The sequence below is a fragment of the Methylotuvimicrobium buryatense 5G genome (assembly GCF_000341735.1).
Taxonomy (GTDB): domain Bacteria; phylum Pseudomonadota; class Gammaproteobacteria; order Methylococcales; family Methylomonadaceae; genus Methylotuvimicrobium; species Methylotuvimicrobium buryatense.
The window spans coordinates 2807548-2922890 of record NZ_KB455575.1; the positions used below are offsets into that span (position 1 = coordinate 2807548).

98 protein-coding genes, 2 tRNA genes and 1 rRNA gene (1 of these 101 running past the window's edge) are annotated in these 115343 nt (G+C 48.1%); 37 read left to right on the forward strand and 64 right to left on the reverse strand.

Annotated features, from left to right (window positions below):
- Nucleotides 1-16: 16 nt before the first annotated feature.
- From METBU_RS0112590 to tyrS, 4 genes are all read right to left on the reverse strand, one after another.
- Nucleotides 17-92: transfer RNA gene (locus METBU_RS0112590), tRNA-Ala, on the reverse strand.
- Between the two features lie 71 nt (nucleotides 93-163).
- Nucleotides 164-240 (reverse strand) — tRNA-Ile (locus METBU_RS0112595).
- A gap of 67 nt (nucleotides 241-307) precedes the next feature.
- Nucleotides 308-1842: ribosomal RNA gene (locus METBU_RS0112600) — 16S ribosomal RNA — on the reverse strand.
- A gap of 378 nt (nucleotides 1843-2220) precedes the next feature.
- A complete protein-coding gene (gene tyrS / locus METBU_RS0112605) occupies nucleotides 2221-3414 on the reverse strand; it encodes a tyrosine--tRNA ligase (protein ID WP_017840966.1) in 1194 nt (397 codons plus the stop codon).
- Between the two features lie 149 nt (nucleotides 3415-3563).
- Between tyrS and METBU_RS0112610 the strand changes: the two genes are divergently transcribed.
- Entirely contained in the window at nucleotides 3564-4871 is a 1308-nt protein-coding gene (locus METBU_RS0112610) for an OapA family protein (protein ID WP_017840967.1), read from the forward strand.
- 18 nt (nucleotides 4872-4889) lie between these two features.
- Nucleotides 4890-6020 (forward strand): anhydro-N-acetylmuramic acid kinase, encoded by a 1131-nt coding sequence (locus METBU_RS0112615; protein ID WP_017840968.1) that lies wholly within the window; start codon nucleotides 4890-4892, stop codon nucleotides 6018-6020.
- Here the strand turns inward: METBU_RS0112615 and erpA are convergent.
- Entirely contained in the window at nucleotides 6006-6338 is a 333-nt protein-coding gene (gene erpA / locus METBU_RS0112620) for an iron-sulfur cluster insertion protein ErpA (RefSeq protein ID WP_017840969.1), read from the reverse strand. The two genes, METBU_RS0112615 and erpA, sit on opposite strands and share 15 nt — an antisense overlap.
- Nucleotides 6339-6404: 66 nt before the next feature.
- Nucleotides 6405-7436, reverse strand: a complete 1032-nt coding sequence (argC, locus tag METBU_RS0112625; protein WP_017840970.1) for an N-acetyl-gamma-glutamyl-phosphate reductase — start codon at nucleotides 7434-7436, stop codon at nucleotides 6405-6407.
- 344 nt (nucleotides 7437-7780) lie between these two features.
- Between argC and METBU_RS28120 the strand changes: the two genes are divergently transcribed.
- Complete coding sequence (locus METBU_RS28120) at nucleotides 7781-7933, forward strand: hypothetical protein (protein WP_017840971.1); 153 nt, start codon at nucleotides 7781-7783, stop codon at nucleotides 7931-7933.
- A gap of 139 nt (nucleotides 7934-8072) precedes the next feature.
- On the opposite strand, the gene METBU_RS0112635 is transcribed toward METBU_RS28120, so the two are convergent.
- Nucleotides 8073-10691, reverse strand: coding sequence for a TonB-dependent receptor domain-containing protein (locus METBU_RS0112635; protein ID WP_017840972.1), 2619 nt, complete (start codon nucleotides 10689-10691; stop codon nucleotides 8073-8075).
- Nucleotides 10692-11075: 384 nt separating this feature from the next.
- On the opposite strand from METBU_RS0112635, the gene METBU_RS28125 reads away from it, so the two are divergent.
- The gene (locus METBU_RS28125; RefSeq protein ID WP_175421641.1) at nucleotides 11076-11213 is read left to right on the forward strand and encodes a hypothetical protein; all 138 of its coding nucleotides are present in this window, start codon (nucleotides 11076-11078) and stop codon (nucleotides 11211-11213) included.
- Here the strand turns inward: METBU_RS28125 and METBU_RS0112640 are convergent.
- Nucleotides 11195-12433, reverse strand: coding sequence for an LLM class flavin-dependent oxidoreductase (locus METBU_RS0112640; protein ID WP_017840973.1), 1239 nt, complete (start codon nucleotides 12431-12433; stop codon nucleotides 11195-11197). The two genes, METBU_RS28125 and METBU_RS0112640, sit on opposite strands and share 19 nt — an antisense overlap.
- Nucleotides 12434-12490: 57 nt before the next feature.
- On the opposite strand from METBU_RS0112640, the gene METBU_RS0112645 reads away from it, so the two are divergent.
- The gene (locus METBU_RS0112645) at nucleotides 12491-12772 is read left to right on the forward strand and encodes a hypothetical protein (RefSeq protein ID WP_017840974.1); all 282 of its coding nucleotides are present in this window, start codon (nucleotides 12491-12493) and stop codon (nucleotides 12770-12772) included.
- A gap of 166 nt (nucleotides 12773-12938) precedes the next feature.
- Here the strand turns inward: METBU_RS0112645 and METBU_RS24050 are convergent, their stop codons facing one another.
- The 4 genes from METBU_RS24050 to METBU_RS0112665 are packed head-to-tail and all read right to left on the reverse strand — an operon-like array spanning nucleotide 12939 to nucleotide 16780.
- On the reverse strand, nucleotides 12939-13877 hold the full coding sequence (locus METBU_RS24050; protein WP_017840975.1) for a divergent polysaccharide deacetylase family protein: 939 nt from the start codon (nucleotides 13875-13877) through the stop codon (nucleotides 12939-12941).
- 15 nt (nucleotides 13878-13892) lie between these two features.
- The gene (locus METBU_RS0112655) at nucleotides 13893-15209 is read right to left on the reverse strand and encodes a S41 family peptidase (protein ID WP_017840976.1); all 1317 of its coding nucleotides are present in this window, start codon (nucleotides 15207-15209) and stop codon (nucleotides 13893-13895) included.
- A gap of 46 nt (nucleotides 15210-15255) precedes the next feature.
- Nucleotides 15256-16449 (reverse strand): murein hydrolase activator EnvC family protein, encoded by a 1194-nt coding sequence (locus tag METBU_RS0112660; protein WP_017840977.1) that lies wholly within the window; start codon nucleotides 16447-16449, stop codon nucleotides 15256-15258.
- Complete coding sequence (locus METBU_RS0112665) at nucleotides 16442-16780, reverse strand: hypothetical protein (protein ID WP_208976561.1); 339 nt, start codon at nucleotides 16778-16780, stop codon at nucleotides 16442-16444. Before METBU_RS0112665 ends, METBU_RS0112660 begins: the two co-directional genes overlap by 8 nt.
- 863 nt (nucleotides 16781-17643) lie before the next feature.
- Between METBU_RS0112665 and METBU_RS0112670 the strand changes: the two genes are divergently transcribed.
- The 4 genes from METBU_RS0112670 (at nucleotide 17644) to METBU_RS0112685 (ending at nucleotide 19993) form a co-directional block, all read left to right on the forward strand.
- A complete protein-coding gene (locus METBU_RS0112670; RefSeq protein ID WP_014146945.1) occupies nucleotides 17644-17958 on the forward strand; it encodes an ArsR/SmtB family transcription factor in 315 nt (104 codons plus the stop codon).
- Nucleotides 17959-18013: 55 nt separating this feature from the next.
- Nucleotides 18014-18454, forward strand: coding sequence for a rhodanese-like domain-containing protein (locus METBU_RS0112675; RefSeq protein ID WP_017840979.1), 441 nt, complete (start codon nucleotides 18014-18016; stop codon nucleotides 18452-18454).
- A 63-nt stretch (nucleotides 18455-18517) separates the two neighbouring features.
- A complete protein-coding gene (gene secB, locus METBU_RS0112680; RefSeq protein ID WP_017840980.1) occupies nucleotides 18518-18988 on the forward strand; it encodes a protein-export chaperone SecB in 471 nt (156 codons plus the stop codon).
- Nucleotides 18989-18994: 6 nt separating this feature from the next.
- Entirely contained in the window at nucleotides 18995-19993 is a 999-nt protein-coding gene (locus tag METBU_RS0112685) for an NAD(P)H-dependent glycerol-3-phosphate dehydrogenase (protein WP_017840981.1), read from the forward strand.
- A gap of 308 nt (nucleotides 19994-20301) precedes the next feature.
- On the opposite strand, the gene trmL is transcribed toward METBU_RS0112685, so the two are convergent.
- The 5 genes from trmL to gmd form a co-directional block, all read right to left on the reverse strand.
- Nucleotides 20302-20772: a tRNA (uridine(34)/cytosine(34)/5-carboxymethylaminomethyluridine(34)-2'-O)-methyltransferase TrmL gene (trmL, locus tag METBU_RS0112690; RefSeq protein WP_017840982.1), complete on the reverse strand. Its 471-nt coding sequence runs from the start codon at nucleotides 20770-20772 to the stop codon at nucleotides 20302-20304.
- Between the two features lie 396 nt (nucleotides 20773-21168).
- Entirely contained in the window at nucleotides 21169-23673 is a 2505-nt protein-coding gene (locus tag METBU_RS0112695; RefSeq protein WP_026130204.1) for a glycogen/starch/alpha-glucan phosphorylase, read from the reverse strand.
- A gap of 337 nt (nucleotides 23674-24010) precedes the next feature.
- Entirely contained in the window at nucleotides 24011-26731 is a 2721-nt protein-coding gene (gene secA, locus METBU_RS0112700) for a preprotein translocase subunit SecA (protein ID WP_017840984.1), read from the reverse strand.
- Between the two features lie 311 nt (nucleotides 26732-27042).
- Nucleotides 27043-28020, reverse strand: a complete 978-nt coding sequence (fcl, locus tag METBU_RS0112705; protein WP_017840985.1) for a GDP-L-fucose synthase — start codon at nucleotides 28018-28020, stop codon at nucleotides 27043-27045.
- Between the two features lie 2 nt (nucleotides 28021-28022).
- Nucleotides 28023-29144, reverse strand: coding sequence for a GDP-mannose 4,6-dehydratase (gmd, locus tag METBU_RS0112710; protein ID WP_017840986.1), 1122 nt, complete (start codon nucleotides 29142-29144; stop codon nucleotides 28023-28025).
- A gap of 920 nt (nucleotides 29145-30064) precedes the next feature.
- Here gmd and METBU_RS0112715 point away from each other — a divergent pair.
- From METBU_RS0112715 to METBU_RS0112770, 11 genes are all read left to right on the forward strand, one after another.
- Entirely contained in the window at nucleotides 30065-32278 is a 2214-nt protein-coding gene (locus tag METBU_RS0112715; RefSeq protein ID WP_017840987.1) for a bifunctional SulP family inorganic anion transporter/carbonic anhydrase, read from the forward strand.
- Nucleotides 32279-32542: 264 nt separating this feature from the next.
- A complete protein-coding gene (gene rsxA / locus METBU_RS0112720; protein WP_026130206.1) occupies nucleotides 32543-33124 on the forward strand; it encodes an electron transport complex subunit RsxA in 582 nt (193 codons plus the stop codon).
- Between the two features lie 185 nt (nucleotides 33125-33309).
- Complete coding sequence (gene rsxB, locus METBU_RS0112725; protein ID WP_017840989.1) at nucleotides 33310-33843, forward strand: electron transport complex subunit RsxB; 534 nt, start codon at nucleotides 33310-33312, stop codon at nucleotides 33841-33843.
- Entirely contained in the window at nucleotides 33836-35320 is a 1485-nt protein-coding gene (gene rsxC, locus METBU_RS24055; RefSeq protein WP_017840990.1) for an electron transport complex subunit RsxC, read from the forward strand. Before rsxB ends, rsxC begins: the two co-directional genes overlap by 8 nt.
- Nucleotides 35321-36352 (forward strand): electron transport complex subunit RsxD, encoded by a 1032-nt coding sequence (gene rsxD, locus METBU_RS0112735; RefSeq protein ID WP_017840991.1) that lies wholly within the window; start codon nucleotides 35321-35323, stop codon nucleotides 36350-36352.
- A complete protein-coding gene (rsxG, locus tag METBU_RS0112740; RefSeq protein WP_017840992.1) occupies nucleotides 36349-36993 on the forward strand; it encodes an electron transport complex subunit RsxG in 645 nt (214 codons plus the stop codon). Before rsxD ends, rsxG begins: the two co-directional genes overlap by 4 nt.
- On the forward strand, nucleotides 36993-37682 hold the full coding sequence (locus tag METBU_RS0112745; RefSeq protein ID WP_017840993.1) for an electron transport complex subunit E: 690 nt from the start codon (nucleotides 36993-36995) through the stop codon (nucleotides 37680-37682). Before rsxG ends, METBU_RS0112745 begins: the two co-directional genes overlap by 1 nt.
- Nucleotides 37679-38311, forward strand: a complete 633-nt coding sequence (gene nth / locus METBU_RS0112750; RefSeq protein WP_017840994.1) for an endonuclease III — start codon at nucleotides 37679-37681, stop codon at nucleotides 38309-38311. Before METBU_RS0112745 ends, nth begins: the two co-directional genes overlap by 4 nt.
- Nucleotides 38312-38867: 556 nt before the next feature.
- Nucleotides 38868-39200 carry a hypothetical protein gene (locus METBU_RS24060; RefSeq protein ID WP_040575325.1) on the forward strand — a complete coding sequence of 111 codons (333 nt, stop codon included), beginning with the start codon at nucleotides 38868-38870 and terminating at the stop codon, nucleotides 39198-39200.
- Nucleotides 39201-39314: 114 nt separating this feature from the next.
- A complete protein-coding gene (locus tag METBU_RS0112765; RefSeq protein WP_017840997.1) occupies nucleotides 39315-40166 on the forward strand; it encodes an HvfB family MNIO-type RiPP peptide maturase in 852 nt (283 codons plus the stop codon).
- Nucleotides 40147-40914, forward strand: coding sequence for an HvfC family RiPP maturation protein (locus METBU_RS0112770; protein WP_017840998.1), 768 nt, complete (start codon nucleotides 40147-40149; stop codon nucleotides 40912-40914). The genes METBU_RS0112765 and METBU_RS0112770 overlap by 20 nt, the downstream gene beginning before the upstream one ends.
- Nucleotides 40915-41224: 310 nt before the next feature.
- On the opposite strand, the gene METBU_RS0112780 is transcribed toward METBU_RS0112770, so the two are convergent.
- The gene (locus tag METBU_RS0112780) at nucleotides 41225-42046 is read right to left on the reverse strand and encodes a thermonuclease family protein (RefSeq protein WP_017841000.1); all 822 of its coding nucleotides are present in this window, start codon (nucleotides 42044-42046) and stop codon (nucleotides 41225-41227) included.
- Nucleotides 42047-42133: 87 nt separating this feature from the next.
- On the opposite strand from METBU_RS0112780, the gene dtd reads away from it, so the two are divergent.
- Both dtd and trhP read left to right on the forward strand, forming a co-directional pair.
- Nucleotides 42134-42580, forward strand: a complete 447-nt coding sequence (dtd, locus tag METBU_RS0112785; protein WP_017841001.1) for a D-aminoacyl-tRNA deacylase — start codon at nucleotides 42134-42136, stop codon at nucleotides 42578-42580.
- Nucleotides 42581-43287: 707 nt separating this feature from the next.
- Nucleotides 43288-44628 (forward strand): prephenate-dependent tRNA uridine(34) hydroxylase TrhP, encoded by a 1341-nt coding sequence (gene trhP, locus METBU_RS0112795; protein ID WP_017841003.1) that lies wholly within the window; start codon nucleotides 43288-43290, stop codon nucleotides 44626-44628.
- A 201-nt stretch (nucleotides 44629-44829) separates the two neighbouring features.
- On the opposite strand, the gene METBU_RS0112800 is transcribed toward trhP, so the two are convergent.
- Nucleotides 44830-46854, reverse strand: coding sequence for a cache domain-containing protein (locus METBU_RS0112800; RefSeq protein WP_017841004.1), 2025 nt, complete (start codon nucleotides 46852-46854; stop codon nucleotides 44830-44832).
- A gap of 457 nt (nucleotides 46855-47311) precedes the next feature.
- Here METBU_RS0112800 and rraA point away from each other — a divergent pair, with 457 nt between their 5' ends.
- Both rraA and ispH read left to right on the forward strand, forming a co-directional pair.
- Nucleotides 47312-47797 (forward strand): ribonuclease E activity regulator RraA, encoded by a 486-nt coding sequence (rraA, locus tag METBU_RS0112805; protein WP_017841005.1) that lies wholly within the window; start codon nucleotides 47312-47314, stop codon nucleotides 47795-47797.
- Nucleotides 47798-47833: 36 nt separating this feature from the next.
- Entirely contained in the window at nucleotides 47834-48778 is a 945-nt protein-coding gene (gene ispH, locus METBU_RS0112810; protein WP_026130207.1) for a 4-hydroxy-3-methylbut-2-enyl diphosphate reductase, read from the forward strand.
- A 260-nt stretch (nucleotides 48779-49038) separates the two neighbouring features.
- On the opposite strand, the gene METBU_RS0112815 is transcribed toward ispH, so the two are convergent.
- The gene (locus tag METBU_RS0112815) at nucleotides 49039-50775 is read right to left on the reverse strand and encodes a potassium channel family protein (RefSeq protein WP_017841007.1); all 1737 of its coding nucleotides are present in this window, start codon (nucleotides 50773-50775) and stop codon (nucleotides 49039-49041) included.
- Nucleotides 50776-51009: 234 nt separating this feature from the next.
- Complete coding sequence (locus tag METBU_RS0112820) at nucleotides 51010-51393, reverse strand: DUF6394 family protein (protein WP_014146911.1); 384 nt, start codon at nucleotides 51391-51393, stop codon at nucleotides 51010-51012.
- 152 nt (nucleotides 51394-51545) lie between these two features.
- Here METBU_RS0112820 and METBU_RS0112825 point away from each other — a divergent pair, with 152 nt between their 5' ends.
- Complete coding sequence (locus METBU_RS0112825) at nucleotides 51546-51905, forward strand: rhodanese-like domain-containing protein (protein WP_014146910.1); 360 nt, start codon at nucleotides 51546-51548, stop codon at nucleotides 51903-51905.
- Nucleotides 51906-52298 (forward strand): RNA-binding S4 domain-containing protein, encoded by a 393-nt coding sequence (locus METBU_RS0112830; RefSeq protein WP_017841008.1) that lies wholly within the window; start codon nucleotides 51906-51908, stop codon nucleotides 52296-52298. It abuts the gene before it with no gap.
- Nucleotides 52299-52316: 18 nt separating this feature from the next.
- Here the strand turns inward: METBU_RS0112830 and METBU_RS0112835 are convergent, their stop codons facing one another.
- From METBU_RS0112835 to METBU_RS0112845, 3 genes are read right to left on the reverse strand one after another with little or no spacing between them, the layout of a single operon-like run.
- The gene (locus tag METBU_RS0112835; RefSeq protein ID WP_017841009.1) at nucleotides 52317-52649 is read right to left on the reverse strand and encodes a TusE/DsrC/DsvC family sulfur relay protein; all 333 of its coding nucleotides are present in this window, start codon (nucleotides 52647-52649) and stop codon (nucleotides 52317-52319) included.
- Nucleotides 52640-52930 carry a DsrH/TusB family sulfur relay protein gene (locus METBU_RS24070; protein ID WP_017841010.1) on the reverse strand — a complete coding sequence of 97 codons (291 nt, stop codon included), beginning with the start codon at nucleotides 52928-52930 and terminating at the stop codon, nucleotides 52640-52642. The genes METBU_RS0112835 and METBU_RS24070 overlap by 10 nt, the downstream gene beginning before the upstream one ends.
- Nucleotides 52931-52935: 5 nt before the next feature.
- Nucleotides 52936-53256, reverse strand: coding sequence for a DMT family transporter (locus METBU_RS0112845; protein WP_026130209.1), 321 nt, complete (start codon nucleotides 53254-53256; stop codon nucleotides 52936-52938).
- A gap of 244 nt (nucleotides 53257-53500) precedes the next feature.
- On the opposite strand from METBU_RS0112845, the gene METBU_RS0112850 reads away from it, so the two are divergent.
- The gene (locus METBU_RS0112850; RefSeq protein ID WP_040575327.1) at nucleotides 53501-54214 is read left to right on the forward strand and encodes a flagellar brake protein; all 714 of its coding nucleotides are present in this window, start codon (nucleotides 53501-53503) and stop codon (nucleotides 54212-54214) included.
- Between the two features lie 6 nt (nucleotides 54215-54220).
- A complete protein-coding gene (gene xseA / locus METBU_RS0112855; RefSeq protein WP_017841013.1) occupies nucleotides 54221-55570 on the forward strand; it encodes an exodeoxyribonuclease VII large subunit in 1350 nt (449 codons plus the stop codon).
- 208 nt (nucleotides 55571-55778) lie between these two features.
- Here xseA and thpR read toward each other — a convergent pair whose 3' ends face one another.
- The 5 genes from thpR to METBU_RS0112885 all read right to left on the reverse strand — a co-directional run bounded on the left by thpR (nucleotide 55779) and on the right by METBU_RS0112885 (nucleotide 61172).
- Complete coding sequence (gene thpR, locus METBU_RS0112860; protein ID WP_017841014.1) at nucleotides 55779-56294, reverse strand: RNA 2',3'-cyclic phosphodiesterase; 516 nt, start codon at nucleotides 56292-56294, stop codon at nucleotides 55779-55781.
- Between the two features lie 11 nt (nucleotides 56295-56305).
- Nucleotides 56306-56926: a hypothetical protein gene (locus METBU_RS0112865; RefSeq protein WP_017841015.1), complete on the reverse strand. Its 621-nt coding sequence runs from the start codon at nucleotides 56924-56926 to the stop codon at nucleotides 56306-56308.
- A gap of 804 nt (nucleotides 56927-57730) precedes the next feature.
- On the reverse strand, nucleotides 57731-59266 hold the full coding sequence (locus tag METBU_RS0112875; protein ID WP_017841017.1) for a GGDEF domain-containing protein: 1536 nt from the start codon (nucleotides 59264-59266) through the stop codon (nucleotides 57731-57733).
- A gap of 43 nt (nucleotides 59267-59309) precedes the next feature.
- Complete coding sequence (locus METBU_RS0112880) at nucleotides 59310-59930, reverse strand: thiol:disulfide interchange protein DsbA/DsbL (RefSeq protein WP_017841018.1); 621 nt, start codon at nucleotides 59928-59930, stop codon at nucleotides 59310-59312.
- Nucleotides 59931-60491: 561 nt separating this feature from the next.
- Nucleotides 60492-61172, reverse strand: a complete 681-nt coding sequence (locus METBU_RS0112885; protein ID WP_017841019.1) for a c-type cytochrome — start codon at nucleotides 61170-61172, stop codon at nucleotides 60492-60494.
- 417 nt (nucleotides 61173-61589) lie between these two features.
- Between METBU_RS0112885 and yihA the strand changes: the two genes are divergently transcribed.
- Entirely contained in the window at nucleotides 61590-62195 is a 606-nt protein-coding gene (yihA, locus tag METBU_RS0112895; RefSeq protein ID WP_017841021.1) for a ribosome biogenesis GTP-binding protein YihA/YsxC, read from the forward strand.
- Between the two features lie 512 nt (nucleotides 62196-62707).
- On the opposite strand, the gene METBU_RS0112900 is transcribed toward yihA, so the two are convergent.
- The 4 genes from METBU_RS0112900 to METBU_RS0112915 all read right to left on the reverse strand — a co-directional run bounded on the left by METBU_RS0112900 (nucleotide 62708) and on the right by METBU_RS0112915 (nucleotide 70215).
- Complete coding sequence (locus METBU_RS0112900; protein ID WP_017841022.1) at nucleotides 62708-63589, reverse strand: MBL fold metallo-hydrolase; 882 nt, start codon at nucleotides 63587-63589, stop codon at nucleotides 62708-62710.
- A gap of 139 nt (nucleotides 63590-63728) precedes the next feature.
- On the reverse strand, nucleotides 63729-64577 hold the full coding sequence (locus tag METBU_RS0112905; protein ID WP_017841023.1) for an HDOD domain-containing protein: 849 nt from the start codon (nucleotides 64575-64577) through the stop codon (nucleotides 63729-63731).
- 605 nt (nucleotides 64578-65182) lie between these two features.
- Nucleotides 65183-67906, reverse strand: coding sequence for a DNA polymerase I (gene polA / locus METBU_RS0112910; protein WP_026130210.1), 2724 nt, complete (start codon nucleotides 67904-67906; stop codon nucleotides 65183-65185).
- A 188-nt stretch (nucleotides 67907-68094) separates the two neighbouring features.
- On the reverse strand, nucleotides 68095-70215 hold the full coding sequence (locus tag METBU_RS0112915; protein WP_017841025.1) for a RelA/SpoT family protein: 2121 nt from the start codon (nucleotides 70213-70215) through the stop codon (nucleotides 68095-68097).
- 124 nt (nucleotides 70216-70339) lie between these two features.
- On the opposite strand from METBU_RS0112915, the gene METBU_RS0112920 reads away from it, so the two are divergent.
- Together METBU_RS0112920 and METBU_RS0112925 are read left to right on the forward strand one after the other, a co-directional pair.
- Nucleotides 70340-71662 (forward strand): UDP-glucose dehydrogenase family protein, encoded by a 1323-nt coding sequence (locus METBU_RS0112920; protein WP_017841026.1) that lies wholly within the window; start codon nucleotides 70340-70342, stop codon nucleotides 71660-71662.
- Nucleotides 71663-71925: 263 nt separating this feature from the next.
- Nucleotides 71926-72189: a ComEA family DNA-binding protein gene (locus tag METBU_RS0112925; RefSeq protein WP_017841027.1), complete on the forward strand. Its 264-nt coding sequence runs from the start codon at nucleotides 71926-71928 to the stop codon at nucleotides 72187-72189.
- Between the two features lie 253 nt (nucleotides 72190-72442).
- Here the strand turns inward: METBU_RS0112925 and METBU_RS0112930 are convergent, their stop codons facing one another.
- From METBU_RS0112930 to METBU_RS0112960, 7 genes are all read right to left on the reverse strand, one after another.
- Entirely contained in the window at nucleotides 72443-72946 is a 504-nt protein-coding gene (locus METBU_RS0112930) for a hypothetical protein (RefSeq protein ID WP_017841028.1), read from the reverse strand.
- A 207-nt stretch (nucleotides 72947-73153) separates the two neighbouring features.
- Entirely contained in the window at nucleotides 73154-74056 is a 903-nt protein-coding gene (locus tag METBU_RS0112935) for a DMT family transporter (protein WP_017841029.1), read from the reverse strand.
- 162 nt (nucleotides 74057-74218) lie between these two features.
- Nucleotides 74219-75175 carry a YbgA family protein gene (locus METBU_RS0112940; RefSeq protein WP_017841030.1) on the reverse strand — a complete coding sequence of 319 codons (957 nt, stop codon included), beginning with the start codon at nucleotides 75173-75175 and terminating at the stop codon, nucleotides 74219-74221.
- Between the two features lie 26 nt (nucleotides 75176-75201).
- Nucleotides 75202-75621, reverse strand: a complete 420-nt coding sequence (locus METBU_RS24075; RefSeq protein ID WP_040575665.1) for a DUF1499 domain-containing protein — start codon at nucleotides 75619-75621, stop codon at nucleotides 75202-75204.
- Between the two features lie 16 nt (nucleotides 75622-75637).
- Nucleotides 75638-76102: an SRPBCC family protein gene (locus METBU_RS0112950; RefSeq protein WP_026130211.1), complete on the reverse strand. Its 465-nt coding sequence runs from the start codon at nucleotides 76100-76102 to the stop codon at nucleotides 75638-75640.
- Nucleotides 76099-76620 (reverse strand): lipocalin family protein, encoded by a 522-nt coding sequence (locus METBU_RS0112955; protein ID WP_014146886.1) that lies wholly within the window; start codon nucleotides 76618-76620, stop codon nucleotides 76099-76101. The genes METBU_RS0112950 and METBU_RS0112955 overlap by 4 nt, the downstream gene beginning before the upstream one ends.
- 313 nt (nucleotides 76621-76933) lie before the next feature.
- Nucleotides 76934-78295 (reverse strand): cryptochrome/photolyase family protein, encoded by a 1362-nt coding sequence (locus METBU_RS0112960; RefSeq protein ID WP_017841033.1) that lies wholly within the window; start codon nucleotides 78293-78295, stop codon nucleotides 76934-76936.
- A gap of 457 nt (nucleotides 78296-78752) precedes the next feature.
- Between METBU_RS0112960 and METBU_RS0112965 the strand changes: the two genes are divergently transcribed.
- The gene (locus METBU_RS0112965) at nucleotides 78753-79928 is read left to right on the forward strand and encodes an NAD(P)/FAD-dependent oxidoreductase (protein ID WP_017841034.1); all 1176 of its coding nucleotides are present in this window, start codon (nucleotides 78753-78755) and stop codon (nucleotides 79926-79928) included.
- A gap of 142 nt (nucleotides 79929-80070) precedes the next feature.
- Nucleotides 80071-80691: a protein-methionine-sulfoxide reductase heme-binding subunit MsrQ gene (locus METBU_RS0112970; RefSeq protein WP_017841035.1), complete on the forward strand. Its 621-nt coding sequence runs from the start codon at nucleotides 80071-80073 to the stop codon at nucleotides 80689-80691.
- Here METBU_RS0112970 and METBU_RS0112975 read toward each other — a convergent pair.
- Both METBU_RS0112975 and METBU_RS0112980 read right to left on the reverse strand, forming a co-directional pair.
- On the reverse strand, nucleotides 80681-82282 hold the full coding sequence (locus METBU_RS0112975) for an NAD(P)/FAD-dependent oxidoreductase (protein ID WP_017841036.1): 1602 nt from the start codon (nucleotides 82280-82282) through the stop codon (nucleotides 80681-80683). The two genes, METBU_RS0112970 and METBU_RS0112975, sit on opposite strands and share 11 nt — an antisense overlap.
- Before the next feature lie 46 nt (nucleotides 82283-82328).
- Entirely contained in the window at nucleotides 82329-83399 is a 1071-nt protein-coding gene (locus METBU_RS0112980) for a phosphotransferase enzyme family protein (protein WP_017841037.1), read from the reverse strand.
- A gap of 618 nt (nucleotides 83400-84017) precedes the next feature.
- Between METBU_RS0112980 and METBU_RS24080 the strand changes: the two genes are divergently transcribed.
- Nucleotides 84018-84410: an RNA recognition motif domain-containing protein gene (locus METBU_RS24080; RefSeq protein WP_017841038.1), complete on the forward strand. Its 393-nt coding sequence runs from the start codon at nucleotides 84018-84020 to the stop codon at nucleotides 84408-84410.
- A 50-nt stretch (nucleotides 84411-84460) separates the two neighbouring features.
- Here METBU_RS24080 and gmk read toward each other — a convergent pair whose 3' ends face one another.
- Nucleotides 84461-85081, reverse strand: coding sequence for a guanylate kinase (gene gmk / locus METBU_RS0112990; protein WP_017841039.1), 621 nt, complete (start codon nucleotides 85079-85081; stop codon nucleotides 84461-84463).
- Nucleotides 85082-85573: 492 nt separating this feature from the next.
- Between gmk and METBU_RS0112995 the strand changes: the two genes are divergently transcribed.
- Entirely contained in the window at nucleotides 85574-86938 is a 1365-nt protein-coding gene (locus tag METBU_RS0112995) for a DEAD/DEAH box helicase (RefSeq protein WP_017841040.1), read from the forward strand.
- Nucleotides 86939-87377: 439 nt separating this feature from the next.
- Entirely contained in the window at nucleotides 87378-87854 is a 477-nt protein-coding gene (locus METBU_RS0113005; protein ID WP_017841042.1) for a hypothetical protein, read from the forward strand.
- Between the two features lie 453 nt (nucleotides 87855-88307).
- Here the strand turns inward: METBU_RS0113005 and smrA are convergent, their stop codons facing one another.
- Nucleotides 88308-88886, reverse strand: a complete 579-nt coding sequence (smrA, locus tag METBU_RS0113015; RefSeq protein WP_017841043.1) for a DNA endonuclease SmrA — start codon at nucleotides 88884-88886, stop codon at nucleotides 88308-88310.
- A 97-nt stretch (nucleotides 88887-88983) separates the two neighbouring features.
- Complete coding sequence (locus tag METBU_RS0113020) at nucleotides 88984-93225, reverse strand: DEAD/DEAH box helicase (protein WP_017841044.1); 4242 nt, start codon at nucleotides 93223-93225, stop codon at nucleotides 88984-88986.
- A 789-nt stretch (nucleotides 93226-94014) separates the two neighbouring features.
- Between METBU_RS0113020 and METBU_RS0113025 the strand changes: the two genes are divergently transcribed.
- Nucleotides 94015-94728: a hypothetical protein gene (locus METBU_RS0113025; protein ID WP_017841045.1), complete on the forward strand. Its 714-nt coding sequence runs from the start codon at nucleotides 94015-94017 to the stop codon at nucleotides 94726-94728.
- A gap of 187 nt (nucleotides 94729-94915) precedes the next feature.
- Here METBU_RS0113025 and METBU_RS0113030 read toward each other — a convergent pair whose 3' ends face one another.
- The 19 genes from METBU_RS0113030 to METBU_RS0113125 form a co-directional block, all read right to left on the reverse strand.
- A complete protein-coding gene (locus METBU_RS0113030; protein ID WP_014146873.1) occupies nucleotides 94916-95485 on the reverse strand; it encodes a DUF2452 domain-containing protein in 570 nt (189 codons plus the stop codon).
- A 15-nt stretch (nucleotides 95486-95500) separates the two neighbouring features.
- Nucleotides 95501-96838: a nicotinate phosphoribosyltransferase gene (locus tag METBU_RS0113035; protein ID WP_017841046.1), complete on the reverse strand. Its 1338-nt coding sequence runs from the start codon at nucleotides 96836-96838 to the stop codon at nucleotides 95501-95503.
- Entirely contained in the window at nucleotides 96835-97434 is a 600-nt protein-coding gene (locus tag METBU_RS0113040; RefSeq protein ID WP_017841047.1) for an isochorismatase family protein, read from the reverse strand. Before METBU_RS0113040 ends, METBU_RS0113035 begins: the two co-directional genes overlap by 4 nt.
- A gap of 3 nt (nucleotides 97435-97437) precedes the next feature.
- On the reverse strand, nucleotides 97438-98124 hold the full coding sequence (locus METBU_RS0113045) for a protein-L-isoaspartate(D-aspartate) O-methyltransferase (RefSeq protein WP_017841048.1): 687 nt from the start codon (nucleotides 98122-98124) through the stop codon (nucleotides 97438-97440).
- A gap of 386 nt (nucleotides 98125-98510) precedes the next feature.
- Nucleotides 98511-99044, reverse strand: coding sequence for a copper resistance protein NlpE (locus METBU_RS0113050; RefSeq protein WP_017841049.1), 534 nt, complete (start codon nucleotides 99042-99044; stop codon nucleotides 98511-98513).
- A gap of 518 nt (nucleotides 99045-99562) precedes the next feature.
- Complete coding sequence (locus METBU_RS0113060; RefSeq protein WP_017841051.1) at nucleotides 99563-103021, reverse strand: YhaN family protein; 3459 nt, start codon at nucleotides 103019-103021, stop codon at nucleotides 99563-99565.
- A gap of 7 nt (nucleotides 103022-103028) precedes the next feature.
- Nucleotides 103029-104285, reverse strand: a complete 1257-nt coding sequence (locus METBU_RS0113065) for a metallophosphoesterase family protein (protein WP_017841052.1) — start codon at nucleotides 104283-104285, stop codon at nucleotides 103029-103031.
- A gap of 719 nt (nucleotides 104286-105004) precedes the next feature.
- A complete protein-coding gene (glmS, locus tag METBU_RS0113070; RefSeq protein WP_017841053.1) occupies nucleotides 105005-106834 on the reverse strand; it encodes a glutamine--fructose-6-phosphate transaminase (isomerizing) in 1830 nt (609 codons plus the stop codon).
- Nucleotide 106835: 1 nt separating this feature from the next.
- Nucleotides 106836-108206, reverse strand: a complete 1371-nt coding sequence (glmU, locus tag METBU_RS0113075; RefSeq protein WP_017841054.1) for a bifunctional UDP-N-acetylglucosamine diphosphorylase/glucosamine-1-phosphate N-acetyltransferase GlmU — start codon at nucleotides 108204-108206, stop codon at nucleotides 106836-106838.
- A 78-nt stretch (nucleotides 108207-108284) separates the two neighbouring features.
- Complete coding sequence (locus METBU_RS0113080) at nucleotides 108285-108707, reverse strand: F0F1 ATP synthase subunit epsilon (RefSeq protein WP_026130213.1); 423 nt, start codon at nucleotides 108705-108707, stop codon at nucleotides 108285-108287.
- Between the two features lie 21 nt (nucleotides 108708-108728).
- Nucleotides 108729-110111 (reverse strand): F0F1 ATP synthase subunit beta, encoded by a 1383-nt coding sequence (gene atpD, locus METBU_RS0113085; RefSeq protein WP_017841056.1) that lies wholly within the window; start codon nucleotides 110109-110111, stop codon nucleotides 108729-108731.
- Nucleotides 110112-110156: 45 nt separating this feature from the next.
- Nucleotides 110157-111023 (reverse strand): F0F1 ATP synthase subunit gamma, encoded by an 867-nt coding sequence (gene atpG / locus METBU_RS0113090; protein ID WP_017841057.1) that lies wholly within the window; start codon nucleotides 111021-111023, stop codon nucleotides 110157-110159.
- 12 nt (nucleotides 111024-111035) lie between these two features.
- Nucleotides 111036-112577: a F0F1 ATP synthase subunit alpha gene (gene atpA, locus METBU_RS0113095; RefSeq protein ID WP_017841058.1), complete on the reverse strand. Its 1542-nt coding sequence runs from the start codon at nucleotides 112575-112577 to the stop codon at nucleotides 111036-111038.
- 16 nt (nucleotides 112578-112593) lie between these two features.
- Nucleotides 112594-113127, reverse strand: coding sequence for a F0F1 ATP synthase subunit delta (locus METBU_RS0113100; RefSeq protein WP_017841059.1), 534 nt, complete (start codon nucleotides 113125-113127; stop codon nucleotides 112594-112596).
- Nucleotides 113128-113132: 5 nt separating this feature from the next.
- Complete coding sequence (locus tag METBU_RS0113105) at nucleotides 113133-113606, reverse strand: F0F1 ATP synthase subunit B (RefSeq protein ID WP_017841060.1); 474 nt, start codon at nucleotides 113604-113606, stop codon at nucleotides 113133-113135.
- A 42-nt stretch (nucleotides 113607-113648) separates the two neighbouring features.
- On the reverse strand, nucleotides 113649-113939 hold the full coding sequence (atpE, locus tag METBU_RS0113110) for a F0F1 ATP synthase subunit C (protein WP_014146839.1): 291 nt from the start codon (nucleotides 113937-113939) through the stop codon (nucleotides 113649-113651).
- A gap of 42 nt (nucleotides 113940-113981) precedes the next feature.
- Complete coding sequence (atpB, locus tag METBU_RS0113115) at nucleotides 113982-114758, reverse strand: F0F1 ATP synthase subunit A (RefSeq protein WP_014146838.1); 777 nt, start codon at nucleotides 114756-114758, stop codon at nucleotides 113982-113984.
- Between the two features lie 24 nt (nucleotides 114759-114782).
- Nucleotides 114783-115142, reverse strand: a complete 360-nt coding sequence (locus tag METBU_RS0113120; protein WP_017841061.1) for an ATP synthase subunit I — start codon at nucleotides 115140-115142, stop codon at nucleotides 114783-114785.
- A 163-nt stretch (nucleotides 115143-115305) separates the two neighbouring features.
- On the reverse strand, nucleotides 115306-115343 hold the 3' end of the coding sequence (locus METBU_RS0113125; RefSeq protein ID WP_017841062.1) for a ParB/RepB/Spo0J family partition protein. 835 nt of this gene lie beyond the right edge of the window; only the last 38 of its 873 coding nucleotides appear in the window; its start codon lies off the right edge, out of view; the stop codon is at nucleotides 115306-115308.

Below are 115343 nucleotides of genomic sequence, written 5' to 3' on the forward strand. Positions count from 1 at the left end.
TAAAACTGTATAGCATTGGTGGAGCCAGGGAGGATCGAACTCCCGACCTCCTGCGTGCAAGGCAGGCGCTCTCCCAGCTGAGCTATGGCCCCTTGGGGGGTCGTGCAAACCAGGCAGTGCTAGCTTGACGGGTGGTCCTTCCGCTTCCAGGCTTGCGCCGCGTTGGTGGGCCTGGGAGGATTTGAACCTCCGACCTCACCCTTATCAGGGGTGCGCTCTAACCAACTGAGCTACAGGCCCAGGCTCGTGACGTCTTCGATCAAAATAATTTGTTGTGGGTACTTATGACGAACGCTTGCTGTCTTTGTAAGGAGGTGATCCAGCCCCAGGTTCCCCTAGGGCTACCTTGTTACGACTTCACCCCAGTCATGAATCACAAAGTGGTAAGCGCCCTCCCGAAGGTTAAACTACCTACTTCTTTTGCAACCCACTCCCATGGTGTGACGGGCGGTGTGTACAAGGCCCGGGAACGTATTCACCGCGACATTCTGATTCGCGATTACTAGCGATTCCGACTTCATGCAGTCGAGTTGCAGACTGCAATCCGGACTAGGACCGGCTTTCTGGGATTTGCTTACTCTCGCAAGTTCGCTGCCCTCTGTACCGGCCATTGTAGCACGTGTGTAGCCCTACCCATAAGGGCCATGATGACTTGACGTCGTCCCCACCTTCCTCCGGTTTATCACCGGCAGTCTCCCTAGAGTTCCCAGCTTGACCTGTTGGCAACTAAGGATAAGGGTTGCGCTCGTTACGGGACTTAACCCAACATCTCACGACACGAGCTGACGACAGCCATGCAGCACCTGTCTCAGAGTTCCCGAAGGCACTCCACTATCTCTAACAGATTCTCTGGATGTCAAGGGTAGGTAAGGTTCTTCGCGTTGCATCGAATTAAACCACATGCTCCACCGCTTGTGCGGGCCCCCGTCAATTCATTTGAGTTTTAACCTTGCGGCCGTACTCCCCAGGCGGTCAACTTAATGCGTTAGCTGCACCACTAAGTCTCAATAAAGACCCAACGGCTAGTTGACATCGTTTACGGCGTGGACTACCAGGGTATCTAATCCTGTTTGCTACCCACGCTTTCGTACCTCAGCGTCAGTTTTAGGCCAGAGAGCCGCCTTCGCCACTGGTGTTCCTTCCGATCTCTACGCATTTCACCGCTACACCGGAAATTCCACTCTCCTCTCCTAAACTCTAGCTGCCCAGTATCAAATGCCGTTCCCAGGTTAAGCCCGGGGCTTTCACATCTGACTTAAACAGCCGCCTACGCACGCTTTACGCCCAGTAATTCCGATTAACGCTCGCACCCTCCGTATTACCGCGGCTGCTGGCACGGAGTTAGCCGGTGCTTCTTCTATAGGTAATGTCAAGGCATCGGGTATTCGCCAACGCTTTTTCCTCCCTATTGAAAGTGCTTTACAACCCTCAGGCCTTCTTCACACACGCGGTATTGCTGGATCAGGCTTGCGCCCATTGTCCAATATTCCCCACTGCTGCCTCCCGTAGGAGTCTGGGCCGTGTCTCAGTCCCAGTGTGGCTGATCGTCCTCTCAGACCAGCTATGGATCGTCGCCTTGGTAGGCCTTTACCCTACCAACTAGCTAATCCAACGCAGGCTCATCTGATAGCGCGAGGTCCGAAGATCCCCCGCTTTCCCCCTCAGGGCGTATGCGGTATTAGCGTGAGTTTCCCCACGTTGTCCCCCACTACCAGGCAGATTCCTACGCGTTACTCACCCGTCCGCCACTCGTCGGCTCCCGAAGGACCGTTACCGTTCGACTTGCATGTGTTAAGCATACCGCCAGCGTTCAATCTGAGCCATGATCAAACTCTTCAGTTTAATATGGTTTGTGACTAAATAAGATCAGTCACCAATCTTGGCTCGACTAAGAATTAAACGTAATCTACTTGAATTAACGTGTTGTTCTTGCGTCGAATAGCTTTAACCGCTAAGCTACCCGCCACAAGCACCCACACAAATTATTTTGATCTGCTTGTTAAAGAGCTGGAAGACTTTCTCTCCCGTTGAGCCCGCCTATTATACAGAGGCAAAACTCAATGTCAAACTTTATTTTCAATCTCTTTCCCCGTCGTTCCGCTGTTTCGCGGCGGGAAAGACGAGCATTATACAGCAACACACCAACCCGTCAAGAGTTTATTTTGCTTTTTTCCAAATAAAGACAGCTCACCCGCCAGCAATAAACTCTAACCATTTTATTTAACTAACTATTTTGACTCTAGCAAACTTCCTTTTACCCACCTGATAAACATGCTCAGACCCTTTTGCGACATACAATTTATTGTCAGAGACCTTTTCACCGTCTATCTTAACTGCGCCTTGCTTAATCATACGCAGAGATTCCGACGTACTCCCGGTCAATCCGGCATCCTTTAATAAATTCGCAATCGGATATCCTTCATCCATCGAAGCAAGCGTCAATTCCTCCATTTCTTCCGGCATCTGCCCCTTTTGAAATCTAGCTTCGAAATTTTCCAAGGCTTTTTGTGCAGCCGATAAACCATGGAATCTTTCAATTATTTCCTGGGCCAAGCTGACCTTACAGTCTCTCGGATTAGCACCTTCCTGACATTGCGCCCGCCAACGATTGATTTCATCAACCGACCTGAAGCTCAATAATTCGAAATAGCGCCACATCAATTCGTCGGAAATTGACATGATTTTTCCGAACATATCATCCGGGGCATCCGCGACACCTATATAGTTATTGAGTGATTTGGACATTTTCTGGACACCATCCAAACCTTCCAAGATCGGCATAGTCATGACGACTTGAGGTTTTTGCCCATATATCTCCTGCAATTGCCTTCCTACCAGCAGATTGAATTTTTGATCGGTACCTCCCAACTCGACATCGGCCTTCATCGCAACCGAATCATATCCCTGTATTAATGGATATAAAAATTCATGTATCGCGATCGGCTGCCCGCCTTTATAGCGCTTACTGAAATCATCTCTTTCGAGCATTCTTGCCACGGTATGCTTTGCGGCCAATTGAATTAATTCAGCCGGAGTCATCGCATTCATCCAACTCGAATTGAATAAGACCAAAGTCTTGGAAGGATCAAGTATCTTGAAAACCTGTTCCTCATAAGTCTTGGCATTTTCAATGACCTCATCACGCGTCAGAGGTTTGCGCGTTACGTTCTTTCCGGTCGGATCCCCGATCATGCCTGTAAAATCGCCAATCAAGAACAAGACTTCATGCCCGTAGTCTTGAAATTGCCTTAATTTATTGATCAGTACGGTATGCCCAAGATGCAAATCAGGAGCGGTTGGATCAAAACCAGCCTTGATTCTGAGCGGACGCCCTTCCTCCAGTTTTTTCATCAATTCAGATTCAACCAGAATTTCCTCGGTTCCTCTGGAAAGATACTTCAATTGATCTTGCAATTTAGCCTCCTTTTAAGAAAACATTAATCTAACTGTAATACTGTTGCATTGACGTGGCAAAATATTCTCAGTATATCAGCTATAATTACAGATAAAACTACTTCTCACCCCCAACTTTACTGAACACTTCCACTATCGCATAAAGACTCGTGAAAAATAGAATTTATAAATCCTTGTTTTTAGGAATCAGCTCCGCTGTCGTTGCAAGTGCTAGCTATGCACTTATCACCCCTGAAAGCAAAGTCAGATCGGCCGACATAAACGCCTTTACCAATAATGTTTTTTTAATCGGAACAAATAATCCGTTTAACGATAACCTCGCGTTTAAATTCGACGATCTCGGCGAATCATCCGATTTCAGGTCAATCGAACATATTATTGAAAGAGGCGAAAATCTTTCCACGATCTTTTCCAAACTCCACCTAAATAAATCCGATCTACATCAGATTATTCATGCCAACGAAGCAGGCCGTGAGTTTGCAATGATTTCCTCCGGCAAGACACTTCAAGTCAAAACGACACAGAGCGGTGAACTGACCGAAATTTCATACCAAAAAAGCCCAATTGAAACCGTCAAAGCTGTACGCGAAAACGACACATTCAATGTCGAGATTTCGAGCAAAACCACCGAAACAACAATCGCCAGAACCGTCGGCACCATTCGTAACTCTTTGTTTTACGATGGAAAGCGCGCAGGGTTGAGCGACAAATTGATACTACAACTCGCCAACATCTTTGCTTTCGATATCGACTTTGCATTAGATATCAAAGAAAACGATACCTTTTCTGTCGTCTATGAAAAACATATTGCGGAAGGCGAAGAAGTCGGTTCCGGCAATATTCTTGCTGCCGAATTCAATAATCATGGCAAGGTTTATCGTGCCGTCCGTTTTCAGGAGAATTCCGGCTCCGCACAATATTATCGACCCAATGGCGAAGGTTTACGTAAAGCCTTTGTACGAACGCCGGTCGACTTTATCCGTATCAGCTCACCTTTCAATTTAAAGCGCAAGCATCCTATCTTAAATAGAATCCGCGCTCACAAAGGTGTTGATTATGCGGCCAAGACCGGAACTCCGGTAAAAGTGACCGGCGATGGAAAAATACAATTCTTAGGAAGGCAAAACGGTTACGGACGCGTGATCATCGTCCAACATGATGACAACCGCTACAGCACACTTTATGCTCATCTCTCGGCATTCAATAACCGCTTCAAGCAAGGAGGCACTGTAAAGCAAGGCGATATTATCGGCTATGTCGGTCAATCCGGCTTGGCTAGCGGCCCTCATCTGCACTACGAATTCAGAGTAAACGGTGAACATCGCGATCCGTTATCGGTAGCCTTGCCAAACTCGATGCCGATCAGCCCTTCTTTGCTGGAAAAATTCAAAGCCGATACGAAGCCTCTCATAGCACAACTGGACCAAGCAAGAAACAGCTTACTTGCACAGAAGTAACGGGGCATCACAATTTCAATGACCGAGCTCTATATTGGCTTAATGTCTGGGACCAGCATCGACGGCATCGATGCTGGTCTTGTCGATTTTAGTAGCGGCCACCCTGAGTTCATCGCCTTCGAATACCACCCTTTTCCTGACCGGATCAGAACCGAGCTGACTGAAATTACTTCTTGCGATCATCCTGTTCTGCTAAAAAATATCGGCAAGCTTGACTCGCAACTGGGTAGTTTATTCGCACAAAGCGCACAGCGTTTAATCGCTAAAGCTGGCTTTTCTGCTTCAGATATCGCTGCAATCGGCAGTCACGGTCACACCCTTTTCCATGCACCAGAGCCGAACACCCCTTTTTGCCTACAAATCGGCGATCCCAACATCATCGCACAAGTCACAGGGATTACTACCGTAGCCGATTTTCGCCGTCGTGATATAGCCGCCGGAGGACAAGGCGCGCCTCTCGTTCCGGCTTTCCATCAAGCTTTATTCGGCTGCCCAAGTGAAAACCGTGTGATCGCCAATATCGGCGGCATTGCCAATATAACGATTTTGCCAAAAGACTCGTCGAAACCTGTCATAGGTTTCGATACCGGGCCCGGCAATACATTAATGGATACATGGATAAAAAAACATCAAGAAAGTCATTTCGACCATAACGGAAACTGGGCCAGAACAGGTCAAGTCAATAAGCGCCTGCTCTCGCAGCTAAAAGCCGACTATTATTTTAAGAGCACAGCACCCAAAAGCACGGGGAAAGAATATTTTTCACTGGCTTGGCTAACTAAACACCTCCGCGAGTTCTCGGAACAAAAACCGGAAGATGTCCAGGCATGCTTATGCCAATTAACAGCAGAAACCATTTGCGACGGGATCCGCGATTATGCCCCTTGTACAGACAAAGTATTAGTTTGCGGGGGCGGCGCGCGCAATAGCTATTTATTGGAAAAACTGCAGGACAATTTGAATTGTCCCGTATTATCGACCGAAGAGTACCATTTACATCCCGATCATGTGGAAGCAATTGCTTTTGCTTGGTTAGCCAGACAGACCATGAATAGCCTGCCCGGCAACCTTATGTCGGTTACCGGTGCAAAACAGCCGGTAATTCTGGGAGGAATCTATCCCGGGCGCGCCGCATTATGCGGAAAATGACGATCCGCAACCGCAAGTCGTAGTCGCGTTAGGGTTGCGTATCACAAACTGAGCGCCGGAAATATCTTCCTTGTAATCGATTTCGGCACCCGTTAAGTATTGAATGCTCATCGAATCGATCAAAACCGTCACGCCGCCGTTTTCGACTTGCGTATCATCTTCATTTACTTCCTCATCAAACGTAAAGCCGTACTGAAAGCCCGAGCAGCCTCCACCCGACACATAAACTCTCAACTTGAGATTGTCGTTGCCTTCCTCGGCAATTAAATCGCCGACTTTCGCAGCGGCGCTATCGGTAAAAATAATTGGTTCAGCCATAAAGTTTCTACTATCGAAATTAAAAAGTTATCAAAGTATGACAATCCCTAGTGTTTTAGTCAAGATTTAAGGATAAAGCGCAGGAATCCTCAGCCCCTCAGCTTCATCAAAACCGAACATTAAATTCATATTTTGCAACGCTTGCCCGGAAGCCCCTTTTACCAGATTATCAATCACGGATAACACCACCAACATCCGCTCCCCTTGGGGCTGATGAACGGCAATTTGACAAACATTGCCGCCCCTAACATTGCGGGTATCCGGGTGCGATCCATAAGGCAACACATCGACAAACGGCTCGTTGATATAGCGTTGTTCATAAAGTGCTTGAACGGCTTCTCCGTCTTCTAGCAATGGCGCATACAAGGTGGCATGAATACCTCGTATCATCGGTATTAGATGAGGAACAAAAGTCAAACCTACAGACCTTTTAGCGATCCTCTCCAAACCCTGGATTACTTCGGGTAAATGACGATGACCGTTTGCCGCATAAGCTTTAAAACTCTCGCCGGCTTCACTCATCAAGGTCGTCAATTGCGCTTTTCGCCCGGCACCGCTAACACCGGACTTAACATCGGCAACCAACCGATCGACCTCGACCAAGCCTTGCTCAATCAACGGCAAAAAACCTAATTGCACAGCAGTCGGATAACAACCCGGGCACGCAATCAAATTAGCATTTTTGATCGCTTCGCGGTTGACCTCCGGCAAACCGTAAACGGCTTGTTCGATCAGATCAGGGCAGGCATGCTCCATGCCGTACCATTTTTCCCATTGTTTTGGATCTTTCAAACGAAAATCAGCCGACAAATCGATGACTTTGACACCCCGCGCCATCAATTGTTCAGCCATCAACATGGCAGTACCGTTCGGCGTCGCAAAAAATACCGCATCGCAATCAGATAATCTCTCGACTTCCGGGGCGCTAAAAACCGTATCGATAAAACCGCGCAAACTCGGATACACTTCATCGACTCTTTTGCCCGCATCATTTCTCGATGTCACGACAGAGACCTCGACTTTCTTATGTAAAGCCAAGAGCCGCAGCAACTCCACACCCGTATAACCGGTGCCTCCAACAATACCTACCCGTACCATCAACTTACCTCACCCGATTGATCTGAAAATTAAATCATTGTGCCAATTTCATCATATATACACTTCGCGCTTCAAATTTAGGCATTTCCGCATGGAAGTACCAGGCCGTTAGGATTTCGTCCTGGAGCTATGAGCTTTGTCGAAGGTTCGTTAACTCGCTTGACAGGACGCCGTGAATACATTCCTGTGCTTGACCGAGGCTCCCTGCCGGCGACACCTGTCGATCAAGTTACCAAACACCCCATAAAATAGGGAAGTTATCTTCGACCAAATCCTTAGGCAGATTCACTCGGTTCTAAAAATTGACCAGACAGTGTATATCCAACAACGAAATCGGCTTGTTAATGGCTGACATTTTACAGGATATCTGTTTCGGTTCAGTCGAAATTATTTTTCATGAAGAATGGGCATATACCTTTCGTACTTTAAATTTCGGCGATACTGAAGGAGGGACAGGCATGAATGCTGGCATAGAGGAGCTTACAGGAATGTATTAACGGCGTCCTTTGCGGGTTACCCCGGTGCCGAATTTTGATCTGCGATAGGTATAATTCGCGCAGTTGAACGAGAAGGATCGAAATCAATGCGTTTTTCAAGCAGCCGATTTTCTCATTTTTTTGCGCTTTCGAATCCGAGTCAAAAATTCGCGGTTACGCTCATTCTGAAACTGACTGGTTCGACGGGATGAAAATGGATGTCTTCTACAGGGGTTGTCTCACCTCGCATTTGCGATTCGTAGTAGTAGTCGATTGCGCTGTCTTTGCGGTCGAGGATATTGAACACTTCGGCCTGCACGGTCCAGGTCTTATCGAAACGGTAACCGAGCATCGCCGATAACAAAACCGTCGAATCCGAACGGGCGCTGTTGTCTTCAATCAACGGTCTCGGTCCGAAATAACGCAACCTTGGGCCGCCGAAGAAACCGCCGTAAATATCGTGAACCGTGGCACCGGTTGCGATCACGCTTTCAATCGCACCGGGAATACGATCGCCGGCCGGATCGTTACCGCGAAAACGCGCTTTCGAAAAACTGAAATCGGCATCGAAGGTCAGCCAATCGGTCGGCGAATAATAATTCGCCCATTCGACGCCAAAACGGCGGCTCGGACGGCTAGTTTCGGTCGTTCCCGCATCGCCGACAAACAACAATTCGGAATCGATATCGAGCCACCAAACCGACAGCGTACTTTGCAATCCTTTAAACCAGGTCGTGCGCAGCCCCCCTTCGGCTCCGTAAGTACGAACCAACGGCACGGCGCGTTTGATCGGGTTACCGCCTCCATCGACGGTATCGCCGCTCACAGGATCGACACGCTGATTGATACCGCGCGCATCGTTACTGTGAAAACCGAGACCGCCGTTCAGGTAAAGCTCGGTATCCGCCCAAGGCCCGAATACGATACCGGCTTTCGGACTAACGATGCCGTCGGTACGCGTACCGTTGTTTTCGGACCGGTTACTGTCGGATACGTCGAATTGAAAGCCGTCGAAACGAACGCCCAATTGCGTTCTCAGCCAGGATGTCCAGCGGGTCTTGTTTTCGAAATACGGACTGACATTGGTCACGCGCACATCGTCGCTGCGAACGATATCCCACTGCTGCCGCGCCTCGGTCAACAGCAAACCGTTACGGATCGAGTCGTTTCTCACCTGCAGACCGATTGTGCTATCGGAGTCGAAAGCGCCGATTTTATGAAAAAACGTGTGGCTTGCGTTCAGACCGGATGTCCAGCGCTTATCGGGCTGAGCGAATTGGTCGCCGCGGTCTGGATCTTCGAGAAAATAGGTAAAGTTCGAGTACAGATCGAGTTCATGATAAATTCCGTAAACCGTCAGTTTGGATGCCGACGCCTCGTCTTGACGATGCCATTCGCCGGTGATGCTGTATCGCCGACTGCTGCCGCCGTCGGTTGGATCGAGCGTGCCGAAACGCCCGATCGTTCTGGAGTCGACCGCGCGCCGGGGGATTTGGTCGGTCGCGTTCCAGTCGGCTTTATAGGCCATAGCGGTAACGCTCCAGCCTGAGCTTTCATACTCTTGACTGTAGCGAAGCAAGCCGTTGAATTTCAAATAATCGTTGCTGACCGTCCACGGCCCCCCGTTATGAACGATTTCGCCGCCATAAAGCAAATTGCCGTCACCGAGCCTGTGCGAACCGGCCGACAGCCCCCGATAATAATCGAAACTACCGCCGGTAAATCGAGCGATATGTCCGGGCAAGGTATTGGCATAGCGTATATCGGCGGCACCGGCACTGGAAAAGTCACCGTTTTCGGCGTAGTAATTGCCTTTTTGATAATGGATCGTGGCTATCAATTCGGGAATCAGAAAGTTGGTATCGGTCCAACCCTGACCGTGTGCGTGCGAAACTAAATTCACCGGCACGCCGTCGATCTTGGTTAAAAAATCGGTGCCGTGATCGAGATTGAAGCCTCTTAAAAAAAACTGATTCGATTTTCCTTCGCCGCTATGCTGCGATGCGATCAGGCCGGGCACCGTTTCGAGTATCTCGCCGGGCCGAATGATAGGCCGGTACTGCAGCTGCTCTTGCCCGACATTACCCTGCGATGCGCTGTCTGCGATACCGACCAAAGAATCGCCGCGTTCGGTCACAACCATCTTGGGAAGTAACTCCAACTGCATCGTTTCGGATTCGATATCCGAACCGCTATCTTCATCATCCGCAACCGCCTGTGCATGAACCGATGTCCCGAACACAGTTGCGAACGCCAAAACAGCCAAGCGCACCATTATGATGCCGGTACCGTGCAATAATAGTGTCGCGGTAACGAATCCCAAGGCAAACGACAACAAACCGGCCGAGGCCGGCATTTCTTGTCCGTGAGCGTAGCCGTGAAAAAATGCGAAAAACATCACGACCGAAATACTCGCAAGCGCCGGTACGCAAATTCTGCGCAAAACCAACAACCCGAACACCGCGACCGACAAAAGAATCATCGGCTCGACGCCCCAAACCGGCAGCCCTGCAACGCCGATTAGACCGCCAAGACACATCACACCGACAAATGCCAACGGCAATTGCCATACAGAGTTACCTTTAAGCTGCGAGGCCCAAATGCCGACAGCCAGCATCGTCAACAAATGATCCCAACCTTCAAGTGGATGACTGAAACCGCTAAGCCAACCGCTGCTGTCGATATCCTGGAGATGTGCTTTGGCACAAAGCGGAAACAACATCAACGGCAGACAAAACGACCACACGGTCCAAGCGGATTTCTTGAAAAGAAAATTCATTCTATACCTTTGTTATTAACAACCGTTTTCGAAAGTTATATCTTTGCTAGTCAAATTTCGGCACAGGGCGATCGGAGCCCCTCGACTGTTATACCCATCGTAGATCAAATTCGGCACCGGGAGCCCGTCAAAGGACGCCGTGAATACATCCATGTCGGCTCTATGCCAGCATCCATGCTGGCAAAGCCTTTACCGATCACCCCGGCGCCTCTTTAAGCATCGCCGAAATTTGAAGTGCGAAAGGTATATATACGGCACATCAACAACAGCAATTCCCAGTTTGAGCATTTTCGCCGATCTTAGGGTGTGGGGTATGCCTGTCGAGGAACGCCGTAAACCCATCCATGGGGGCTTGGCGGCAGCTAAGCGCCCAGGATGGTGTGAATGCAGATTTTGCAGGAGCAAAAATCTGCCCCTGCTGCCGACATCCTCGCCAAGCACACCCCACACCCTTTTTGGTCCCCAAATTGGGAATTGCTGCCATCAACAAAGCCGACGATTTTTCAGTATGAAAAGGAGTAAGATAACGAAAATTGAATCATTTGTTTTGCTAACTCATTGACCGGCCGTGACAACCCCAAATGATCGCGTAGTGTCGCTCCCTCGTATTCGGCACGGAATAAGTTTCGAAATTTCAATTCTGGAACGACTAGATCTACAAAATCGTCAAATCCTCCGGGGAAATATGGCGGTATGATAGCAAATCCGTCAGCGGCTTCGCCTATAAACCAATCCTCTAGCTGATCGGCAACTTGCGTTGCTGTGCCGATTACGACTCGATGATCGCAATCATTAAGCCTTCGAAATAGCACCGACTCGACTTCCATCAACTCTCTAATCGGTTCTATAGAGGCATTCCGGAAACCGTTATGATTGAACCATTCCGGTAATACTTGTTGCAGTCTAGATTCTGTAGTCCTTTCCCTGTCGAGTTCGGAATTAAACGACTCTAATCTTTTCTCCGATTGTCGTGACTCCTTGAGTAAATGATATTTTTCATGAGCAGCCTCGGTTGTCTCGGCAACAACAGGTACCACACACGACACAACTTTTAGCTGCGAAGGACACTTACCGAAATCAAGCGCTTTTTCTTTTAACTTGGAATAAAACAGCCTTGCCTGTTGTTCATTATTCTGTCGAACCAAAACCACTTCAGCACTCCGCGCCGCCAATTCAATATCCCTGTCGGATAAGATATTTTGAACCAGTACCGGTTGATCATAAGCGGTTCGTTCCATGCCTGCCGCATCCAACTTGTTGCTTTTATCGACAACCCCAAGTAAATCATTACTTCCATCTTCAACTTCCCACATTGCCCACAAAGAAGTTACTAAGTCGATATAATCGCGAGTTCGCTCCGTAAGAATATTTCGATCATTATTATTTTCCGTCCCGGGATTCCAACCGGCCCGCCCTCGACTGATATGAGCGAGGGAGGAAAAAGAACCTGCCAAGCCATAAGGATCAGAGTAGTCGCAACATGCCGGCGCCACCAAACCGATCCGATTGGTAACATGTGCCAACGAAATCAATAACTTTACCGATTCATCATCCTGAGAATGACAGAACAATGACTCATCGGAACGCATAAAGACTGCATCAAATTTAGCTTGCTCGGCCTTTACCGCAACACGCTGGCAATCTGAAAGATCCCAACCGCAGACACCCCGCCCCTGTCGTCGCCTATTCGACAAATGACTATTGCCCGTTGGTAAAAAAACGCCCAGTTTCATTTGCCGCATGAATGCCCAAGCCTCATCGTTATCAATCTCCTAACCCATTAATTAGACTGTAAACCGATGCTCCGCGAATCAACTACACCGGTTATTATCAATAGAGACAGCAAAGATAATGCCAGTATTTTTTTACCAGTTGATGACACCCTATGGAAGTTAGCAGTAACCGAGCATTTTGGCTTTATGGTATCTAAAATCGTCGCTTTAGCTCCATTTTACATGCCCCAATTTTGTGCCAAATACCTTATTTTGATTACCAACGACCATTTTCACATATCGCATTTCGGCGTTGAACTTATAAGGAGAGATGAGGGGTTGCCCAGGACGAACGAATTAAAACAATAATTATATCAATACGATATATGATTGCTTAGTGCATTCAGTCAATTTGATAAAGCTTATAGCACATCCCGGATGCCCGTTAGGCCGCGCCGAGTACTGGCAATTTTGCCGACAAGCCTCGACAAAGTCCCTAGCGTCAGGAAATCATTTATTGCAAAACCCATAATCATTAGAATAAATCAAACTCTCGGACCCGCAATTTTTCACTTACGGTTTGAACGCTTGGCTTTAAAGGTATTGATCTAATCCGTATCGACTTCTGTTGTCTTGTTTTCAAGGGTTCAATCGTTTTTTGCTCGGCTATTTGAACAGGCAATTTGCGCTGTTTAACCGGAAATGTCCGAGGAATGGGGTATTGCGGCAATAACACCGAAACTGGCACTAGTTCGACTCCGATTCGCTCCAAGTCCGACAATTTTTCCCGTAAAATCTTTAATGTGTTCACTCTCGGATGCCCAATTGCCACGGCATAACCGCGCCGTTTAGCGATCGAAATAAGCAACTCGAACTGCTCGCGGATCTTTGCTTCAGAATTCACATGATCCAAAAAAACATCCCGACTCAAAGCAGGGACTCGATGAGCATCCGCCACTTTTTTGGCTACCGACTGATCGGTCGTCACGCTGTCGACAAAATACAAAGCATCGGGCTTGCTCGCTAAGACCTCCATAAGCCAGCCCATTGTTACCGAATCACGCGTCAGGGCGCTGCCCATGTGATTATTGACCCCCGAAATACCCGGAACAGCCGCCAATTGCGCCGAAAACCGAAACACAACTTCATTGCGATCCAACGATACGGTTAGCCCGCCGGCCCCCACAGGTTTTTCGCTTAGTGCCTGCATTGGCGCATGTAACATAATTTCCTTACCGTGACGTGATGCCATTAATGCCAAACGCTTGGAATGCAAAGCAAACGGCAAAAACGAATATGTGATATTACCGGGCAATTCGATTGCGGCAGCACCGATTTCGAGACTATTGCCCATGTCGTCGATAATGATGGCGATGCGCGAACGTTCATTTAACTCTGCTGCGGCCGGATGCCAGACAATAAAAAACCCCGACATTCCAAAGATTAATAAACCGATGAAATGCCGGGGTCTCATGCGCCGATCGAAACGTTAATTCCGCAAAATTGCGATCCCTTTCAGCAGCATCAAAGCTTCATGAAGCGGATAATCGGTAATTTCCAATTTGCTTTTCTCTTGATCTTGCTCTGTATCCTTTGTCTCCGGTTTCTTTTTAGACCGGTTACCATTAGTTAAATGGCGCGACAAATCGGCTTCTTTAACCGGCTTAAAGTCAGGTCCCTCGACGGACTCCAGTTTAAAGCGGTCTAATTGTATATCCGGTTCGATGCCTTCGGCCTGAATAGAGCGTCCTGAAGGAGTAAAATAACGCGCGGTAGTCAACTTGACTGCCGCTCCGCCGCTGGTTGGCAGAACAGTTTGTACCGAACCTTTACCGAACGATTTCTCGCCCATAATTACCGCTCGCCGGTGATCCTGTAAAGCACCGGCTACGATTTCAGATGCCGAAGCGGATCCCGCATTGATCAATACCACAATAGGCGCGCCATCGAGCACATCGTCCGGAGAGGCATTAAAGCGCATCTCGGAATTTTCAATACGTCCTTCGGTGTATACGATAAGGCCTTTATCAAGAAAAGCATCGCTGACGTCAACGGCTGCATTCAGGACTCCACCGGGGTTATTGCGCAAATCTAACACCAACCCTTTCAATTTACCGGCGTTTTCCTTTTCCAACTCAGCAATGGCCTTGCGTAAACCTTCTCCGGTCTTAGATTGAAAGCTACTAATTCTAAGATAGCCGTAATCTTTTTCGAGAAGTCGGCTTCTTACACTTTTAACCTTGATAATGTCCCGAGTGATCTCAATTTTCAAAGGCGCTTCCTCGCCTTCGCGCATAATGGTCAATACTATTCTGCTACCCGGATCACCTCGCATCAATTTTACGGCATCACCCAGAGACATCCCTTTAACCGGTTGATCGTCTAAGCGGACAACCAAATCTCCGGCCCGCACTCCGGCTCGTTGAGCCGGCGTATCATCAATCGGCGATACGACTTTGACAAAACCGTTTTCCATCGTGACTTCAATGCCCAAACCGCCGAATTGTCCCGTTGTACCTTCTTGAAGCTCCTTGTACTGATCGCCGGTAAGGTAATCCGAATGCGGATCGAGCCCGATCAACATGCCGCGAATTGCATGTTCGAGCAACTGTTTGTCAGTTACCGGCTCGACATAATCGCGCTTGATGCGCCCAAAGATTTCGGTAAAGGTCCGAAGGTCCTCGAAAGGCAGCACCTCGGTCTCCGGCGATCGACTACCTCGCTCAGCAAGGACATTACCGCCAACGCTGATAAAAATGCCCAGGAACATTCCCAGAATCAAAACCCATAAACTTTTTTTCTGCATAGCCCTAAAAACTCCAAACTTCTGATTTCCGATTTAAATAAAACATTTATCCTGTGCGATCCTGATCTATTTTACGGCACCACCGAACCGGATCGACGGGCTTGCCATTCTTGCGTATACCAAAATACAGACCTGCCTTGCTTCTACCACCGCTTTTACCGACCGAGGCAATTACATCGCCTGGTGCGACTCGGTCGCCGACCGATTTATAAAGGCTTTGATTGAACGCATAGAGCGTCATATAACCATTACCGTGATCAATGATCGTCAACAAACCATAACCTCTTAACCAATCGGCGAATACTATCTTGCCAGCGGAAACCGCTCTTATTTCCGTACCTTCGCCCGCACCGATCAAAACTCCGTCCCAGCGACTTCCCAACCTAGGGCTACCGAATTTTTTCACTAATTGACCTTTAACAGGCCAAGGCAAGTCTCCTTGCGAGGATGCGAAAGGCTTAACAGGCCAATCGACCAGCTCTTGCTGCTTTATGACCGGTTTTCCCGGTTCCGGTTCAAACGGCTGTTTAATCGCCGCTTGTTGTAAGCCATTAACCAAATTTTGTAATCGAGCCTCACCTTCCCGCAATTGACTCAAACGAAGCTTACTGGAGGAATAATCTTTTTCCAGACGAGTTAGCAACTCTTTTCTTTGCAACCGGCTTCTGTCCAAAGCCTCTTGCTCGGTTTTTTTTAGCTGCAAGGTCTGCTCGAGTAATTGACTTTCCTTCAGATTTTCTCGTTCCAGCTCGTTGATATCCATGACTGCTTGCCCGATTCTTGCCAATTTCTCCAGCCGGGCTTTATTTAGATATTCATAATAAACCATAATACGACTGGATAAAGCCGGATCTTCCTGGTTAAGCATCAACTTCAACTTTTCTTTACGGCCCATCGCGTACGCGGCCTTAACTTGATGCCTTAGCCCTTCATTTTGCTCAGCAATTTCAAGTTGCAATAAACGCGTTTTTTCGCGCAAATCTTTAATTTTTCGTTGCTTGCTATCGATTTGGCCTTGCAATTGTTTCAGGGTTGCGACGGTCTTGCCATAATATTTTTCAATTTCCGCCAACTGAGTCAACAACGCGCCTTGCTCTTTTTCAATACGCTTTATATTTCGATTGACTGCATCGATTTCGGCTTGAATTTTAACCAAGTCCCGATTTTTTTCTTCCGCTACAATCTGATCAGATAAACCGCTCAGCGCCAAGCAAATAAAGCCGACGAAAATTTTATTCATAAAGCCCTTCAAGCCTCTGCAAAAATGAGGATCTTTCCGTCATGTCAAACGACTGCAGCATGCCAGTACTCGTTAACTTTGACAAAACCAAACCGGATGAGTAATCACCCTCTGGCAACAGCTGTAAAGCTTTATTCATTCTAAACAAATCCTGCGATGCAGAGCAGATGCAAACGGCACCCACAACTTCGGCTCTTATATTACCCAACGAACCAGCACTAAAGCCTACTACACTTCCCAAACATTTCAATAACGCCATCGGATATTCTTCTTTACGCAACCAATCCCTTAAGAAGACATTGATCTGTGCAATAACAATTTTCGCTCCCAACCTTTTGGCCGTAACCAACAGAAAACAAAAGAATCGATCGATTTACGCCTCAATAACATCTTTCTTTCAGCTCATTGGATAAATTGAAGTAGAATGAGTCACATTCGGTCACAAAAGACCAAGGAACGTGTATTTTATAACTCTCGCAATCGATAGATATTTTTGATCTTTTTCAAACAGATACATAGCTTAGCCTTAGCTTAACGTCTGTTTGCGCCCATTGAATACGAACTAAAATCATGGCGTCGGTTGCGTAACTTGTTCCATGCCCGTTTCTTATGGCGTGTTTGTCTTAATCGGTCAAAATGATTGAAAAGCTCAGCTCATTTTGTTAGATTTACCGGCTATTTTAATTTCACGGTTAATAGCTAGATCCGGTTTATCACTATATTATAGTAATACACGTTAGCGATTGTTGTGTATAAATATACTTCGTGCGGTCACATTTGCTGGTAGGCTGACGCGCTCTTTTGTCCGATAGCGGCCTTGCTTGCATGAATGTAGGCAAGAGGAGTGGCAGCTCTGTAAAAACAGTCATATTGCCTAGCTTAGGAACGAGCATGAAATAACTTAGACAACTGTTGGAGGGGGTTTGGTGGCTCGATGGACAGGTGTCGGCGGCAGGGATAGCCGCCGTCAAGCCTACATGGACGTATTCACAGCGTCCTGTCAAGCGAGTCACCAAACCGCCACAAAGCTTACTACTTGTATAAGTTACTTTGTGCATATTCCTTAACGCCTGTTTTATCACCTTGCTTTCGATCAAAAAAGCATTGCTGCAAAACCCAACACGATAACCGGCCGAAATATGATTCACGATACCCTGAGACCCCACTGCCTGATTTTTTAAGAATCGATACTCCATGGATCATGACGAAGATCATCTAATCAACAACGACGCGGAAATTGACCGGGCAGCCCGCTGTCTGAAAGCCATGTCCCACCCCCTTCGTTTGAAAATACTCTGCGTCCTCGGCAGCGAATCCATTAACGTTCAGGACATAGTCGAGCAAGTCGGAACCAGCCAAAGCAACATCTCTCAACATTTGTCGATTCTAAGAGAAAAAGGCATTTTAGGCTCAAAAAAAGAAGCCAACCGGGTTTTTTATTACATCGACGACGAACGCATGCTGAAACTCATTAAAATGATGCGTGACGTGTTTTGTACCACTTGCTAACTCAACCGTTTTTCCTTCACCTTAATTTCTAATCTTATTACCTTACCAATCACCAATGGATCGTTTAATAGAGTTCATCTTAAATCATTATTTATTGTCGCTGGCACTAGCGGTCGTCACCTTCCTGCTGATTCAAGATTTATTTGAGAGCATGTTCAATAAATTCAAAGCACTCTCCCCTTTATTGGCAGTCGTAAAAATGAATGCCAGCGACGCGATCATCATCGACGTTCGCGAGCCGCATGAATTTATTAAGGGCGCTATCGAAAATGCCGTCAACGTGCCGCTCGGTAAACTGGAAAGCCAACTTGGCGAACTCGCTCACCACACAGACCACCCGGTCATCGTTGTTTGTCAAACGGGAACGCGCTCCGTCCCTGCGTGCAAAACCTTAACTAAAGCCGGCTTTTCCGACGTTTACAACATCATCGGCGGCATGCAATCTTGGGAGGAAAACAAACTCCCTATTAAAATCGCCAGCAAAAACAAAAACTGATTTTCCCAGCTTTTTACAACATGAAGTTAGAATTTTTTTATTCCAAAAACAGGACTTAAACCCATGGCCGAAGAAAACAAGCCCGCAGAAAAGCATTTCTCGATTCAAAAGATTTATACCAAGGACATCTCGTTCGAAACACCGAATTCGCCGAAGATTTTTACCGAAAAATGGGAACCGAAAGTCGATTTCAATCTCGGCACTAACGTGCAAACCTTGGAAAACGATATGTATGAAGTTTCCTTATCCGTAACTGTAACGGTAAAATGCGGCGAATCAACCGCCTATTTGGTTGAAGTCTGCCAAGCCGGTATTTATGCCTTGAAGGGATTTAGCGAAGAAGAAATGGGCCCGATGGTCGGCAGCTTCTGCCCTAATATATTGTTCCCTTATGCACGCGAAGCTGTTTCGGATCTAGTAGCCAAAGGCGGTTTTCCTCAGTTGCTACTGGCCCCTGTCAATTTCGATGCACTCTATGCTCAGCACCTACAACAAATTAAACAACAAGCTCCCGGCTCAAATAAAGTCAACTAAGGACTCATGACCTCAACTATCAGCGTACTTGGTGCCGGCTCATGGGGCACCGCTTTGGCGATACAAGCAGCCCGAAACGGCTACCATACGCTGCTGTGGGGGCACGACCCAGCTCATATTAAAACACTTCAACAAAACAGAACCAATCAGCGTTACTTGCCCGGTTTTGTTTTTCCCAACACGCTTGAAACCTGCTCGGAACTTGCCGAAGCCGCGGCATTCAGCGACTTAATCCTTATTGCCGTTCCTAGTCATGCATTTAAAAACACGCTGATCAAACTACGTCGATTTACCGGCCATCAGGTACAAATCGCCTGGGCTACCAAAGGCTTCGCGCCAAACGACGGGTATTTGTTACATTATTCGGTCGAAAACATCTTTGCCAAAGAAACTCCGGCCGCCGTTTTATCGGGCCCGACTTTCGCACGAGAGGTCGCTGCCGATTTACCGACCGCAATTACGATCGCATCAAATCATACAGGCTTTGCCGATCAATTAACCCGAATTTTCCACAGCGCACGGTTCCGCACTTACACCAGCACCGACATGATCGGCGTGCAAACCGGCGGCGCGGTTAAAAACGTATTGGCAATCGCCTCGGGAATTGCCGATGGTCTGAATTTCGGCGCCAACACGCGTGCCGCGCTCATTACAAGGGGACTCCATGAAATAATCAGGCTCGGCTTAGAACTCGGCGGCCGACAAGAAACGTTCATGGGCCTTGCCGGACTCGGCGACCTGATTTTAACTTGTACCGACAACCAATCAAGAAACCGGCGTTTCGGACTCGCGCTCGGTCAAAACAAAGACCGTGCCGCGGCCAGGGAAGAAATCGACCAAGAAATCGAAGGCGTATCGGCTGCAAAAGAAACCTATTTACTCGCACAAACACACGGCATCGACATGCCGATTACCGAACAAACCTATAAGGTGCTCTATGAAAGCTTATCGCCGTTGGCTGCCGTGCAAAACCTATTAGACCGCGAATTAAAAGCCGAAAGCTAGCCAACCTTTTACAAATGCACTGCCGGCGGTCTATGATTTTGGAATGGTGAATGGTGAATGGTGAATGGTGAATGGTGAATGGTGAAAAGATTGTCAACTCCCTAATCCAAGTTTACAAGAGTAAATTGCACACTTTCCGCTTATTGGGTCTAAAACTTGAATCCGTCCGGAGAATCCCGAAACCCGCTCATCCATCAGCGCCTACAAGCAACGCGACTGCTTTTGATTGCGCTTTTTGAATGGGCTCTTTCAAAGTAATCATCGCTATCATTTTTATTGTGCCGGCACGGAGCGCATGCCAGACCCGCTTATTTGATTAACGCTCCGACAAACGACTGTTGCCGCCAGGCTTCATACAATACAATCGAAACGGTATTGGATAAATTTAAACTGCGACTATCGGGCTGCATCGGTAAATACAGTAATTTATCCCGTTCCATCGATGCCAAAACCGAGGCGGGAAGACCGCGCGATTCCGGTCCGAACAAAAACGCATCATTCGGCTCAAAGCCCACCTCACTATAGACTTTGCACCCCTTGGTTGATAACGCAAACAATCTTGGCGGTTTGCGTTGATCTACAAAATCGGCCAACGAACCGTAAACACAGACGTTTGCCCATTCATGATAATCCAAACCGGCCCGGCGCAGTTTTTTGTCATCCATATCAAAGCCCAACGGCTCAATTAAATGCAAACTCGCACCGGTATTGGCGCACAACCTAATGATATTACCGGAATTCGCCGGTATTTCAGGCTCATAGAGCACGATATCAAACATTAACGACACTTCCTTGCAACAAAAACGACAGTCAAGCCAACTTATCTTTAGCCAGCACCAAAGGATTTAGTCGCAAATAACTTCCCTATTTTATGGAGGGCTCGGTAACTCGATCGACAGGTGTCGGCGGCAGGGAGCAGCCATCAAGCCTACATGGAAGTATTCACCCAGCACCTAAACTCCATAGACCATTGGCCATGATTAACTATCTTGGGTAATTTAGGTGCTGGGTTCACGGCGCCCTGTCGATCGAGTACCGAACCATCGACAAATCGCATAGCTCGAGGACGTTATTTATCACAAAATCCTAACTTAGTCGCTGGGTTTACGGTGTAACTCGACAATCGAATCCCACATCTAAAAAAAGTTCAATGGTTCTTAGGCCGAAAACCGAGGTCATAACTCATCAATCCGAACAGGAGTCAGTTTCCAAATATCCCGGTTATAATCGCCTATAGTTCTATCGGTCGAAAACTTTCCGCTCGAAGCACAATTGAGAATACTCATTTTGGTCCATCGCTCGGTATCGACGAAGGCCTTTTCGGCACGATTTTGCGCATCGACATAACTGCGAAAATCGGCAACGGTCATCCAAGGATCGTAAGGACTTTTAATCGAATTAACAAGATCGTCGAATATACCGGGCTCCATCAGATTGAAATGCCCGCACTCAATCAGATTCACGACCCTTTTTAGGTCATTATCCTGCTCAATAATTGCGTTAGGGTCGTAATGCCCTTTCATTGCCTCGACTTGATCCTCGGTTAAGCCGAATAAAAAGAAATTGTCCTCACCGACTTCTTCGAGAATTTCAATATTCGCACCATCCAAGGTACCGATAGTTATCGCTCCGTTCATCATAAACTTCATATTGCCGGTTCCGGAAGCTTCCTTGCCGGCCGTCGAAATTTGTTCGGACAAATCGGCTCCGGTACAAATAATCTCCATCGCGGAAACCCTATAGTTAGGCAAAAAAACCAATTTCAATTTATTGCCGACATCAGGGTCGAAATTAATGACGTTGGAAACATTATTGATAAATTTAATAATGTTTTTAGCCATCACATAACCGGGTGCCGCTTTGCCCCCTATCAAAACGCAGCGATTGACCCAATCTTGCGCATCACCACGCTTGATCCTGTCGTACAAATGGATTACATGCAAAACATTTAGCAACTGTCGCTTGTACTCATGGATCCGCTTAACCTGCACATCGAACAAGGCATCGGCGGACAACTCGAGTCCGAGCTCGCTCTTTTTATAGTCAATTAAGCGTTGCTTGTTTTGGCGTTGAATAGCCAGCCACTTTTCACGAAACGCGGCATCTTCGGCATAAGGCTTTAGTTTTTGTAACTCCGACAAATCGGTTATCCAAGCGTCACCAATAGTTGCTGTGATTAGTTCCGCTAGCGCAGGATTACAACCGGCCAACCAGCGGCGTGGAGTCACACCATTAGTCTTATTATTAAACTTTGATGGCCATAATTCATAAAAATCCTTGAATAGCCCTTCTTGTAACAACTTCGAGTGCAATTCGGCGACACCGTTAATCGAATAGCTGCCGACGATGGCTAAATAAGCCATGCGCACTTGCTTCTCCGCGCCTTCCTCGATGATCGACATGCGTCGCATTCTGTCGAGATCACCCGGCCAATGCGTCGAAACTTCAGCCATGAACCTTGCATTGATGTCGTAAATAATTTCCAACAATCTCGGCAAAAGCGATTCAAATAATCCGACCGACCAACGCTCCAACGCTTCCGGCAACAAGGTATGATTGGTATAGGCCATCGTTTGGGTGGTAATGCCCCAAGCTTCGTCCCATGTCAAACCATGAACATCCATTAATAAACGCATCAATTCGGCCACCGCGATGCTCGGATGCGTATCATTCAATTGGAAACAGTTTTTCTCGGCGAAATCGCTAAAGTTGTTGCCATGGCGTCCGACCCAGTTCGCAATAACGTCTTGCAAACTCGCTGACGCCAATAGATATTGCTGCTTAAGCCGCAATGCTTTGCCGTTCTCGTTCGCATCGTTCGGATAGAGCACCATCGTGATGTTTTCGGCGGTATTTTTCGCCGCTACCGCCTCGGCATAACCGCCCGCATTGAATTCTTGCAGATTGAACTCTTCAGTCGCGGTCGATTTCCACAATCTAAGCGTATTAACGGTACCGTTGTTATAGCCGGGAATAGGTGTATCGTAAGGAACCGCGAGGATATCGTTGGTATCGACCCAGCAAGTCCTTTTGTTGCCGTTTTCGTCGATATGCGTTTCGGTTCGCCCACCGAATTTGATCCGATGCGTGTATTCCGGCCTCTCGATCTCCCAGACATTGCCATTACGCAACCAATGATCTGGCCTTTCTATTTGCTCGCCGTTTTGTATACCTTGGCTAAACATACCGTATTCGTAGCGCAACCCGTAACCGATGACCGGAAGTTGCAAGGTGGCGCAACTATCGATAAAACAGGCCGCCAAACGGCCTAAACCGCCGTTACCCAAACCCGCATCCGGCTCGCTATCGGCTAATTCCTCGATTTCCAATCCGAGATCGTACATCGCACGAGTTGCTTCGTCAGTTACGCCTAGATTGAGCATCGCATTGCTCAAGGTTCGCCCCATCAAAAATTCCATCGATAGGTAGTAAGCTTTTCTGCAATCGGCATCCCGGTAGGCATTGTAGGTATTTTTCCAACGCTCGATGAGCCGGTCGCTAATCACTAAAGACAAGGCTTCATAAGCGTAATACGGAGATCGACAGTTTTCGTCCCGCCCTAAACGATAAGCGTAATAACGCTTGAAATCGGTAATCAAATGATCCTTATCCAACGACAAACTTGGAAGTTTAGTTATCGTTGCGGCCGGCTTACTTTTTTTGAAAATAGTGCTAGGCATTTTTGATGGCTCTTCGGATTGTTCGTACATATCAATCATATCGGTTTATTTTCATTACACAAGTGCTTTAAGTCGATTAAATTAAACCTTAATCCGCTTGAAAAATCGTGCATTCAGTAATTGGATTCAATATTCAGACAAGCGAGTATCAAATACCATGGACGGAAAGCTGAAGACATCTAGGCAGCACCCATTCATAACCCACCCTTATGCATTGACTCGCCGGTTACCAAGCAGAAAAGCCCTGCACGAGTCAAAGCAAATTTGGCCAGCATTAAAACGCTAACGGTTATATTTATTCGCATTACTTGAAAAAGTCTCGCTCGTAGTTAAAAATTTAACTAATCCGACCATGGCATTGCTTATATTTTTTCCCTGACCCGCATGGACAAGGGTCGTTACGCCCTACCTTGCGCTCATTTCTAACAAACGGCTGTTCGACCGATTTTTCCGGCTCCATCGGAACTGACAAGTCCTCGACCGGTGCTGCTATCGGTTCCGCCTCGGCGTGCTCGTAATGCATTTCCTTGGGAGCTTGTCTCATTTCATCTATCGCCTGAACATCCTCTTCCTGAGTCACCTGGACCTTGGCTAGGATACCAATCACTTCGTACTTGATGTGATCCAGCAAACTAGTGAACATCTCAAAGGATTCACGTTTGTATTCTTGCTTCGGATCTTTTTGCGCATAGCCTCTAAAATGAATGCCTTGACGTAAGTGATCCATCGCCGCCAAATGCTCTTTCCAACTATTATCCAAGACTTGCAACATTACGGACTTTTCGAAATGCCGTAATATTTTGGGCTCAATCTTGAGTTCTTTTTCCTTATAGCTTTCCTCGACCAACTCCACAATGCGCTCACGCAACGAGGCTTCGTTAAGTCTTTTGTCATCCTTAAGCATTTGCCTGACCGGTATTCCGGCATTAAACTCTTGCAATAAATGATCTTCCAGACCTTTGGTATCCCACTGCTCTTCCATTGTTTTCGGCGGAATATATTGCGTAATGACATTATTGACCACATCCTTGCGAATTTCGCTCATGATATCGGAAATGTCTTCCGCAGCCATTAGCTCGTTGCGCTGTGCATAGATCACTTTGCGTTGATCGTTAGCGACATCATCGTAAGCCAAAATTTGTTTACGTATATCGAAATTCCGGCTTTCGACTTTTCGTTGAGCGTTTTCAATCGAACGAGTGACCCAAGGATGCTCGATCGCCTCGCCCTCGCCCATACCCAGTTTTTGCATCAAGCCTGCAACGCGGTCGGAGGCAAAAATACGCATTAACGGATCTTCGAGCGATAAGTAGAATCTTGTAGAACCGGGATCGCCTTGTCGCCCCGAGCGTCCCCGTAGCTGATTGTCGATACGCCGCGATTCGTGACGCTCGGAACCGATTACATGCAAGCCGCCGCTGGCAATGACTTGTTGATGACGATCGAGCCATGCTCCGCGAACTTTTTCCCGATCTTCTTCTGAGGCTTCCTCGCCTAGCGCCGCCAGTTCAGCATCAAGATTACCGCCCAACACGATATCGGTACCTCGCCCGGCCATATTGGTTGCAATCGTTACCGCGCCCGGCATACCGGCCTGTTCGATAATATGCGCTTCGCGTTCATGCTGTTTGGCATTCAATACTTCGTGCTTAATATTTTCCTTGGTAAGTAATGCGGAAATGATCTCGGAGTTTTCGATCGATGTCGTTCCGACCAGAACCGGCTGACCACGCTCGACGCAACTTTTGATGTCTTGAGCAATGGCCTGGTATTTTTCACGAGCCGTCAAATAGACCAAATCGCCCATATCTTTACGAATCATCGGCCGATGGGTCGGAATGACGACTACTTCAAGACCGTAAATCTTGTTTAATTCGAACGCTTCGGTATCGGCCGTACCGGTCATCCCGGACAGTTTTTCGTAGAGGCGGAAATAATTTTGGAATGTAATCGAGGCCAGCGTTTGATTTTCATTTTGTATCGTCACGCGCTCTTTGGCTTCGATGGCCTGATGCAAACCTTCCGACCAGCGCCGTCCCTGCATAATGCGCCCGGTAAATTCATCGACGATCATGACTTCATTGTTCGCGACAATATAATCGACGTCTTTTTGAAACAAATGATGCGCACGCAACGACGCATTGAGGTAATGCATCAGCCGAATATTAGACGCATCGTAAAGGCTACCCCCATCGACCATCAAGCCATGTTCGGTCATCAATTGCTCAACATGCTCATGACCTTCCTCGGTCAAATAAATCTGCCGGGTTTTCTCGTCGACAAAGAAATCGCCAGGGCTATCTTCTTTTTCCTGTTTGGTTAAAAAAGGCACGATCTCGTTGGCTTTGATATAAATATCAGTACTTTCCTCGGTCGGTCCGGAAATAATCAATGGCGTGCGCGCCTCGTCGATTAAAATCGAATCCACCTCATCGACGATCGCAAATGCTAAATCTCTCTGTACTTTTTGCGCCAAGCTGAAAGCCATGTTATCGCGCAAATAGTCGAAGCCGAACTCATTGTTGGTACCGTAGGTGATATCGGCGGCGTAAGCGACTCGCCTCTCCGCGCTATCCATGCGACTAACGATAACGCCGGTCGTCAGGCCTAAAAACTCGTATACGCGCCCCATCCATTGCGCGTCGCGAGCCGCCAGATAATCGTTAACCGTGACGACATGCACTCCGCGTCCCGGCAAAGCATTAAGGTAAGCCGCCAAGGTCGCCATCAAGGTTTTTCCCTCGCCGGTCTTCATTTCGGCAATCTTGCCGTCATTAAGAACCATACCGCCGATTAATTGCACGTCGTAATGACGCATGCCGAATACCCGAGCGGAGGCTTCCCTTACCGTTGCAAAGGCCTCCGGGATCAAATTATCCAACTTTTCGCCCTGATCGAGGCGATCACGAAACTCTTGCGTCTTGGCCTTTAACTCGCCATCGGATAATTTTTCATAATCGGAAGCAAGCGCGTTAATTTTTTTGACCAGCTTCCTTTTCTTTTTGACCAGTCGGTCATTGCGACTACCTACAATAAATTTAACCAGCTTACCAACCATGCTTTTTTCCGGTGAGAATTAAGTAATAACTATTTAAAAGTTTCGGATTATATACCTTCTACCCCATTAGTTACAGTTAAAAGCACTTATAACTATCGCTCATCGAATTGGGGTATTGCCGCAATGGGATACCGGATCGCTTAACTCTATATATACCTTTCGCACTTCAAATTTCGGCAGTGCTAGAGTAGGCGACTGGGTGTCCGACAAAGGCTTTGCCAGCATGGAGCTGGCATAGAGCCTATTCACGGCGTCCTTTGGCGGGACACCCAGGCGCCGAATTTTGATCTACGACGGGTATAGAGATTTCATCAGTGCTTTCTTGCCTGACCGGCATGACTTACGAACCATCGATAAGCATCCGTCAGGCCTTCTTCCAAGCCTATGCTATATTCCCAGCCTAACGCTTTAAGCCGCGACACATCCATCAGCTTGCGCGGCGTGCCGTCCGGTTTGGTCGCATCGAAGCTCAACTTACCTTTGAATCCGGTCACCTTCGCGAGCGTTTCGGCCAGTTCCCGAATCGTACAATCCACCCCGGTACCGACATTGATATGCGACAGCATCGGCTGCGTATTCGCTTGGTAAATGCCGGCATCCAACTCCATCACATGCACACTGGCGGCGGCCATGTCGTCGACATGCAAAAATTCTCGCTTCGGCGTCCCGCTGCCCCAAATCACAACTTCGTCATCGCCGGCTTGAACCGCCTGATGAAACCGACGGATCAAGGCCGGAATCACATGGCTGTTTTCGGGATGAAAGTTATCGTTCGGCCCGTAGAGATTGGTCGGCATCACGCTACGATAATCGCGCCCGTATTGGCGGTTATAGCTCTCGCATAATTTGATCCCGGCAATTTTGGCGATCGCATACGGTTCATTTGTCGGCTCGAGAACGCCCGTCAACAAAGCCTGCTCTTGCATTGGCTGTTCGGCAAACTTAGGGTAAATACAAGACGAGCCCAAAAACAACAATCGCTGAACGCCGTTAAGATGGGCCGCATGGATGATATTCGCCTCGATCATCAGGTTTTGGTAGATAAATTCGGCCGGCAAGGTATTATTGGCATGAATACCTCCGACTTTGGCAGCAGCCAAATAAACCTGATCGACCCGGTGCGCCGAAAAATAGGCCTGTACCGCCGCCTGATCCAATAGGTCAAGCTCGTCGCGCGCCGCCGTCAAAATAGACCGGTAACCTAAACTTTGTAAGCGGCGAACGATCGCGGAACCGACCATGCCTCGATGGCCGGCCACGAAAACAGTCTGATTAAGATCGCGGCTCATTATTAACTCTCCACCGAAACCGGTAAATCAAGCCCGTGCGACTTCAACAAGGCATGGCGTTTGGCGGCTTTAAGGTCTTCGCGCACCATTTCGGCGCACATCTCGCGCACCGTAATTTCGGGCACCCAGCCGAGCTTTTCCTTGGCCTTGGTGGGGTCGCCCAATAGGGTTTCGACCTCTGCCGGGCGGAAATAACGCGGATCGACTCGAACAATGACATCGCCAGCCGACAACGCCGGCGCCGAATTGCCGTCAATCGCTTCGACCACGCCGATCTCTTCAACGCCGCTGCCTTCAAAACGGAGAGCTATTCCTAGTTCGCCCGCAGACCACTCGATAAACTCGCGAACGCTGAATTGAACGCCGGTGGCGATGACGAAGTCGTCGGGTTCATCCTGCTGCAGCATCATCCATTGCATGCGTACGTAGTCCTTGGCGTGCCCCCAATCACGAAGCGCATTCATGTTGCCCATGAAAAGGCAATTTTCAACACCTTGCGCAATATTGGCCAAGCCTCGGGTAATCTTCCGGGTTACGAAGGTTTCGCCCCTGCGCGGCGATTCGTGATTGAACAAAATACCGTTGCAGGCATACATGCCGTAGGCTTCGCGGTAATTCACGGTAATCCAATAGGCATAAAGTTTGGCCGCTGCATAAGGCGAACGGGGATAAAACGGCGTAGTCTCCTTCTGCGGAGTTTCTTGAACCAAGCCGTATAATTCCGATGTAGATGCCTGATAAAAGCGAGTTTTTTGCTCCAAGCCCAACAAACGAATCGCTTCCAATAAACGAAGCGTCCCCATCGCATCGACATCGGCCGTGTATTCCGGCGATTCGAAACTCACCGCGACATGAGACTGCGCGCCTAGGTTATACACTTCATCCGGCTGTACTTCTTGCAAAATGCGAGTCAAATTGGAAGAATCGGTCAAATCGCCGTAATGCAGTACGAACTTTTGATTTTCGACATGCGGGTCTTGGTAAATATGATCGACCCGTTGCGTATTGAACGATGAAGCACGGCGTTTGATACCGTGAACTTCATATCCCTTCTCGAGTAAAAACTCGGCCAAATAAGAACCGTCCTGCCCGGTGATGCCGGTAATTAATGCTTTTTTTGTCATAAAATGCTCGTTTTAGTCAGTCATTCGTAAATCATATTTACGTTGTCAAATAATTTTTGTAATACCAAGACATAACCTCTGCTGGTCAAATTTCGGCACAGGCTTATCGACGCACCGAAGTATTCTACAGATTGCTCAAGAGCGTATATCCTAAAAAGTGCAGTTGAGCGCATCAAACTACCGTTCGCCCTGAGCAAAGTAAGCGCCCTTCGATAGCATGGCGTTACTATAAAACAGCCGCTGTTTGACGTATTTTTTGTATATTTACATCTTGGCAAGTTATTGATTTTTAATATATAAAAGCTGTTTCTTGAGAGCCTGTCGAAGGGTGAGGGGTAGTTTGAAGCCTCTCCAAGCCGGTGAAAGTGTTGTAGCCCCCTTCATGCGTCGACTTGGCTCAGCACGAACGGTCTACAACACATACCAACCGCTCTTTTTAGGTATATAGGTATGCTACCGGCATCCTCGTCAAGCGCGCTCTATACTAGGGCGTCGAAATTTACCGATTTTCAAGTCAGATAAAATGGTTGGCGCTTAATAGCCTAAGATCACCAACAATTTCAAATATATTTTGAGCTTAAAAAGCGGGAACACAGCAATTAGCTAAAAATGGCTTTTTTCGACAGCCTGCTCCATACCCTTTTTTACCCTGAAAATGGGAATTGCTGTAGTTAGCCGGTTGTGTGCGTTATATTCTTCTAGGCGGAGTATACTCATCGTAGATCAAAATTCGGCACCGGGGGCCCGTCAAAGGACGCCGTGAATACATCCATGTAGGCTCTATGCCAGCATCCATGCTGGCAAAGCCTTTGCCGAGCACCCCGGCGCCTCCTTAGGCACTGCCGAAATTTGAAGTGCGAAAGGTATATAATAGTTCAGTGCCTCAATTTAAAAAACCTAGCGTTAACCGGATAAAAACCATGGTAGAAGATCATCCGTTGATGAGCGAACGCAAGCACCGTTTCGGCTTTAATGCCAGCCTTAGGTACGATTTTCCCGCCGGCGTCGTGGTGTTTTTGGTCGCCGTGCCGTTATCGCTTGGCATTGCACTGGCCTCCGGCGCACCGCTGTTTTCAGGACTGATTGCCGGAATCATCGGCGGATTGGTCGTTTCCGGTTTAAGCGGATCATCTCTTGGCGTTAGCGGACCCGCTGCCGGCATTGCCATTATCGCTCATGCCGCGATACAAAGCCTTGGCTTTGAAGCCTTCCTGTTGAGCGTCGTTATAGCAGGCTTTATTCAGGTGACCATGGGACGAATCGGTGCCGGCATCGTCGGCTATTATTTTCCATCCGCGGTCATATCAGGCATGCTTACGGGAATCGGCATTATCATTTTTCTGAAACAGATACCGCATGCATTCGGCTACGACGTAGATTACGAAGGCGATATCTCCTTTACCCAAAGCGACCAATTCACAACGACATCCGAATTGGTCCATATGGTCGATTTTATTTCGCCCGGAGCGGTCATTATATCTTTGGCCTCACTGACTATTCTACTGCTTTGGGAGTCGCCATTTATTAAACGATACCGTTTTACGCAATGGATTCACGGCGCATTGGCGGCCGTAATAACCGGCGTAGCATCTAATCAATTACTCCTCGGATGGTTTCCCGAGTTGGCTTTGAGCGGCAATCATTTGGTTTCATTGCCTAAGGTCGATCGAGCCGTCGAACTGATCGCTTACCTAACGCTACCGGATTTTTCGCAAATCACCAACCTATCCGTTTACAAGACCGGATTCACCTTAGCCATGGTTGCCAGTCTTGAAACTCTATTGTGTGTCAAAGCCGTCGACAAGCTAGACCCGTATAAAAGAGTGACACCTAATAACAGGGAACTAAAAGCACAAGGCATCGGCAACATTTGCTCCGGTTTGTTAGGCGGCATCCCAATCGCCCAAGTCATCGTGCGCAGCTCAGCCAATATCTTATCGGGCGGCAGAACCAAGGCCTCGGCTTTTATTCATGGCGCATTGTTACTAACAGCTGTAATATCGATTCCCGGCCTTTTGAATACCATTCCGCTGGCTAGTCTTGCTGCGGTTTTGTTAGTCATCGGTTACCAGATGGCAGACTTGCGTCGCTTCATAACGATGTACCGAACGGGGATATATCACTTCATCCCCTTCGCCGCGACTGTGCTTGGGCTTATTTTTACCGACATGCTAACCGGCATTGCGATCGGCATGAGCATCGCGCTGTTTTTTATTTTGCTGGAAAATTTGAAAGTCGGCTTTTATCTTCATCAGGAACAAAAAGCCAATAAACACTTCATTACTTTATCTGAAAATGTCTCTTTTCTTAATAAAGCTAATATCCTGCAGCTACTAGACCAACTTCCCGAAAATTCGGAGGTCGTGATCGATGCAACCGGCTCCAAATACATCGACTTCGACGTCTATGAAATCATCCAGAATTTTAAAACCGAAGCCGAACGTAAGAATATTCATTTAGTTATCGAAAACCTAAGGGGTTATGGCGTTCTCGAGCCGTTACAAAGAGTTCATCCGCTCGACAAAGAATCGCAACAGTCGCTAACGCCTGAAAACGTTTTAGAAATCTTAAAAGCAGGCAACCAACGCTTTGTTTATAACTTAAAAGCTAACCGAAACTTATTGGAGCAAGTCAATGAAACCGTCGAAGGCCAGTTTCCGTTTGCGATCATTCTTAGCTGCATCGATTCTCGCACCTCAGCCGAATTAATTTTCGACCAAGGTTTAGGAGACATATTCAGCGTTCGCGTTGCCGGCAATATTGTTAATGACGACATTCTAGGCAGCATGGAATTTGCCTGTAAATTGGCTGGGTCCAAGCTGATTGTCGTGCTCGGCCATAGCCACTGCGGTGCAATCAAAGGCGCCTGCGCCGACGCCAAACTCGATCATCTTACCGGCTTGCTCGATAAGATTCGCCCGGCTGTCGATTCGGTTAAAAACGGTCGGCTAGCTCGAATTAGCAAACCTGACGACTCTCTAGTTGAACAAGTTGCCGAACGCAACGTCGAAATTATGGTCGAGCAAATCAGACAGCAAAGCCCTCTTCTAAATGCGATGGCAAGTAGCGGCGAAATCGGGATAATCGGCGCGATGTACAATATTGAAAACGGTAAAGTCAGTTTTTTTGAATAGCCTACTTCTACATTGTCGCAGCCGAACAACAAATCAAAAGCAACGACCCTAGCTTATTAAATCAACCGCAACAAATCCGCCGAGTTTTTGTTTTTTGTTGAATATCGCTATAATGCATGGTCTTGCTCGTTATATATCAACAAGCGCTGGTTTGCAGAATAATTCTTTAGTGTTATAGTTGGTTATTATCGCTTGACATGCGTTGTCTTGAAAAAGCAACATCCCCAATAACCTTTTCCGGCATATCCGGATTTAGTTCAGCCGATGAAAGAATATCTAATAATTCTGATAAGTACGATACTGGTCAATAATTTTGTACTGGTGAGATTTTTAGGATTATGCCCTTTTATGGGCGTCTCCCGAAAACTGGAAACGGCCTTGGGAATGGGTTTCGCGACGACTTTTGTTCTGACCTTATCCGCCGTTTGCAGCTATCTGGCGAACCGTTATCTGTTGATCCCATTAGAACTGGAATATTTACGCACAATCACATTCATCGTCGTGATTGCCTTTGTCGTGCAATTTACCGAAATGGTCGTTCACAAAACCAGCCCGCTCCTTTACCAGGTACTGGGAATATTTTTGCCGCTAATCACCACTAATTGCGCAGTTCTAGGCGTCGCCCTGCTGAATGTACAAACCCGACACGGTTTCCTGGAATCGGCTTTATACGGTTTCGGCGCTGCGGTCGGTTTTTCAATGGTATTGACCCTTTTCTCGACGCTACGAGAAAAAATCGACGTTGCCGACGTCCCCCAGCCTTTCAAGGGCAACTCGATAGCGCTAGTAACGGCCGGGTTAATGTCCATGGCATTCATGGGATTCAGCGGCTTAGTTAAAGGCTAAAGTTTCAGCCAATCAATTTCAAGTAATCGCTCTCGCGAATCCGTTCAAATTTTACATTTACCCTCGACACACTCAGGGCGAATGAAAAATGCAACAAACCTCATGACATCAATGCAAAGCGATGGAACGATGAGCGAGAATTGTTACTCAAATACCAATTATTCTAATTCGACCAGATAAATCCGATGATACTAATCATTTGCATCACATTTGCCGTATTTGGCGTAATACTCGGATTTTCGGCCATCTATTTTAGGGTCGAAGGCGATCCGATTGTCGATAAAATCGAAGCGATTCTTCCGCAAACGCAATGCGGGCAATGCAGTTTTCCCGGTTGCCGTCCTTATGCCGAAGCGATCGCTGCCGGCGACGCCGATATCAACCAATGCCCGCCGGGGGGACAAGACGGCGTCGAAGCGTTGGCCGACTTACTGGGCGTCGAAGCGAAACCGCTCAACGCCGAATTCGGCGAAGAAAAACCCAAGAGCGTCGCGGTCATCATCGAGGACTTGTGCATCGGCTGCACCAAATGCATTCAAGCTTGCCCGGTCGATGCGATACTTGGCTCCGCGAAGATGATGCATACCGTGATAGCCGGTGAATGCACCGGCTGCGAGCTTTGCGTCGACCCTTGCCCGGTCGATTGCATCGTTATGGAACCGATACCCGAAGACCTTAACAACTGGCAATGGCCGGAACCGGAAAAGAAATATGCTTAAAACCTGGCGCTTTCACGGCGGCTTGCGCTTGCCCGCACACAAAAATCTATCGGCACACCGACCGATTGTCAACGCCGCGCTACCGAAACAACTAATTTATCCTTTGCAACAACGCTCAGGCGTGCAACTCAAGCCGACCGTCACCCCCGGCGAAAGCGTGTTGCGCGGCCAAATCATCGCCGATTCCGATCATTTCCTGGCAACCCCGCTTCATGCTGCAAGCTCGGGTACCGTTAAAACAATTGAAGATCGCATCATTCCTCATCCCTCCGGGTTATCGGACTCGTGCATCATCATCGACACCGACGGGCGCGATGAAGCATTGGCATCCGAACCTGTTGCCGATTATCGCCTGGAACCGGCATCGGCACTACGTACTAAAATTCGCCAAGCCGGCATTGTCGGTCTAGGCGGCGCGGCTTTCCCTACCTCGATCAAATTGAACCCGGGGCCGCAACGCCATATCGACACGCTTATTTTGAACGGCGCGGAGTGCGAACCCTATATCACCTGCGATAATGTCCTGATGCAAGCCGAACCGGATACTATCGTTCAAGGCGCGCTAATTTTGATGCATGCATTGCAAGTCGGCAACGGCATCATCGCTGTCGAAGATCACATGACCGAAGCATACGAGGCATTATCGGCCGCCATCGAACAATCGAGGGATCGCCGACTGACCGTAGTGAAAATCCCCGCCCTGTACCCGACCGGCGGCGAAAAACAATTAATCCGCGTCGTCACCGGCAAAGAAACACCGTCAGGCGGCATTCCTGCCGATGTGGGCGTGATTTGTCAAAACGTCGGCACGGCTGCGTCCGTGTATAACGCCATTTGCCGTGGCTTACCGTTAACCGAGCGTGTCGTGACCGTCACCGGCCAGGGCGTTAAGCAACAACAAAACCTGCGTGCGCGCATCGGCACGCCGATTAGCGATTTGATCAACCAATGCGGCGGCTATCAAGACTCTGTGGAGCGTTTGATCATGGGCGGCCCCATGATGGGTTTCGCGTTACCCGAGGACGACATACCAATCGTCAAGGCCACCAACTGCATTCTAGCCGCTGCCGAATCGGAAGTCGCCACAAGTAAAGAGACCCGGCCTTGTATTCGCTGCGGCGATTGCGCGAAAGCCTGCCCGGTAGACTTGCTGCCGCAACAGCTTTACTGGCATAGCCGTGCCGGCAATTTGGAGAAATGCAAAGAATTTAGCCTATTCGATTGTATCGAATGCGGCTGTTGCGAGGTTGTTTGTCCGAGCCAGATCCCATTGGTGCAATATTACCGAGCCGCGAAAAGTAAGACCGTCGCCAAGGCCAAAGAGGCTGAAAAAGCGGCAATCGCAAAACGCCGGCACGACTTCCTTCTTGAACGCAAGGCTCGTGAACAGGCCGAAAGAGCCGAACGTTCTCGCCGCAAAAAAGAATCCCTGGCTAAATTAAAAGCCGCTGAAACCGCCACCGAAGGAGCGGAATAAATGAAATTCTCAACCGTCATGTCGCCGCACCTTCAACCTGTCAACAGTGTTGACCGGGTCATGCTGCAAGTCTTGTTAGCCTTGATTCCCGGAATTGCCGCGATGACTTGGTTTTTCGGCATCGGCGTCTTAATCAACATTACCCTAGCAGTTGTCGTTGCGCTGCTTGCCGAAGCATCGATTCTGGGCTTACGCGGCCGGCCGATCGGCTCGACGCTCAAAGACTTGAGCGCCGTCGTAACCGCCGTGCTACTGGCAATTTCGCTGCCGGTCATTGCGCCATGGTGGATTACCGTCGTAGGTATCTTGTTCGCGATAGTAATCGCTAAACATTTATACGGCGGCTTAGGTTACAACCCGTTCAATCCGGCGATGGCAGGCTATGTCTTACTATTGGTTTCGTTTCCAATGCAGATGACCGCTTGGCTCGCGCCTATCGAACTCGGCTCGGTCGCATTGAACGAAGTCGACTGGCTTAAATTGATTTTTCTCGAGCAACTACCGGCAAACATCGAATTCGATGTGATCACGATGGCCACACCGCTGGATAGCGTCAGAACTCAATTGGGGCTAGGCAGATCGGTACCGGAAATAAAAACCGATTCCGTTTTCGGACTTTTAGCAGGAAAAGGCTGGGAATGGGTGGCCGGGGGCTATTTGCTTGGCGGACTCTGGCTCCTATGGCGTAAAATCATCGGCTGGCAAATTCCGGTCGGATTGCTGCTTGGACTCGGGCTCTTCGCGAGTATTTGTTATGCAATCGACAGCAATCAATTTGCATTGCCAAGCTTTCACTTAGTGGCCGGCGCGACAATGCTGGGCGCTTTTTTTATCGCAACCGACCCGGTAACCGCAGCCACATCGGTTAATGGCCGAATTATTTACGGACTACTAATCGGCTCGCTGGTTTATATTATTCGCGTTTGGGGCGGCTACCCGGATGCAATGGCTTTCGCGGTTTTATTGGGTAACTTAACGGCGCCGGCAATCGATTATTTCACGCGCCCTCGCGTCTTCGGTCAAAAAGCATGAACGCCATTATTAAAAATACGTTATCGGCTGCCACGATATTGGGCATTTTTTCGTTATTGGGCTTGGGTTTAACCTCACTTACTTTTCATAAAACCGAAGCAAAGATACAGGAAAATGAGCGGCAAGCCTTACTGGCTAACTTGAAAGCCGTGATCCCCGAGTCGCTTTACGACAACGACATCGTCAATGATACGCTCGAAGTGACCGACCTCAACCAGGACTCCACAAAACCGGCAGTCATTTATCGCGCCCGAAAAAAAGACAATCCGGTCGCAGCGGTCATGACAGTGGTGACGCCTTTCGGTTACAGCGGCAATATCACCCTTTTGGTAGCGATCAAAACCGACGGCACCCTCACCGGCGTTCGGGCTATTGCTCATCGCGAAACGCCGGGGCTAGGCGATAAAATTGAAATCGAGCGTAGCGACTGGATCTTAGCGTTCGACGGAAAATCGCTCGCCATGCCCAAAACACAGGAATGGGCCGTTAAACGTGATGACGGCTATTTCGACCAATTTACCGGCGCAACAATCACGCCACGCGCTGTTGTAGGGGCTGTTAAAAACGCATTGCTTTATTTCAAGCATAACCAGTCCCTGATTTTTTCAACGACAGAATCGACTCCCGAAGGAGGAAATTAATGCTCTCCGAATACAGCAAAATCGTCAAAGACGGCTTATGGCTTAATAACCAAGCCTTCGTCGCATTACTCGGACTGTGTCCGCTACTTGCCGTAAGCAACACGGTCATTAACGGCCTCGGGCTTGGCCTTGCCACGACGATGACATTGGTATTGTCTAACACGATCATCTCGCTAATCCGTAATTTCGTCCCCGACGAAGTCCGTTTACCGGTATTCGTACTGGTCATCGCCAGCGTGGTCACGATGATCGAACTCGCGATGAACGCATGGTTCTTCGGTCTCTATAAAATCCTCGGCATTTTCATTCCGTTGATCGTCACCAACTGCTCTATCATCGGCCGGGCCGAGGCGTATGCTTCAAAGCAACGCGCCGACAAGGCCTTTTTAGACGGCCTGTTTATGGGACTTGGCTTCACCTTTGCACTAGTTACGCTTGGCAGCCTGCGTGAAATCATCGGTTCGGGAACTTTATTCGCGAAGGCCGAATTGATGTTCGGCGAAGCTGCTAAAACCTGGCAAATCGATGTGATAACCGATTATTCCGGCATGCTGTTGGCGATATTACCGCCCGGCGCATTTATCGGCCTCGGCTTGTTGATCGCATTAAAAAATATTATCGACACCAAGGTCAAACAGCGTAAACCGGCCCAAATTCAAATTCCGATTCAAGTCGCCCAGGAACAGTGAACCAAACCAAACGTCAGGCAATTTTCGACAGACTGGCGGCGACGATACCGGAACCGACTACCGAGCTAACATACTCGTCGCCTTTCGAACTGCTTATCGCTGTCGTATTGTCGGCCCAAGCCACCGACAAGAGCGTCAACAAAGCCACGGCGCAGTTATTCCCCATCGCCAATACGCCCGAATCGATTTTAAACCTTGGCGAAGCCGGATTAAAAGAACATATCAAGACTATCGGGCTGTTCAACAGCAAGGCTGCGAACATCATGCAACTGTGCCGGCAAGTGCTCGAAAAACACAATGGCCAGGTTCCGCAAACCCGCGACGAGCTCGAAGCGTTACCCGGCGTCGGCCGTAAAACAGCAAACGTCATTTTGAATACCGCATTCGGCCACCCGACAATTGCAGTCGACACCCATATCTTCCGAGTCGCGAATAGAACACGTATCGCCCCAGGAAAAAACGTGCTCGAAGTCGAACGAAAACTGGACAAATACGTCCCGAAAGCCCACAAAAAAGATGCACATCATCTGCTGATCCTTCACGGCCGATATACTTGCACGGCAAGAAAACCGAAATGCCCGGATTGCATCATCGCCGACCTCTGCGAATTCAAGAAGAAGAGTGTTTAATAAAATTATTGGGTTCAATTAAGTCACAAAAGTGACACACTGCTAACTGCTAACTGCTAACTGCTAACTATTGACCCTGCAAAAAGCCGTTGTATCCTTATCAAAAATAGCTAAGCATCCATCGCACTCTTAGAATAAACTTTTACGTTGTTTGCATCCCTCGCCAAAACATTGTAAAAAGAGGAACTGATCTAGTTGCTGCGCTGTCGCAGCAATGTTGCAATACTTGCTTATACCCGTCGTAGATCAAAATTCGGCGCCTGGGTGTCCGCCAAAGGACGCCGTGAACCCAGCATCTAAATTATCCAAGATAATTAACCATGGCCAATGGGCTATGGAATTTAGGTGCTGGGTAAATACGTCCATGTAGGCTCTATGCCACAGCTCCATGCTGGCAAAGCCTTTGCCGAACACCCAGGCCCCCTCCTCTGGCGCTGCCGAAATTTGAAGTGCGAAAGGTATAACGCAATTCATAAACGATTCAGATTTTTTTGCTAGCCTTACAAGGTATTAATCAATCTGATTTTTCCACAACCAAAACACACTGGGATTTATTATGAAAAAAATGAACAAATCACCATTCGCTGCAGCAATGGGCACCGCTATGGTTTCTACTCTCGCTTTATCTACTGCACACGCCGAGGCTAATCCATTCGGCATGACCGAACTCTCTTCCGGTTACATGCAAGTCGCCGAGGCCGAAATGACCTGCGGCGAAGGCAAATGCGGCGGCATGACCAGTACGCCGAAAATGGAAGAAGGCAAATGCGCCGGCAAAAAAGACGAAAAACCTGCAGCTGCCGACAAGTCAAGCAAGGAAATGACTTGCGGAGAAGGCAAATGCGGCGGCATGACAAAACCGGAAGGCGATGCCGATAAAACCAAATAAAATGAAGCAAAACGGCTTTCATTAAAATTTTGCTTTACTTCAAACAAAGCAATTGCGTCCTAATAGAGGGTGATCCAATCACCCTCTATCCAGCAAAAAACAACAGGTGTTCCGATGAACACGACTCAACATCTAGTCAGTGGCGTAGGTCTTGGTTTACGCCGAACTTTTCTGAATAGCATCGTCGACACGCCCCCCGCATCAGTCGATTTTTACGAAATCGCTCCCGAAAATTGGATAACGATCGGCGGCAAATTCGGCCGGCAACTGCGCAATATGACCGAGCGTTTCGACTTCGTTTGTCACGGACTTTCCTTATCGATCGGCAGCACCGACCCGTTGGATGAAACCTTTATCAAGGCCGTCAAATCCTTCATGACCGAACACGGCATCAAACTGTATAGCGAACACCTTAGCTATTGCAGCAAAGACGGCCACCTGTACGATCTAATGCCGATTCCTTTTACCGAAGAAGCGATTACTCATACCGCAGCGCGCATTCGCCGCGTTCAGGACATTCTCGAACAAAAAATCGCGATCGAGAATGTTTCCTATTATGCTGCGCCGGGCCGGGAAATGGATGAAATCGATTTTTTCAACGCCGTGGTCAACGAAGCCGATTGCGACATCTTGCTCGATATCAACAATATCTATGTCAACAGCGTCAATCATGGCTACGATGCCGAAACGTTTTTAAAGGCGATACCTGCGCAGCGAATCGCCTATGCACATATTGCCGGCCATTATGTCGAAGCCGAAGACTTTTTAGTCGACACGCACGGCGCCCCGGTCATCGACCCGGTCTGGAAACTGCTTGGCAAGGCTTACGAACTCTACGGCATATTCCCAACCTTGCTGGAGCGGGACTTCAACATTCCGCCACTGCCGGAGTTAATCAAAGAAACCGAAACGATCGCCGCCATTCAACACGCCTGGAAAAATCAACATGAGCGTAGGACAGCATAAAGCCAAAATCGACTTCAAAGCCAAACAGCAAGAATTTGCCGCTTTCATTCGAAACCCCGACCGAAACCCGGCTCCGGGCGATGTGGCCCCGGAACGCATGTCGATGTACCGCGAGTTGTTTTTTAATAATGTCGAAAGCTTTTTATCGAGCAACTTTCCGGTATTGAAATCGCTGCTCTCAGAGGAAAGTTGGCTTGCGCTCGCGCGGGACTATTATTCGGAACACCGCAGCAGCACGCCCTATTTTTCTGAAATCCCCGAAGAATTTTTGGATTATTTGCAAAACGAACGCCAGTGTTCGGACGATTTGCCCTTCATGCTCGAACTCGCACATTACGAATGGGTGGAAATGGCGCTGGCAATCGCAAAGGAAGAAGCGCCCGCAATCATTGCGCCGGCGATAGATTTAAGGCCCGCGCCGTTATATCTATCGCCACTGGCTTGGCTTTTAGCCTATCGTTTTCCGGTTCATCAAATCTCAACGGACTTCATTCCTTATGAAGCGCCCGAGCAACCCAGTTTTTTGATCGTTTATCGAACTCCGAACGATAACGTGAAGTTTATGCAAATAACGCCATCGACCTATCGGCTTTTGGAGATCCTGCAAAATACCCCGGGAATCTCTGCCGAATCTTGCATAACACAGCTCGCGGGAGAACTCCAGGCAGGCGATATACAGTTGTTTATCGACCAAGGCTTGAAAACCTTACGCGAATTAGCGGACAAATCGATTATTTATAGCGCTTAAAATTCAAAGTAAGTCGGGCACGCATCGCGTTACCTTTGTTACATGGAAAAAGTATACCACCATGAAGATCATGAAGAATAGGAAGTTATTTATCGCGAAATACTAACGCGAAACTACTCCCTTTATACTCAAAAAATGGTTAACTTTATGAAGGTATGGGGTGTGGCTAGCGAGGATGTCGGCAGCAGGGAACGCTGCCGTCAAGCCCCCATGGACGGGTTCACGGCGGTCCTCGATAGACACATCCCATACCTTTTTATTCTTAGACGGTTTTTCAATCAAAAGGGAGTAGCCTGAGTTTTACTGCTACTCAGAGCATCTTGACCGAACTAGGATGACGGATCAGCATCGAAAAATGTTTCTTGGATCGATTGAGCCAACCGCGAATTTCAACTTCTTTGCCGACATAGCTGTTGGGGTTTGGAAACAAGTCTAAATTAGCGCGTTCGATGCGAAAATCGACGCGCTCGCCAAGCGTCAAATACACATATTTACGCGTCGTTCTGATTTTTTTGACGCGCCCGGAAATTCGCTGCCAGCCTCTATGATTACCCGTTCGAAGACTCGGTGCCGGCTTGATTCGGTATTCAGGCAGCCTCCAAATACCGCGCGAGTTTTTTTCGGCTTCATCCTGGGCACGAATCAATTCCCCGCTATAAAGCAAATTCGGCGGAAAAATACTGAGCGAAGCCAAACCCAATCTAACCAGCTCGAAATTGAGATGCAGACCGTCCTCGGTAAACAAATGCGCGAGCGTCCGCCCGTATTTATCCTTTGGTTCGCTATCGAGAACCAAACGGACTCGCTTGCCTTTCAATGCGTGAGTTAACCAACGTTTAGCTTCTTCGCCTCCGGCCTCCGCGTTTTTATTGCGCCCTTCGACTTCCGGCGTGTTGATGCCGAGTAAGCGGATTTTTCTGCCGTCTACCAGCTTTACCGTATCGCCGTCATAAACATACTGAATGCGGTGATAAGAATAACCTGGCTTTATCGTAAGACGCTCGGCGCCTTCTCGTCGTTTGTCCGAAAAATAAAATTTGCCGTTTTCATCTTGCCAGCGATAAATTTCCTCGGCGTAGACGGCCGAGATAGCCAGCATTAGAACGAGCGATTTAAGTAAGGCGTAAAGCATGGATTTGATAAGATTTAACGATTAGCCGTTATCGAGCCGGAACGCTATAATTCCGTGCCCAAAAACGCTATTGTACAGAAACATCCTATGATATCCGTTATTCAACGCGTAACCCGCGCAAAAGTGACTGTCCGGCAACAAGACATCGGCGTAATCGAACGAGGCATACTGGCTCTCGTCGCGGTCGAAAAAAACGACACCGAAAAAGAAGCTGAACGCTTATTGGAGCGAATCCTTAACTACCGTATTTTCGCCGACGCCGAGGACAAGATGAATCTAAGTCTGCGTAACATCAATGGTGGCTTGTTATTGGTCCCGCAATTCACGCTGGCGGCAGACACCGACAGCGGCAATCGTCCCAGTTTCAGCCGAGGCGCTTCCCCCGAACACGGCTTGGCGCTCTTTAATTATTTGCAAAAAAAAGCCGTTGACCTGCATACACAGGTTCAATTCGGTCAATTCGGTGCCGACATGCAAGTCTCGTTGGTTAATGACGGGCCGGTAACCTTTAGCTTAAGAGTCTCCCCGCGCTGAATATTTGCGCACCTAGGCGCAATGTCTAACCGCCGTCTTCATCTTGCCGCTCAGCACGATCTGTCGCGGCTACTCACTTACCGCGGGACAGCTTAAGGTTAATCCGTTCATGGTGAGCCTGTCGAACCATGGGCGGATTAACCATCCACCCTTCGACAAGGCTCTCCTGAGCGCAGCCGAAAGACTCAGGGCGAACAGTTAATCCTTAGTGTTTTTGTCCCGCCTTAAGTGGGAAGCCTCTTTCGCGTGTTTGGGCAACCTTGGAATATTGGCGGTTCGCAACAAAATCAAAGCACTACCGATAATCAGAACTGCCGCCAAAAATACAAAAAACCAAGCCATCATTAAATTTCTCGCCGCTTCAATGGAATCGAAAAAGCCCCGCTTCCGGGATTTAACGAGTAAGTTATACCCTTTGCTAGTCAAATTTCGGCATCGGGGTGCCCGTCAAAGGACGCCGTGAATACGTCCATGTAGGCTCTTCTATGACAGCATCCATGCTGCCAAAGCCTTTGCCGAACACCCCGACGCCTCCATACGCTAATGCCGAAGTTTGAAGTGCGATAGGTATACAACGATTTGCGGACGGATAGAACTTAAGTGATAAAATATCGTCAATTATGAATCATGACTCGACGGCGCCGTTTTTCAAATTCGCTCCGTACCGAATCCTTTCCAATCGCTGATTATACGACTCCAACCTAATAATGAAATCCGTTGAATTACTTTCTCCTGCCGGAACCCTTAAAAACATGCGTTACGCTTTCGCTTACGGCGCGGACGCAGTTTATGCCGGCCAACCGCGATACAGCCTGCGCGTGCGCAATAACGACTTTCTTGCCGACAACTTAGCCAAAGGCATCGACGAAGCGCACCGGCTCGGAAAAAAGTTTTTTCTGGCGACCAATGTCATTCCGCATAATAGCAAAATCAAGACTTTTCTGGCCGATATCGCTCCGATCATCGCGATGAAACCGGACGCATTGATTATGGCCGACCCAGGCTTGATTATGATGGTTCGGGAAAACTGGCCGGAAATGCCGGTACATTTATCCGTGCAGGCGAATACCGTCAATTACGCAACAGTCAAATTTTGGCAAACCATCGGAGTAAAACGCATTATCCTGTCACGGGAATTGTCGCTCGATGAAATTGCCGAAATCCGTCAGGAATGCCCGGACATGGAACTGGAAGTCTTCGTGCATGGCGCGCTGTGCATTGCCTATTCGGGCCGCTGCTTGCTGTCCGGATATTTTAACCACCGCGACCCAAATCAGGGTACTTGCACCAATTCCTGCCGCTGGAAATACGACACACTGCCCGCACATGAAAATGCCGAAGGCGATTATGTCTTGGACGGCGGCGCCTTGTCGATGTCCGAAATCAGTAATGCCAGTTGCGGCGGCGCCGAGCGCCACCCCTTGGCCGATAAGGTTTATTTTTTAGAGGAGGAAGGGCGTAAAGGCGAACTGCTGCCGGTCATGGAAGATGAAAACGGCACCTACATCATGAATTCGAAAGACCTGCGCGCGATCGAACATATTCAACGCTTGGTCGAAATCGGCGTCGACAGCCTTAAGATAGAAGGTCGAACCAAATCTCATTATTATGTAGCCCGGACCGCACAAACCTATCGCCAAGCAATCGACGACGCACTGGCCGAACGTCCGTTTAATCCGCAATTGCTCGGCGTCTTGGAAAACCTAGCCAACCGGGGTTATACAGACGGCTTTTATCAACGCCACCACACGCATGAGCAGCAAAACTACATTACCGGTTATTCGAAAAGCCATCAGCAACAATTTTGCGGTGAAATCAGACACTTCGATTCTGCGACCGGCATGGCCGAAATTGATGTCAAAAACAAGTTTTCGGTTGGCGATAAAATTGAATTGATTTTACCCGAAGGCAATCGCGACATTATCGTCGAACATATGGAAGACCTGCACGGCCATCCTATGCAAGAAGCTCTGGGCGGCGGCTACGAGGTAAAAATACCGCTGCCGGAAATAAGCCCGCAACACGGACTGTTGGCGCGTTATTTTTAGCGGCGAATATATTATCCAAGACAATTAACCATAGCAGATAGGCTATGGAATTTAGGTGCTGGGTAAATACGTCCATGCAGACTCTATGCCAGCTCCATGCCGATCTCTCACCTAGCGTCAGGTGAGGGATCGGCCTCCCAGGCGCCTCCTCGGGAACTGCCTAAATTTGAAGTGCGAAAGGTATAACGCAAACATAACCTTCTAAAATGGAATAAACACGAATGCGAATACATCGTTGCTATAGCCGTCGACGGTTTTGTATTCGCGGTAACCTTTCGACACAGCCATCCCTAAAACATATTGTACGCCATTGTATTGAATAACTTCGGAACCTCTTTGTCCGGTCCGCATGGCAAAAAAACGGTCGTCGATCGCCAGCGAATCTCCGGCGCCGAGCGATGGGTGATTAGCCGAAGCAATAATCATTTGATTTCGGTCGGTAAAAAACGCAAAACTTCCTTCGAGCAATTTTCCCGCTTCGTCGCGCGGTAAAACTTCATCGAGCATGCTCGAAAACTGCGGTTCACTGTCAAAAACGATGCCGATCCCGCCGAGCACTTGATCCTGCCTTGCCAAATGCGTGATCGAGGCATTATAGATATAGGTATAGCGGTTGCCGTAAAATGGCGTCCTGATGAAAGGCGAAACGCTGTAGCTCTGTGAGTCGCTATTCCTCAACGCAGCCGGCGCTCCGCTTCGCTCGTCGACTTGCATCCCCAATAACGAGCACTCGTAAGAGTTCGACACCGCCAAGACACGACCGTTTTTATCGTAAAGATAAAGATTGGTATAGACCGTGTATAAAGCGTTGATGTATTGCAATATGTCCGTCATCCGCTGCTCATCCTTTGACGAGATTTCCGGTTGAGCCAAACAGTGCCTAAAAGTCGATGTCAACGCCCACCACCGGCAATCGTTAGCCCGTTCGTATAAATTACGATCCATGATATCGACCGCCAACGACGCCAAAAACCCTGCATTGTTCAAATGCGAAGACATGACCGTGACTTCCTGAAGGCTATTGACCGAATCGGCGAAAATATTCGCAATATCGGAACCGATTTGTTTGATGGCCTCCAAAACCGGCATGAATTCGGCCGCATTTTTCCGAGCCGATGCGATCTGACCGTTAAGTACCAACAAACCGAGGTCGGCATTGATATCGGAGGAGGCCTTGCGAATATCTTTCAACTCTTGAGGGAAGGTAATGGCTTGATCGATAATATCGGCATAAGCGCCTCCTCTATCGACTGCTTCATTACGTTTAAAAGCCGTTTCCAACGGCGTCATCATTTGCCCGGTCCACCCTAATCCGAAAAAACCCTGATACCCTTTGGTTTGTCGAGTATTAACGATATATTCGCGTAGCTTATACGATGCGATACTTACCGGATTCGCATTAGCAAAAGCCGCTTGTAGCGGCAGTAGTTGCTCATCGCTACTGGCGATTACCTTTCCGTCGACACCCAATATCATTAGCGTGCCTTCGTCACCCGCCGCCAGAAGATCGCCGAAAATTCCCACCATTTCATCGTCGAACCGAAAACATAAGCATAAAACGCCTATTGCTTTCGATCCTTGTTGGTTGCTTTCGGCTATTTTGCAGGAATAAATCAGCGAATGCCGTTTATTCGGCTGTAATTCCGAATATCGAAACGTTTCGATATATTCCGCACTCGATTTTAGAGTTTCGGCAATGAGAGGATCCGTCGAACGACTGATCGGGTTTTCGTTATCCAAATGCGCTTTGACCCGTCCTTCGGTATCGAAAACAATGATCTCGTCATACACGCTGTATTTCTTCACATATTCACGCAGTCGGTTCTCGATGAAATCAATTCCCTCCCGATCTGCATTTTCGGAAATAAGGAAAGAGCGGATATCGTCGTCTGTGGCCAAGAAACCCACATCAGCGGTTCGTTCGAATAAATTACGAATCAGTAAATCGATTGCGACTTGTGCCTTCGATGAATTATCGAGCACCAATTTTTTCAAGTTCTCGACAACTAAATTGTAAGTCAACTTCTGCTGCAACTCGCCGAACTTACTTTTCGTCAAATTCATATCTTCAAGAATGGTCGACGCCACATTATGGCTATTGATCTTTCCGATCAACGCAATTTTCCCCCACCAATCGTTTAGCGAGGCAAGACGAGCCTCGTAACTCTTTACAGCCGGCATGGCAGCCAGTAACTTAGTTTTATTCGCTTCAATTATCGTGTTCATAAATCGCTTAATTTATCCGTCATCTATATCTCCAGATCTAAATTTAGACACAAATCATGCCAAAGTAATATTTTATAGTAAAAATAAAATCCTTCCTCTTTCTATTCTTAAACAATGCACCACTATGGCGCAATGAAGCACCAATTCGACTCGTCGAATACATCCAGCAATTCCCAATTTGGAGATCAAAAAGGGTGTGGGGTATGCTTGGCGAGGATGTCGGCAGCAGGGCAGATTTTTGCTCCATGCAAAATCTGTATTCACGCCATCCTTGGCGTTCGAGCTTCCGCCAAGCCCCCATGGATGGGTTTACGGCGTTCCTCGACAGGCATACCCCACACCCTAAAATCGGCGAAACTGCTCAAACTGGGAATTGCTGGAATACATCCATACCAAACTATTTCTACCGCATTTCTGTTATGATATGCCCCCAACAGCCTTAACCAAGGTAATGCCAATGACGTTTACCACTGCCGATCTCTGTGATCAATATTCCGACATTGACGGCTTTCAAATCGCCGACCCCATTTTCAGAATATTCGGAGCAACGCCGGCTTTTTGCGGGCAAATTACGACAATTAAAGCCTTTGAGGACAATGGATTAGTCAATTCAACCTTATCGACAAAAGTATCGAGACGCGTCTTAGTCATCGACGGCGGAGGTTCACACCGCTGCGCCTTGATCGATCGGGGGCTTGCACAACTGGCCTGCGACAACGGCTGGCAAGGCGTCGTGATCTACGGTTGTATCCGCAATGCAGCCGCAATCGATACGATTCCGATCGGGATTCGCGCACTCCATGCGCATCCACTCAAAAGCACGACGAAAGGTCACGGAGAATACGATAGTATTGTGACTTTCGCAGGCGTACAATTTAGAAAAGATTATTTTTTATATGCCGATAGCGATGGAATTATCGTCTCGGAGGCAGAGTTGAGTTAAAATAACCTCACCTTAACCTACTAAATTAGTCAAGATATGCAAATAATACTCGCTAACCCTCGTGGATTCTGTGCCGGAGTGGATAGAGCCATTGAAATCGTGGATCAGGCACTTGAAGCTTTCGGCGCTCCGATCTATGTCCGCCATGAAGTCGTCCATAACCGCACCGTCGTCGATGGCCTTAAAGAAAAAGGCGCGATTTTCATCGAAGACCTGAGCGACGTCCCTGTCGGCTCCTATTTGATTTTCAGCGCACATGGCGTTTCGAAAAAAGTCCAAGAAGAAGCCGAGGAACGTAATTTAACCGTTTTCGACGCAACCTGCCCACTAGTCACCAAAGTCCATTTGCAAGTTGCCAAGCATGCCAAACAAGACCGAGAGGTCATACTAATAGGTCACGCCGGACACCCGGAAGTCGAAGGCACGATGGGCCAATATGAAAAATGCACCGAAAACGGCGGCATATATTTAGTTGAAACACCGGAAGATGTCGCCAAACTGAAGGTCAATAATCCTAATAATCTGGCCTACGTAACGCAAACGACGCTGTCCATGACCGACACCAAAGTCATGGTCGACGCACTCAGAGCCCGTTTTTCCTCAATTCAGGAACAGAAAAAAGACGATATTTGTTATGCCACGCAAAACCGGCAGGATGCCGTTTATGACCTTGCCAACAAAACCGATTTGATTCTCGTGGTCGGTTCTCCCAATAGCTCCAACTCTAATCGCTTACGGGAAATCGCCGAACAACTGGGCAAACCGGCTTATTTAATCGATACTGCTAACGACATGAGCCGAGAGTGGTTCGACGGCATCACTGCCGTAGGCGTTACTGCAGGAGCATCGGCACCGGAAGTTCTGGTACAAGAGGTCATCAGCCAATTGAAAGCCTGGGGCGGTCTATCGATTACTGAAAACAAAGGCATTGAAGAAAAAGTCGTCTTTTCCCTGCCCAGAGGCCTTAAAAAAACCGCATAGTAATTTCTTAGGTTTTTCAGAAGAAACCGGGCAAGGACGCCCGAAACACGAATCAAGCACTAACTCCTCCCATAATCCGCCCATTCACCTTCCACCTTCCACCTTCCACCTTCCACCTTCCACCTTCCACCTTCCACCTTCCACCTTCCACCTTCCACCTTCCTCACCTTTCACCTTTCACCTTTCACCTTTCACCTTTCACCTTTCACCTTTCATCTTTCATCTTTCATCTTTCATCTTTCACCTTCCACCTTATCCATTCATGCAACCGGCCGGTTCTGCCGTTGAGCATACCAACGCATGAAATAGCCTTTAGGCAAATGCACACCGTTGCGTACATAGAATAAATTATATTCATTATTAAGCGTTGCATTCAGCAAGCGCCGCGACGCCCCGGTACCGCAAAACAAAATTTGATCGCCGATTTTAATTCGATAGTCGTCTGGGGGAAGTACACTTATCACTTCTCCCGACTTAACGACAAAGGCAATTAAATCAAGTTTTCGATTAAAATTATCGGGATGCTTTAAGATATCCCCTAACAGCACCTGCTCCCCCTCCTCCAAGCATGCAGTGACAGCGCTACAGCGCTCCTTCACAACATCCACAGTGATTAAATGAGGCTGCCTACGTCCGATTTTTTTCTCGAGTTGCTGAATCACCTTCTCCATATCTTCCTTCCTACCCGGTTCGTCTTTCAATAAATGCTGAAAAAAAGGCTTTAATAGCGGGGCGACCAACAAAAATAAAACACGCCGAGCGGTCACCAATGTCGGCTGCATAATCATATCGATTTGCGACGCCTCGAAAGCAATTCGATTTTCATGGCGATTTTGCCGAACCAAGGTAAACAAGTTGCCATTCAGTTTACGCGCATTCAGCAATATTCCCAGATTATGCCCGTCATCATCGGTTCCCGCCAAAATCCCTACAGCATTTTCTATTCCGGCCTGCGCCAAGGTTTTAGCCGTGCTCCGCCCTACGATATAACTATCGATCCCCTCTTCTTCGCTACAGTCATGCGGATCAATGACCACCGTCTTCATGCCTTGCTTGACCAAGGCATGATTGATTTCATGCCCCATCCGACCGTAGCCGCAAACGATCCATTTTCCGAACGGCGGCTTAATAGCATCGCTGAGGCGAACCCGCGGCGCTCTGACCAACCAGTTATTCAACGGATAAAAGCTAGGATGCGTCATCGTTGTCACCAACACCTTCGCGAACATTTTGAACGGATCGACGATATGAACCTCTCCCCCCAAATTTGCGAGCGTTTCTTCGAAAACATCAACCTTTGACAACGTAATAATTCTGATACTCGGATTCAACAAACGCGCCAATGCAGAAATTTTTAGATTGATCTCTTCGTTATTGGTAATTGCAACAATCGCTTGGCAATTGCGTCTTCTAATTCCCGCTTCAAGTAGATGCTTAGGCACGCTTGCATCTGCGCATAAACCCGGCATCGGCACTCGGTAATCCCTCAACGTCAATGCCCTAATCCTATCCTCATCGCCATCGATAAATACTGCCGGCACACCATAATCGCTTAAACCGCGAGCCAATACGCTACCGGTATCGCCGAAACCACAGATAATAAAATAAGGCTCGGAAATTCTAAGCACCTGCCGAGAAAACTTTCGCTCCTCGACCGCACGAACAAAGAAAGGATTCTGGAAAAGTCTTACGATACTTCCTATCGCATAAAACCAGGTAATCACGCTTACATACAGACAAACCATCGCCCAAAGCCTTTGAGCATCGTTAAATTCAAAAGGAATTTCTCCGAAACCGGTCGTCGTCGCGGTATAGGTCATAAAATAAAACGCGTGAAATACACTTAAGTATTGAGGCTTACCGTCGACTTCATGACCGGGAATAAAGACCATTCCCAAAATTGACACTGCATAAACCGTAATCAAAGCCATTACGGGCCTGCGCATTTCACGCATTACTATAAAACTGACTCGGCTTAAATCGGTACTTTCCGTCATACCCTACCCCTCTATTATACCCGTCGTAGATCAAAATTCGGCGCCTGGCTGTCCGCTAAAGGACGCCGTGAATACATCCCATGTAGGCTCTATGCCAGCTCCATGCTGGCAAAGCCTTTATGAGCGCCATGGATGGCGTGAATGTCGATGTTGCAGGAGCGAAAATCGACCGGACAGCCAGGCGCCTCCTCTGGCACTGCCGAAATTTGAAGTGCGAACGGTATAAATCGTTCATTACAATCGAGACATCAACGTATCGGATACCAAAATAATGACGGATATGAAGTTAGCCAACAAAGCCCCGCCGCTTAGCGAGATAATGCTCACCATTACATCGGACGTCAATCCGGTTTCAGTCACATGTACGACAACGGTCCAATATGTAGCAGCCGCCACTAAGTGCAGGTCGGCAACCAGACTAGTCGCCAGCAACACAGCGCCTATTTGCGAGCGATCGCCTAACTTTAAGCCAGTCGCAATAAAATTAACGACAATAATCGCAAATAATTCAAAAACATTATGATGCTCGGGATTATCCATCTCCCCTAAAAAAAAACCGAAATTCAAGGTTAATGACAATACGATAAAAAAACCGAAAACGACTTTCTCGAAATTCATCTAATAATGCTCCGGAATATAAATCAAACTGTAAATGTTATCCTAATCTGTATTAGAATTAGAAAGATATTAACAATAGATAAAAAATCGCACCGCTGACTCATATTTATTGTTAAAATTGTAAGCTTTGAATTACAAACCGGAGAACCACAATGTCATTGACCGCAATGGACCTTGTTGCCGCTGCTAAGAAAAACATCAAAGAAGTGGATGTTGCATCGGCAAAATCAGATTTGTCCAAATATTTAGTACTCGACGTCCGAGCGCCCGGCGAGTTTGTTGCAGGCTCTTTGCCCGGAGCCATCAACATTTCGAGAGGTGTTTTGGAATTTAAAATCGCTAACCACCCGGATTTCGAAAATAAACAAGATGCCGATATCTTAGTTTATTGCCAAACCGGCGGACGCTCGGCACTTGCTACCGAAGTACTCAATAAAATGGGCTACAGTAAAGCAGTCAGCCTAGAGGGCGGATATCAAGCTTGGCAAAAAAGCGACGCAACCGACGAGTAAATGCCTGTTGTTGAATCGTTAAGACTGGATAAATGGCTATGGGCTGCGCGGTTTTTTAAAACGCGCAAGCTCGCTGCCGATGCGGTATCCGGCGGCAAGGTTCACTTGAACAACCAAAGAACCAAACCGGGCAAGGAAATCGCCATCGGCGCCAAGCTTTCCATCCATAAGGATCAATATAGCTGGGATATTACCGTCACGGGCCTAAACAGCCAACGCCGACCCGCTTCCGAAGCGGCTCAACTTTACGAAGAAACTGCGGAAAGCCGAGAAAAACGGCAACAATTAATTATTCGCCAACGCGAAGAACAGGCTAATTTCGAGCATTTCGAAAGACCCTCCAAACCGAACAAAAAAGACCGTCGGTTGATTCACCGCTTCAAACGAGGCTGATTCCTATCATGGTTTCGCTTACAAACAAGTCGGAGGCTTCGGCAAACCGGCCAGTTTACACGCAGACCTCAACGGCCCCTCCGGAAACAATCGTTGTAAATAACGGCTATTGCCCTTTTCCGCACCTAAATGCTTAGCTACTGCCTTAGTAAAAACCCTGGCGTTTGGCAAGTGTTTAAATTGAAGATAATAGCCTCTAATAAAAAAAATGATTTCCCAATGCGCATCGCTTAATGTAATCGAGTTGGCCTTAGCAAGGTCGCGCGCCACCGCCTCGCTCCAGTCATTCATATCGACCAAAAACCCTTGATCCGTCAGGGCGGGAAATTCCCCTTCGGCATTCAGCACCATGACAACGACTGCTTATGCGTAGCTGCCAATTCGACCCACTCGACATATTCGATAACCCTGATTCCATCAATCAAATCGCCCCGGTCGATACCGAATAAAGACAAATCATCGGATAATGCACACAAATAACAAGACTTAGCCGATTGCGTCAAAACCTTAGCCAAACCCCCTCGCCCGACCAGACGAAGTATTGACGAACCTAAAAAAACCACCGCATCGCCGGCTTCAATACGCTCTAAAACGGCATCCACTTCGGATGACTGAAAAATCAAATGCAACATACTGATTATTCGATATGTGTTAACTTCAGTCCCACCAATCCGACAACAACCAGAATAATGGAAAACAACCGCAAAATTTCAGCGGACTCCTTAAAAAGCACGATACCGATAACGGCAACCCCGACCGCGCCCATGCCGGTCCATACCGCGTATGCAGTACCCAGCGGTAACGTTCTAATTGACAACATTAGCAAATAAAAACTGGCCGCACCGAAAACGATTGTCGTCAAACTTGGCCAAAGACGAGTAAATCCTTGGTTATACTTTAAGCTTAATGCAAAAACAATTTCCGCCAAACCCGCACATAACAACAAAAACCACGCCACGCGCTTCAATACCTCATAGACTTATCGATCAAATATTCTACAATATCAAATCGTTTGATAGACCGATTGCACATCAATTTTCAGCCTGTCACATTAATACTCCGAATATTTTGACGGATTTCTGCCCCGACAAAAAACTCGCCACCACAGATCCTTGATGCTTGCAACGACTCAAACTGCACATCGGCGCAGAACCATGCTTCGCCATAAAGGCTGTACTTTTATAACTTATTTGCACCCCATTATGAACAAGCAATCGGATCACATCGTACGCGACCAACGCCAGATCATCAATCATCTGACGCTGCTGATTAACGAGAAGGCCCTAATCAATCTAAACATCGGCAATAACGAATCGTTCATCACCACATTAATTGCCATCGATACGGACACACATAGCCTTCTGTTCGATCTCAGCCCCAAGGAATACCAAAACAGACAATTACCGGGCACATCAAATGCAGTCTTCCGCACCGTATTGTCGGGCATTAAAATAAAATTCGAGGGCAAAGACATCGCCAAAACCAACTATCAAGGCGATGCCGTCTTTGCAATGCCGATACCTGAAAGCATGCTGTGGCTGCAACGCCGTCAATTTTATCGAATTAAATCGCCACTTTCGAAAACCAGCCATCTAAAACTAAGCGTTGCAGACAAAGTCATTCCACTTCGTCTCTACGATATTAGTATCCCCGGTTTTTCCTTGTTAAACGATTCGGAACCGCTTAACCGGATATTATCGCCCGGTCAAATCTTTAAAGATTGCCGATTGGCCTTGGATGGCCTTGGAGAAGACGCGATCGAGTTTATAGTGCTCTACCGCATACCATTAAACCCGAATAAGCCGGACAAAACCATGAAAATAGGCTGCCGACTCACCTCGATATCACCCGCCTTCGAATCCTGCATACAACGCTATATGCAACAAATCGAACGAGAACTTAAACAAAAAACCTAAACGGACATGCCCTTAACACTCGACAATAAACTCTATACGGTTTCACAACTCAACCGGGAAAGCAAACGAGTGCTCAACGAGCATTTTTTCTCGGTTCGAGTAGAAGGCGAAATCTCCAATTTAAGCACTCCCTCTTCCGGCCATATTTATTTTTCCTTGAAAGATACTGCCGCGCAAATCCGTTGCGCGATGTTCAAAACCCAACTGCGCCGCCTCAAGTTTAAGCCGGCGAACGGACTGCAAGTGATTGCAACCGCACAAGTCACCTTATACGAGCCTCGCGGCGACTATCAGCTAGTCGTCGAAAACCTCGAGGAAACCGGAGACGGCGCACTGCGCATGGCCTTTGAAGCGCTTAAGCATCAATTATCGAAGGAAGGACTCTTCGACGCCTCTCGCAAAAAACCTCTACCAGCACTGCCTCATCGCATCGGCATCATCACCTCTCCTAGCGGCGCCGCAATCAGAGACATACTGACCGTGCTAAAACGGCGTTTTCCAGCTATTCCGGTCGTTTTGTACCCGGTTTCGGTGCAAGGAGATAACGCCAAACACGATATTGTCCGGGCATTGAATCTGGCCAACACACTCGACCAATGCGACGTATTGATCCTCGGCCGCGGCGGCGGCTCTCTGGAAGACTTGCAAGCCTTCAACGAAGAAATCGTCGCGCGCGCAATCGCAGCAAGCGCCATCCCGGTTATCGCCGGCGTCGGCCATGAGATTGACGTGACGATCGCCGATTTTGTTGCCGATCTTCGCGCCCCAACACCTTCCGCCGCCGCCGAGCATGCGGTTCCCGATCAGCGAGAATGGCAAAGTCGTTTTATTGCGCTGGAAACCAAACTTTCGCAACATCTCGGCAGACAACTTACGCAAAAAGCACAAACTTTAGCCTGGCTCGATAAGCGGCTAAAACAACAACACCCCGGCCAAAAACTAGCCGCTAACGCCCAACGCCTTGACGAACTGGAGCTAAGACTCACCCGCGCGACTCGGCGCAAACTGCTGCAATGTTGCTCGACTCTAGACACTCAATCGGCAAAGCTACATAACCAATCGCCTGAGCGCATAATCAACAGCCTTGCCCTACAACAACATTATCTTCAGCAGCGTCTCAATAACGCCTGGCAACGAAAATTCGAACACTTACATCAGCAGCTCAACCAAGCCGGCCAAACGCTTCATGCGGTCAGTCCTTTGGCAACGCTAAATCGAGGCTATGCACTCGTCACCGACACGGAAACCGGCGCAGTAATTCGCTCGACCCGGCAAATCGAAAAAGACGCTGTTGTATTGACTCGTTTGGCCAATGGACGATTTACCAGTCGCGTGGAAACGATTACCGAGGAGTAAAAAGCTCCGCACCAAAATCAATCCGCGAAACGAATCATCGATACTTTATACCTTTCGCACTTCAAATTTCGGCAGTGCCCGAGGAGGCGCAGGGGTGTCCGACAAAGGCTTTGCCAGCACGGAGCTGGCATAGAGTATCTACATGGACGTATTCACGGCGTCCTTTGGCGGACACCCCGGTGCCGAATTTTGATCTACGATGGGTATATTAGCCCAGCAGCGACCACTGCCGAATAACCCGATAATCAACGCCCCCAGGCGCGGAACAGGATTCGACTAAACAAAAAGTATTGGAATGCCAAATAATCGGTTCGAATTCCGTTTGAAACGATTGCTTGGCTTTTCTTATCAGTGTCACATGCGGCCGATAGGCTCGCCCATCAATAGGATGATCGAGCGATGAAACCATTGCCGACAAACTCTCGGCTAAAATCATCGCCTTATCGTCCGGATTACTGCTGGTTAAGCATATTATGCCCGGTTTTCGCCAAAAACTAAGCTCATCGAAATGGATCGTGACCGGCTCAAGCTTTTTCATTTCGCCGACGGCTTGAACCATCGCCGACTCGAACACGTCGTTAACAGCCCCTAAAAATACCAATGTCACATGAAGGTTACCCGGATTAACTGACCTATCGCCAGTCTTTAACAAACGACGCGCCAACTCTTCGCATTTACTTCGGACCGCCTCATCCGGCCATAACGCAAAAAACAGTCTTTTCACGATTATTCAGCTTAAAAACAACTAAAATAATCCAACATCAACTCTTCGCAATTGAAAAACTGCCTGGGTAAATTGAAATAGATATAGAGCCTCATGCCGAATTCAGCTAGGGCGCCAAATACAGCTAATCTGGACATAGCGATCCACAGACGAGAACTGCTTTTTGGTGAACTTCGCCATATACCGACAGCCCACCAAAGCACAGGCGCCGCCAGAATAAAATGAATATTCCACCAACTCGAGACACTGATGCCCCCGGTCCAAACCCAATAATCCGCTCCATATAAAGCGCCATTCAAGACCACAAAAAAAGGCCAAAAAATCCGCCACAATTGGAATTCGCCTAACCAGCCAGCCAATAAATACTGGTAAGCCCCGTCGGTCGAAAGCGCCGTTTCCGTAGCTTCCTGCTCCGGAAAGGGAGCACTAATATACAATACCGCATAGAGACAAACAGCTACGATAAACACCTCGGCAAGCCCGATCAGGCTGCCTTGCGCGATAATCAACGCTAAAGTATTGATGAACATAGGCAAGCAACCTCGAAATAAATTGACGGCTAGACGATAATTAAGTGACTTGAAATATTGTTGCAGACCGAATTGTTTGGCGGGACGGGGTTTGCTACCCATGTGCATCAAGCTAAGCGAAGCACCCAGCTGCCAAATCGCTACCGATCTCTTCCGGCAAGTCTAAACTGCGTAGCCCGGATGGAGCGTAGCGCAATCCGGGAAGCTCGGAGCTACGCCATTCCCGTATTCCGCTACGCTGCATACGGGCTACATGCTTTATACCTTTCGCAGTTGAAATTTCGGCATTAGCCTATGGAGGCACCTGGGCGTTCTGTCCCTCACCTAACGCTAGGTGAGGGACCTACATGGACGTATTCACCCAGCACCTAAATTCCATAGCCCATTGTCTATGGTTAATTATGTTGGATCATTTAGGGCTAGGGTCACGGCGTCCTTTGACGGACCACCGGTGCCGAATTTTGATCTACGATGGGTATATCCGAAAACGTCCTTGTTTGGCAAGTCGCACGGTTTGCAACCCCGCCCTAGGGCCGTGGCCAAAGCAAATCAAAACGTTCGGGTCGGGTTGAATATACCCTTTGCTTGTCAAATTTCGGGCCGGGGTGCCCGTCAAAGGACGCCGTAAATACGTCCATGTAGGCTCTATGATAGCATCCATGCTATCAAAGCCTTTGCGAGCGCCATGGATGGCGTGAATGTCGATTTTGCAGGAGCAAAATCGACCTAACATCCCGACACCTCCATAGGCTAATGCCGAAATTTGAAGTGCGGAAGGTATAACCCGCCCCGCATGAAGACCGCACCGCTTACCATTTCGCAAGTCTTCCGCAAATACTCAGCCTAAAAAAGTACGCGCAGCTAACCATAACCTTACGACTCACTTATTACCGAGACAGTTAAGACTCATCCGGCCATACAACGATTTCTACCCATTTGCTTGGCTTGATAAAGGGCCTTGTCAGCCCGATCGAAAATTGATTCGGCCGTGTCGCCCTCTCGGAATTGACTAATCCCGCAGGACAAGGTGATAGTGAGAAACCCGTTACCCGAGTTGAAACGTGTTTTTTCGATAATTTTTCGTAACTTATTGGCCAGTGTCAATGCCGATTCCTGATCGGTTTCAGGAAGCAACATTGTAAACTCCTCCCCTCCGAAGCGCGACAAAAAATCCAAGTGCCGGCAGTTTTCGCTCAATAATTTAGCAATGATTTTCAACGTCTTGTCGCCGGCTTTATGGCCTAATGTATCATTGATTTTTTTAAAATGATCGATATCCCAAATGATCAGCGTCAATGGGCTTTTATGCCTCTGCCAACGAGTTATTTCGAGGTCGAGACGATTATCATAAGCCATTCGATTACCGAGCCCTGTCAAAGGGTCGCGTAATGCTCTATCTAACGCTATCGACAACTTTAATTTCAAGTCACTCGATTCGCTTTCCATGCGTTTGATTTTATCGGTCAATTCGTTGAGCTGTAGCTCGGTTTTTTCCCTCGCTCGTTCCTCATTTTCCCGATGATGCAGAATTTCCTTATTAATCAGCTCAATCCGAGTGCCTATTAACTGCTTTAGCGGTTCCAATGTGGTTGCTTTAGCAGAGCTGTCTTGCAACTCCTGCATTTGTATCGATACAAAGCGATCCAGTTCGTTACGGTTGATCTGAGTTTGTCGATTCGCATCATTCGCACCGATCGCCTGCAAGCTTAATTCGGTCAATTGCTCGGTCAATTCGGACAAAAAATCTTTAATATCTTTTTGTTCGGATTGAATATGGTTTTTAATTTTAACCAACAGCGAAACATAATCGTTCAATAATTGCTTGAACGAAGAAGCCGAAGACTGATTTTGCAGTCGCGCTTTTAACCGCTCGGTCGATTCCTCGAACTCGAATGGAATTTCAATATCCTCTAACAATAATAGAAGCTGCTGACTGAGAATCTCTGTTTTGATTTTGTCGGCGTGACCCGATGGAGTGGAGGAAGACTCTATAGATTGAGGCTCAGTAGCATTGACCAAGGCCAAAAACAACTCATCATTGGTTTTAAATTCACCGCTTTCGAATTTTTGCTGCAATACCTTTAAAACCTTGACGGTCTTGTCATCGGAATACAATTTGAGCAAATAATCAAACAAAAGCACGGCATCGAAAGCACTCATCCCGGAATCACCGATATTGAGTGAAAACTTGGTCAAGCCTTCGAGTTCTATTTTTAATTGCGCACTCTTCAACCCGGATTTAACCGTTTTATGAATCCGCATCAAATAAGGGTCTAGTTGATGATTCAACCCTTTCGCCGCTAAAGTTAGCCGGGCTATTGTTTTACATAGCAGCGCTTCGTTTTCTTGCGTTTGCTTGTCGGCAGTTTCCTGCTCATGCAGCAACTTAAAATACTTACCTTTCCATTCGCTATCGAAATCTTTCCTAGACCAAGCAACCATCGAACAAACCTCTGATTAAACCCGGAGCCATCGGGCGTTAATGTTATTGACTGGAACTTTCCTTTTCTATCAGACGATTCATGACATCAATCATGTTTTGCTGAGTCTTGGCCAGTGACCCACTTGTACGATATTTACCGTTGATAATCAAAGCGGGAACGCCATTGACGCCATAACGAGCCGCCATGGTTTTAGCTTGGCGCACTTTGTAATCGACAGGAAAGGAGTTATAGGCATTGCGGAAATCGATCTCAGTAACGCCATGTTCGCTAAAGAACTTAAGCAGCTGATCCTCGCTTTCCAATTTTTGTTTTTTGTTCTGAACCGCATCGAAGAAATCGGCATGCACCTTATCGACGACACCCAGCGCTTCTGCGGTGAAATACGCCTTGGCATGCTTTTCCCATAAGCTATTAAAGATAGCCGGCTGCCGGATAAAATCAACATTATCGGGCTTAGTTTTTAGCCATTTGTTCAAATCGGGTTCCAAATGATAGCAATGCGGACAGCCGTACCAAAAGAACTCGATCACTTCGACCTTATCGGGGTTTTGAGTCGGTTGCGGCGTAGACAAGACTTCGTAACCCGGAGATTTTGCATTTACCAGGCCGGCTAAACCAAATAACACAAAAAAACCACTAGCAACAATTTTATTATTTAACATGATTCAAGTTCTCCTTAAAAATGCAGGCTCGATAAAAACATATTGACGCCAAGAAAGACAAATATACCTTTCGCACTTCAAATTCCGGCAGCGCCTGAGGAGGCGCCTGGGTGTCCGGTCGATTTTCGCTCCTGCAAAATCGACATTCACGCCATCCATGGCGCTCATAAAGGCTTTGCCTACATGGACGTATTTACGACGTCCTTTAGCGGACACCCAGGCGCCGAATTTTGATCTACGACGGGTATATAAAATATTAAAGCCGGGCAAAAATGACATAGCGGGAAATTTGATTTTACCGATCCGCTAAGGATTTCGTGAAAAATAACTTCCTGGAGCTATGAGTTTTGTAGCGGGTTCGGTCGTTAAACAAGCACACGGATCGTGAGAAATGCTCTTAATCGGAGGATTACAATAGCGGTCACCTTTCGCACTTCAAATTTCGGCAGTGCCGGAGGAGGCCTTGGGGGCTGGGTTTACGGCGTCCTTTGACGAGCACCCCGAAGCTGAATTTCATCTACGATGAGTATAAGTCGCTTTATAAAAGCAATCGCGCATTGCTTACTTCATGACCGAAATATGATAAGAAACCGCTTTGATTTCGCGTTCAGTCATTTTTTTGGCAATCATATGCATCATATTTTCGGGGTTATTACTCCGCTCGCCGCTTTTGAAATCTATGAGCGTCTTGATCAAATAATCGGCATGCTGCGACTTAAGCGCAGGAAATGCCGCCGGCCTGTTCCCTTCTCCAAACGGACCATGACAAGCGATACAAGCAGACACTTCACTCGCCAACACCCCATTCCGGTAAAGATCACTGCCTAAGGCCAATAGCTCTTTGATGTCTTCGCTGGCATCTGCAGAATCCTCACTATCATCTTCGTCGTCATCTTCGTCTTTTTGCAAGACCGGTAGACTATTCGTCGAAATCTTTTGCTCGGCATAATAGGCGGCAATATCAGCCATATCTTTATCGCTCAAGCCCATCGCGATCGGACTCATCATCGGATTATTTCGCTCGCCGCTTTTAAAGGCATTAAGCGTCTTGATCAGATAAGAGGCATGTTGTTGAGCTAACTTCGGAAAATTAGTGACCGCACTATTGCCGTTTTCGCCGTGACACCCCGCGCAGGCGGTCGCTTTTTCTTTTCCTGCCTTACTATTGCCTTCTGCATGTAGAATGACCGGCTGACTCATGAACAACAGAGCAATTGAAAGTGCCAATAGTTTATTTTTCATTAGATTCCCCTTCCGGAATAGTATACTTCTAGCGATTACATTTTAATTATCTAGCCGGCTCTTTTGTCCGATAGCGGCATTGCAAAAAAACAGTTATACCCATGATTAAATCAAAATTCGGCACCGGGACGCGTGTAAAAGACTCATCACCTCAATTGTCTATCATTTAAAATCATAGCTAATTGAAGGTCGAAAAAGAAAGCCAATAGCATTACGCCAAGCAAAATAGCTTCGTCACAAAAGCCAAAAACATGTCCGCTCGAAGTATAAATCAAAAAAGCCGGTCCTAACGATTTTTCAATGGACCACGCCGATTTGCGAACCCAAAAGTCCAGCACGGAAGCCCCTCAAACGGCACACGCCTATCGGGTCTATCCGGAAATTTTACTCTAAATACTCTAGCTAAGCGAGATAACGATGAATCCAGTGTATCATCAAGCAAAATTCATAAACAGCGCCCCTCACGTTAAAGACGCCCCTGAGGATATAGGACTCGAAGTTGCATTTGCGGGCCGCTCCAACGCGGGTAAATCCAGTGCAATCAATACGTTAACCGGTCAAAAATCGTTGGCGCGTATCAGCAAAACCCCGGGGAGAACGCAATTATTGAATTTTTTCTCGATAACGGAAAGCACACGCTTTGTCGATTTACCGGGCTATGGTTATGCCAAAGTACCATTGGAAATCAAAAAACAATGGCACCGCATGATCGAAACCTATCTAAATAATCGTAAAACGTTATGCGGCATTGTGTTGGTGATGGATATTCGCCATCCACTGACCGAATTCGATCTACAAATGGTGGACTGGTGCAAACAATCCCGGTTGCCTTTACATATTCTGCTAACTAAAGCCGATAAATTGAAATTCGGCGCGGCAAAAAATACCTTACTGGCCGTGCAAAAAGAAATTTCCGGAGCTCAAGTCCCAGTCACGGTTCAATTATTTTCGGCATTAAAGAGACAAGGCGTCGACGAAATCCATCAATTACTCGATCAATGGCTGAACTTTGAATTGTCATAAACTCGAAAAAATTTCGATGCTCCTTACGCTTTTTCAACATGCATCTGAATTCGGCAACTTAAAGATGGAGCACATGAAACTCTTGAATTATACCTTTCGTACTTCAAATTTCGGTAGTGTCTGAGGAGGCACCGGGGTGCTAGGTCGATTTTTGCTCCTGCAAAATCGACATTCACGCCATCCATAGCGCTCGCAAAGGCTTTGTCGGACACCCAGGCCCCTCTTCTAGCACTCACTGCCTTAAGTTAAGCCGTTCGTGGTGAGCCTGTCGAACCATGGAAGGCTTAACTTATCGGCCCAGGATTTTTCCATTCACCCTTCGACAGGCTCAGGGCGAACGGAAAAATCCTTAACTTAATGGCAGTGTCTTCTAGCACTGCCAAAATTTGAAGTGCGAAAGGTATAACCATGGGCGATGGAATGTAGATACTGGTGTCTTTGACGGACACACCCGGCGCCGAATTTTGATCTACGACGGGTATACTTCTTCTAAAATCCGGACGATATCGACTTCAGATAACATATTCGACACCTTCGCGTGCCATGTTTAACTCTATATCTAATTTTTGGTGCTGTTCGAGCAATTGCCGATAGATGTTATCCAAGTCCATATCGGTGCGATTGGGTTCGTGATGGGTAAAAAACAAGCGCTTGACATTAGACCGGACCGCCAAGTTTAGCCCTGACTGATAGGTTCCATGCCCCCACCCCCTTTTAAACACATACTCTTCCTCGGTATAGGACGCATCGACAATCAATGCATCGACACCCCGTATAAAGGCACACACTTCGAGGAATCTTTCATCAACCATGGATTGAAAAGACTCGTATTCTTGATCGTCGGGCCGGTAAATATTAAACAACGGTTCGTAATCCCCCGTAAAAAAAACAGACTGGCCGCCGCATTCGATACGATAACCGAAATTTAGAACAGGATGATTAAGCAATAACGGAGTAATTCGGGCATCGCCCACCATAACGCTTTTACCTGGCGTCAAAGTCACATAACGAACAGTAGCTTTTAACTCGGCCTCCCGAATCGGAAAAAAACTGTATTGTAATTGAACAGCCAGCGCCCTTTGTATGCCTTGTTGAGTGACTGGATCCAACCCGCCGTATATCGTAATCTGATTACCCGGCATAAACGCCGGCGCAAAAAAAGGCAGCCCTTGAATATGATCCCAGTGCGTGTGGGTAATGAAAATATGCGCATCGACCGGCTTATCCTTATCCAGTTGTTGCGATAACGAATAAATACCGGTACCCGCATCGAGAATTATTAACTCCCCGCTATCGGTACGAATTTCTATGCAGGTAGTATTCCCGCCATATTTGACAGTATTAGGCCCTGGTGTCGGAATGGAGCCACGGACGCCTCTGAACTTCAATTGCATGCAATCCCTCGATTCAGCGTTGAAAATATTCGTTTCGCACTTCAAATGTCGGGAGTGCTTAGGGTTTGATCTACGATGGGTATACACGCAGTCATACATAGCGTCATGCAAAAAATCCGCATACCCAGACCCTAAGCGATTACTCGCAACTAATCATCATTAAAGCCTCTGTTCTGATCGAGCTCAAATCACCCAGAGAAACGATCAGCTCATCCAAAGACAAACCGAACAACGAGAACTGCGCTTCCGAATACTTATCGATTACCGGATTACCGCCGTCACCAAAACGCAAGATTTTACTGATTTGATTAGCTACAGCAACACTATCGCGCAAGACGTCGGAGCCGTCCTCATCGTGATGATGCTCGATCGCAGCACCGATGCCTTCAGAAAAGCACCACTTATCAATTAGTAGCTTACCCAAACGAGCGTGATCGATACCTAAATACTCCCGCTCCATCAAATGTAAAGAAACGCTCCGCTTACGGCTTTCCATCAACGCATTACTAAAGGATTCGGGCAAACACTGCGCAAAAACCAACTTTCCAAAGTCATGCAATAAACCGGTAACGAAATAATCGCTGCATTTATTTGGCGATAAACCTTGTCGCTCGGCGAGTAATTTTGTGATCAATGCGGTAGTCAAAGAGTGCATTAAAAAACCATTGGCATTTAAGCCCGCTTTTTTATCGGGCTTAAGAACACCGATTGCCGCAATGCCCAACGCCATATTCTTGACCGTATTGATTCCAAGATGGACGACAGCGCGCGTTATTGAACTAATTTTTTGAGGCAAACCGTAATAAGGAGAATTAACAACTTTCAAAATCTTGACCGTCATCACCGGATCGCATTCGATAATTTGTACAAAATCCTTGGCGGAAGATTGATTGTCATCGGCTAACTTTAAAATACTTTGCACGCTTTTCGGAAAAGCCGGCATACTTTCCACAAACATGAATAACTTGTTGTCGACAGCCGCAACCATTGGAAATGCTCTCTTTAGATAAATGTCATGATGTGAGTATCAACACAACTTTTTAAGGCCGTGTCATTCCGGCATAGACTACCGAAGTCTTGTCACAAGGACACGAAATACCGAAAAGCTTGCTATATATGGGGCAGAACTTAGGATTTCGTGACAAATAACTTCCTATATACCCATCGCAGATCAAAATTCGGCGCAGGGGTATCCGTCAAAGAACGCCGTGAATACATCCCTGTAGGCTCTATGCCAGCTCCATGCCGGCAAAGCCTTTGCCGCACACCCCGGCGCCTCCTTAGGCAATGCCGAAATTTCAAGTGCGAAGGGTATAACTATCCGCTTTGTAGCAGGTTCAGTTACTTCCTTAACAGAACGCCGAAATTTGACTGATAAAGGGTATCGTTACATAAGCATAGCAGAGAAACGCTATCGGAAAGAGAGCCCCAAAGATAAGAATGCATTCAATGGGGCTTGAGGAAAAGAATCAGTCCATTAAAGAGGGGGAGGGGAATGGACTGATCCAACGTCATAACTGACGTATAACATTACGATTTAATAATATTGGAAAAGTTCAATCCTTATAAAAAACGTAATGCGCCTAAAAAAGACTAATGCGCCTCATCCCAATTCAGACCGGTACCGATATCGACGATCAACGGCACATCGAGCGTTGCCGCCGAACTCATCAAATCCCTCAATCTTTCGATACACCCGGAAACGGCCGACTCGGCAATTTCAAAAACCAATTCGTCATGCACCTGCATGATCATTCGGGCATCGGGCGAATCTGTTTGAAGCCAACGATCGCAAGCGATCATCGCGCGCTTTATGATATCGGCGGCGGTGCCTTGCATCGGCGCATTGATTGCGGTTCGTTCGGCGTATTGACGGCGCGCGGGGTTGCGCGAATTGATTTCCGGCAAATAAAGCCTACGGCCGAATAAAGTTTCGACATACCCCTGGTTTTTCGCCAACTCTCGGATGTTATCCATAAATGCTTTGACACCGGGATACCGCGCGAAATACATGTCGATATAAGATTGCGCCTGCCCTCTGGTCAAGCCTAATTGCTGCGCCAAGCCGAACGACGACATGCCGTAAATCAAGCCAAAATTGATCGCCTTGGCCGAACGCCGTAAATCGGCGGTAACTTGCTCAGGCTCGACCCCGAAGACCTCGGCCGCGGTCGCGCTATGAATATCCTGCCCTTGTTTGAAAGCTGCCAAAAGACCGGCATCGCCGGACAAATGCGCCATGATGCGCAGCTCGATTTGTGAATAATCGGCCGCAACCAACACATAGCCCGGCGACGCAATGAAAGCCTGCCGTATTCTCCTGCCTTCGGGAGTGCGAATCGGAATATTCTGTAGATTGGGATCGGACGAAGACAAACGACCGGTCGCCGCGACCGCCTGATGATAGGAGGTATGCACGCGCCCGGTTTTCGGATTGACCTGTTGCGGCAATTTATCGGTATAAGTCGATTTCAGCTTGCTGGTCGTGCGATGCTCGAGAATCAAACGAGGCAACGGATAATCGGCAGCCAATTCCTGCAGCACCGATTCGTCGGTCGACGGCTGTCCGGTCGGGGTTTTTTTCAGTACCGGCAAATTCAGCTTATCGTAAATAATGCTTTGAATTTGCTTCGGCGAACCCAAATTGAATGCCTGCCCGGCCAGGTCGTGCGCATGCTGCTCGATCGAGGCAATCTGGGCGGCCAACTCCTGGCTCTGCCGCGCCAGCATTTCGGTATCGAGCAATACCCCGTTTCTCTCGATACGCGACAACACTTCGACCAGAGGAATTTCGATTTCTCGATACAATTGCACCAACGACGGATTTTGTTCGAGTTTTTCACTCAGAACTTCATGTAAACGCAAGGTGATGTCCGCATCTTCGGCGGCATAAGGCGTCGCCTGTTCGATGGCGACTTCCTGAAACGGAATCTGTTTCGCGCCCTTCCCCGCGACATCTTCGTAATGTATCGTCGTATAGTTAAGATACGTCTTCGCCAAATCATCCATGTTGTGCTTAGTCGCGGTACTGTTCAACACATAGGATTCGAGCATCGTATCGTGAGCGATACCGCGCAACTCTATACCGTGATTGGCCAGCACGTTGGCGTCGTATTTAAGATTCTGTCCCAGTTTGGCTTTATTCGGATTTTCCAGCAGCGGACGCATTTTTTCCAATACGGCGGATCGATCTAATTGCTCCGGTGCATCCGAATAATCGTGCGCAACCGGCAAATAAGCGGCATGCCCGGCTTCGACCGCAAACGATATCCCGACGACTTCGGCGCGGCTGTAATCAAGACTGGTCGTTTCGGTATCGAACGCAAACAACTCGGCCTTCTCGAGCCGCTCGAGCCAACGTTCAAAATCGTGTTCGGTCAAGATCGTTTCATAGCGCGCATCAATCGCTTGCGGACTTTCGACAGCTTTAGCGTCCCGGCCGGAGCCGACATCGGCGGACTGCTCCAGTATTTTCAACCAAGACGTAAAACCCAATTCGACAAGCATCGACTTGAGTTCGCTTTGATCGACCGGATTCATTTTTAATTCCTCCGCCGAGCATGGCAACGGAACATCGCAATCAATCGTGGTCAATTGCTTCGACAACGGCAGTTGATCGAGCGCGTTGCGTAGATTCTCACCGACCTTACCCTTGATTTGATCGGCGCATTCGATCAATCTTTCCAGCGTTTGATATTCGTTTAGCCATTTAGCTGCCGTTTTTGGCCCGACCTTGGGCACGCCGGGAATATTGTCGACCGTGTCGCCCATCAAGGCTAAATAATCGATGATTTGTTCAGGTGTCACGCCGAACTTTTCGATCACGCCTTGGCGGTCGGTACGGCTGCCGGACATCGTGTTTTCGAGCGTGATATGTTCGGTAACCAATTGCGCCATATCCTTGTCGCCGGTTGAAATGACGACCTGAAATCCGTCTCGCTCGGCTTGCTTGGCAAATGCGCCGATAACATCGTCCGCCTCGACATCGGGCTGCATGATCAAGGGCAGGCCCATCGCTCGAATCAAGCGGTGCAAGGGTTCTATTTGTACGCGCAGATCGTCCGGCATCGGCGGTCGGTGTGCCTTGTATTGATCGTATAGATTATGTCTAAAGGTCTTTCCGGGCGCATCGAAAATAACGCCGATATAATCGGTCGGATGGTCGGTCATCAATTTACGCAACATATTGGCCACCCCGTATATCGCATTGGTCGGCGTGCCATCCGGGCTCGTCAAGGGTGGTACCGCATGGTAGGCGCGAAATAAAAAAGACGAGCCGTCGATTAATACCAAATATTTTTGTTTGTTTTGGGTCATGCCGATGTGTTTGTGATTTAAATTAAGGTAACTATTCAGCGCATGCGGTAGGTTGGTGTCAGGCATTGATTTCTAAGGACGCGTGAATACATCCCTGTAAGCTCTGACTGCAACGTCCTGTTGCAGACAGCCTTATAAATCAATGCCTGACACCTTCTCATACATGACTTATGCTGAATAATTACAAATTATGTTTTACGCTTAACTTCCAATATATTCGGTAATTGGCTGATTCTGCCGAGCACCGAGCTTAGCTGGGCGGTGCTTTCGATATTGATCGTCATCGTCAGTATTGCCGATAAATCCGGATGCGTTTTTAACGAGGCATCGATAATATGCGCCTTAGCATACATCATGATACGAGTCACGTCGCTGAGCAGGTTTTGCGCATTGAAAGCATGGATAATAATCGGTACATTATGGCGCGATGGCTGCTCCGAACTCCATTCGGCATCGATCAATTGCGGTTGCTGTTCGGGACTTAGCGTCAAAATATTTTCGCAGTCGCGCCGATGGATTGTGATCCCTCGCTTATGCGAGATGAAACCGATGATATCGTCGCCTTTGACCGGACAACAGCATTGCGCCAAACTGGTTACCACATTATCGATACCGGCAACGGTGATGGTCGATTTTGCCGCCGTTTTGCTCTCGCTCCCTCTGGCGGAAGGATAGGCGGGCTCGGCAAATTCGGGGATTTTTAGCGCGGCAACCAACTGCCGATTAGTAATATCGCCACGACCTATCGCTTCATAAAAAAGCTCGGCGTCGTTAAATTTGAAATGGCTGAGCAATTCACCCATCTCAATCGACTTCAATCCTAATCGTTTACTTTCTTTATCCAGAATTTGTTTGCCGAAAACAATATTTTCGGCTTGCTGCTGTTGTCTAAACCAACTTCTGACCTTCCCGACCGCCCGCGGCGTTTTTAAATAACCCAAGTTCGGGTCGAGCCAGTTATGATTCGGCTCGCCGTTTTTAACCGTGATGATCTCAACCTGATCGCCCGACCTAAGCTTATATGTTAAGGGCTTGATACGTCCGTTGACTTTCGCCCCGCGACAACCGTGCCCAATTTCGGTATGTATCGTGTAAGCAAAATCGAGAGGCGTCGAACCCTTGATCAGATCGATCAATTTTCCGGCCGGCGTCAACACAAAGACCCGATCCGAAAAAAGTTCGGTTCGAAAATTTTCGACCAAATTGTCGCCGCTATCCTTATATTCCAGCAATTGGCGCAACGAAGCGATATTCTTTTCGGTCGCGGCATTGTGCTTACTGCCTTCCTTGTAACGCCAATGCGCGGCAACCCCTAATTCGGCAAATTCATGCATCGAACGAGTGCGAATCTGAATTTCGATACGATTGCCTTTGTGGTCGACGATCACGGTATGCAAGGATTGATAACCGTTTTCCTTCGGGTTGGCAATATAATCGTCGAATTCTTTAGGAATGTATTTCCAATAACTATGCGCCAAACCCAATACGCTATAACAAGCCGTCAAGCTATCGACGATCACGCGCACTGCAAGTAAATCGTAAAGATCGTCGATAGCTAACTGCTTGCGGCGCATTTTGTTCCAAATGCTGTAAATATGCTTGGGCCTTCCATAAACCTTTGCCGTAATACCTTCTTCCTTAAGAATTCGACGGAGGTCTTCTATGAATGTTTGAATACAATCTTCGCGATGAATGCGCTTATCGGCAAGCGATTCGGCAATGCGCTTATAATTATCCGGCTCGAGATAGCGAAACGCTAGATCCTCAAGCTCCCATTTGAATTGACTCACCCCGAGCCGGTTCGCCAACGGCGCATAGACATCCAGGGTCTCTTGCGCGATAAACCGCCGAACACCCGGTTCTTCCGCCGATATTCCCCGCAGACGCTCAATACGATAGGCTAGCTTGATCAGCACCGAGCGCACATCGTGCGTCATCGCCAATAGCATTCGTCTGAGTGTTTCATTTTGATTGGGCTCGTGTGTCAACTCCGGACTATAGACGCGCAAATTATTGAGCCAATTGACATCCTTGACTAAACCCGCAACCGTTTCGCCGAATTGTTGCTTAATTTCGGCTGCGGCTAAACGACCTGCTAATCGCGAATCGCTTAATAACGCAGCCAGTATGCTGGCCAAATCGCTATAAACACTACCCAAAATCATCGCGACCGCAATCCCTTTTGGTCTAATATTAAGCGGATTGCTATCGGCCTCATCGACAAGAGCCAAAGCCTTCTCAATTTGTACGGCATCTTCGGCGGAAAATCCCGAAAGTAGCTTTTCGATTTGCGGTAGTTGTTTTTTCATGAGGCGATTGTAACTGATTCGAAAAAGTTGGCAATCATGATAGGCTATCGCACGTTAGTGTTGAGGCTCATTCGCTAGAATCTCGAATATTCTTTATTTATATTGTAAGGGTAACTCAAAGATTATGAAAATCACTGTATTTGGAAGCGGTTATGTCGGCCTGGTGACAGGCACTTGCTTGGCGGAAGTGGGCAACGATGTAATCTGCATGGATATCGACGAAACCAAGATCGAAAAACTCAAGCAAGGCATCATCCCGATTTATGAGCCTGGGCTGGAAGCGATGGTTAAAGAAAACCAGGAAGCCGGCCGCTTGCGCTTTACCTCCGATGTCAAAGAAGCGGTCAATCATGGTTTATTTCAGTTTATTGCGGTCGGAACGCCGCCTGACGAGGACGGTTCAGCCGATTTGCAATATGTTCTTGCGGTCGCTAAAAACATTGCCCAACACATGGAAGATTATCGAGTCGTAATCGATAAGTCCACGGTACCGGTCGGAACCGCCGATAAAGTCAAAGAAGCCATGATCCACGTACTTCAAGAACGAGGCAAGAAAGACTTGGAATTCGACGTCGTGTCGAATCCCGAATTTTTGAAGGAAGGTGCCGCGCTCGACGATTTCATGAAGCCGGACCGTATCGTTGTCGGCACCGATAACCCAAGAACCGCCGAATTACTCAAAGCACTCTACGCTCCGTTCAACCGCAGCCGCGAACGGGTTATCACGATGGATATCCGGTCTGCCGAATTGACCAAATATGCCGCGAACGCGATGCTGGCAACCAAAATCAGCTTCATGAACGAACTAGCTAACTTGGCCGAAAAATTAGGCGCCGATATTGAACATGTCCGTCAAGGCATCGGTTCGGACAGTCGCATCGGTTACAGCTTTATCTACCCGGGCTGCGGCTACGGAGGCTCATGCTTTCCTAAGGATGTCAAAGCATTGGAACGGACCGCAAAGCAAGTCGGATATCAAGCCGAGTTATTAAATGCCGTCGAGAATGTCAACGACCGACAGAAAAAACGTTTATTCGAAAAAATCCAGCATCATTACAACGGCGATTTGAAAGGCAAGGTTTTCGCTATATGGGGCTTGTCGTTCAAACCCAATACCGACGACATGCGTGAAGCGCCTAGCCGAGTGCTACTGGAAGCCTTGATCGATGCCGGCGCCACCGTTCGAGCTTACGATCCTGAAGCGCTGGAGGAAGCTATGCGCATTTATGGAAATAAAAACGGCTTGATCTATGCCGAGGATCAAAACGAAGCGCTGGAAGATGCCGATGCGTTGGCGATCGTTACCGAATGGAAGCAATTCCGCAGTCCGGATTTCGATCACTTGAGTCAAATCTTACGAGACAAAGTTATTTTCGATGGTCGCAATATGTTCGAGCCCACATTTGTCAAACAAAGCGGTTTAGCTTATTACGCAATCGGACGTTAACAGACGGGATCAGTTTTTTGTGCTATGTTTGCGCTAATAGCTGGCGCAGCCCCGGTATGGACTAACAGAATAGCGCTTTCGATGTCTTTTCAACTATCAACGCACGCAGCCTTTTAGGGTTTTCGCTAGAAAAACTTGGAATTATCCAAAAAACGACTACCATTACTAGCGAATAGACTAAGGCGATCGTGGTTGGCTATAAACTTAGACTGTTCAATTGTTTTATCCCACCTTAAGTTAAACTTAATAAGAGAGAAAAAAATATGAACAAGATCTTAATGTTATTAGCTTTGCTGTCGTTTAACGCGCTTGCAACCCCGGTCAACATCAACAATGCCGATGCTCAAACTATTTCCGAAGCGCTGAAAGGCATTGGCTTGAAAAAAGCCGAAGCGATCGTGCAATATAGAACTAAAAACGGTGACTTTAAATCCGTCGAGGAATTGGCCAATGTTTCCGGAATCGGAGAAAAAACGGTCGAAAACAATAAAGACGATATTTTACTTAGCGATCCCGCTAAAAAATAATCCGCTTCGCTAAACGAAACAACCGGTTGGCAATTAAACCAACCGGTTGTTTTTTATTGTTCGCTAATCAAAACTAGGCGCCGATTCGCTCTACACTCGGCATATTGTGCGGCACGAACCCTCTATACAACCGACACGACCCAACAACAAGCTATTGAATTAACTAATCATTTTTCATGAGCCTCATGGTAAACAGCTTTTTCTAGATTAATTCATAACAGCCCCAGACTTCTGCCGGCTATATTTTGGTTTTCTAGCTTGTTAGAGGATAAACATGTTCTATATGCTCGCTTAATGATCCTAAATCCACCTCATTAGCTGTTATGTTTTTTAAACCCTTTCCCCCTAAACCGCCAATTATTTTATTAAAGCTCTCCACTCCTTCTTGGTAGGCTGACAAATATTCTTCGGAAGAAGACATTTTTTCCGGGTGCTGCCGACAAATAGTCATGCCATGTTTCGGAAACAAGCGTTCAAAAAAGTGTAGATTGGTAAGCCCGTTAATTTTGGGATTCGTTATGCCCGCAAAACTCGCGGCCACTGCTACCGACCCCGCCAAATAGCCGATCAAATAATCATCCTGCAATACCGATACAGGCAAAGCCCCGTCATTACTAGACTTTATATCGTGAATAATCGGATAGAACAGTCGTGCGACTGACTCGGCAATTTTAACGTTTTTCGGTTTTAAAAAGTCCAGCATTAGCCCTCCGGAACGATCGCTGTAATTTAAAGTATGTCGATCAAAAGTCGGCATTACAGTTGTATACCTTTCGTACTTCAAAATTCGGCAGGTGACTAAGGAGGCACCGGGGTGCTCGACAAAGGCTTTGCCAGCATGGAGCTGGCATAGAGCCTACATGGACGTATTCACGGCGTCCTTTGACGGGCATCCCTGCGCCGAATTTTGATCTGCGATGAGTATATTTCGTGATTTCAACTGTTAATGCAAACATAGCCTTCATCAAGCCCTTCTGATCGCTGTTTTGTTTTTTTCTTTACGCCTGAATAAACCGCTATATTGATGCAGCAGCAAGGCTCCCATGATTAAGCCGGCGCCAATCAGAACCTTTTCATTAAGCGGTTCCCTATTGACCGCATTGCCGATCAATAACGACATAACCGGCGTCACTAAGGTGATCAAGGCAACCTTTGTCGCAGGAACATGGATCAGCACATAATAATACAGAGCAAATCCAATCGTCGTGGCAACGACTCCTAAATACACAATCGATAAAAGGCTCTGCACCGGAATGATATCGGGCCAAACGCCGTCGCCTCGATACCAGGTAATCAAATACAACGGCACTGCTACTAACAAACCGCCGGTCACTTGCGTTACCGACGGCAAGGCCGCACCAATGCGTTTGACTAAAACCGAGCTGGCCGATTGCAAAAATGACGCAAGCGTCACGCCGCCAATACCCATTGCGGCATCCCGGCTAATATCCATAGCCGTGCCGAACATCACCAATAAGCCGGCAAGCCCCAAACCATAAGCAATTAATTGCAATAAGCCAAGACTGCGTTCATTGAGCCATAATGCCGACATGAACGCGGTCAACATAGGCGTCAACCCGAAAATGACCGAGATCCAACCGGACGGAATAAATTGTGCGGCCCAGTAAACCGACAGCATCGCTCCGTAAATTTGCAACGCAACCGCAAAATAAGTCAACCATGCCTTTCGATCGACAGGAAATTTGCGCCGGGCAAACAAGACAAAAGGCAACAAACAAGCCAGTCCAATGACCATACGCGCGGCAACGCCGAATAAAAAACCCGGACCTTCGCCACTCCATTTAATCGCTAAAGGCGTTGTCGACCACAGTACGATGATTAAACAAAAAGCCAGAAAAATACGCATCTAAAAGAACACTGGCTAAACTTGCAATTTAGTGACAAATAACACCTTGAAGCTACGAGGTTTGCCAATAGATGAATCTGGTGATCGCTCCCGCAGAAAACACCTTTCACCTTTCATCCATTATCGCAAGAATGAAAAAGAAAAATAATATAGAGCCCAATCCTAAATCTCATTCAATACCGTCAATTCTTCAGGATAAGGCGACATATAATAGGATTGCCCGATAAACGGGTCCGGCTGCCTGCGAAAATGATGACGAAGCAACGTGATCGGCACGATCAACGGCAACAGTCCCAAGCGATAACGCTCTATCGTTTCGGTCAATTCGGCTTTGTCGTCCGCATCGAGCGATTTTTTCAAATAACCTTGAATATGCTGCAACACATTGACATGATTACCCCGACTTGCCGTTTTTTTAAGACAGCGCATTAAGGCAGTACCATATTGTCCTGCAATTTCCTGGGCGTTGCCTTTAACGGCGCTGGCAGCTAAGCGCCCGAGCTCCCTTGCCTCGTTCTGATCGTGGCTCATCGCAATCAGTTTATGTTGGCTGTGAAAAATAGTGAGCCGACTCGGTGTTATCGGCTCAGCGCACAACAATTTCCAGCGATACATCACATAAACCCGTTGAATAAAATTCTCGCGCAACCTCGGGTCGCCTAAACGCCCCTCCTCTTCCATCGGCATCAGCGGAAAATTGTCTTTGACGAATTGCGCGAAAATGCCCGTGCCGACCCGATCGGCATGATCCTCTCGATATATTTTGACTCGCGTCATTCCACAACTCGGCGAATCCTTCTTCAAGATATACCCGCATAATCCGGAAAGCCAGTGCCGCTGCTGCTCAGCACAACCAAGCAATTGATCGGTCACATCGATACTGTGGTCCTTGACGCCGACGCAACGGACGCCTCGGTCGGTATATCTGAGCTGAATCGTCGGGCGTGGAATACTCATGCCGCTCTCAACCTCCGGACAAAAAGGCACAAACTCGAAATAGTGGCTCAAGGTCTTACGAATATAGGCATTGCTTTTATGACCGCCGTCAAAACGGACTTCCTCGCCAAGCAGGCAACTGCTGATGCCAACCCTGATTTTATGTGCGTGCTCGTTCATCATAGTCTCTCCATGGTGCTATCCATGCGCTATCGATCTGCTGTTTTCGACAACCGCTGATAACGGTTTTTAATCGATTCCAGACGCCTACGGTTGACTCCAAAGTCGGAATAACCGACACGCGATGCGGAACGCAAATGAATTTGCCGATTACCGGAATCGAGTCTAGCTTCGACGTCATCGGTAAAACGCAGCATCGGCGTTTTGAAAATCGCCCAGAGATAGTCGCCGGAAACACTTTTCAACTCGCCTCCTTCACCGCTAATTGCCTGCTGCAGCTTTTGCCAGGCCTCATCCGCCGAAAGGTCGCCGAAGGCTATCGGTTCAATATCGTCCTGCTCACTGTTCACACAGTTAGGCGAACCCGGGCAATTTTTTAAGTGACCGTCAACCAAGCCAGGCGCGATTTCTGCCTGAGCATTTTTAATGAACCACGCAAAACATAGCATTATCAATATCCCCCGTTTAATCATCACTCCCCCATTTTGCCTTGATATAGTCACGCCGGACCGCAAAAATCCGGTCGAGCCTGTCGGCAATCAATAATTGATTGAGTATAACGCCTAGCCAACCCAAAGGCATCGCGTAAAACATGATATCTTCTAAAACAACGCCTTGACCTTGTTCTGTCAGACGCACTTCATGGCTCCAAAATTTGAAAGGCCCGATTCGCTGTTGATAAATAAAATAATTAGGTTCATCGCAATGGCTAATTTCCGAAAGCCATGTCATCGGAAAGCCGAATACCGCCTTCATGCGATAAGCGATCAATAAACCGGCATAAATTCGACCCGGAACGTCGGACGTAATCCTCACGTTGAAAAATTCTGGCGTAATGTCATTCAGATGATGGGGCGACGAAAAAAAATCCCACGCTTCCGACAAAGAAAGCCTCAATGGCTGGCGTCTATAAAGGCGATATAGCTTCACGGTGTTTGTGTTTGTTCGGTATAAATCAACTGATCGACCGCAAAATCTAACTCCTTCGCTTCAGCAACCAATCGCTCGACAATCTCTGGGGCTAGCGTCGGCGTCCGCGATAAAATCCATAAATAATCGCGATCGGGACCCGCGATCATCGCATAATTATAGTTTTCCTTATCCAATGCAATGATGTTGTAACCGCCGTAAAACGGCCCGAAAAAAGAAACTTTCAAGCGGCCGATATCGGGCCTGCCAACGAAATAAGCCTTCCCTTCGGCGCTATCCCATTCCTGGTATTCGGTATTGTAACCCTTGTTGACTACCTTAAGGCCGCCATCGTCTCTCAAACTGTATTCTGCGGAAATATGGGTCAAACCTCTTTCGAAACGGTGATCGAGTCGAGCTATCTCATACCATTTTCCTAGATAGCGCTCGACTTCGAAATTGCCGACCGGCGTAATACCTTCCGGCAAATCAACGCACCCCGTTAAAAATAACAATCCGATTAATATGATACGTTTCATGGTTTTCCTGTGTTCGAACATTGAAATTTGAATAGTGTAGATACCGTTTTGCCGTCCATTTCGCAAGCATTCCGGAGCCACCAAGCTTAAAAAAGATTGCGATGCGTCTACTATGATTTCGACTCCACAAAGTTTACCCTTTCACCTAAATTCGGCAGTTCAACCATGAAGCACATGAGGTTGATGAGGTATTTCAAGAGATTACCTAAACATTGCAGCTAACCTTTCGGGTAAGCGAAAATTTTACACAACCTAATGACAAGTTATTGAATTAAGCTCTTATTCTTCATGGCGAGATGTTTTTCTAGGTTTCTTAGTTTGTGCACATGCGAAACATTTCCTTGGCTTTTTCGCTTTCAAGCCGGTGATCGACGATCGGTTTCGGATAATCGCAGGCCGCAAACTTTTTATCCCAAGTGTGAATAATACTCGGCGCGAACGGGCGTAATTCGGGTATCCACCGGTAAATATACTCACAATCCCCATCGAACTTCTGTTGTTGCAGCCAAGGATTGAAAATTCTGAAATAAGGCTGGGCATCGCAACCGGTGGACGCGGCCCACTGCCAGTTACCGTTATTCACACAGGGATCGTAATCGACCAAATGCTGCGCGAAATAACGTTCGCCCCAGCGCCAACTAATATGTAAATCCTTGACTAAAAAAGACGCGGTAATCATCCGCACCCGGTTATGCATATAACCGGTTCGATTCAATTCGCGCATCCCGGCATCGACGATCGGAAAACCGGTTCTTCCTTCGACCCAGGCATAAAACTGCGCCTGATCATTCCGCCACGGCAATGCGTCATATTTGCGCACGAATGCATGCCCGAATACCTCGGGAAAATGGTAGGCGATATGCGTAAAAAAATCGCGCCAGTAAAATTGACGCAGCAAGGGATGGCCGTCACCCAGCACGCATTGTACGACATAGAAAGCTTCGCGTATCGAAACGGTACCGAATTTCAAATGCGCCGATAACAGGCTGGTCGAGGCCAAAGCCGGGTAATCCCGCCGGTTTTGATACTCTTTAAGGTTTTCCAGGGCATCGAAAATTGCCAACGCCTGTCGACGCCCGCCCCGCAAGTTCGGACCGGCATTCGTTTTGAGTGGTTCGTAGTCGTACAACGGGCATTCCGGCGGCACGCAAAAACGGCCTTCCGCCAAAGTTTGCGGCAAGCCAACAGGAATCCTTCGCGCATTATTGTAGAAAGCGGTAAACACTTTATAAGCCGAGCCATCGCTTTTGAGGGCCTGTTCCGGCTCGTTCAATAGCACATCCGCGCATGAATGCCATGCGATGTCGAGCTCGATACAAACTTGCTGCAAGCGATAATCGCGATGCCGACTGAACGGCGTGTAGTCACGGTTGACAAATACGGCCTCGATACCGCAAGCAAGCACCCAATCTTTTACTATTTTCTCGGGTTCGCCTCGCACAATAGTCAAACATGCGCCGCGCTCTCTAAACTGCTCCCGTAAATCGTCCAGGCTTTGTAGCATGAATTGCAGCGCCGGCCTACTTTGGTAAGGATGCTCATCAATCTGAGACGGATCGAAGATAAAACAAGCCTGCACTTGTTCCGATAAGCGCAATGCTTCATTGAGAGCCGTGTTGTCATCGATACGCATGTCGCGGCGAACGATATAAAGTGATTTTTTATAGCAAGTCATCAGTTGGCAATATCATTTTCTACTTATCAGTCTATCCTTAAATTTTTCGAACGCCAGTCTCGGACGATAATATATACTTCGGACTCAGTAACCTACTGCCGTTAAGTTAAGCCTTCATTGAAATAAGCAAGAAACGAGCATGAAATAACTTCGACAACTGTTGGAAGGGGGTTTGGTGGCTCTATTGACAGGTGTCGGCGGCAGGGAAAAAGCCGCCGTCAAGCCTACCTGAACGTATTCACGGCGTCCTGTCAAGCGAGTCACCGAACCGCCTAAACGCGTACTCCTTGTAGAAGTTATTTAGTGCATATTCCTAATGCTTGCATTCAAGCTCTAATGTAACTCAAAAGCTTGCCATCCATGGCACTGGATTCCGCCAGTCCATGGCGGAATGACGAGTTTCCCTTTATTTAATGGCAGTGACTCAGCAACCAGTACTTCCTAAGCCAGTAAAACCATGAATTCGACTGCAACGCACAACACCATTGACAGCTCCGAAACCCAAGGCGGCCAACCGATACATGTCGTCATCGTCGGCGGTGGCTATGCAGGTTTGTCGGCCTTAATAACGCTGAGAAAAGCTGCACCCGATGCACGCATCACGTTGATCGACCCGAAACCTTGGCACTTGATCATCACAAGACTACACGAAACCATACATAGACCTCTGGAAAGCATTCGCATTTCCTATGAGACATTGGCCGAACGTTTTCAATTCGACCACCGGCAATACGCCGTCGATATCGATGAAAACCGGCTAAAAGACTGGCAGGATCAACGAACCATTAAACTCGACACCGAAACGCTGCACTTCGATTTTTTGCTGATAGCCACAGGAGCCTCTTCCGGCATGCCGCTTCGCCGGCCGAATTTTTATGATTTGACCGCATTGACACTGAATTCAGGGGCCGAGATTCTTGAACGCTTTGTCAGCAATGGCGGACCGGAAAAAACGATCAACCTTATTGGAGGCGGCCCGACCGGCATACAGTTCGCACTTGAAATAGACCATGTCTTAAAAGCGATGCATGCCGATTTTCGGTTGAATGTGTACGATGCGCATGTAAAATTGCTGGGCCAATTTCCGCATGCATTCGGCGATTATGTCGAACAACGTATGATCGAAAAGCGTATCGCATTCATGCCGGAGTGGCATTTTGAAAGTAGCGCCGAACAAATGGCGTATCTGGTGCATAAACAGGGCGAACGTCATAATATTCCGGATTCGCAGCTAACCTTGCTGCTCACCGGAAAAAAACCGCAACCGCTATGGCATGCAAACAGTTCAGGACAAATCCGTTTAGGCAAGCAAACATTGACGCGGATTTTTACCGCCGGCGATTGTTCGCATTACGACATGATGGGGTCGAACTCGATGACGGCTCAATCGGCTTTACGCAAAGGCCGCGCCGCCGCTAAAAACATTCTGCTGGAAGCCGGATTGACCCGTTTTTGTTTGCCTTACATGCACCGCGACATCGGCTATGTATTGAGCCTTGGCCCCTCGGATGCGGTAGGCTGGGTCGGTAACCCCGGCAACATCGTCAAAGGCGTGCCGGCATACTTGATCAAGGAAACGACCGAGATGCAATACGACCTATTGCTTTCCGGCGTGGATAGCTATATCGGTTAAATGAACGGGATAACTGTTGTCTTATCTCGATAAAGTGGTAAGTTAATTTTTAAGCCACGGTTAAGATTGGCTCAAAATAAAACAAAAATCAACCGGTGATTGCCCCCATGAATAATCACGGATATCCGAAATCGGCGGTCGGATGAACAAGTTATCGACCTTCGAAATAAAATGCGCCATTTTTATAATCGCTCTGATTCCTTTTTTGCTGATGCTATGGAATGCCTTGACCGACTCGCTCGGCCCTAACCCGGTCGAAGCTTTGGCTCAAGAAAGCGGCATCTGGTCGTTAAGATTTCTGCTGATTACGCTGGCATTTACGCCGGCTAAGATGATTTTCAAACAACCTGGCCTGCAAAAATACAGACGCGTCGTTGCTTTGTTCACTTTTTTCTATTGCTCGGTGCATTTTCTCATCTTTATCGGTTTCGAACATTCATTCAGTTTTGCTCTAATCATTGAAGATCTCTATACCAGTCCCACTGTAATGGTGGGTTTATTGGCTTATCTACTGCTCGTCCCGTTGACCGTTACATCAACCAATAACATGATGAGAAAACTCGGGAAAAACTGGAAAAAACTGCACAGCGCAGTCTATGTGATCGGCTTACTCGCTATTTTGCATTTCGCCTTGACTGTAAAAGCCGATCTGACCCGACCTTTGTTTTATGGCTTCATTTTATTAACATTATTTGTCATCCGAGGCGTCGTCAGGAACAGCAAAAAAACAACCGCATGCAAAACTGAAGCCGTTAAGGATTAACGATTGCCAGAGCGACCGCTTCCGCTACCTTGATACCATCGACAGCCGCGGAAAGAATGCCGCCGGCATAGCCGGCACCTTCTCCGGCAGGAAACAAGCCTTTGGTATTTAGGCTTTGGAAGTCGACATCACGCTTGATACGGATCGGCGAAGACGTTCTTGTTTCGACACCGGTCAATACCGCATCATGCATTGCAAAACCTTTGATTTGTTTGTCGAATGCCGGCAACGCTTCTCTGATCGCCTCGATCGCAAAATCCGGCAACGCCGAGGCTAGATCGCATAAATTCAATCCCGGCGTATAAGACGGCAATACCGAACCTAAACAGGTGGAAGACCGACCCGCCAAAAAATCGCCGACTAATTGCCCCGGCGCATCGTAATTACCGCCACCCAATTCAAAAGCTTTTCGCTCCCATCGGCGTTGAAACTCAATCCCGGCCAAAGGGCCCCCGGGAAAATCGGTCGGATCGACATCGACGACGATCGCACTATTGGCGTTTCGTTCGTTGCGCGAATATTGGCTCATGCCGTTGGTCACGACATGACCGGGCTCCGAAGTCGCCGCGACCACCGTACCGCCCGGGCACATGCAAAAACTATATACTGCGCGACCGTTACGGCAATGATGCACTAATTTGTAATCGGCCGCACCCAATAGAGGATGTCCGGCCTGCGGCCCGAACCTGCATTGATCGATCATCGATTGAGGATGTTCGATACGAAAACCGATCGAAAACGGCTTGGCCTCGATATAGAAACCCCGTCGATATAGCATGCTAAAAGTATCCCGCGCACTGTGGCCGACCGCCAACACGACATGCTCGGTATCGATACGCCCACCCCCGGCAAGCACTACGCCTTTGACTTGTCCATTGTCAATTTCGATATCCTCGACCCGGCTTTGAAAGCGAATTTGACCGCCCAAGGATTCGATCTCGGCGCGCATCGATTCAACCATTGAAACCAACCGAAACGTACCGATATGCGGTTTATTGACATAGAGTATTTCAGGCGGCGCTCCAGCCTTGACGAACTCGGTCAAAACTTTACGACCTCGATAGCCCGGATCCTTGATTTGGCTATAGAGTTTGCCGTCTGAAAATGTACCGGCACCGCCTTCACCGAACTGCACATTCGACTCCGGGTTAAAATCTCGCTTACGCCACAACCCGAAAGTATCGACAGTCCGTTCACGCACCGCTTTGCCTCTCTCCAAAATAATCGGACGAAATCCCATTTGCGCCAAAACCAAACCGGCAAACAAGCCGCAAGGCCCGGTACCGATGACAACCGGCTGCTTGATCAGACCTTCGGGCGCCTTCGCAACAAAGCGATAAGCCATATCCGGCGTCGGACGAACCTGCGGATCCTTGGCTAAACGTTGCATAATTTCCGCTTCTTTCGTGGTTTCGACATCCACCGAATAAATCAGCATGATCGCGCCACGCTTGCGGGCATCGAAACTCCGTTTGAATATCGTAAATTTCAGTAGCTCGGAAGGTTTAATGACTAATTTTTCGAGAATCGCGGTTTTCAGTTGGTCCGGTTGATGATCGAGCGGCAATTTCAGTTCGGTCAGTCGCAGCATGCTACTTCGGTAAGATGATTTAAAGCCGCGAATTATTTCATAAATATCATTTTCGCACTTGAAATTTCAAAGCGGGCGGAGCTAGTTTTTCTATGATTTGTTCGATAGATGTCTTCCGCCGTTCAATGCTCTCGCAAAATCTGAATTGAGCTACAGCCCGCCATAGATTTTGTTTCGGCTCGGAAACTTTAAAATAAACATCGCCAGACAAATAGTCGGTAAAAAACCGCAAACCCAATTCGAATGGAATCAGCCGTATCGCCGGATAAAGATAGCGATAGTCGCGTTCGGTAAAAAACGCATGCGTTTCGGCCAAGTAATGCGTTAACACCGCTTCGCAAATAGCCGTATCGAATTCGTCGGAGCTTTCGATATGACATAACGAGCGGATGCAATCGCCGATGTCGTAATGAACCAGGCCGGGCTTGACGGTATCCAAATCGATTAGACTGACAACCCGATGCGTATTGCGGTCGAACAAAAAATTATTCAACTTAGGGTCGCCATGAATCACACGCACGGCCAATATTCCCCTTTGCTTTGCATATTCCAACACTTCCGACAACGCTTGTCGTCTATCGATAAAATCAGCGCAATACCGAACCGCTGATGAATCTTGAATTGCCGCCTTCTGACGAACTTGTCGATATTGCCGTAAATAATCCGGCGCGATATGAAAACCGGGCAAGGTATCGTGCAAACGTTCGACACTCAATCCACCGGCTAAACGATGAAAATAGCCTAACGCAAATCCTGCTTGCTCGGCTTGCTTGATATCGTCGACCGTTTCGAAACTAATTGTATTTTCGAGATATTGCAGCGCTCGCCAGATCTCGCCTCGCTCATCTTGATAATAAGATTCTCCGGAAATTGTTTTGACGATGGCAGGAATACGCAGCTTAAGGTCGGATTCAGCTTCTTGCGTTATATAGTTATTCAGTTCGCTCAAGTTGGCCATGATCAACTTAGGCTCGGCAAAAACCCGGGGATTGATCCGTTGCAAAACAAAACGCCCGGATACCGTATCGATTAAAAAAGTATCGTTGATTAGACCGTTACCCAAATCGCTGATTTGGGTGATAACCGATTGCGTAAACCGAGACGCTATCTCATGCATGTGTCTTTACACCGAAAAAAAATAAATATTCGACGCTCTGAAAGAGCAAAACAAAGGAAACAAACCAAAGGGGCGATAGCCAATCTTAGTTGATAGATATTTTTTCTGCTTTCGTAGCCCCATAACACAGTTGCAGGTAAGTAGTAATGGTGTTAATTTGCGGTTAAAAGCTAACGCTCCCAAATCGCTAAAGGTAGTAGCCGTAAATATTACTTAGGAACGAGCATGAAATAACTTAGACAACTGTTTTGGAAGGGGGTTGGTGGCTCGCTTGACAGGACGCCAAGCCTACATGGATGTATTCACGGCGTCCTGTCAAGCGAGTCACCAAACCGCCACAAAGCCTACTACTTGTATAAGTTATTTTGTGCGTATTCCTTACTTATACTCATCGTATATCAAAATTCGGCGCCGGGGTGTCCGTCAAAGGACGCCGTGAATACGTCCCTGTAGGCTCTATGCCAGCTCCATGCTGGCAAAGCCTTTGTCGAACACCCCGACGCCTCCTCTGGTATTGCCGAAATTTGAAGTGCGAAAGGTATAATTATTTCAAATGTTTGAAATACACTATTAAATAATTGAATCGTTTCAAAATAACAAATAACACGTGGTACTGTCATGATTATTTTTATGAGAAGAATTCCGTCTGACACCAACAAATTTGAAATAAAATCATTCATCGAGCCGGCACTTAACGGGAGATTTTTTGCCAAAAAAGGCTACATTAACACGATAAAAATATTACAAATAAGAGACAGTACTCGCAATACCAATGAATATCACGGGCTAGTCAGAATCGAACCCGATTCGGCCGGAGCAAGAGCGATAAAACAACTCAACAAACAACCGATTAACGGCAAAATGATTATCGTGCGCGAGTATTTTCACCGTTGCTGGCAAAACGATCCTCGGATCAGAAAAAACCATTCCGATATTACATTTGCAGACCGAAGAAAAGGCGATAGGCGCCGCAAAACACTGGAAGTCGCAGAAATGCCATTTGAACCATAACTGTCAACTTACAAAAGGTTTCCGGCAATTCATCCGGGGCTTATCATTTTTTACTCCCGGCTCAATAGCTCCTGTAACAGACTCTGCAATGCTTCCTTTTGTTTATCGATATGGAAACGATGTGAAACGACGATACTTATTAACGAATTCAGTGCGCATTCGAATACATCATTGACAATCAAATAATCGTATTCGCCGTAATGGCTCATTTCCGTCACCGCATCGCGCATGCGCCGAGCTATTGTTTCTTCGCTATCCTGTCCTCGATTACGCAAGCGCTGCTCCAATACGCTAACCGAAGGAGGTAAAATAAAAATAGCAATACAATCCGGCAGTATTTTTTTAATTTGTTGCGCCCCTTGCCAATCGATTTCGAGTATCACATCGATCCCTTGATTAAGACTTTCCTCAACGGTCCGACGAGCGGTTCCATAATAGTTATCGAACACCTGAGCATGTTCAAGAAATGCCTGCTCGGAAAGCATTGTCTTAAACTCGTCGACCGAAACAAAAAAATAATCCTGCCCGTCGACTTCTCCGGGACGTTGTTGCCTCGTCGTATGGGAAATCGAAACGGTCAATTTGTCGAGCTCCTCCGTTAACTGTTTAACCAAACTGGTTTTACCAGCTCCAGAAGGTGCGGAAATGATATAGAGATTGCCGGTTGTCATGACTCAAAGGGTATAAAATAAAATGGATGCATTCAGCTGAGCATTATATGTTGTTCACTCTTTCTAGGGAAACTTAGGAAAAAACTCCAGCAATTCCCAATTTGGGGATCAAAAAGGGTGTGGGGTGTGCTTGGCGAGGATGTCGGCAGCATGGAGCTGGCATAGAGCCTACATGGACGTATTTACGGCGTCCTTTGACGGGCACCCCGAGGCCGAATTTTCATCTACGATGAGTAGAGTTTCTGATAAACCGGACACCCAATAATTTCAACCGACACCACACAAAAAGCGCCCAAGCAAAAAATAACCCTAAATAAAACGGCTTAATAACAACAGGTCTGTTACAATGCCGCTAATTCCGGCGCACTTCAGTCTGCGCCGTACCTCGCGGTCACCTCCCCGGTACACTTCGATTTTCTTCACTTTATGCGAATCCCGCCTAGACTGACCCAGGGCATTCCCGGGTAGGCCATTCCAGGAGCATTTTCCAATATGTTATTTTCCGAACTCGGCCTAGCAGCCGAATTAGTCCGTGCTGTCTCAGAACAAGGCTACAGCACGCCAACACCTGTTCAACGTCAAGCGATACCCGCAATTCTCAACGGTCGTGACGTTCTGGCCGGTGCACAAACCGGTACCGGCAAAACCGCGGGGTTCACATTACCTTTGCTGCACCTGCTGCACACCCAAAAACCCAAAAGTAATCGACGTGCGGTAAGAGCACTGATCCTAACGCCTACGCGCGAACTCGCCGCTCAAGTCGGCGAAAGCGTCGATACTTACGGAAAATATTTACCGCTAAAATCGGCGGTAGTCTTCGGCGGCCTCAGTATCAACCCGCAAATCGCGCAATTGCGTCGTGGCGTGGATATCCTAATCGCGACGCCGGGTCGTCTGCTCGATCATATAGCACAGAAAACTGTTGATTTATCGCAATTGGAAATACTTGTACTCGATGAAGCCGATCGCATGCTCGACATGGGCTTTATTCGCGATATCCGTAAAATTCTTGCGTTGCTTCCGCCAAACGGTCACGATGGCCGACAAAACCTACTCTTTTCGGCAACGTTCTCCGATGAAATCCGTCAACTAGCTAACAGCTTGTTGCATAAACCGGAGCAAATCGAAGTCGCGCGTCGTAATACGACCGTCGAAACCGTAGCTCAGACGGTTCATCCGGTCGACCGCAACCGTAAACAAGAACTCTTGTCGCATCTAATCGGCAGCCAGGACTGGCGTCAGGTGTTGGTCTTCACGCGTACCAAACACGGCGCCAACAAACTCGCCGAAAAACTAGAACGCGACGGAATCGGCTCGGCCGCTATTCACGGCAATAAGAGTCAAGCCGCAAGGACAAAAGCATTGGCCGACTTCAAAAGCGGTGCGGTACGTGCCTTGGTTGCAACAGACATCGCAGCGCGCGGATTGGATATCGACCAATTACCGCATGTCGTCAATTACGAACTTCCCAATATTCCGGAAGATTATGTTCATCGCATCGGCCGTACCGGTCGAGCGGGCAATGCCGGAGAAGCCATATCGCTAGTCTGCGTCGACGAACACGATTTTCTGCGCGACATCGAACGATTGATCAAACGAGACATTAACAAAATCGAAATCGAAGGCTTCCAACCTGACCCGACCATCAAACCCGAACCGGTCTTCAAACAACGCCAGCAGCGCTCGCCTCGCGCCGGGAATGATGCCCGAAATAACGGTCAACGCAACAACGGCAAGCCAAATGAGCGCCAAGCAGCGAAGCCCGCTCGTAGTAAACCGCGCCGCGGTAACGGAGCAAATTCCGGCTCAGGCCGCCCGCAACAAGGACGCTCAGGACAAAGGCGCCTTAGCGCTTAGTGCTTAACGCCATTCGTTAAAAATTGGGGGATGCCGCTTCTTACTGCGAACATTTAGACCGTCGCGATCATAGAGGCGCTCCCACAATTTGCCGAAGCTCGGCGCAGACAATTCAGATCCCAACACGCCGTCATTTTTGGCGGGCAAATCCGATTCCGTTTATCTCAGCAATTCCCAATTTGGAGATCAAAAAGGGTGTGGGGTATGCTTGGCGAGGATGTCGGCAAGCCCCCATGGATGGGTTTACGGCGTTCCTCGACAGGCATACCCCACACCCTAAAATCGGCGAAACTGCTCAAACTGGGAATTGCTGCCGTTTATCTACAAAGTTGCAGAGCATTGGCGTTAACTGTTAAAAAGGACATCAAAAGACTCTTCACTGCTTAAGAGCCTCTGAAAAACAAGGTCGCTGAAAAAACGAGCCCGGAAGGAACAAACAATGGCTGCAAAATACACTCCCGATAACGAAAAAATTCCACTTTACAAACCTAACCAACTCCCCCGCCGAAAAAAACGCTCTGCAAAAAAAGCAAAGGCGCAACGGGTACTCAATAAATATACCTTGATCGCAAGCGGCATAGGCTTTATTCCCGGTCCCCTAGCCGGCCAAATTGCAGTCGGCGGCTTACTGGCAAAACTAATGGACGACCTCTGCAAAATTTACGGCCTGTCCTTTTCCGATCATCAAATCAAAATCACCGTCACGGCGATACTCGGCGGAGCCCATTATGACTGGATTAGCCATTATCTAATCAAATACGTCAAAGGCTACACCCCCATTTCCATATCGACCGGCTCGCTGTTACTACGCCCTGCCGTCTCGGGTTTGCTTGTCTATTACATCGGCAAGCTCTTTCTGCTGCATCTGGAATCCGGCGCCTGGGTTAGAGTCAAGGAAAAAGGTTTCAATCCATAAAAAGCATTGACCATCGCTGAAAATCTTGGAAACGGAGCGTTAGCGAAGTGAAGATTTTTAGTCCCCGATAGCCTTAGCGCCGGGTGTTTTGCCGGAGTCTGCGCGAATAGCGCAGGCGGAGGCAAAACACAAGGCATCGCGACACGGTGTAAAGCCATTTGTGGGAGTGCTACGGATCCGCATCGAGTATACGATGATGCGGCGTATTGGCACGGACGCAGGGCGAATCGGGGCCGCCGAAGGCAATAATCGCCAAGTCATTTTTCGCTGCTGAAATCGGACGGCCCCCATTTCAGCTTTCGCGAAAAATTTTGGCGCGTTTGGAAAAATAAAACTTTAATTCAATAGCTTGTCATTCGTTTGTGTAGAATTTTCACTCACCCGAAAAATTAGCTGGCATATTTAGGTAATCTCATAAAATACTTCATGTGCTTCACGGTTGAACTTGCGTAACTACCCGCCTAAACGCGCGGCGTGGCGTTCGCGGTTTTCGCTTCGGCGCTGTTCGCTCTTGCGCAACAGCACATAGACGGCCGCGACGCCGCCATGTTGTTTCAGTGCGGTGTGGCTGGCTTGTACTTGTTCCATTTCGGGCAACCATTGCGCCAAATAACTTTTCAATGTGGCGTCGGTGTTTCGTCCTCGCCCGAAAACGAGCAAAACGCTACGGATGTTGCAGTCTTGGCATTCGTGCACGAATTGCAGTAATTCGTCCCGGGCTTCGGAGGGCGTTTTGCGGAACAGATTCAAGGTCGCTTCCAGCGGATATTTGCCGAGTCTAAGATTTTTATAGACGCCGTCTTGTATGCCATCGCGCTTGTAGGTAATCCACGCATCGGCAGGCAGTGGTTTTCTGAGTACCAGCGATAGGGGGCCGTTGATGTCTTCTTTCGAATATTGCGCTTGTTGCCTGCGGTATTGCTGACCGGGTGTTGCCGACTGGGCGGTTTTCACAATGGTTTTGACGGGTGCTTTCAGAGGAACCACATCGGCCATTTCCTGAAAAAAGAGATCGATTTCTTGCTCGGACATCGCAACCTCCTGAACGGTTAGATAAATATCGACTGGGCACAGGCAAAAAAGGGCCTGAAGCCAAAGAGACACTTACTCTGAATTTTCGTTCTATCTTTTATTTCCGCAGTAAGGCGGTTTTATACTGCCATTCTTGCTCCGGTTCAACCGTCTCGACAAAAACCACGTCGTTTTTTTTCGACGACGCCAGCAATACGCCGTCTCGGTAAAGCAAACGATTGGCCGACTGCGGTCCAACCCTGTCGCCGCTACCGATAATGCCGGTCAAATTGAGCGGATCGACGGTACTAATCGCTATCAACTCGCCGGTTTTCGCTTGTTTGCGGCTATCTCGGAGCATCGAAACCGCTTGCGGCAAAGCAAAGTGTTCGCCGGCCAGGCCTTGCACGAAACGGCCGCCGCGCACTTCGCCGCGCGCTTCTAGACGACGATAGACATAGAGCAAATCGCGCCAAGAAGGAATGCCTTCTTCGTTATCGAGTAATTTGCGGAAGACCACGCCGTAGCGATTCAATAAAACGCGCGCAATATGCTCGACCGGCTCGTAAGCATCCGCACTGGCTTGCACCGGCCGCAACAAAGACCACCTGCCGGCTGTCGCCGAGGTATCGTGCGCGGGATAACGCCGGCTGCGGCGCTGCCGAATCGCGCTACTTTGAATCAACGTTCGAAGGCCTTGAAAGCTGTCGGCGGTAATCAATCCTGCGGCGACCAATTCGCCAAGCGCCTCAAATAATTGCGCATTCAACAAACCGGTTTCATCGCTGATTTCCTGAAAAAAACTGGCGCCCCAATTTTTCAAAACCGCGTGGACTTTTTGCGCGCCGCTCGATAGCTCGATCGCGTCATGATCCGGCAAGGGCGCATAGACGCGCCAAGAGGAAAGACGAGCTCTCGGGAGCAACGCGATTGATGTACTTTTACCGGCCGGCCTCGGCGTTTTGGCGGCACTTTTAAATTTCAGTCGCAGCCAAACGAAACGTCCGGTGCTGCAGCAAGTATCCAATTGCGATGCAAAATAGGGTTTCAAGCGTTTCGGCAGCACATCGCCTTCCCATGCCGCGGCGGGCAAATTGCAGCCTTCCAATTGCAGCAAAACTTTTTCCAAGGCCGCCTCGCCCTCTCGCGGTTCGTCCAGGCCGTGCCAGTGAAACAGAAAGCGCATGAAGTCGGCTTGCGCGACCGGCTGTATCTCGTTGCGTAATTGTTTGAGCGTGTAGCGATGAATCCGAGCCAACAGTCCGCGCTCGCACCATTCGGTCTGCGCGGCATCGGGACTGAACCGGCCTTGTATCGCAAAACCTTGCTGTTCCAATACGGCAAGCGCCTGTTCGACCTGTGGCGCCGATAGCCCCAGCGAATCGGCCAAACTGTTCGCCGTAACCGGGCCCAAACCTTCCAATCGGCTACGCAGGATGTTTTGCAACGCGGCATCCTCCGTCAATTCGGGATCGGCGTCCACGGCTTCTATCGTCGGCTGCACCGCTATTCCCGGAAACAGCAACTGCAACTCATGCAAGCGTTCGGCGGCCGTTAGAATGCGGTTTCCGTTCGGCAGCACCAGTAATGCCGCTCGTCCGGTCTGCTGCAGTTGCTCGAACAAAGTGTATTGTTCGCGCGTGCATTCTTTTTCAGCGATAAAACTCAACACGACCATCGCATCGTGCAATTCGTCGGCGGTGTTTGCTTCGGGCCAGGCTTCAAGCCGGACGCGCTCGATCGCGGCCGGATCGAGCCTGCCGATTTCGGCGGCTTCTTCGGCGTTAGCAAAGCGGCGTTGTTGAATCGCCAAGGTCCTTCTTTCCTCGGCCGGCGCGTCGTCCAAAAAAGCGTAAGGCCGTGCATTCAGAATTTCCTGCGCCATCGGCGACGGCGCGCTCAAATCCCGCGCGACAACTTTGATCCGCCCGCTTTCTATACCATCCAACAGCGCTTCGAGCCCGTCGATGTCCATCAATTCGTGCAGACAATCCCACAAGGCTTGATTGACCAGAGGGTGATCGGGAATTTCGCGGTCGCCGGCGATGTTTTCGAAACAAGCCAATTGATCGGGAAAAATCACCGCGATCAAATCCTCGGCATTGTTGCGTTGAAATTGTGCGGGAACTCTTTTGCCGGCCCGGTTACGCGGCACCGCGAGAGCGGTATTGGTCACCCAGCGCCAACGGGTCGGAAACATCGGCGCGGCCAACAAGGCCTGAACCAAGACTTCTTTTACGGTCGAAGCTTTCAAATAGCCGGCCGGTTCCACAAGCGGAAAACTGTGCGTCGGCCCGAGCGATAAAACGATATTGTCTTCGCTGGCGGCGGCCTGTAATTCGAAATTGAATTTGCGGCAGAAGCGTTTGCGGAGAGCCAGTCCCCAAGCCCGGTTGATCCTCGATCCGTAAGGCGAATGAATCACGAAATGCATGTCTTGCGTTTCGTCGAAGAAGCGTTCGAACACGATCGTTTCGAGTGTCGGTAACACCGTCAAGGCAGCCTTAGCTGCAGCTAAATATTGTGATAACTGCTCGGCGGCGACATGCGGCAAGGCTAAATCGATCAGATAACGATAGGCCGCGCCCTCGCCTTGTTCGAGAAGACTGTCGATCATTGCGGATAATCTTGAGACCGCTTCGGATAATTCGTTACTGCGACCCGGCGCTTCGCCGAACCAAAACGGAATATTCGGAGGCTGGCCATGTGCGTCCTCGACATGGACCTTGCCTTGCTCGACCTTGAGCAATCGGTAGGAATTATTGCCGAGTTGAAAAATATCGCCTGGGAGGCTTTCGAATGCAAAGTCTTCGTTGAGTGTTCCGACGAAAAGGCCTTCCGGCTGCAATATAACGTCGTAATCGAACAGATCCGGTATCGCCCCGCCGTTCAGCAACGCGGTCAAACGCGCGCCTTTGCGGGGCCTCAGCATGCCGTGTACGGCATCCCTGTGCAGATAGGCGCCCCGCCGACCGCGCCGCGTATGAAATCCGTCGGCGAGCATTTTGACCACTGCGCTAAATTGCATCTCGGTCAATTCCCGGTACGGCCAGGCACTGCGAAAAGCCTGATACAGTTCGGTTTCGCGCCATTCGCGGCAAGCGACTTCGGCGACAATTTGTTGGGCCAAAACATCCAAGGGATGCTTGGGGATCAGTATCGTATCGAGTAAATCCTGTCCGACCGCATAGAGTAAAGCGCTGCATTCGAGCAAATCGTCCCGCGACAACGGAAACAATCGGCCTTTCGGCGTAGCCCCCAAACGGTGACCCGAACGGCCGACCCGCTGCAGAAACGCCGATATCGAATGCGGCGAGCCCAACTGACAAACCAGATCGACATCGCCGATATCGATACCGAGTTCAAGTGAGGCGGTCGCGACCAGTGCTCTCAACCGGCCTTGTTTGAGACGTTGTTCGGCATTCAGGCGATGCTCTTTCGCGAGACTGCCGTGATGCGAGGTGACGGCTTCTTCGCCGATCCGCTCGGCTAGCGCGGCTGCTACGCGTTCCGCTTGGCGCCGCGTGTTGACGAAAATCAGCGTGGTGCTGTGTTCGACGATCAATTGTTCGAGACGGTCATAGATTTCGGTCCACACTTCGCCGGCCATGACTGCTTCGAGCGGCGAGCCGGTCACTTCGATTTGGAGATCGCGGCGACGGACATGGCCGGTATCGATAATCGTGCAAGGCTCGGCACGGTTGCCGATTAAATAACGGGCGATGCCGTCGAGCGGTTTTTGCGTTGCCGATAAACCGATGCGGACCGGTTCTGTTTCGGTCAACTGCGTCAACCTTTCCAGTGACAGCATGAGATGTGCGCCGCGTTTGTTGCCAGCCAAGGCATGTATCTCGTCGACGATGACGCTACGCACCGATTTCAGCATCTCGCGGCCAGATTCCGAAGTCAGCAACAAATATAATGATTCCGGAGTCGTGACCAGGATATGAGGCGGGAAACGTTTCATTGTCGCGCGTTCGGCTTGCGAGGTATCGCCGGTGCGGACCTGGGCACGGATCACGATATCCGGCAAAGCCGCTTCGAGCAGCGCCATGCCGATACCGGTCAACGGTTCTTCCAGATTTTTATGAATGTCGTTCGATAAGGCCTTGAGCGGCGATATATATAAAATTCGCGTTTCATCGGGCAACGGCGCTTCGATACCCTGCTTAACCAATTGATCGATCACGGCCAAAAAAGCGGCCAAGGTTTTACCGGAGCCTGTCGGCGCGGCGATTAATGTAGACGCCCCGCTTTGAATCGCCGGCCAAGCACGAACTTGGGCTTCCGACGGCTGTCCGAAACGCTCGATAAACCAGTCGGCCACGACCGGATGAAAGGCAGACAAAGAGTCGGTCACTGATATCGACTAGGGTTTAGCGAAAATAGACCCGCAAATGCACAGTAACTCATTTGAAATGACCGCATCGATAGATATAGATAGATAGATAGATAGATACTTGATTTATAGACGTTTGGAAAGTTTTTACTTTAACCTTAGACATGCCGAAGCACGGCAATTCAAATTGTATCCGATTAATTGCCACATATAACCTTTGCTAGTCAAATTTCGGCGTCGGGGTGCCCATCAAAGGACGCCGTGAATACGTCCATGTAGGCTCTATGACAGAATCCATGCTGCCCCAAAGCCTTTACCGAACACCCCGACGCCTCCATACGCTAATACCGAAATTTGAAGTGCGATAGGTATATTTAGTGCCGAGACCCAAGCAAACAGCAGTCAGCCGAGTTGAAAAACTAGGGCATTTGCCGCATTTTGCGTGAAATGCCACACACCCCTCACCCAATCGTTTGCAGTCAACAAATGATCTAGAGCAACGCTGTTGCAATCCTTCGCTATGTGAACTTCCTTTATTTACAATGCCTGTAGACAAATTAACATCGTAAAATATCACACCTCAGCGAACGATAGTTTGACTAAACGCTAGACAAACCAATAAAAATCAGCAAAAGCCTTGCCAAAAACTGCGACATATTGTCGCGCGGCAATATGACACATTCAATTAGCACCTTAGTACTAATACAATGACCCCGGCTCTTGAAATACGCTTCTTAACGCCTCAGCTTATTCAAGATACTCCTCAATGATGCGATAGCGTTATCGCATTCTTTCCACTCGGGGATTACCATGAAACGAAATTACCAAATAGACGAACCGATACCATTAAAACACCGACAACTTGTCCAACAAACCGCATTTCATGAAGCCGGGCATGCCGCGGCAATTTATTTGTGTAACCGACAAAAAAATCTACCGCCTGTTTACTTCCAAATAACATTCGGCGGCCTGTGCGCCTCAACACCCGAAACCGACCGTCTAAAAAAGCTACCGCATTCTAATTGGGTTGCTACCGTCGAGGGTGGAAATCTGATTCACAGCCTGCCTCTCTCGGTAATCGAAAGCAGCGGCTATTTTTCCGATCACGAAAGTCACGCCTATCAGCTAGCTTATGAAGCCGACATCATCAATCTGTTGGCCGGCCCACTGGCTGAAGCGAAATATGTCGCGGAACGCGATAATGAAACCTTCAATCCTCGCCTAGTCAATGTCGAAGCTCTGAGATATTATGGCGGCACTTCCGATCTCGAAAGAGTTGACGAATATTTGGAAGCTTTAATAGCAACTCAAGATAAACGTAGCAAAAAATTAAACGAGCTTTTTTTGGCCGCATTCCGCTTTGTCGAGGACCCTAGCCATTGGTATGCCATCAATCGACTAGCCCATCATATTCTCGAAAACGACAATGAAATCATCGGCTGCGAAGAAATAATCGAAGTAATAGACAACGCTCTATTGCCGTCCTTAACCTATGACAGGTTAAGCGCTAATTTCCGTTGTTAATTGAACCGGCCTGACCATTATCGCTTATGAAACTCGACTCCATTGTTTGCCGAGGCCGCGAAAAAACAAAGCCAACGCGGCCTTGGCTTTAATCTCTCCGCCTTGCAATATCCTACAAACAACGAAAACAATTAATAAACTGTTGAAATGGATTCATTATTAACCTGCCCAAAACGCCTTTTAGTACTTAAAGATTTGCTATCTCGCGCCGTTGTATTTGATTGTAACTTAAGCCGGTGATTCCGCGTTTATACATCGATTGCCCGAGCGAACAGGCCAACCCCGAAGCCAATACCCGGGCATAAAACGGCAAGGTTTCGCTATAGGTGGGCAAGGCATCCTCAATGCAGTCAACTACTTGCAATTGTCGGTCGAAATCTTCGCGTTGCCTTGCTATTTCGACCATCAAAACCGAATTACCGAGACAACCCTCTGATAACTCCAGCGACCAAGTCAGGTCGTTTTGTAATTCGCATTGCCCGACATAGAGCCCTGATTGTGCCTCCGGCCATTGCTCCGGCGCGATCAATGATAAGCGGTAGCCGTCCGGCTTACGATAAAGCCAATAACATTGACCAAGCACTGGTTTGAATTTAATGGCGCTACTCAACACGAATAACGAGGTAAATAGCTCATCGGCAATCCGGTTTAAAGGCTTGGCCGGGACATTAAGACCTCTGGTAACGCTATATAAAGCGTCAAGCACAGGGAGCAATCCTTTGCCTTGCGGATTAGGCGATTGACCATGCGAGCTCATTGTTAAAAATAACCTTTATGAATAACCTTCGTCGACACGTTGCGCAAGATGCTTGAGAGCATCTGAAATAACGACCGGATAATTTTCTTCGCGCGTCAATAGCTTCAATTTACCGGGCAGCGTATGCAGTTGGTCTTGCGTTTCGAGTCGAATACGCTCAAGCGGCCGCTGCATTCCGGTAATCTGGCGACCGTTTTGCATTACTGCCTGCAATAACGGTTTACCGTCGCAAATTTCATCGTCTACAGCGATTGTATCGCCGATCATGATTCCGTCAAGATCGAAGCGGCGATACACTTGTTTTCGCCCCGGCCAAGTCGCCTTGCCTTCAGAGCGTTTGCGTCTCGGCACGCCGGCATATTCCTGCAATTTATACGCACAATCCATGTAAGGGGCATCCGCCGAGGTATCCAGATACGTGCCGATGCCGTATCCGTCGATCGGCGCTTGCCGCGAACGAAAAGCTTCGAGTTGATATTCGTCGATGCCGCCGCTTGCAAAAATCGTGACTTTTCGCAAACCGCCGTCATCGAGTATTCTCCTGACGTTATGCGCATGCTCGGCAAGATCGCCGCTATCTAAGCGCACACCCTTGATCCTTATGCCGGCCGCTTGTAATTTGGGCGCGAGAGCAACGACTTTTTGCGCGCCGGCCTCGGTATCGTAGGTATCGATCAATAATACGACATTATCAGGATTGGCTTCGGCAAAGCGGAGAAAGGCTTCGCTTTCGTCGTCGTGTGCCTGCACGAACGAATGCGCCATCGTACCGTAAAGGGGTATGCCGAATTCGCGGCCGGCGCAAACCGTTGCCGTACCGCTAAATCCGGCCAAATAACTCGCTCTTGCCGCCAAAACGCCGGCCTCGGCGCCATGCGCGCGCCGAAAACCGAAATCGACCAATAGCTTATCTCCAGCCATCAAAACCGAACGCGCGGCCTTCGATGCAATCAGTGTTTGAAAATGCAACAAGTTGATAACACGACTCTCGACCAATTGTGCTTCGGGAAACGGCGCAATAATTCTCAGAATCGGTTCATTCGGAAAAAACACGGTACCTTCCGGCATCGCATCGACATCCCCGGTAAAGGTCAAACCGGCCAGATAATCGATAAAATCCGATTTGAAATGTCCTGTTGTGCTAAGCCAATCGATTTCGGCTTCGCTAAAACGCAGATTTTCGAGAAAATCGAGGACTTGCTCCAGGCCTGCCGCAACCAAAAAGCTTCGATTCTTCGGCAGCTTGCGTACAAAAAACTCGAACACCGCGGTCTCTGTCATCGCGTGCCGATAATAGCCTTGCAGCATCGTCAATTGGTAAAGGTCGGTCAATAAAGCGTCGCTAGCAATCATGACAAGTCGTCCAATGTAATAAGATGGGCGCCTTCGTCCGCCATTATTCGTTCGGCTTCAAGCCCATCCTGAGGATGGATATTTACTGCCGCCAGCGCATCGTGTAATAAAAACACCTGGTAATCGAGCCTAAGCGCATCGCGAACCGTCTGCAACACGCAATAATCGGTTGCGATGCCGCACACAAACAACCGCTGTATCGAAGCGTTATTTAATCGACTTTCGAGTTTCGGATTTTCAAATGCCGAGTAGCCTTCCGCCTCAGCCGTATCTCCTGTGGAGACAAGGACGACAGTATCCGGGAGTAACAAGCTGGGGGCAAACTCTGCGCCTTTCGAACCGGCGACGCAATGGACCGGCCAAGGACCACCTTGCGCGGCGAATGAACAATGATGGCTAGGATGCCAGTCGCGTGTCACGAAAACCGGCAAGTGACTGCGTATGAATCGCTCGATATAGGCATTGACGACCGGAATGATTTTATCACCGCCAGCGACCGCCAACGCCCCGCCCGGCAAGAAATCTTTCTGAACATCGACCACAATCAACGCATCGCCTTGCTTGAGTCGTATTGGAGAAGAATCGGCTTGATGCATCGTTTACGGACTCCATTGATGATGGGCCGATTCCATATGCTTACCGGTAAAGGGCACAAAACTAACCCCCAAAACCGTACGCGAATCGATTTTACCTTGAGAGTCTTTTTCTATGACCAGCAATTCCTGATAATTAAAGGGAAGACCAACTGGAATCACCAAGCGCGCGCCATTCCGTAATTGATCGATCAAAGGCTGCGGGATATGAGGCGCGGCCGCGGTAACGACGATGCCGTCATAGGGACCGTGTTCCGGCCACCCGAGGTATCCGTCGCCGGTACGAACTTCGATATTATGATAACCGTAGGCCGCAAGTCTTTCCCTCGCTTTATCGGCCAAGGTTTCGACGATTTCAACCGTATATACCTGTTTGACCAGCCGAGATAAGATAGCCGCTTGGTAGCCGGAGCCGGTACCGATTTCCAATATCGTGTCGCTCGGCTTGGGAGCCAATAAATCGGTCATCAGCGCGACAATGTATGGCTGCGATATCGTCTGCCCCAAACCGATCGGTACCGGACCATTGGCATAGGCGTAATGCCTAGACTCCTCGGGCACGAACAAATGCCTCGGGACTTCACGCATCGCATCGATAACCCGCTCTTCCAAGGCATTCTTACCGATATAATGCCGCGTCAAGCGCACTTCGGCTTCAATATCATCGAGCATCTGCTGAATGTTTTCTTTCAAAACGCGCTCCCCAATTATTTCGCCCCAATTTTGAGTAGTAAAATAGTGTTTTGCACGTTCCTTATTCCTAGAAAAATCATTTCGCTACGAAGAATAAGAATCTGAAGTTTCCCAATTATTAAAAAAGAGAACTAGCGCTGACCAAGGTGTGTGGGTATTTTTGATTGGGTTTGCGTTAAACATGGCAAACCCATTAAAAAATACCTTTACAAGCCAGATTACCCCCCATAAAAACTGGGAAACTTCAGTAAGAATTTAATTCGATAGCTCATTAGCCTATGCACAACCCTTTTGCCCCTTAAAAGGTTATTCAATTTTTTTTATGACAAGCCGTTGAAATACTTTATGAACTTCATCTGCTTCATAGTTAAACTACCGAATTCAGGTTAATGTATATGCACTTCTCGAGACTTTACCTTATCACTTCTTCGCAACACATAACGATCCGACTTTTTGTCCAACCTTGTTCCGTCGTCATCTAATTGAACCAGCGTTCCATCATTTTCTATAAAATACCGCCGTGTATTTCCCACACCTTTACGTGGCGTTAATACAACGATTTGACTCTCCTCATTCCAGCTATATTTCCCTTTTTCGTAATACTCTCTTGAGGACTCCCTTGCCGGCTGAGTCACCATCAAATAATTATTTTTTTGTTTTAAAGACAACGTGACCTTGATGCCATTGCAATCATTGCACGGGAGATAACCGTAAAATACTCCGCGAAAAATTTGACTTTCATCGACATGACTTTCATGGAGCGCATGATCGTTATCCTTTTGCAAATGTTTTACCCGGGCTTTTGCAAGGTTTTCTCGAGCTTCAAAATCTGTCGCCGCGATTACCGGCATCGCGAAAACCCAGCATCCGATTAGCAACACGAAGCGACGGGGTTTTAATTGTTTTTTTACTGTTCGCATGGAAAATTTCCGAAAAAAGAGTTGTGTCTAGGAAAAAAGATCAATGGGGACAATCGGTTTCAATGTTAAACCGGGTATTTATGATACTGCTCCGGAAGCAGATCGGAATTTCCGCCTAGATTACAGAGCGACCGGTTTAAAGATCGATGCCAGGGTAGGCTCACCTAATGAGTGTAGCAAGCGAATCACCGGAATCAAGTCTCAGGGGTTATATACCTTTCGCACTTCGAATTTCGGCAGTGCCTTAGGAAGCGGGGTTGCTCGGTAAAGGCTTTGCCAGCATGGAACTGGCATAGAGCCTACATGGACGTATTTACGACAGATCGAACGCCAAGGATGGCTTGAATGCAGATTTTGCAGGAGCCAAAAATCTGCCCTGCTGCCCACATCCTCGCCAAGCACACCCCACACCCATTTTGATCCCCAAATTGGGAATTGCTGCATTGTCCCCGGCACATAGGCAATTTTTTATGTTTCTTAGAGAGCATGGAGTATGCTCATTGCCAGCAGATTCCAGATCACAAGAACACAACATTCACCTGACCGCCAAAAACATCTTGAATCGTTGGGATCAAGTGGTCATGGTGGCTAAGGAAGATAACTTGGGTCTGTTCGGACAATGCTTTAAGCGCTTCAAACCCGGCTTTTGATCGGACATCATCGTAGTTAATAAATAAATCGTCGGCGATAAAGGGCAACGGCATGGCTTGTTCCAAGTGCATTTCCAGGGCTGCCAATCTAAGTGCCAAGTAAAGCTGATCTCGTGTACCGTCACTCATACCAGAGATACCAACCATCTTGCCATCGGTGCGTAGCCCCTCTAGGACCATTGGTTCTCGTTCAAAATCCACAATCAGCTTGCTAAAAGATCCGGAAGTTAATGTCGAAAAGATGGCCCCGGCACGTTGTAACAGAGGCCCTTGCTTCTCTTCTCGGTAACGGTCAATAGACCAACGGAGCAAGCGCCCAGCGGTAAAAACTTTTACATACCGTTCTGCAACATCTGACATTTGTGCAAGCGCCTCTTGGCGTTTTGCTTCTGCTTGGGTTGCAGCGTCAGACCCACCGATTTCGGATAAAGCCCGTAAGGCATTTGCAAGGTCAGCCGAAAGATTTGATTGCTTCTGAACAGCTTCAGAAATTTCATCATTAACGTACGCTAAATCGCTGGTAAGTTGAATTAGATCAGCCGCATCAACCTCCGCTTCAATTTGCTCCCTAGTCAGGCCATCACCACCATTTATCAGATTAGTCTTAGATTCTGTCAGTTCTGCATTTAGGCGACGTTGCTCGTCAGACCTACGAATCGCTTCATGTAGCAAAACTGAGGTGTCGACTCCCGCTTTATCCATTAACGGTTTCAAACTCGCCGTTGCTGTTTGAATCGATTCTTGGTCTTCTAGCACCTGACTGCTTGCGACACGTAGCGATTCCTTAAGCCGACTGCTTTCCGTAAATGACTCGCGGACGAGGATTAAGCGATTTGCCAATGATTGAGCTATTTTTTCAGCTGGTTGATCTATTAGATCGGGGACAATGACTTCCGCAAGTCGTTTCGCTTCAATAGAAAATGCCCTCAAATCAGCATTCATTGTGTCGATACGTTCGACTTGAATCTGCCTCATTTTCTCTAGCTTCTCGGCTATTTGTTCAATAAGCTCAAGAGCGCCTTCGACCATGCCAATATCGCTATCAGACGCTAATCCCAACTTGGCCAATGTTATTGACCAATTTTTAGACCAACGGCTTTCTTCAAACTTCGCATCTTCAGTAGCTTGTTTTAACGCAGCATTAAGGGACTTTGCTTCACGCAATTGGGCTGATAAAGTTTCATGACGAACTTTAGCGCTATCGATGGCTTGAATATAGTTTTCTGCTTGAATACACAGAACGGACAATTTATCCGTCTCTATCACCTCAAGCCCCGTTTCTTTTAACGCCTTGACGAGATTGAGACGGGAATCTGCAACTAAACGGATAAATGAATCAAATTCTTCCTGTGCATCTTGATATGCAATACCCGCAGACAGTACTTTCTCCCGCCTAAGCATCCAGGCACCAATTTCTTCTAAGGCCATGCCAGCCAAGTCCATATTCGCAGCCTCTTGAGCCCAACGGTCGTCGAATAGTTGAATATCGTCATCCATTTTTGAGAGTTGGCCTTCAATCAGCGTTAAGCTCTGTTTCTCTCGTTCAAGCTGATGAATTAAGCTTTGGAGTTCGGTTGCCTCCTCTACATCGTCGAGCCTGCTATCTGCAATTTGATCGGCATAGGCAATTTTCCTTTCAAACGAAAGCCCTTCGAGTTCTAGATCAATAGCACCCGTTTTTATGCCACACCACAACTCATCTCGTTTTGTCCGAGCTTCGATCACCGCCTCAAGAGTCGTAATTTGATGCAGCTCATTAAACTGGGCAATTTGCAATTCAATCCGGGCAACCTCGGCTGTTTGATTTTTTAGCCGCAGTAATTCCGTTTTCCGGTCGGAAATTAGGGTTTGCCGCTCTTGAATTAATCGGTTAACTTTTTCTTGACTAGGCAGCTTTAGAGACAATAAGTCTGGCAGAGGTTTGCACCATTGGCTCAACTCCGCCAAATAACATTCCAGCGCTGATTTTGCCTTGGTCAGCGTAGTTTGTCGCTTTTGGTTCGCCAATTCGGTGTCACCAAATGATTTGGCGTTTGCTAATGCTGCACGTAGCGCAGGTTTAACGTCTCCCATCTGCAAATCAGCCAGTTGCTTCGACAGTGCTGCGATTTCAGAATCTTTGTTCTTTTCGGCCTGTTCTGCAGCCCGTAATGTCTGAATAATCCCGCCACGGTCGCGGACCAATTGCCTGAGTTCGCGCCGCACTAGCAGTGTCGGCATACGCTGGACAATTGCGCTTTCAGAATCTGGAGCCCAACCCAGCTGGGCGCAGGCATTACCAACCGCTCGCCAAAGTGCCGCTATTTCATTTTTTCGATTGGCGATATCGCCTTCATAAGCGCTGTATTGAAGGCGAAGATTATCTAGTTTGGTTATGTCGGCAGCGCGATCAATTAGGGTCTGGTCAACAACGATTTTTGATAGCGCTTCAGTGATTTTTTCAACCTCACTATTGCGCATTTCCAGGCGTTCAGCGGCGATAGCGAGCTCTCGTTCTGCGGCAGCGAGAATGGCTGCGGCATCTGCCGGCAACTCTATCACTTCACCCAATTCACCCAATTTCTGTTCATTATCTCTCAGGGTCATCAAAAACGGAGCAAGCCTACGAATGCGCTCAAGACGGGTACGCTGGCTTTGGAGTTTCTGGTGTCGTTCACGCTCATTGCTCAACGATTCTTGCAGAGATTCGACTTTACTATTGGCCTCCACCCAGACCTTGGTCCGAACAGTGGCTTCTTTCAAAGCAGTCGTTGCCTTATCGAGTTGGTCTAAGGCGATGTAATAAGCCCGGTCATTGGATTTTCTAGGTGCCCACAGTTTGTCAGCTTCGGCGACGAGCGCATCACGAATCTTACCAAGACTGGCGACACCAGCCGCAGATTGAAACAGGATCTGTCCCACATCATTCTCTGCATTGAGAATGCTATTGCCGCCGGAAACTAATCGCGTATGGTCAAGGCCAAACATTTGATCAAAGAAGCTTCTATCTGCAGTCCCCAGGAATGGTGTCAATTCAGTATCAGACAAGACGGCATCCACCGGCGAGCGCAGGGTTTGTTTTTGCGCTTTAGCGCGCTGAAATTCAAGCGAACCTGCTGCATTGCTAATGTAAGCCCCTAAGCGCAATTCGTTAAGCGGGTGCAGGAAACTATGGACGGAACGCAAAGGGAAACCAAACAACAAATCAACGATAGCGGATCGCAGTGTGGATTTGCCTGCCTCATTGGGCCCGACAATCATATGAAAGTCCTGTTTGGCAACTGGAAATTCAACTGAGCGGTCAGAGAATTTGCCGTACTTGATCAAGTCTAAGCGGTGAAAGCGCATCGTCAGCTTACTCCGCTTTGGCTAAATGAGACACCAGTCCTGGACGAACTTTGCGAACCAAGTTCACCAGATCGCCAGATCGAATGGCCTTGAAGTATGGGACAGTGGTTTGCAATTCCAAGGGAGCCTTGTTGACCAAGCCCAGCAGTTCATCTTGCAAGCTTTTAAGAAAGTCAGCGTCTGATTCAGCCGCCTGAAGCAGATCCTGCAAATCGGATAATGCATCGGCTCGGGCTCGAACCTCCTCGCCATTATCTGCCGCCGAAGTGGCCACCTTGACCTTTTCAACCCAAAGTCGCTCAGTACCCATGGCGACTGCCAAGGCTAAGACTTCGGCACGCAGTTGCGACTCCAGCCCGAAAAGTTCGCCGTGAGCGGCCGTTTTGCCGGTGACGGTGACTCTAACTGCTGTGGGAATGATAGATGGGCTGTTTTCTACAATTGCGTCGAGTTCTTTGCCGATGATGGCCACAACTTCCGATAACGTTTTGCACTCGGTAGCATCGACATCCAGACTGGTCCAGCGCAGGACATCGACGAACAGGCGCTCGATGTTCTGAATGCCATGCTCATCTGCAGTCACAATAACCGCTCCACGCGGCCCGGTCTCCCGGATATGACGACCCTGAAGGTTGCCGGGGAAAACAACCGTCGAGGCACCTTCCCAAATTTGATGTTCATGCACATGACCTAGTGCCCAGTAGTGGTAGCCTTTAGCATGAAGTTCATCCAAACTACACGGCGCATAAGTAGCGTGAGCTGCGTTGCCCTGAAGAGCTGTATGCAACACACCGATATTGAACATGCCTGGCACTGGAGCGGGATATCCTGTCGCTAGGTTCTCTAGGGTCTCTTTTTCCTTAAAGCTACGACCATGCAGAGCAACTTTTAGGTCATTCAGGCAGAAAGTGCAGGGTTTGCGGGTGTCGAAGGCAAAGACATTATCAGGTAATTGCAACTTTTTGGTCATTTCACTTTCGGCATCATGGTTGCCGAACAGCAGATAAACCGGAATACCGGCTTTCTTCAGGCGCCCCATTTCTTTACAGAAATAAATGCCCGTGTTGTGATCCTTCCAAGTGCCATCATAGAGATCTCCGGCAATCACCAGGAAGTCAACCGGTTGCTCAATTGCTTCGGTAACCAGGTTGGTAAAGGCGTCGCGAGTCGCCGTGCGCAGCATTTCCACAGGAGCATCAGCATAAGCGCTTAATCCCGTTAAAGGACTATCCAAATGGATGTCGGCAGCATGTATGAATTTCACTAATCTGTTCCTTTTTGTGAGTGACTAACGAATTCCCTCCCATCTATTCAATACTATACCCATCGCACTTCAAACTTCGGCATTGACGCATGGAGGCGCCGGGGTGTTCGGCAAAGGCTTTGACAGCAGGGATGCTGTCACAGAGCCTACATGGACGTATTCACGGCGTCCTTTGACGGACACCCCGGCGCCGAAATTTGACCCGCAAAGGGTATAGAATTGGTTTTGGGTCAAGAGCTAGATTTCACCGTTTTCAAACCAGCGCTCATGAATAACATGGTCACTAACTTTTTTCAGGATAACTTGAATACGCCACGATAGCCAAACTATTCGCTGCACTACTACTCCCTTTGCCTATGCGAAATGAGGAATCATAATCTTGACGACAGAATCCTGTACGAGCCTTGCATCGCTCATACAGGTATATCCCTATTTTTCTAAAAGAATTACGACTTTATTATCACGAACTAGCCGTTCGGTGCATTCTCCGCTATCTATTCCAGCAATTCCCAGTTTGAGCATTTTCGCCGATCTTAGGATGTGGGGTATGCCTGTCGAGGAACACAGTAAAACCATCCATGGGGGCTTGGCGGCAGCTCGAACGCCAAGGATGGCGTGAATGCAGATTTTGCATGGAGCAAAAATCAGCCCTGCTGCCGACATCCTAGCCAAGCACACCCCACACCCTTTTTGACCCCCAAATTGGGAATTGCTGCTATCTATTCGACCGTAACCGACTTCGCCAAATTTCTAGGCTGGTCGACATCGGTGCCTTTCAAAACCGCAACATGATAGGACAACAATTGCAGCGGTATCGTGTAAATGATCGGCGATATTTCGTTTTCAACCGGCGGCATTTTAATTATTTGAACGTTGACATCGTTTTCGGCCGCCAAAGTTTCGTCCATGAACACGATCAATTGACCGCCTCGGGCGCTGACTTCCTGTATGTTCGATTTGAGTTTTTCGAGCAGGCTATTGTTCGGCGCAACCGTAATCACCGGCATTTCCGCGTCGATCAGGGCCAACGGTCCGTGTTTCAATTCGCCCGCCGGATAAGCTTCGGCGTGAATATAGGAAATCTCCTTAAGCTTCAATGCGCCTTCCATCGCGATCGGGTAATGCGTCCCACGACCCAAAAATAATGCATGCTGTTTTTCGGCGAACTGCTCGGACAATTGTTTGATCTTGTCGTCCAATTGCAGAACCGCTTCAATTTTTCCGGGCAGACTGAAAAGCTCCGAAGAAATTTTGTTTTCCATCTCTTTAGTCAGTCCGAAGCGTCTCCCTATGGCAATGACTAAAAGCAACAAAGTCGCCAATTGCGTCGTGAAGGCTTTCGTCGACGCGACGCCGATTTCCGGGCCTGCACGGGTCATCATCACCAAATCGGATTCTCTTACCAGCGAACTCTCCGGAACATTACAGATCGCGAGCGAATATTTTGCACCGAGCTTTTTGGCTTCTTGCAATGCAGCCAAGGTATCGGCGGTTTCGCCGGATTGCGAAATCGTCACGACCAATGTGCCGGGCGGGACGATTGGTTTACGGTAGCGATATTCGCTGGCCACTTCGATATTACAAGGTACCTTGGCTAATTTTTCGAACCAATAACGGGCAACCAAACCGGCATGATAGCTGGTCCCGCAAGCGAGTATCTGTATCGATTCGACCTGATCGAATACCTCAGTGGCATTATGGCCGAAGGCGTTTTCCTGAAGACGATTATCGATAAAGCGCCCTTCGAGCGTCTCGGAAATCGCCCAAGGTTGGTCGTAGATTTCCTTGAGCATGTAATGACGGTAGAGCCCTTTTTCTACCGAATCGGCTTTGAGTTGGCTTTCTTTGATCGGCCGATCGACTAGGTTGTCGTCCTTGTCGTAAATGACGACTTTACCGATCGTTATTTCGGCAACATCGCCGTCTTCGAGAAACATAAAACGCTGCGTAACCGGCAGCAACGCGGCAACATCGGAGGCGATAAAATATTCGCCGATGCCGACACCAATCACGAGCGGGCTACCTTTTCTACAGGCGATCAAGGTATTCGGGTGATCCTTTGCAACGACGCCTAACGCATAAGCGCCTTCGAGTTTTTTGATCGATGCCTTGACCGCGCCGAGCAGATTATCCGTGCTATCCAAAGCTCCATATATTTCGTTGACGATCACTTCGGTATCGGTTTCGGAGGTAAACTCATAACCGACCGCTTTCTGGTTATTCCTCAAATGCTCATGATTTTCGATAATTCCGTTATGCACGACAGCAACCTTGTCGCGGCATATATGAGGATGAGCATTCGCGGTACTCGGTTTGCCATGCGTCGCCCACCGCGTATGGGCAATACCGATATGGCCTTGTATCGCATCCTGAGCGATCAAGGCTTCCAAGCCTCTAACCTTGCCGACCTCGCGTTTGCGATACAGCTGACCATCTTCGACAACAGCCAATCCGGCCGAATCGTAACCGCGATATTCAAGGCGCTTCAGGCCTTCGATCAATATCGGCACTACATTACGTTGCGCAATTGCGCCCACGATTCCGCACATGTTATTTCTCCTTTTTTACCGGCCTTTGCCAGGTTGGGATAGTGGTTTGTTTCGCACGCGACAGAGTCAATTGCTCCGGCGGCGTGTCTTTCGTAATCGTCGACCCTGCGCCTATCGTCGAATTTTTACCGATTGTAACCGGCGCGACCAATTGCGAATTCGAGCCAATAAATGCGCCATCTTCGATCACGGTCTTGAACTTATTAACACCGTCGTAATTACAGGTGATCGTGCCGGCACCGACATTGACGCCGCTGCCGATGACGCTGTCTCCGATATAACTCAAATGGTTGATTTTACTGCCGACCGCGACTGTTGATTTTTTAATTTCGACGAAATTGCCGACATGAACATTATCGGCTAACTTGGCGTCGGGTCTTAGCCGTGCAAAAGGTCCGATACGGCTAGATTTACCGACTTCAGCATTTTCGATCACGCAATTCGGCAATATTTCGACATTATCGTGAATGATCGAGTTTTTTATAAGCGTATTTGCGCCGATCGTTACATTACTGCCTATGTTAATGCTACCTTCGAGAATAACATTGATGTCGATTTCGATATCGGTACCCAAATGCTCGATGCTTCCCCTGATGTCGAAACGCGCAGGATCTCTCAATGTAACTCCGCGCTCCATTAACCTATTCGCCTGCTCAATTTGATAAACTCGCTCCAGATGCGCCAATTGCATACGATTGTTGACGCCCAACACCTCGTCCTCGGTTTCGGCTTGCGATGTAACAATGTCGATACCGTCATTGACAGCCATTTCGATGATGTCGGTTAGATAATACTCGTTTTGTGCATTATTATTCTGCAAACGGCTTAACCATTTTTTCAATTGCCCGCCGTTCAATGCCATGATACCGGTATTGCCTTCTTGTATCGCTTTTTCTTCGGGAGATGCGTCTTTTTCTTCGACGATCTTCAAAACTCTATTGTCGCTGTCCCGTACGATGCGGCCATACCCCGTGGGGTTGGACAACACGACCGTTAATAATGCTAAGGCATTACTACCTGCATCGGCAATCAACGTTTCGACCGTCGACAACTTCAATAAAGGCACATCCCCATATAAAATCAGCACGGTATCGTCATCATCGACATAATCGATGGCTTGCTGCACGGCATGTCCAGTGCCTAATTGCTGAACTTGCTCTATCCACTGAGCATTGAGGTGACTCAAACGATTTCGAACCTGCTCCGCGCCGTGTCCGTAAACAATATTTACCCGATTATCGGGAAGTTGCTTACTGGTATCGTATACATGTTCCAGCAAAGGCCTTCCGGCCACTCGATGTAAAATCTTCGGCATTTCGGAACGCATACGCGTTCCTTTGCCCGCTGCTAAAATAATAGTCGTTAATGTCATTTTTTCATTTCCTTTAAACAAAAAAAGCCCGACAACGCTTTATCGTTATCGGGCTTTTATATGGCTTAAGCCACGGAGTTATCCGCCGCGCTTTCTGAGTCTGTCCAAAGTCCTCAGTTGCATGACCGCTTCCATCAATTGTGCCTGAGCGGTCGCATAATCGACCTTGCTGGATTTATCGGACAATGCTTCCTCGGCTCGGGATTTGGCTTCTAGTGCTGCTGCTTCATCGATGTCTTTCGCTCGAATCGCGCTATCGGCCAATATCGTCACCAAATGCGGCTGGACTTCCAAAATGCCGCCAGAAACAAAGAATGGATAGCTTTCGCTGTCGCTGACCTTGACCCTGACTTCACCGGGTTTGAGTTTGGTAATCATCGGCGCGTGACGCGGCGAGATACCGACTTCGCCTAATTCGGCGGGCGCAAAAACCATTTCGGCCAAGCCGGAATAAATTTCTTGCTCCGCGCTGACGATGTCTACATGTACGGTCATTGTCATCTCTCGGTTCCCATCGTCCGGTTATTTTTGCATGCCCTTGGCTTTTTCCAAAGCTTCGTCGATCGTGCCGACCATGTAGAATGCTTGCTCCGGAACATGATCGTACTCGCCATCGATAATACCTTTGAAGCCGGCGATGGTGTCTTTTAATGAAACATATTTTCCCGGAGAACCGGTAAAAACTTCCGCGACGAAGAACGGTTGCGACAAGAATCTTTGAATCTTGCGCGCTCTCGATACAATCAACTTGTCATCTTCCGACAACTCGTCCATGCCTAAAATCGCGATGATGTCGCGTAACTCCTTGTAGCGTTGCAAAGTACCTTGCACCGCACGAGCGACATTGTAATGCTCATGACCGATAACCAAAGGATCCAACTGACGACTGGTCGAGTCAAGCGGGTCGATCGCCGGATAAATGCCCAGCTCCGCGATTTGACGGGACAATACCACGGTCGCGTCCAAATGCGCAAATGTCGTAGCCGGTGACGGATCGGTCAAGTCGTCGGCAGGTACGTAAACGGCCTGGATCGAGGTGATCGAACCGGTTTTGGTCGAGGTGATGCGTTCTTGCAATACGCCCATTTCTTCCGCCAAGTTAGGCTGATAGCCTACCGCCGACGGCATCCGGCCCAATAATGCCGATACTTCGGTACCGGCCAATGTGTAACGATAAATATTATCTACGAAGAACAATACGTCACGGCCTTCTTCACGGAAAAATTCGGCCATCGTCAAACCGGTCAACGCTACACGCAGCCGGTTGCCTGGCGGCTCGTTCATCTGTCCGTAAACTAATGATACCTTATCGATAACTTTCGAGTCGGTCATTTCGTGATAGAAGTCGTTACCTTCACGGGTACGCTCGCCAACGCCGGCGAAGACCGAGAAACCGCTGTGTTCGATAGCGATGTTACGAATCAATTCCATCATGTTGACGGTCTTGCCGACGCCGGCACCGCCGAATAAACCGACTTTACCGCCTTTCGCGAACGGACAAACCAAGTCGATAACCTTGATGCCGGTTTCTAGCAATTCATTGCTGGCGGCTTGCTGATCGTAAGATGGCGCTTCGCGGTGAATCGCCCATCTTTCGTCTTCGCCGATCGCGCCTTTCTCGTCGATCGGCTCGCCAAGAACGTTCATGATGCGGCCCAACGTTTTTTGACCGACCGGCACAGCAATTGGCGCGCCGGAATTGCTGACTTGCAAACCTCTGCTCAAACCGTCGGTCGAACCCATCGCAATGGATCTAACCACGCCGTCGCCTAATTGCTGCTGCACTTCCAAAACAAGATTCTTGTCTTCAACCTTCAGTGCATCATAGACTTTCGGAAGGCTTTCGCGTGGAAATTCGACATCCACGACCGCTCCGATAATCTGAACGATTTTACCCAAACTCATTTTGTCGTCCTCTTCAATACTTAAATCTGTTAATTCGTCTGTGCATTACACAGCAGCGGCGCCGGCAACGATTTCGGAAATTTCCTGCGTAATCGCGGCTTGTCGGGCTTTGTTGTAAATCAGTTGCAGTTCGCCGATAAGCTTGCCTGCATTATCCGAAGCGCTTTTCATGGCAACCATCCGAGCCGCTTGTTCGCAAGCATTGTTCTCGACAAGCCCCTGATACACGATCGATTCGATATAGCGGGTCAGCAAATTATCTAGAACTTCCTTGGCATCAGGCTCATAGATATAGTCCCAATGGCCTTTCAACTCATCTTCGAGTTCGTCGGCAATGACCGGCAGCAGCTTCTCGACATTCGGTCGTTGGGTCATTGTGTTAACAAACTCATTGCTAATCACATATAACTCATCGACTCGACCTTCCTCAAAAGCGTCGAGCATGATTTTTATGATACCGATGATATCGTTTAGATGCGGCGTGTCGCCAAGCTTGCCGACTTGCCCAACCATATTGACTTTTTGTAAGTTACCGAAAAAACCGGCAGCCTTGGTTCCGATTGTGCAAATATCGACATCAATGCCGTCTTTTTCCCATTGGCGAAATTGCACTAGGGTTTTACGGAATAGATTAGAATTCAAACCGCCACATAACCCGCGATCCGAACTGACGACGATCACACCAACACGTTTGACTTCACGCGGAATCAAATAAGGATGTTTATACTCGGCATTGGCATGAGCCAGATGTCTGATAATCTGACCCATTTTTTTCGAGTAAGGCCGCGTTGCCTGCATTCTGTTTTGCGTTTTACGCATTTTACTTGCAGCGACCATTTCCATCGCCCGAGTGATCTTTTGAGTATTTTTGATACTCCCGATCTTGGTGCGTATTTCTTTACCGACAGCCATTTGACGACCCTTTTACCAGCTATGCGTTTTAATGAAAGTATCGATGGCGGATTTAATGCCTTCTTTGATTTCATCGGAGAAGTCGCCTGTTGCATTGATCTGATCCATCAACTCCGACTTTTCGGACTTCATGTAAAGTTGCAGAGCGTCTTCGAAATCCCGAACTTTATTGACTTCAACCGAATCCAGATAGCCTTCGTTTGCAGCGAACAACGACACCGCCATTTGCGCAACCGACATCGGCGAATATTGATTTTGTTTCATCAACTCGGTCACGCGTTGACCGCGTTCGATTTGCTTACGCGTACTTTCGTCAAGATCGGACGCGAACTGAGCGAAAGCCGCTAATTCACGATACTGAGCTAAGTCCAAACGAATACCGCCGCCCAATTTCTTGATGATTTTGGTTTGCGCCGCGCCGCCTACCCGCGATACCGATAGACCCGCGTTGACCGCAGGACGGATACCGGCGTTGAACAGATCGGTTTCGAGGAAGATCTGTCCGTCGGTGATCGAAATCACGTTGGTTGGAACGAAGGCCGATACGTCGCCTGCTTGCGTTTCGATGATCGGCAATGCTGTCAACGAACCGGTTTTGCCTTTGACTTGACCGTTGGTCAATTTTTCGACTTCATCGGCATTGATTCTTGCCGCTCTTTCGAGCAAACGAGAATGCAAATAAAATACGTCGCCCGGATAAGCTTCACGACCCGGCGGTCTACGAAGTAACAACGATACTTGGCGATAAGCCCAAGCTTGCTTGGTCAAATCGTCGTAAATGATCAATGCGTCTTCGCCGCGATCTCTAAAAAATTCGCCCATCGAACAACCGGTATACGGCGCGATGAATTGCAGCGCGGCAGATTCGGAAGCGGAAGCCGCTACGACGATGGTATGCTCCATCGCGCCGTGCTCTTCGAGCTTACGAACGACGTTAGCGATCGAAGAACGCTTCTGGCCGATTGCGACATAAATACATTTGATGCCGGTGCCTTTTTGATTGATGATCGCATCGACGGCAATGGCGGTTTTACCGGTTTGACGGTCGCCGATGATCAATTCGCGTTGGCCGCGGCCGACCGGAATCATCGAGTCGATCGATTTTAGGCCGATTTGCACAGGTTGATCGACCGATTGACGCGCGATTACGCCTGGTGCGATTTTTTCGATCGGAGAAGTTTCGTTAGTATTGATCGCGCCTTTGCCGTCGATGGGATTACCCAATGCATCGACAACGCGGCCCAGCAATGCTTCGCCGACCGGTACTTCCAGAATTCTACCGGTACATTTGACGGTGTCGCCTTCGGTAATGTGCTCGTAGGCCCCCAAGACAACTGCGCCGACTGAATCGCGCTCCAAGTTGAGCGCCATGCCATAGGTATTTCCAGGAAACTCCAACATCTCGCCCTGCATGGCTTCTGAAAGCCCATGCACTCTGACGATACCGTCGGTCACGCTGACTACGGTGCCTTCGGTATGACTTTCGACGCTCAGGTCGAAATTTTCGATCTTTTGCTTGATAAGATCACTGATTTCTGATGGGTTTAATTGCATGTTCTTTTTCTCTCACTCACTGTAGAGCTTTCTGCATGTGAAGAAGCTGGCCTTTGACGGTTCCGTCGATCACCTTGTCTCCGGCACGGATTAGTACGCCACCGATCAGCGACCGGTCGTTCCAAATATCCAAACGAACTTGCTTATTCAGCCAACGCTCCAATCTGGACACTAAATTGCCTTGCTCGTCTTCCGTCAAAGGGTAAGCGGATATGACCTGAACTTCGGAGTATCCTTCATCGTCCGCTCTAAATTGCTCGTAAATCTTCGCAATTTGCGCGGCCAATTTCAGCCGATTATTATGGATGAGCAGTTTTAGAAAGTTTTTACCTTCCTGATCGAGATGTTCGCCGCAGATATCCAGCATCAAGTTTAAAAAACTTTCTTTAGCGATTTTCGGATTATCGGCTGCCAGCGCAATATTAGAGTCGCTCAAGACCGCGGACAAAAACGCTAAGTTATCGGACCATTTTGCTGTAGTGCCGGTTTCCTTCGCCCGTTTGAAAGCCGCCTCCGCATAAGGCCGCGCCAATGTTGCCAGTTCGCTCATGGTGCTTAACCTATTTGATTGGAAACTTTATTCAAGATTTCTTGGTGTTTGGCTTGATCGATTTCCGCGCTTAAAATTTGTTCTGCCGCATTCAATGCCAAGGAAGAAACTTCCTTGCGCAAACTTTCTTTGACTTGCTGCAATTCTTGATCGATCTGCGCTTGAGCGGCGACAAGTAAGCGTTCGCCCTCTTTCTTAGCGGCGTCTTTGGACTCCTCGACAATCTCATTGGCCCGTTTTTGCGCCAGATTAACGATATCCGCAGACTGCTCTTTGGCTTCTTTGAGAACATTAATGGCCCTTTTCTCGGCCAATTCCATTTCTTCCTGGCCTTTTTCAGCCGCCGCCAATCCATCGGCGATTCTCTTCTTCCGCTCTTCCAAGGATTGATACAATGGGGGCCAAACGAACTTCATGGTAAACCATACCAGAAGCGCGAATGTAATCATTTGTCCAATCAGAGTAGCATTGATACTCACGATGCGTTCCTCTTGTTGCTGTTAGTTAAAAAACCGGATCTATTAGTTACCGGCAGCGGCTTGAACAGCAGATAAAAACGGATTCGCAAATGTGAAGAATAATGCCAGACCGACGCCGATCATGGTTACCGCGTCTAATAAGCCTGCAACAATGAACATTTTAACTTGCAACATAGGCACCATTTCAGGTTGACGCGCCGCGCCTTCCAAAAACTTACCGCCTAATAAACCGAAACCGATAGCGGTTCCAAGCGCACCCATTCCTAAAACCAGTCCGACAGCGATCGCTGTCATGCCTTGAACATCAGCAATTAAAGACGCTAAATTTTCCATGATACCTCCAAACGTATGATTAAAATTAAAGTAACAAAATAATTAGTGATCTTCGTGAGCCATACTCAGGTAGACAATCGTCAATACCATGAATATGAAAGCTTGTAGCGTAATAATCAGAATATGAAAAATCGCCCACGGAAAACTTAGCGCCGGCTGTATAGCCCACGGCAGCAGCGCAATCAAGATAAAGATCAATTCACCGGCATATAGGTTACCGAATAAACGAAGCGCCAATGAGATCGGTTTGGCCAATTCCTCAACCAATTTAAGCAAAAGATTGAACGGCAACAACCAAGGACCGAACGGCTGGAACATCAACTCTTTGGCAAAACCCCAAGGACCTTTAACCTTAATGCTGTAAAAAATAATCAGGAAAAATACCGATATAGACATCGCAAAGGTCGCGTTCAAATCAGTACTGGGGACGACTCTAAGATATTCGATACCCATCATCGAGCCGATCATCGGTAACAAATCGACCGGGAACAAATCCATGAAATTAAATAAGAAGACCCAGCAGAAAATCGTCAAAGCCAATGGCGCGATCAATTCGCTTTTGCCGTGAAAGCTGTCTTTAACCTGTGAATCGACGAACTCTATCATCATTTCGGCAAAATTTTGCACCAATCCCGGGACATCGGAAGTGGCTCTTTCGGCCGCCATTTTAAAAAACCAAATGAACAATCCGCCCAACACGGCGGAAAAAAACAGAGTATCCAAATGCAAAGTCCAGAAACCCTCACCGACACTCAACGGTGTCAAATGATGAACGATATATCCGGTTGCCCCTTCGGCTGCATGGGCTTCAGTAGCCATCTTTCCTCTCTCGAATTGAAATCGTCAGCGCATAATTAGCGCAAACCAAAATACGGACAATACTGCTATATACCCCAATAGCAGCGTTAAAATATTGATATTCGGAATTTGAAAAATCAAAAAAAACAGCACAGCTGTCAATATGAGCTTTCCCGATTCGCCGGCATAAAACGAATTCATGATTTTTTTGGCGCCTTGCCCGCTCGCCCTAAGGATTCGCAAAGCAAAGTATAGATTCGGTATAAACGCGGCTAATGCGCCTAAAAACGGCGATTTAGCACTCTGCAGCCCCGAAACCACTGCAAATCCGGAAGATATCGCGATAATGATGAACGCTTGTAAAATCAAGATTTTTTCGACTGTAGAAATCTTTTCGTCCGTCACACCAGCTCCAGATACAACAACCTGTGGATTATAGCGATGAGGCTTCATTTAATCAAGGACGAAAAAGGAACAGAGCATTTCCTTCTTTGCAACGATTCATCACCCGAATAAGCCACTCGATCGCTTTATTTTCCGGTTTTTCCCTTATCCCGGACAAACGAAATTAATCGGTAATCCTATTTTCCGAATAATTGAGCTGCT

What these genes read in the sequence shown, in the direction of transcription:
- METBU_RS0113040 (WP_017841047.1), bottom strand. Translation starts at nt 97,434, where the DNA reads ATGCATCAAGCCGATTCTTCTCCAATACGACTCAAGCAAGGCGATGCG.
- METBU_RS0112880 (WP_017841018.1), bottom strand. Translation starts at nt 59,930, where the DNA reads ATGTTAAATAATAAAATTGTTGCTAGTGGTTTTTTTGTGTTATTTGGT.
- rsxD (WP_017840991.1), top strand. Translation starts at nt 35,321, where the DNA reads ATGAAATTCTCAACCGTCATGTCGCCGCACCTTCAACCTGTCAACAGT.
- METBU_RS0113005 (WP_017841042.1), top strand. Translation starts at nt 87,378, where the DNA reads ATGGCTGCAAAATACACTCCCGATAACGAAAAAATTCCACTTTACAAA.
- METBU_RS24080 (WP_017841038.1), top strand. Translation starts at nt 84,018, where the DNA reads ATGATTATTTTTATGAGAAGAATTCCGTCTGACACCAACAAATTTGAA.
- METBU_RS0113100 (WP_017841059.1), bottom strand. Translation starts at nt 113,127, where the DNA reads ATGAGCGAACTGGCAACATTGGCGCGGCCTTATGCGGAGGCGGCTTTC.
- METBU_RS0112745 (WP_017840993.1), top strand. Translation starts at nt 36,993, where the DNA reads ATGCTCTCCGAATACAGCAAAATCGTCAAAGACGGCTTATGGCTTAAT.
- METBU_RS0113080 (WP_026130213.1), bottom strand. Translation starts at nt 108,707, where the DNA reads ATGACAATGACCGTACATGTAGACATCGTCAGCGCGGAGCAAGAAATT.
- glmU (WP_017841054.1), bottom strand. Translation starts at nt 108,206, where the DNA reads ATGACATTAACGACTATTATTTTAGCAGCGGGCAAAGGAACGCGTATG.
- METBU_RS0112835 (WP_017841009.1), bottom strand. Translation starts at nt 52,649, where the DNA reads ATGGTGCTGAATGCCGAAGGGGAATTTCCCGCCCTGACGGATCAAGGG.
- METBU_RS0112675 (WP_017840979.1), top strand. Translation starts at nt 18,014, where the DNA reads ATGGATCGTTTAATAGAGTTCATCTTAAATCATTATTTATTGTCGCTG.
- METBU_RS0112875 (WP_017841017.1), bottom strand. Translation starts at nt 59,266, where the DNA reads ATGGTTGCTTGGTCTAGGAAAGATTTCGATAGCGAATGGAAAGGTAAG.
- METBU_RS0112975 (WP_017841036.1), bottom strand. Translation starts at nt 82,282, where the DNA reads ATGCTGCGACTGACCGAACTGAAATTGCCGCTCGATCATCAACCGGAC.
- METBU_RS0112635 (WP_017840972.1), bottom strand. Translation starts at nt 10,691, where the DNA reads ATGAATTTTCTTTTCAAGAAATCCGCTTGGACCGTGTGGTCGTTTTGT.
- METBU_RS0112670 (WP_014146945.1), top strand. Translation starts at nt 17,644, where the DNA reads ATGGATCATGACGAAGATCATCTAATCAACAACGACGCGGAAATTGAC.
- METBU_RS0112825 (WP_014146910.1), top strand. Translation starts at nt 51,546, where the DNA reads ATGTCATTGACCGCAATGGACCTTGTTGCCGCTGCTAAGAAAAACATC.
- argC (WP_017840970.1), bottom strand. Translation starts at nt 7,436, where the DNA reads ATGGTACGGGTAGGTATTGTTGGAGGCACCGGTTATACGGGTGTGGAG.
- METBU_RS0112780 (WP_017841000.1), bottom strand. Translation starts at nt 42,046, where the DNA reads ATGCTTTACGCCTTACTTAAATCGCTCGTTCTAATGCTGGCTATCTCG.
- METBU_RS0112980 (WP_017841037.1), bottom strand. Translation starts at nt 83,399, where the DNA reads ATGCATGAGATAGCGTCTCGGTTTACGCAATCGGTTATCACCCAAATC.
- atpD (WP_017841056.1), bottom strand. Translation starts at nt 110,111, where the DNA reads ATGAGTTTGGGTAAAATCGTTCAGATTATCGGAGCGGTCGTGGATGTC.
- METBU_RS0112955 (WP_014146886.1), bottom strand. Translation starts at nt 76,620, where the DNA reads ATGAAACGTATCATATTAATCGGATTGTTATTTTTAACGGGGTGCGTT.
- METBU_RS28120 (WP_017840971.1), top strand. Translation starts at nt 7,781, where the DNA reads ATGGCTGACATTTTACAGGATATCTGTTTCGGTTCAGTCGAAATTATT.
- METBU_RS24060 (WP_040575325.1), top strand. Translation starts at nt 38,868, where the DNA reads ATGAAAAAAATGAACAAATCACCATTCGCTGCAGCAATGGGCACCGCT.
- METBU_RS0112925 (WP_017841027.1), top strand. Translation starts at nt 71,926, where the DNA reads ATGAACAAGATCTTAATGTTATTAGCTTTGCTGTCGTTTAACGCGCTT.
- METBU_RS0113060 (WP_017841051.1), bottom strand. Translation starts at nt 103,021, where the DNA reads ATGCGCTTTCACCGCTTAGACTTGATCAAGTACGGCAAATTCTCTGAC.
- yihA (WP_017841021.1), top strand. Translation starts at nt 61,590, where the DNA reads ATGAATCCAGTGTATCATCAAGCAAAATTCATAAACAGCGCCCCTCAC.
- METBU_RS0112645 (WP_017840974.1), top strand. Translation starts at nt 12,491, where the DNA reads ATGCTCCGCGAATCAACTACACCGGTTATTATCAATAGAGACAGCAAA.
- METBU_RS0112885 (WP_017841019.1), bottom strand. Translation starts at nt 61,172, where the DNA reads ATGAAAAATAAACTATTGGCACTTTCAATTGCTCTGTTGTTCATGAGT.
- METBU_RS0112800 (WP_017841004.1), bottom strand. Translation starts at nt 46,854, where the DNA reads ATGAACACGATAATTGAAGCGAATAAAACTAAGTTACTGGCTGCCATG.
- fcl (WP_017840985.1), bottom strand. Translation starts at nt 28,020, where the DNA reads ATGAGCCGCGATCTTAATCAGACTGTTTTCGTGGCCGGCCATCGAGGC.
- METBU_RS0112920 (WP_017841026.1), top strand. Translation starts at nt 70,340, where the DNA reads ATGAAAATCACTGTATTTGGAAGCGGTTATGTCGGCCTGGTGACAGGC.
- METBU_RS0112770 (WP_017840998.1), top strand. Translation starts at nt 40,147, where the DNA reads ATGAGCGTAGGACAGCATAAAGCCAAAATCGACTTCAAAGCCAAACAG.
- rraA (WP_017841005.1), top strand. Translation starts at nt 47,312, where the DNA reads ATGACGTTTACCACTGCCGATCTCTGTGATCAATATTCCGACATTGAC.
- METBU_RS0112960 (WP_017841033.1), bottom strand. Translation starts at nt 78,295, where the DNA reads ATGACTTGCTATAAAAAATCACTTTATATCGTTCGCCGCGACATGCGT.
- erpA (WP_017840969.1), bottom strand. Translation starts at nt 6,338, where the DNA reads ATGGCTGAACCAATTATTTTTACCGATAGCGCCGCTGCGAAAGTCGGC.
- METBU_RS0112965 (WP_017841034.1), top strand. Translation starts at nt 78,753, where the DNA reads ATGAATTCGACTGCAACGCACAACACCATTGACAGCTCCGAAACCCAA.
- METBU_RS0112615 (WP_017840968.1), top strand. Translation starts at nt 4,890, where the DNA reads ATGACCGAGCTCTATATTGGCTTAATGTCTGGGACCAGCATCGACGGC.
- trhP (WP_017841003.1), top strand. Translation starts at nt 43,288, where the DNA reads ATGAAATCCGTTGAATTACTTTCTCCTGCCGGAACCCTTAAAAACATG.
- METBU_RS0112820 (WP_014146911.1), bottom strand. Translation starts at nt 51,393, where the DNA reads ATGAATTTCGAGAAAGTCGTTTTCGGTTTTTTTATCGTATTGTCATTA.
- METBU_RS0113030 (WP_014146873.1), bottom strand. Translation starts at nt 95,485, where the DNA reads ATGAGCTCGCATGGTCAATCGCCTAATCCGCAAGGCAAAGGATTGCTC.
- atpE (WP_014146839.1), bottom strand. Translation starts at nt 113,939, where the DNA reads ATGGAAAATTTAGCGTCTTTAATTGCTGATGTTCAAGGCATGACAGCG.
- METBU_RS0112970 (WP_017841035.1), top strand. Translation starts at nt 80,071, where the DNA reads ATGAACAAGTTATCGACCTTCGAAATAAAATGCGCCATTTTTATAATC.
- METBU_RS0112995 (WP_017841040.1), top strand. Translation starts at nt 85,574, where the DNA reads ATGTTATTTTCCGAACTCGGCCTAGCAGCCGAATTAGTCCGTGCTGTC.
- METBU_RS0112685 (WP_017840981.1), top strand. Translation starts at nt 18,995, where the DNA reads ATGACCTCAACTATCAGCGTACTTGGTGCCGGCTCATGGGGCACCGCT.
- ispH (WP_026130207.1), top strand. Translation starts at nt 47,834, where the DNA reads ATGCAAATAATACTCGCTAACCCTCGTGGATTCTGTGCCGGAGTGGAT.
- METBU_RS0112715 (WP_017840987.1), top strand. Translation starts at nt 30,065, where the DNA reads ATGGTAGAAGATCATCCGTTGATGAGCGAACGCAAGCACCGTTTCGGC.
- METBU_RS28125 (WP_175421641.1), top strand. Translation starts at nt 11,076, where the DNA reads ATGCAGATTTTGCAGGAGCAAAAATCTGCCCCTGCTGCCGACATCCTC.
- METBU_RS0112640 (WP_017840973.1), bottom strand. Translation starts at nt 12,433, where the DNA reads ATGCGGCAAATGAAACTGGGCGTTTTTTTACCAACGGGCAATAGTCAT.
- METBU_RS0112930 (WP_017841028.1), bottom strand. Translation starts at nt 72,946, where the DNA reads ATGCCGACTTTTGATCGACATACTTTAAATTACAGCGATCGTTCCGGA.
- glmS (WP_017841053.1), bottom strand. Translation starts at nt 106,834, where the DNA reads ATGTGCGGAATCGTGGGCGCAATTGCGCAACGTAATGTAGTGCCGATA.
- METBU_RS0112765 (WP_017840997.1), top strand. Translation starts at nt 39,315, where the DNA reads ATGAACACGACTCAACATCTAGTCAGTGGCGTAGGTCTTGGTTTACGC.
- METBU_RS0112940 (WP_017841030.1), bottom strand. Translation starts at nt 75,175, where the DNA reads ATGATGAACGAGCACGCACATAAAATCAGGGTTGGCATCAGCAGTTGC.
- METBU_RS0112850 (WP_040575327.1), top strand. Translation starts at nt 53,501, where the DNA reads ATGAACAAGCAATCGGATCACATCGTACGCGACCAACGCCAGATCATC.
- atpG (WP_017841057.1), bottom strand. Translation starts at nt 111,023, where the DNA reads ATGGCTGTCGGTAAAGAAATACGCACCAAGATCGGGAGTATCAAAAAT.
- METBU_RS24070 (WP_017841010.1), bottom strand. Translation starts at nt 52,930, where the DNA reads ATGTTGCATTTGATTTTTCAGTCATCCGAAGTGGATGCCGTTTTAGAG.
- rsxG (WP_017840992.1), top strand. Translation starts at nt 36,349, where the DNA reads ATGAACGCCATTATTAAAAATACGTTATCGGCTGCCACGATATTGGGC.
- METBU_RS0112815 (WP_017841007.1), bottom strand. Translation starts at nt 50,775, where the DNA reads ATGACGGAAAGTACCGATTTAAGCCGAGTCAGTTTTATAGTAATGCGT.
- METBU_RS0112655 (WP_017840976.1), bottom strand. Translation starts at nt 15,209, where the DNA reads ATGCAGAAAAAAAGTTTATGGGTTTTGATTCTGGGAATGTTCCTGGGC.
- smrA (WP_017841043.1), bottom strand. Translation starts at nt 88,886, where the DNA reads ATGTCCGAGCAAGAAATCGATCTCTTTTTTCAGGAAATGGCCGATGTG.
- trmL (WP_017840982.1), bottom strand. Translation starts at nt 20,772, where the DNA reads ATGTTTGATATCGTGCTCTATGAGCCTGAAATACCGGCGAATTCCGGT.
- secA (WP_017840984.1), bottom strand. Translation starts at nt 26,731, where the DNA reads ATGGTTGGTAAGCTGGTTAAATTTATTGTAGGTAGTCGCAATGACCGA.
- METBU_RS0112905 (WP_017841023.1), bottom strand. Translation starts at nt 64,577, where the DNA reads ATGGTTGCGGCTGTCGACAACAAGTTATTCATGTTTGTGGAAAGTATG.
- METBU_RS0112830 (WP_017841008.1), top strand. Translation starts at nt 51,906, where the DNA reads ATGCCTGTTGTTGAATCGTTAAGACTGGATAAATGGCTATGGGCTGCG.
- METBU_RS0113025 (WP_017841045.1), top strand. Translation starts at nt 94,015, where the DNA reads ATGAAACGAAATTACCAAATAGACGAACCGATACCATTAAAACACCGA.
- METBU_RS0112695 (WP_026130204.1), bottom strand. Translation starts at nt 23,673, where the DNA reads ATGCCTAGCACTATTTTCAAAAAAAGTAAGCCGGCCGCAACGATAACT.
- secB (WP_017840980.1), top strand. Translation starts at nt 18,518, where the DNA reads ATGGCCGAAGAAAACAAGCCCGCAGAAAAGCATTTCTCGATTCAAAAG.
- METBU_RS24075 (WP_040575665.1), bottom strand. Translation starts at nt 75,621, where the DNA reads ATGCTATGTTTTGCGTGGTTCATTAAAAATGCTCAGGCAGAAATCGCG.
- dtd (WP_017841001.1), top strand. Translation starts at nt 42,134, where the DNA reads ATGATATCCGTTATTCAACGCGTAACCCGCGCAAAAGTGACTGTCCGG.
- rsxA (WP_026130206.1), top strand. Translation starts at nt 32,543, where the DNA reads ATGAAAGAATATCTAATAATTCTGATAAGTACGATACTGGTCAATAAT.
- METBU_RS0113035 (WP_017841046.1), bottom strand. Translation starts at nt 96,838, where the DNA reads ATGATTGCTAGCGACGCTTTATTGACCGACCTTTACCAATTGACGATG.
- atpB (WP_014146838.1), bottom strand. Translation starts at nt 114,758, where the DNA reads ATGGCTACTGAAGCCCATGCAGCCGAAGGGGCAACCGGATATATCGTT.
- rsxB (WP_017840989.1), top strand. Translation starts at nt 33,310, where the DNA reads ATGATACTAATCATTTGCATCACATTTGCCGTATTTGGCGTAATACTC.
- METBU_RS0112915 (WP_017841025.1), bottom strand. Translation starts at nt 70,215, where the DNA reads ATGAAAAAACAACTACCGCAAATCGAAAAGCTACTTTCGGGATTTTCC.
- gmk (WP_017841039.1), bottom strand. Translation starts at nt 85,081, where the DNA reads ATGACAACCGGCAATCTCTATATCATTTCCGCACCTTCTGGAGCTGGT.
- METBU_RS0113050 (WP_017841049.1), bottom strand. Translation starts at nt 99,044, where the DNA reads ATGCGAACAGTAAAAAAACAATTAAAACCCCGTCGCTTCGTGTTGCTA.
- polA (WP_026130210.1), bottom strand. Translation starts at nt 67,906, where the DNA reads ATGACCCAAAACAAACAAAAATATTTGGTATTAATCGACGGCTCGTCT.
- METBU_RS0112865 (WP_017841015.1), bottom strand. Translation starts at nt 56,926, where the DNA reads ATGGGTAGCAAACCCCGTCCCGCCAAACAATTCGGTCTGCAACAATAT.
- METBU_RS0112660 (WP_017840977.1), bottom strand. Translation starts at nt 16,449, where the DNA reads ATGAATAAAATTTTCGTCGGCTTTATTTGCTTGGCGCTGAGCGGTTTA.
- xseA (WP_017841013.1), top strand. Translation starts at nt 54,221, where the DNA reads ATGCCCTTAACACTCGACAATAAACTCTATACGGTTTCACAACTCAAC.
- gmd (WP_017840986.1), bottom strand. Translation starts at nt 29,144, where the DNA reads ATGACAAAAAAAGCATTAATTACCGGCATCACCGGGCAGGACGGTTCT.
- atpA (WP_017841058.1), bottom strand. Translation starts at nt 112,577, where the DNA reads ATGCAATTAAACCCATCAGAAATCAGTGATCTTATCAAGCAAAAGATC.
- METBU_RS0112935 (WP_017841029.1), bottom strand. Translation starts at nt 74,056, where the DNA reads ATGCGTATTTTTCTGGCTTTTTGTTTAATCATCGTACTGTGGTCGACA.
- METBU_RS0112900 (WP_017841022.1), bottom strand. Translation starts at nt 63,589, where the DNA reads ATGCAATTGAAGTTCAGAGGCGTCCGTGGCTCCATTCCGACACCAGGG.
- METBU_RS24050 (WP_017840975.1), bottom strand. Translation starts at nt 13,877, where the DNA reads ATGAGACCCCGGCATTTCATCGGTTTATTAATCTTTGGAATGTCGGGG.
- rsxC (WP_017840990.1), top strand. Translation starts at nt 33,836, where the DNA reads ATGCTTAAAACCTGGCGCTTTCACGGCGGCTTGCGCTTGCCCGCACAC.